The 111021-nt window shown below is 70.6% G+C and carries 113 protein-coding genes and 1 pseudogene (2 of these 114 only partly in view); 49 read left to right on the forward strand and 65 right to left on the reverse strand.

What is annotated here, in order from left to right; translation table 11 throughout:
- The 17 genes from ABZW11_RS17305 to ABZW11_RS17385 all read right to left on the reverse strand — a co-directional run.
- Window positions 1–29: the 5' end (the start) of a hypothetical protein gene (locus ABZW11_RS17305; RefSeq protein WP_355417947.1), read on the reverse strand. It extends 145 nt beyond the left edge of the window; 29 of the gene's 174 nt are visible here — the first part of the coding sequence; its start codon is at window positions 27–29; the stop codon falls past the left edge of the window.
- 80 nt (window positions 30–109) lie between these two features.
- On the reverse strand, window positions 110–283 hold the full coding sequence (locus ABZW11_RS17310) for a hypothetical protein (protein WP_355417949.1): 174 nt from the start codon (window positions 281–283) through the stop codon (window positions 110–112).
- Window positions 284–622: 339 nt separating this feature from the next.
- Window positions 623–868, reverse strand: a complete 246-nt coding sequence (locus ABZW11_RS17315; RefSeq protein ID WP_355417952.1) for a hypothetical protein — start codon at window positions 866–868, stop codon at window positions 623–625.
- 33 nt (window positions 869–901) lie between these two features.
- Window positions 902–1090: a hypothetical protein gene (locus ABZW11_RS17320; protein WP_355417955.1), complete on the reverse strand. Its 189-nt coding sequence runs from the start codon at window positions 1088–1090 to the stop codon at window positions 902–904.
- An 86-nt stretch (window positions 1091–1176) separates the two neighbouring features.
- On the reverse strand, window positions 1177–1374 hold the full coding sequence (locus ABZW11_RS17325) for a hypothetical protein (protein ID WP_355417958.1): 198 nt from the start codon (window positions 1372–1374) through the stop codon (window positions 1177–1179).
- Between the two features lie 112 nt (window positions 1375–1486).
- A complete protein-coding gene (locus tag ABZW11_RS17330) occupies window positions 1487–1633 on the reverse strand; it encodes a hypothetical protein (protein ID WP_355417961.1) in 147 nt (48 codons plus the stop codon).
- Window positions 1630–1812: a hypothetical protein gene (locus tag ABZW11_RS17335; protein WP_355417964.1), complete on the reverse strand. Its 183-nt coding sequence runs from the start codon at window positions 1810–1812 to the stop codon at window positions 1630–1632. The genes ABZW11_RS17330 and ABZW11_RS17335 overlap by 4 nt, the downstream gene beginning before the upstream one ends.
- Window positions 1809–2030 carry a hypothetical protein gene (locus ABZW11_RS17340; RefSeq protein ID WP_355417967.1) on the reverse strand — a complete coding sequence of 74 codons (222 nt, stop codon included), beginning with the start codon at window positions 2028–2030 and terminating at the stop codon, window positions 1809–1811. The genes ABZW11_RS17335 and ABZW11_RS17340 overlap by 4 nt, the downstream gene beginning before the upstream one ends.
- A 267-nt stretch (window positions 2031–2297) precedes the next feature.
- Window positions 2298–4370: an FtsK/SpoIIIE domain-containing protein gene (locus tag ABZW11_RS17345; RefSeq protein ID WP_355417970.1), complete on the reverse strand. Its 2073-nt coding sequence runs from the start codon at window positions 4368–4370 to the stop codon at window positions 2298–2300.
- A 41-nt stretch (window positions 4371–4411) separates the two neighbouring features.
- Window positions 4412–4675: a hypothetical protein gene (locus tag ABZW11_RS17350; protein WP_355417973.1), complete on the reverse strand. Its 264-nt coding sequence runs from the start codon at window positions 4673–4675 to the stop codon at window positions 4412–4414.
- The gene (locus ABZW11_RS17355) at window positions 4675–5796 is read right to left on the reverse strand and encodes a hypothetical protein (protein WP_355417976.1); all 1122 of its coding nucleotides are present in this window, start codon (window positions 5794–5796) and stop codon (window positions 4675–4677) included. The genes ABZW11_RS17350 and ABZW11_RS17355 overlap by 1 nt, the downstream gene beginning before the upstream one ends.
- A 213-nt stretch (window positions 5797–6009) precedes the next feature.
- A complete protein-coding gene (locus ABZW11_RS17360; RefSeq protein WP_355417979.1) occupies window positions 6010–6153 on the reverse strand; it encodes a hypothetical protein in 144 nt (47 codons plus the stop codon).
- Complete coding sequence (locus tag ABZW11_RS17365) at window positions 6150–6437, reverse strand: hypothetical protein (protein WP_355417982.1); 288 nt, start codon at window positions 6435–6437, stop codon at window positions 6150–6152. Before ABZW11_RS17365 ends, ABZW11_RS17360 begins: the two co-directional genes overlap by 4 nt.
- 130 nt (window positions 6438–6567) lie before the next feature.
- The gene (locus ABZW11_RS17370; RefSeq protein ID WP_355417985.1) at window positions 6568–6699 is read right to left on the reverse strand and encodes a hypothetical protein; all 132 of its coding nucleotides are present in this window, start codon (window positions 6697–6699) and stop codon (window positions 6568–6570) included.
- On the reverse strand, window positions 6699–6863 hold the full coding sequence (locus tag ABZW11_RS17375) for a hypothetical protein (RefSeq protein WP_355417988.1): 165 nt from the start codon (window positions 6861–6863) through the stop codon (window positions 6699–6701). Before ABZW11_RS17375 ends, ABZW11_RS17370 begins: the two co-directional genes overlap by 1 nt.
- Window positions 6864–6874: 11 nt before the next feature.
- Window positions 6875–7009: a hypothetical protein gene (locus ABZW11_RS17380; RefSeq protein ID WP_355417991.1), complete on the reverse strand. Its 135-nt coding sequence runs from the start codon at window positions 7007–7009 to the stop codon at window positions 6875–6877.
- Window positions 7009–7389 carry a helix-turn-helix domain-containing protein gene (locus ABZW11_RS17385; protein WP_355417994.1) on the reverse strand — a complete coding sequence of 127 codons (381 nt, stop codon included), beginning with the start codon at window positions 7387–7389 and terminating at the stop codon, window positions 7009–7011. Before ABZW11_RS17385 ends, ABZW11_RS17380 begins: the two co-directional genes overlap by 1 nt.
- A gap of 114 nt (window positions 7390–7503) precedes the next feature.
- On the opposite strand from ABZW11_RS17385, the gene ABZW11_RS17390 reads away from it, so the two are divergent.
- From ABZW11_RS17390 to ABZW11_RS17405, 4 genes are all read left to right on the forward strand, one after another.
- Window positions 7504–7803 (forward strand): hypothetical protein, encoded by a 300-nt coding sequence (locus ABZW11_RS17390; protein ID WP_355417997.1) that lies wholly within the window; start codon window positions 7504–7506, stop codon window positions 7801–7803.
- 482 nt (window positions 7804–8285) lie between these two features.
- Window positions 8286–9278 (forward strand): transcriptional regulator, encoded by a 993-nt coding sequence (locus ABZW11_RS17395; protein ID WP_355418000.1) that lies wholly within the window; start codon window positions 8286–8288, stop codon window positions 9276–9278.
- 14 nt (window positions 9279–9292) lie between these two features.
- Window positions 9293–9652: a hypothetical protein gene (locus ABZW11_RS17400; protein WP_355418003.1), complete on the forward strand. Its 360-nt coding sequence runs from the start codon at window positions 9293–9295 to the stop codon at window positions 9650–9652.
- A gap of 127 nt (window positions 9653–9779) precedes the next feature.
- Complete coding sequence (locus tag ABZW11_RS17405) at window positions 9780–9986, forward strand: hypothetical protein (RefSeq protein ID WP_355418006.1); 207 nt, start codon at window positions 9780–9782, stop codon at window positions 9984–9986.
- Between the two features lie 6 nt (window positions 9987–9992).
- Here the strand turns inward: ABZW11_RS17405 and ABZW11_RS17410 are convergent, their stop codons facing one another.
- The 3 genes from ABZW11_RS17410 to ABZW11_RS17420 form a co-directional block, all read right to left on the reverse strand.
- The gene (locus ABZW11_RS17410; RefSeq protein ID WP_355418009.1) at window positions 9993–10340 is read right to left on the reverse strand and encodes a hypothetical protein; all 348 of its coding nucleotides are present in this window, start codon (window positions 10338–10340) and stop codon (window positions 9993–9995) included.
- A 613-nt stretch (window positions 10341–10953) separates the two neighbouring features.
- Window positions 10954–11940, reverse strand: a complete 987-nt coding sequence (locus ABZW11_RS17415) for a CPBP family intramembrane glutamic endopeptidase (protein ID WP_355418012.1) — start codon at window positions 11938–11940, stop codon at window positions 10954–10956.
- Between the two features lie 22 nt (window positions 11941–11962).
- On the reverse strand, window positions 11963–12526 hold the full coding sequence (locus ABZW11_RS17420; RefSeq protein ID WP_355418015.1) for a hypothetical protein: 564 nt from the start codon (window positions 12524–12526) through the stop codon (window positions 11963–11965).
- Between the two features lie 213 nt (window positions 12527–12739).
- On the opposite strand from ABZW11_RS17420, the gene ABZW11_RS17425 reads away from it, so the two are divergent.
- Window positions 12740–13339, forward strand: a complete 600-nt coding sequence (locus ABZW11_RS17425) for a TetR/AcrR family transcriptional regulator (protein WP_355418019.1) — start codon at window positions 12740–12742, stop codon at window positions 13337–13339.
- Here the strand turns inward: ABZW11_RS17425 and ABZW11_RS17430 are convergent.
- Window positions 13247–14044, reverse strand: coding sequence for an alpha/beta fold hydrolase (locus tag ABZW11_RS17430; RefSeq protein WP_355418022.1), 798 nt, complete (start codon window positions 14042–14044; stop codon window positions 13247–13249). The genes ABZW11_RS17425 and ABZW11_RS17430 overlap by 93 nt on opposite strands.
- A 200-nt stretch (window positions 14045–14244) precedes the next feature.
- The gene (locus ABZW11_RS17435; RefSeq protein WP_355418025.1) at window positions 14245–15015 is read right to left on the reverse strand and encodes an SDR family oxidoreductase; all 771 of its coding nucleotides are present in this window, start codon (window positions 15013–15015) and stop codon (window positions 14245–14247) included.
- 130 nt (window positions 15016–15145) lie between these two features.
- Between ABZW11_RS17435 and ABZW11_RS17440 the strand changes: the two genes are divergently transcribed.
- The 8 genes and pseudogenes from ABZW11_RS17440 to ABZW11_RS17475 all read left to right on the forward strand — a co-directional run bounded on the left by ABZW11_RS17440 (window position 15146) and on the right by ABZW11_RS17475 (window position 22548).
- A complete protein-coding gene (locus ABZW11_RS17440; protein ID WP_355418028.1) occupies window positions 15146–15778 on the forward strand; it encodes a TetR/AcrR family transcriptional regulator in 633 nt (210 codons plus the stop codon).
- Window positions 15779–15781: 3 nt separating this feature from the next.
- A pseudogene (locus ABZW11_RS17445) lies at window positions 15782–15910 on the forward strand (MerR family DNA-binding transcriptional regulator); the annotation flags it as partial.
- An 870-nt stretch (window positions 15911–16780) separates the two neighbouring features.
- Entirely contained in the window at window positions 16781–17110 is a 330-nt protein-coding gene (locus ABZW11_RS17450) for a PadR family transcriptional regulator (protein ID WP_355418031.1), read from the forward strand.
- 2 nt (window positions 17111–17112) lie between these two features.
- The gene (locus tag ABZW11_RS17455) at window positions 17113–17502 is read left to right on the forward strand and encodes a DUF1048 domain-containing protein (RefSeq protein WP_355418034.1); all 390 of its coding nucleotides are present in this window, start codon (window positions 17113–17115) and stop codon (window positions 17500–17502) included.
- Complete coding sequence (locus ABZW11_RS17460; RefSeq protein ID WP_355418037.1) at window positions 17502–18266, forward strand: ATP-binding cassette domain-containing protein; 765 nt, start codon at window positions 17502–17504, stop codon at window positions 18264–18266. The genes ABZW11_RS17455 and ABZW11_RS17460 overlap by 1 nt, the downstream gene beginning before the upstream one ends.
- A gap of 12 nt (window positions 18267–18278) precedes the next feature.
- Entirely contained in the window at window positions 18279–19043 is a 765-nt protein-coding gene (locus ABZW11_RS17465) for an ABC transporter permease (protein ID WP_355418040.1), read from the forward strand.
- A gap of 9 nt (window positions 19044–19052) precedes the next feature.
- Window positions 19053–20252, forward strand: a complete 1200-nt coding sequence (locus ABZW11_RS17470; protein ID WP_355418043.1) for a cytochrome P450 — start codon at window positions 19053–19055, stop codon at window positions 20250–20252.
- Between the two features lie 955 nt (window positions 20253–21207).
- On the forward strand, window positions 21208–22548 hold the full coding sequence (locus ABZW11_RS17475; RefSeq protein ID WP_355418046.1) for a cellulose binding domain-containing protein: 1341 nt from the start codon (window positions 21208–21210) through the stop codon (window positions 22546–22548).
- Window positions 22549–22659: 111 nt separating this feature from the next.
- Here ABZW11_RS17475 and ABZW11_RS17480 read toward each other — a convergent pair whose 3' ends face one another.
- The 7 genes from ABZW11_RS17480 to ABZW11_RS17510 are packed head-to-tail and all read right to left on the reverse strand — an operon-like array spanning window position 22660 to window position 30871.
- The gene (locus ABZW11_RS17480; protein ID WP_355418049.1) at window positions 22660–23901 is read right to left on the reverse strand and encodes an iron-containing alcohol dehydrogenase; all 1242 of its coding nucleotides are present in this window, start codon (window positions 23899–23901) and stop codon (window positions 22660–22662) included.
- A gap of 55 nt (window positions 23902–23956) precedes the next feature.
- On the reverse strand, window positions 23957–25417 hold the full coding sequence (locus tag ABZW11_RS17485) for an NAD-dependent succinate-semialdehyde dehydrogenase (protein WP_355418052.1): 1461 nt from the start codon (window positions 25415–25417) through the stop codon (window positions 23957–23959).
- 37 nt (window positions 25418–25454) lie between these two features.
- Window positions 25455–26522 (reverse strand): ABC transporter ATP-binding protein, encoded by a 1068-nt coding sequence (locus tag ABZW11_RS17490; RefSeq protein WP_355418055.1) that lies wholly within the window; start codon window positions 26520–26522, stop codon window positions 25455–25457.
- A gap of 8 nt (window positions 26523–26530) precedes the next feature.
- Window positions 26531–27598 (reverse strand): ATP-binding cassette domain-containing protein, encoded by a 1068-nt coding sequence (locus ABZW11_RS17495; protein ID WP_355418058.1) that lies wholly within the window; start codon window positions 27596–27598, stop codon window positions 26531–26533.
- Complete coding sequence (locus ABZW11_RS17500; protein WP_355418061.1) at window positions 27598–28509, reverse strand: carbohydrate ABC transporter permease; 912 nt, start codon at window positions 28507–28509, stop codon at window positions 27598–27600. The genes ABZW11_RS17495 and ABZW11_RS17500 overlap by 1 nt, the downstream gene beginning before the upstream one ends.
- Complete coding sequence (locus ABZW11_RS17505) at window positions 28509–29459, reverse strand: sugar ABC transporter permease (RefSeq protein ID WP_355418064.1); 951 nt, start codon at window positions 29457–29459, stop codon at window positions 28509–28511. Before ABZW11_RS17505 ends, ABZW11_RS17500 begins: the two co-directional genes overlap by 1 nt.
- Window positions 29456–30871: an extracellular solute-binding protein gene (locus ABZW11_RS17510; RefSeq protein ID WP_355418068.1), complete on the reverse strand. Its 1416-nt coding sequence runs from the start codon at window positions 30869–30871 to the stop codon at window positions 29456–29458. Before ABZW11_RS17510 ends, ABZW11_RS17505 begins: the two co-directional genes overlap by 4 nt.
- 388 nt (window positions 30872–31259) lie before the next feature.
- Here ABZW11_RS17510 and ABZW11_RS17515 point away from each other — a divergent pair, with 388 nt between their 5' ends.
- The 8 genes from ABZW11_RS17515 to ABZW11_RS17550 all read left to right on the forward strand — a co-directional run bounded on the left by ABZW11_RS17515 (window position 31260) and on the right by ABZW11_RS17550 (window position 38718).
- Entirely contained in the window at window positions 31260–32003 is a 744-nt protein-coding gene (locus ABZW11_RS17515) for a GntR family transcriptional regulator (RefSeq protein WP_355418071.1), read from the forward strand.
- Window positions 32004–32091: 88 nt separating this feature from the next.
- On the forward strand, window positions 32092–32661 hold the full coding sequence (locus tag ABZW11_RS17520; protein ID WP_355418074.1) for a DJ-1/PfpI family protein: 570 nt from the start codon (window positions 32092–32094) through the stop codon (window positions 32659–32661).
- 19 nt (window positions 32662–32680) lie between these two features.
- Window positions 32681–33502, forward strand: a complete 822-nt coding sequence (locus ABZW11_RS17525; protein WP_355418077.1) for an alpha/beta hydrolase — start codon at window positions 32681–32683, stop codon at window positions 33500–33502.
- 85 nt (window positions 33503–33587) lie between these two features.
- A complete protein-coding gene (locus tag ABZW11_RS17530) occupies window positions 33588–34373 on the forward strand; it encodes a hypothetical protein (protein ID WP_355418080.1) in 786 nt (261 codons plus the stop codon).
- Window positions 34374–34627: 254 nt separating this feature from the next.
- Window positions 34628–35932, forward strand: a complete 1305-nt coding sequence (locus ABZW11_RS17535; RefSeq protein WP_355418083.1) for an extracellular solute-binding protein — start codon at window positions 34628–34630, stop codon at window positions 35930–35932.
- Window positions 35926–36855: a sugar ABC transporter permease gene (locus tag ABZW11_RS17540; protein ID WP_355418086.1), complete on the forward strand. Its 930-nt coding sequence runs from the start codon at window positions 35926–35928 to the stop codon at window positions 36853–36855. Before ABZW11_RS17535 ends, ABZW11_RS17540 begins: the two co-directional genes overlap by 7 nt.
- Entirely contained in the window at window positions 36852–37679 is an 828-nt protein-coding gene (locus ABZW11_RS17545) for a carbohydrate ABC transporter permease (protein ID WP_355418089.1), read from the forward strand. The genes ABZW11_RS17540 and ABZW11_RS17545 overlap by 4 nt, the downstream gene beginning before the upstream one ends.
- A 691-nt stretch (window positions 37680–38370) precedes the next feature.
- Window positions 38371–38718, forward strand: coding sequence for a hypothetical protein (locus ABZW11_RS17550; protein ID WP_355418092.1), 348 nt, complete (start codon window positions 38371–38373; stop codon window positions 38716–38718).
- A gap of 304 nt (window positions 38719–39022) precedes the next feature.
- Here the strand turns inward: ABZW11_RS17550 and ABZW11_RS17555 are convergent, their stop codons facing one another.
- Window positions 39023–40060, reverse strand: a complete 1038-nt coding sequence (locus ABZW11_RS17555) for a hypothetical protein (protein ID WP_355418095.1) — start codon at window positions 40058–40060, stop codon at window positions 39023–39025.
- A gap of 330 nt (window positions 40061–40390) precedes the next feature.
- Window positions 40391–41461: a kelch repeat-containing protein gene (locus ABZW11_RS17560; RefSeq protein ID WP_355418098.1), complete on the reverse strand. Its 1071-nt coding sequence runs from the start codon at window positions 41459–41461 to the stop codon at window positions 40391–40393.
- A 157-nt stretch (window positions 41462–41618) separates the two neighbouring features.
- Here ABZW11_RS17560 and ABZW11_RS17565 point away from each other — a divergent pair, with 157 nt between their 5' ends.
- Window positions 41619–42509 carry a helix-turn-helix transcriptional regulator gene (locus ABZW11_RS17565; protein WP_355418101.1) on the forward strand — a complete coding sequence of 297 codons (891 nt, stop codon included), beginning with the start codon at window positions 41619–41621 and terminating at the stop codon, window positions 42507–42509.
- A gap of 91 nt (window positions 42510–42600) precedes the next feature.
- On the opposite strand, the gene ABZW11_RS17570 is transcribed toward ABZW11_RS17565, so the two are convergent.
- Window positions 42601–43935: a glycosyl hydrolase family 65 protein gene (locus tag ABZW11_RS17570; RefSeq protein ID WP_355418104.1), complete on the reverse strand. Its 1335-nt coding sequence runs from the start codon at window positions 43933–43935 to the stop codon at window positions 42601–42603.
- A 196-nt stretch (window positions 43936–44131) separates the two neighbouring features.
- Here ABZW11_RS17570 and ABZW11_RS17575 point away from each other — a divergent pair, with 196 nt between their 5' ends.
- Entirely contained in the window at window positions 44132–45226 is a 1095-nt protein-coding gene (locus ABZW11_RS17575) for a hypothetical protein (protein ID WP_355418107.1), read from the forward strand.
- Window positions 45227–45653: 427 nt separating this feature from the next.
- Window positions 45654–47249, forward strand: coding sequence for an ATP-binding protein (locus ABZW11_RS17580; RefSeq protein ID WP_355418110.1), 1596 nt, complete (start codon window positions 45654–45656; stop codon window positions 47247–47249).
- A 366-nt stretch (window positions 47250–47615) separates the two neighbouring features.
- Here ABZW11_RS17580 and ABZW11_RS17585 read toward each other — a convergent pair whose 3' ends face one another.
- Both ABZW11_RS17585 and ABZW11_RS17590 read right to left on the reverse strand, forming a co-directional pair.
- Window positions 47616–50396, reverse strand: a complete 2781-nt coding sequence (locus ABZW11_RS17585) for a DUF262 domain-containing protein (protein ID WP_355418113.1) — start codon at window positions 50394–50396, stop codon at window positions 47616–47618.
- A 72-nt stretch (window positions 50397–50468) separates the two neighbouring features.
- Window positions 50469–50849: a DUF6578 domain-containing protein gene (locus ABZW11_RS17590; RefSeq protein ID WP_355418116.1), complete on the reverse strand. Its 381-nt coding sequence runs from the start codon at window positions 50847–50849 to the stop codon at window positions 50469–50471.
- 116 nt (window positions 50850–50965) lie between these two features.
- Here ABZW11_RS17590 and ABZW11_RS17595 point away from each other — a divergent pair, with 116 nt between their 5' ends.
- Window positions 50966–52189: an endo-1,4-beta-xylanase gene (locus ABZW11_RS17595; RefSeq protein ID WP_355418119.1), complete on the forward strand. Its 1224-nt coding sequence runs from the start codon at window positions 50966–50968 to the stop codon at window positions 52187–52189.
- Window positions 52190–52192: 3 nt separating this feature from the next.
- On the opposite strand, the gene ABZW11_RS17600 is transcribed toward ABZW11_RS17595, so the two are convergent.
- Entirely contained in the window at window positions 52193–53323 is a 1131-nt protein-coding gene (locus ABZW11_RS17600) for an amidohydrolase family protein (RefSeq protein ID WP_355418122.1), read from the reverse strand.
- An 87-nt stretch (window positions 53324–53410) separates the two neighbouring features.
- On the opposite strand from ABZW11_RS17600, the gene ABZW11_RS17605 reads away from it, so the two are divergent.
- The gene (locus ABZW11_RS17605; protein WP_355418125.1) at window positions 53411–53761 is read left to right on the forward strand and encodes a Rieske (2Fe-2S) protein; all 351 of its coding nucleotides are present in this window, start codon (window positions 53411–53413) and stop codon (window positions 53759–53761) included.
- 58 nt (window positions 53762–53819) lie between these two features.
- Here ABZW11_RS17605 and ABZW11_RS17610 read toward each other — a convergent pair whose 3' ends face one another.
- The 4 genes from ABZW11_RS17610 to ABZW11_RS17625 are packed head-to-tail and all read right to left on the reverse strand — an operon-like array spanning window position 53820 to window position 58242.
- Window positions 53820–55010: a hypothetical protein gene (locus ABZW11_RS17610; protein ID WP_355418128.1), complete on the reverse strand. Its 1191-nt coding sequence runs from the start codon at window positions 55008–55010 to the stop codon at window positions 53820–53822.
- Window positions 55011–55013: 3 nt separating this feature from the next.
- Window positions 55014–55922 carry a carbohydrate ABC transporter permease gene (locus ABZW11_RS17615; protein WP_355418131.1) on the reverse strand — a complete coding sequence of 303 codons (909 nt, stop codon included), beginning with the start codon at window positions 55920–55922 and terminating at the stop codon, window positions 55014–55016.
- Window positions 55919–56878 carry a sugar ABC transporter permease gene (locus ABZW11_RS17620; protein WP_355418134.1) on the reverse strand — a complete coding sequence of 320 codons (960 nt, stop codon included), beginning with the start codon at window positions 56876–56878 and terminating at the stop codon, window positions 55919–55921. The genes ABZW11_RS17615 and ABZW11_RS17620 overlap by 4 nt, the downstream gene beginning before the upstream one ends.
- Before the next feature lie 50 nt (window positions 56879–56928).
- The gene (locus ABZW11_RS17625) at window positions 56929–58242 is read right to left on the reverse strand and encodes an ABC transporter substrate-binding protein (RefSeq protein ID WP_355418137.1); all 1314 of its coding nucleotides are present in this window, start codon (window positions 58240–58242) and stop codon (window positions 56929–56931) included.
- Window positions 58243–58462: 220 nt separating this feature from the next.
- On the opposite strand from ABZW11_RS17625, the gene ABZW11_RS17630 reads away from it, so the two are divergent.
- The gene (locus tag ABZW11_RS17630; protein ID WP_355418140.1) at window positions 58463–59485 is read left to right on the forward strand and encodes a LacI family DNA-binding transcriptional regulator; all 1023 of its coding nucleotides are present in this window, start codon (window positions 58463–58465) and stop codon (window positions 59483–59485) included.
- A gap of 53 nt (window positions 59486–59538) precedes the next feature.
- Here the strand turns inward: ABZW11_RS17630 and ABZW11_RS17635 are convergent, their stop codons facing one another.
- From ABZW11_RS17635 to ABZW11_RS17655, 5 genes are read right to left on the reverse strand one after another with little or no spacing between them, the layout of a single operon-like run.
- Window positions 59539–60492, reverse strand: a complete 954-nt coding sequence (locus ABZW11_RS17635) for a zinc-binding dehydrogenase (RefSeq protein WP_355418143.1) — start codon at window positions 60490–60492, stop codon at window positions 59539–59541.
- Window positions 60489–62558, reverse strand: a complete 2070-nt coding sequence (locus tag ABZW11_RS17640) for an alpha-amylase family protein (protein ID WP_355418146.1) — start codon at window positions 62556–62558, stop codon at window positions 60489–60491. The genes ABZW11_RS17635 and ABZW11_RS17640 overlap by 4 nt, the downstream gene beginning before the upstream one ends.
- Window positions 62559–62571: 13 nt before the next feature.
- On the reverse strand, window positions 62572–63489 hold the full coding sequence (locus ABZW11_RS17645; protein WP_355418149.1) for a sugar phosphate isomerase/epimerase: 918 nt from the start codon (window positions 63487–63489) through the stop codon (window positions 62572–62574).
- Between the two features lie 5 nt (window positions 63490–63494).
- Window positions 63495–64253 (reverse strand): phytanoyl-CoA dioxygenase family protein, encoded by a 759-nt coding sequence (locus ABZW11_RS17650; RefSeq protein WP_355418152.1) that lies wholly within the window; start codon window positions 64251–64253, stop codon window positions 63495–63497.
- Between the two features lie 37 nt (window positions 64254–64290).
- On the reverse strand, window positions 64291–65364 hold the full coding sequence (locus ABZW11_RS17655; protein ID WP_355418155.1) for a Gfo/Idh/MocA family oxidoreductase: 1074 nt from the start codon (window positions 65362–65364) through the stop codon (window positions 64291–64293).
- A gap of 128 nt (window positions 65365–65492) precedes the next feature.
- On the opposite strand from ABZW11_RS17655, the gene ABZW11_RS17660 reads away from it, so the two are divergent.
- Window positions 65493–66140, forward strand: a complete 648-nt coding sequence (locus tag ABZW11_RS17660; protein WP_355418158.1) for a helix-turn-helix domain-containing protein — start codon at window positions 65493–65495, stop codon at window positions 66138–66140.
- On the opposite strand, the gene ABZW11_RS17665 is transcribed toward ABZW11_RS17660, so the two are convergent.
- From ABZW11_RS17665 to ABZW11_RS17675, 3 genes are all read right to left on the reverse strand, one after another.
- Complete coding sequence (locus ABZW11_RS17665; protein WP_355418161.1) at window positions 66118–67821, reverse strand: ABC transporter ATP-binding protein; 1704 nt, start codon at window positions 67819–67821, stop codon at window positions 66118–66120. The two genes, ABZW11_RS17660 and ABZW11_RS17665, sit on opposite strands and share 23 nt — an antisense overlap.
- On the reverse strand, window positions 67818–69617 hold the full coding sequence (locus ABZW11_RS17670; RefSeq protein ID WP_355418164.1) for an ABC transporter ATP-binding protein: 1800 nt from the start codon (window positions 69615–69617) through the stop codon (window positions 67818–67820). Before ABZW11_RS17670 ends, ABZW11_RS17665 begins: the two co-directional genes overlap by 4 nt.
- A gap of 118 nt (window positions 69618–69735) precedes the next feature.
- Window positions 69736–70692 carry a helix-turn-helix domain-containing protein gene (locus tag ABZW11_RS17675; RefSeq protein ID WP_355418167.1) on the reverse strand — a complete coding sequence of 319 codons (957 nt, stop codon included), beginning with the start codon at window positions 70690–70692 and terminating at the stop codon, window positions 69736–69738.
- A gap of 84 nt (window positions 70693–70776) precedes the next feature.
- Here ABZW11_RS17675 and ABZW11_RS17680 point away from each other — a divergent pair, with 84 nt between their 5' ends.
- Both ABZW11_RS17680 and ABZW11_RS17685 read left to right on the forward strand, forming a co-directional pair.
- Window positions 70777–71658: a hypothetical protein gene (locus ABZW11_RS17680; protein WP_355418170.1), complete on the forward strand. Its 882-nt coding sequence runs from the start codon at window positions 70777–70779 to the stop codon at window positions 71656–71658.
- Between the two features lie 373 nt (window positions 71659–72031).
- Window positions 72032–72484 (forward strand): hypothetical protein, encoded by a 453-nt coding sequence (locus tag ABZW11_RS17685; protein WP_355418173.1) that lies wholly within the window; start codon window positions 72032–72034, stop codon window positions 72482–72484.
- A 124-nt stretch (window positions 72485–72608) separates the two neighbouring features.
- On the opposite strand, the gene ABZW11_RS17690 is transcribed toward ABZW11_RS17685, so the two are convergent.
- Together ABZW11_RS17690 and ABZW11_RS17695 are read right to left on the reverse strand one after the other, a co-directional pair.
- Entirely contained in the window at window positions 72609–73016 is a 408-nt protein-coding gene (locus ABZW11_RS17690) for a hypothetical protein (protein WP_355418176.1), read from the reverse strand.
- 353 nt (window positions 73017–73369) lie between these two features.
- The gene (locus ABZW11_RS17695; RefSeq protein WP_355418179.1) at window positions 73370–74410 is read right to left on the reverse strand and encodes a hypothetical protein; all 1041 of its coding nucleotides are present in this window, start codon (window positions 74408–74410) and stop codon (window positions 73370–73372) included.
- A 172-nt stretch (window positions 74411–74582) separates the two neighbouring features.
- On the opposite strand from ABZW11_RS17695, the gene ABZW11_RS17700 reads away from it, so the two are divergent.
- Entirely contained in the window at window positions 74583–74882 is a 300-nt protein-coding gene (locus tag ABZW11_RS17700; RefSeq protein WP_355418182.1) for a DUF6355 family natural product biosynthesis protein, read from the forward strand.
- 152 nt (window positions 74883–75034) lie between these two features.
- Here ABZW11_RS17700 and ABZW11_RS17705 read toward each other — a convergent pair whose 3' ends face one another.
- Both ABZW11_RS17705 and ABZW11_RS17710 read right to left on the reverse strand, forming a co-directional pair.
- Entirely contained in the window at window positions 75035–76258 is a 1224-nt protein-coding gene (locus tag ABZW11_RS17705) for a site-2 protease family protein (protein ID WP_355418185.1), read from the reverse strand.
- 131 nt (window positions 76259–76389) lie between these two features.
- Window positions 76390–78108, reverse strand: coding sequence for a ubiquinol-cytochrome c reductase cytochrome b subunit (locus ABZW11_RS17710; RefSeq protein WP_355418188.1), 1719 nt, complete (start codon window positions 78106–78108; stop codon window positions 76390–76392).
- 233 nt (window positions 78109–78341) lie between these two features.
- Between ABZW11_RS17710 and ABZW11_RS17715 the strand changes: the two genes are divergently transcribed.
- The 3 genes from ABZW11_RS17715 to ABZW11_RS17725 all read left to right on the forward strand — a co-directional run bounded on the left by ABZW11_RS17715 (window position 78342) and on the right by ABZW11_RS17725 (window position 80939).
- On the forward strand, window positions 78342–78800 hold the full coding sequence (locus tag ABZW11_RS17715) for a hypothetical protein (RefSeq protein WP_355418191.1): 459 nt from the start codon (window positions 78342–78344) through the stop codon (window positions 78798–78800).
- 63 nt (window positions 78801–78863) lie between these two features.
- Window positions 78864–80054: a zinc-dependent alcohol dehydrogenase gene (locus tag ABZW11_RS17720; protein ID WP_355418194.1), complete on the forward strand. Its 1191-nt coding sequence runs from the start codon at window positions 78864–78866 to the stop codon at window positions 80052–80054.
- A 63-nt stretch (window positions 80055–80117) separates the two neighbouring features.
- On the forward strand, window positions 80118–80939 hold the full coding sequence (locus ABZW11_RS17725) for a DUF817 domain-containing protein (protein ID WP_355418197.1): 822 nt from the start codon (window positions 80118–80120) through the stop codon (window positions 80937–80939).
- Between the two features lie 4 nt (window positions 80940–80943).
- Here the strand turns inward: ABZW11_RS17725 and ABZW11_RS17730 are convergent, their stop codons facing one another.
- On the reverse strand, window positions 80944–82395 hold the full coding sequence (locus ABZW11_RS17730) for a serine/threonine-protein kinase (RefSeq protein WP_355418200.1): 1452 nt from the start codon (window positions 82393–82395) through the stop codon (window positions 80944–80946).
- Between the two features lie 302 nt (window positions 82396–82697).
- On the opposite strand from ABZW11_RS17730, the gene ABZW11_RS17735 reads away from it, so the two are divergent.
- Together ABZW11_RS17735 and ABZW11_RS17740 are read left to right on the forward strand one after the other, a co-directional pair.
- Entirely contained in the window at window positions 82698–84008 is a 1311-nt protein-coding gene (locus tag ABZW11_RS17735) for a family 43 glycosylhydrolase (RefSeq protein WP_355418203.1), read from the forward strand.
- A gap of 54 nt (window positions 84009–84062) precedes the next feature.
- Window positions 84063–84353, forward strand: a complete 291-nt coding sequence (locus tag ABZW11_RS17740) for a DUF3817 domain-containing protein (protein ID WP_345400348.1) — start codon at window positions 84063–84065, stop codon at window positions 84351–84353.
- A gap of 60 nt (window positions 84354–84413) precedes the next feature.
- Here the strand turns inward: ABZW11_RS17740 and ABZW11_RS17745 are convergent, their stop codons facing one another.
- The gene (locus ABZW11_RS17745) at window positions 84414–85622 is read right to left on the reverse strand and encodes an SRPBCC family protein (protein ID WP_355418207.1); all 1209 of its coding nucleotides are present in this window, start codon (window positions 85620–85622) and stop codon (window positions 84414–84416) included.
- A 288-nt stretch (window positions 85623–85910) separates the two neighbouring features.
- Between ABZW11_RS17745 and ABZW11_RS17750 the strand changes: the two genes are divergently transcribed.
- Window positions 85911–87299 carry an APC family permease gene (locus ABZW11_RS17750; RefSeq protein WP_355418210.1) on the forward strand — a complete coding sequence of 463 codons (1389 nt, stop codon included), beginning with the start codon at window positions 85911–85913 and terminating at the stop codon, window positions 87297–87299.
- A 58-nt stretch (window positions 87300–87357) separates the two neighbouring features.
- Here ABZW11_RS17750 and ABZW11_RS17755 read toward each other — a convergent pair whose 3' ends face one another.
- From ABZW11_RS17755 to ABZW11_RS17770, 4 genes are all read right to left on the reverse strand, one after another.
- The gene (locus ABZW11_RS17755) at window positions 87358–87849 is read right to left on the reverse strand and encodes a hypothetical protein (RefSeq protein ID WP_355418213.1); all 492 of its coding nucleotides are present in this window, start codon (window positions 87847–87849) and stop codon (window positions 87358–87360) included.
- 127 nt (window positions 87850–87976) lie between these two features.
- Window positions 87977–88183: a cold-shock protein gene (locus tag ABZW11_RS17760; protein WP_139637865.1), complete on the reverse strand. Its 207-nt coding sequence runs from the start codon at window positions 88181–88183 to the stop codon at window positions 87977–87979.
- Window positions 88184–88458: 275 nt separating this feature from the next.
- Window positions 88459–89748: a tetratricopeptide repeat protein gene (locus ABZW11_RS17765; RefSeq protein ID WP_355418216.1), complete on the reverse strand. Its 1290-nt coding sequence runs from the start codon at window positions 89746–89748 to the stop codon at window positions 88459–88461.
- Window positions 89749–89792: 44 nt separating this feature from the next.
- Window positions 89793–90536 carry a hypothetical protein gene (locus ABZW11_RS17770; protein WP_355418218.1) on the reverse strand — a complete coding sequence of 248 codons (744 nt, stop codon included), beginning with the start codon at window positions 90534–90536 and terminating at the stop codon, window positions 89793–89795.
- A gap of 282 nt (window positions 90537–90818) precedes the next feature.
- Between ABZW11_RS17770 and ABZW11_RS17775 the strand changes: the two genes are divergently transcribed.
- Together ABZW11_RS17775 and ABZW11_RS17780 are read left to right on the forward strand one after the other, a co-directional pair.
- Window positions 90819–91982 carry a citrate synthase/methylcitrate synthase gene (locus ABZW11_RS17775; protein WP_355418220.1) on the forward strand — a complete coding sequence of 388 codons (1164 nt, stop codon included), beginning with the start codon at window positions 90819–90821 and terminating at the stop codon, window positions 91980–91982.
- 155 nt (window positions 91983–92137) lie between these two features.
- A complete protein-coding gene (locus tag ABZW11_RS17780; RefSeq protein WP_355418222.1) occupies window positions 92138–92602 on the forward strand; it encodes a cold shock domain-containing protein in 465 nt (154 codons plus the stop codon).
- Window positions 92603–92711: 109 nt separating this feature from the next.
- Here ABZW11_RS17780 and ABZW11_RS17785 read toward each other — a convergent pair whose 3' ends face one another.
- The gene (locus ABZW11_RS17785; protein WP_355418224.1) at window positions 92712–93188 is read right to left on the reverse strand and encodes a hypothetical protein; all 477 of its coding nucleotides are present in this window, start codon (window positions 93186–93188) and stop codon (window positions 92712–92714) included.
- Window positions 93189–93236: 48 nt separating this feature from the next.
- Window positions 93237–94016, reverse strand: coding sequence for an alpha/beta fold hydrolase (locus tag ABZW11_RS17790; protein WP_355418226.1), 780 nt, complete (start codon window positions 94014–94016; stop codon window positions 93237–93239).
- An 84-nt stretch (window positions 94017–94100) separates the two neighbouring features.
- Between ABZW11_RS17790 and ABZW11_RS17795 the strand changes: the two genes are divergently transcribed.
- Entirely contained in the window at window positions 94101–94778 is a 678-nt protein-coding gene (locus ABZW11_RS17795) for a 4'-phosphopantetheinyl transferase superfamily protein (protein ID WP_355418228.1), read from the forward strand.
- A gap of 73 nt (window positions 94779–94851) precedes the next feature.
- On the opposite strand, the gene ABZW11_RS17800 is transcribed toward ABZW11_RS17795, so the two are convergent.
- Complete coding sequence (locus ABZW11_RS17800) at window positions 94852–95430, reverse strand: TetR family transcriptional regulator (RefSeq protein ID WP_355418230.1); 579 nt, start codon at window positions 95428–95430, stop codon at window positions 94852–94854.
- A 150-nt stretch (window positions 95431–95580) separates the two neighbouring features.
- Between ABZW11_RS17800 and ABZW11_RS17805 the strand changes: the two genes are divergently transcribed.
- Window positions 95581–97122, forward strand: coding sequence for an MDR family MFS transporter (locus tag ABZW11_RS17805; RefSeq protein ID WP_355418232.1), 1542 nt, complete (start codon window positions 95581–95583; stop codon window positions 97120–97122).
- Window positions 97123–97194: 72 nt separating this feature from the next.
- Here ABZW11_RS17805 and ABZW11_RS17810 read toward each other — a convergent pair whose 3' ends face one another.
- Complete coding sequence (locus ABZW11_RS17810) at window positions 97195–97581, reverse strand: arsenate reductase family protein (RefSeq protein WP_355418234.1); 387 nt, start codon at window positions 97579–97581, stop codon at window positions 97195–97197.
- A 73-nt stretch (window positions 97582–97654) separates the two neighbouring features.
- Here ABZW11_RS17810 and ABZW11_RS17815 point away from each other — a divergent pair, with 73 nt between their 5' ends.
- The 3 genes from ABZW11_RS17815 to ABZW11_RS17825 all read left to right on the forward strand — a co-directional run bounded on the left by ABZW11_RS17815 (window position 97655) and on the right by ABZW11_RS17825 (window position 101878).
- Complete coding sequence (locus tag ABZW11_RS17815) at window positions 97655–99322, forward strand: aromatic amino acid ammonia-lyase (RefSeq protein ID WP_355418236.1); 1668 nt, start codon at window positions 97655–97657, stop codon at window positions 99320–99322.
- Window positions 99323–99452: 130 nt separating this feature from the next.
- Window positions 99453–101201 (forward strand): glycosyltransferase, encoded by a 1749-nt coding sequence (locus ABZW11_RS17820; protein ID WP_355418238.1) that lies wholly within the window; start codon window positions 99453–99455, stop codon window positions 101199–101201.
- 53 nt (window positions 101202–101254) lie between these two features.
- Window positions 101255–101878, forward strand: coding sequence for a YoaK family protein (locus tag ABZW11_RS17825; protein WP_355418240.1), 624 nt, complete (start codon window positions 101255–101257; stop codon window positions 101876–101878).
- 40 nt (window positions 101879–101918) lie between these two features.
- On the opposite strand, the gene ABZW11_RS17830 is transcribed toward ABZW11_RS17825, so the two are convergent.
- Window positions 101919–103109 carry a pyridoxal phosphate-dependent aminotransferase family protein gene (locus tag ABZW11_RS17830; RefSeq protein WP_355418242.1) on the reverse strand — a complete coding sequence of 397 codons (1191 nt, stop codon included), beginning with the start codon at window positions 103107–103109 and terminating at the stop codon, window positions 101919–101921.
- Window positions 103110–103546: 437 nt separating this feature from the next.
- On the opposite strand from ABZW11_RS17830, the gene ABZW11_RS17835 reads away from it, so the two are divergent.
- Genes ABZW11_RS17835 through ABZW11_RS17850 form a run of 4 tightly spaced genes read left to right on the forward strand, consistent with a single transcriptional unit; the run spans window position 103547 to window position 107333 of the window.
- Window positions 103547–106006: a nitrate- and nitrite sensing domain-containing protein gene (locus tag ABZW11_RS17835; protein ID WP_355418244.1), complete on the forward strand. Its 2460-nt coding sequence runs from the start codon at window positions 103547–103549 to the stop codon at window positions 106004–106006.
- Window positions 105999–106424: a roadblock/LC7 domain-containing protein gene (locus ABZW11_RS17840; protein ID WP_355418246.1), complete on the forward strand. Its 426-nt coding sequence runs from the start codon at window positions 105999–106001 to the stop codon at window positions 106422–106424. Before ABZW11_RS17835 ends, ABZW11_RS17840 begins: the two co-directional genes overlap by 8 nt.
- Entirely contained in the window at window positions 106421–106771 is a 351-nt protein-coding gene (locus tag ABZW11_RS17845) for a DUF742 domain-containing protein (protein ID WP_355418247.1), read from the forward strand. The genes ABZW11_RS17840 and ABZW11_RS17845 overlap by 4 nt, the downstream gene beginning before the upstream one ends.
- Window positions 106752–107333, forward strand: a complete 582-nt coding sequence (locus ABZW11_RS17850) for an ATP/GTP-binding protein (protein WP_355418249.1) — start codon at window positions 106752–106754, stop codon at window positions 107331–107333. The genes ABZW11_RS17845 and ABZW11_RS17850 overlap by 20 nt, the downstream gene beginning before the upstream one ends.
- Before the next feature lie 3 nt (window positions 107334–107336).
- Here ABZW11_RS17850 and ABZW11_RS17855 read toward each other — a convergent pair whose 3' ends face one another.
- Entirely contained in the window at window positions 107337–108266 is a 930-nt protein-coding gene (locus ABZW11_RS17855) for a LysR family transcriptional regulator (protein ID WP_355418251.1), read from the reverse strand.
- Window positions 108267–108388: 122 nt separating this feature from the next.
- Between ABZW11_RS17855 and ABZW11_RS17860 the strand changes: the two genes are divergently transcribed.
- Window positions 108389–109231 (forward strand): SDR family NAD(P)-dependent oxidoreductase, encoded by an 843-nt coding sequence (locus tag ABZW11_RS17860; protein WP_355418252.1) that lies wholly within the window; start codon window positions 108389–108391, stop codon window positions 109229–109231.
- A gap of 192 nt (window positions 109232–109423) precedes the next feature.
- Here ABZW11_RS17860 and ABZW11_RS17865 read toward each other — a convergent pair whose 3' ends face one another.
- Both ABZW11_RS17865 and ABZW11_RS17870 read right to left on the reverse strand, forming a co-directional pair.
- Window positions 109424–109903, reverse strand: coding sequence for a proteasome activator (locus ABZW11_RS17865; RefSeq protein ID WP_355418253.1), 480 nt, complete (start codon window positions 109901–109903; stop codon window positions 109424–109426).
- Between the two features lie 246 nt (window positions 109904–110149).
- Window positions 110150–111021: the 3' portion of an ABC-F family ATP-binding cassette domain-containing protein gene (locus ABZW11_RS17870; protein WP_355418254.1), read on the reverse strand. The gene runs 841 nt beyond the window's last position; only the last 872 of its 1713 coding nucleotides appear in the window; its start codon lies beyond the right edge, outside the window; it ends in the stop codon at window positions 110150–110152.

A 111021-nucleotide genomic window follows, 5' to 3' on the forward strand; every position in this document is an offset into this window, starting at 1 on the left:
GCGGTCCGGTAGTTGACTTTGCCCTTCATCGAAGTCCCCTTTCGTGGAGCGCTCTGCTCCGGACACGCGCCCGGACGGCGCCGGGCGCGATCCGCAACCCAGCGCGGGGCTACGTCGCAGGCGGAACATCCGCCGCGCTCCGCCCCGGGAACTTGCCCGCCCGCGTCTCAGCGCGGACGATCAAACTCGCCTCCAACCCGCTCTTGCCGGCGGCGCGCAGCTCCCGGTAGCGGGCCGTCTGCTCAGGAGTGGGCGGCGGATAGGTGTCGTCGGTGCTGGCCATGTAGTTCTCCTTCGATCAGGAACGGATAGGGCGGGGCTACTTGAGGAGGACGCTGCCGACGCCCTTACACACGTCGCACTTCTGGGTGAGGGGGTAGTGCGGGTCGCGACCTTTGCCCTGGCAGTTGCTGCACTTGACGACGTGCCCCGGGCACGGCTGCTGCTGGTCGGCCATCAGAATCTCCTTCGTCTCGTCGGTCGGGGCCGGTCGCCCCGGGCACCCCGCCGCCACGGCGGACGGCGGAGCACCCCGGACGGCCGGATCAGCCAGATATCCGGGCGTCGGGGAGGTGGTGCTCGGTGTCGAGATCGGCGGCGTAGAAGGCGCGTCGGCAGCGGTTCACTGCCACCACCTGCGCGGCTTCGCGGCGGCCCGGAAGTCGCGCTCGTTCGCCTCCGCCACCTTGCGGTCCTCGCCGGCCTCGCGGGCGAAATACCGGTCGGCCTGCGGGTCGGTGCTGGCGCCCGACTGCAGCCGCTGCCGGTGGTGGCGCTCCCGCCGCCCAGCCTCGCGGGCGTCCCCGGCCGCGCCGTCGGCCAGCGCTGTCCACTCCTCGACGGCGGCGCGCTTGTTCTTCCTGCCCATGACGATCTCCTCCTGCGTGATGGGGTGCGCCGGTCAGCGGTTGTGCGGGATGGCGAGCTCGTGGCCGCCGCCGCACCAGCCGCCGTACTCGCCGAACTGCTGATCGTTCGTGACGAACGTGTCCTGGCCGCAGTGCGGGGCAGGGCAGGTGAGGTCCGCCATCCACTGCGCGCCGACCTGGCGCGGCCGGATGGTGACCGGGCCGACGTTGATCCACCGCATGGGATCTCCTTTCGCTGAAGGTGGGGAGCTGCCTGCTCCGGAACCCGCCCAGCCCCAGGGGAAGCGGCTGGGCAGGAACCGCAACATCAGCGCCGGTCCGGGCAGACCGCCTCGCCGCCGCACCGGTGCAGGCCGCACGTGCCGCACACCTGCGTAGGCTCGACGCGCGCCCGCCACCCCTGCTCGCGGGCGAGGCCGGCGTACGACTTCGCGCTGCGCTTTGTGGTGGTGGCCTTGGCGGAGTGGCCGTTCACGATGACCCGGTACCGGTCGAGCACGGTCACCGCCTCCCCGACCCCTTGCAGGCCGGGCAGTCCGCCGCCAGGGCGAGCCCGTTCCCGGACGGCTGGCCGACGATCTCGCCGGAGCCGTTGCAGTCATCGCACGCGCGCATGATCAGTCCTTCCTGTCGTTGAGCTGGTTGCGGTACCGGGCGGCCATCAACGCGCTCACCGCCGCCTCGTCGTGCTGGCCTCGCGCTGTGAACGTGGCGGCGGCCTGCTCAGCGGCCAGAGCCGCCTGTTCGAGCTCCCGGCGGGTCACGGCGACTTCTCGACCGGGTCGTGGGCCAGCCACGCCACCGTCGCCACCGACAGCACAGTCGTGGCCACCGCCGCGAGCACCGCCACCGCGGTGTTGCCGGCGAACGCCTGCCACAGACCGAACAGGGTGCCGCCGCCCACGACGGCGCCGAAGACGGCCAGCTTCAGGAAGGCGCTCACTTGAACGAGTCCACGACCTTGTTGGCGACCCGCCGCATCGCCTTGTCGGCGCCGCGGCGGCCCAGCTTCTTGACCAGCTTCTCCTCGGCGGCCCGCCGCTGGGCGCCGGTCGCGCCCGTCTTGTCGGTGTTCCACCCGTTGGCCTGGTAGGCGAGCTTCTCCTCCTCGTTGGCGGCCTGGGCCCGCCCCTTGGCGCGGGCGAGCTTCTTCTCCGGCATGCGGTCGAACATGGTTCCCTACTCTCTTGATCGGCGTTGTGGGGAATGTGGGAGCGGCTGCTCCGGGCGGCCCTCCACAGGGGTGTGGAGGACCGGCCGCAACCACCGCTCGAAGCGGGTAGCGGAGCCAGAGCGAGGTAGCGGTCCGCTACCTCACGCCGCTACCGCGCTGACCTGCAGAAAGACACGGAAGGTAGCGGGTAGCGGCACCCCTCCAAACGGCCCTGAGAGCCCCTCTGGAGACGGTTCGAGGGGCGCAGCCGCCCGCTACCCACGGGTGACCTCGCGCCGCTCAGCGGCGGCCTGAACCTCCGCCAGCAGGCAGCCCTTCAGCACCGCGCCGGCGGCCTTCACGTTGAGGGTCGACACGCCCATGCCGCGCAGCAGTGCACTCAGCGAGTCCCCGGTCAGGTCGTCATACGCCTCCGGCCGGAACCTGGCCAGCGCGTCCGCCAACTGCTGCCACTGCGCCCGGTCCCGCCCGGTCGGCCATACCTGCATGACATCGACCAGCACGTCCACGCGCGGCATCTCCTCGTCGTCAGCCCAGGCCGGGCGGCCGCCGCGCAACTGGATCGCGCGGCCGAGGATCTTCTTCGTCGTCTTCTCATCCGGGTACTGCGACCGGACCGCGGTCGGCGCGGCCAGGCCGGTCACCATGCCCCAACCAGCGTCGATCTCCGGCCGGAAGCTCGTGCCCGTGATGCCCCGCTTGTACGAGCCGGTGCCGAGGATCATGTCGTTCGCGATGTGGTCCTGAACGGCGAGGCACCAGCGCATGTTCACGCAGCGGGTGATGCCGGGCGGCAGCGAGTCCTTGTCCGGGATCTGCGTGGCCAGGATGAAGATGATGCCGAGCGCACGACCACGCTTGATGGCGCGTTCCGCCTTGTCAGCGGCCTCCTTCGACGCGCCGAACAGCTCGTGCACCTCGTCCAGCAGCACCACCACCGGGTGCAAGCCGACACCGGCCGCGGCCAGGTCAGGCGTCACCTTGCCCTCAGGGGCGCGGCCCTCCGCCCGGAACTTTTTGATCAGCTTGCCGCGGCGTTCGGCCTCCGCCAGCGCCCAGTCGACGATCCGCTCGCCCTCTTCGATCGCCTCGTCATCGACGCCGCACACGTACGTGGAGCACAGGCCGGCGTCGTAGAAGTCGGTGAAGTCGCCCGTCCCCTTGTACTCGGCAATCTTGAACTCGACGTACGGGTCCAGCGCCGCCACCAGCGCCAACGCGCGAGCGGCGTACGACTTGCCCGACCCGGGCATGCCTCCGATCAGCCAGTTGCGGGCGAACAACGGCGCTGCGACAGCGCGTTGCCGCTGGTCGGCGCCGAAATCGGCCGCCTCGAACACGCTAGTGCGGGCACCGTCGGCGGCGATCGACCACTTCGGCGGCTTCATCTTCGACGCGGGCTGGAAACCGACCCACAGGTCGAGCTGGCCAGCATGGTCCGGCCCTGCGGTCGGCCACACCTGGTCGATCGGCAGACGCAACGCCGACGACAGCTTGCCGCGCTTCTCGCACACGTCCACCGCCTCCACCCCGATCGGCAGGTTGCAGCGGGCCAGCTGGCCAGGCCCGTCGCGGTGAATCTGCGCCGGGAACGTGATCTTTTTCGGGTCCTTCAGCCCGGCTACGCCGATCGCGCACAGCGCCTCCCGCACCTTCTCCGCCGTCAACCGCTCATAGCGGGTGACCTGCACAGACGGCCCGACCAGCGGCTTATCCACCGGACGGCCAGCGCGGGCCAGCCCGAACAGGACGCCGCCCCACAGCGGGACTTGCGCCCACCACGGCAGCGTCAGCCATGCCGCCGCCCCACCCCCGGCCGTCGCCACAAGCGCGCCCCCAGCCAGCGGCAACCTGCTCTTGATGTTGTCCTTCCTGCGGGCGACCAGCCGCTCGTACTCGTCCACGTTGCCGCTGGCCAGCGCATTCCTGCGCGCCGGCGTGGTCTCCATGTCCCACGTCCACCGCCACCCCTTGGCGATGAGCCGGCCGCCACCGACGGGCGCCCACCGCAGCGCACGCCCCACATACATGGGGGTGCGACTCGCCTGAAACGCCACCCGATACCCGGCCTGACCTGCAACGTAGCGGGCCGCAGCCTTCAAGTCCTGCTTGGAGCGCGCCCACGCGGGCACGATCGGCTGACGCTGCACCACGGCGCGGCCGGTGATGGTGGCGAACACCTTCGGCGGCTCGACCTCGGCAGGCAGATCGACGGGCGGCCCGGTCAAGGTCTCCTCGACTGCCACCTCCGCGTCGGTCTCGCTGGGCAGCTCGACCTCGCGGCCAGTCTCGGCGTCGCGCTCGGTGGCGTTCGTGGGCTCCTCCAAGGGGTCGGGGTTGCCGCCGGGGATGAGGCGAAAGGGCCTGGTCACGATGCCTCCCTGGGCGTGTCGAGCCGTCCGGCGGCGATGGCGATCACGCCGCCTACGAACGCGGCGGCCTGCACGACCACGTGCAGCGCCTCCACCAGCAGCAACAGCGTGTGACGCAGCAGATGACGGCCAGCCGTCCCGGCAGCCTTCCAACCGACCGTGGCGGCAGCGGCCCGGATCTCAGCCCGCGCCTCAGCTCCACGCGGGGTGCACATCGTGCACGCGGCCAGGCAGAACAGGGCTATCAGGGCGAGCACCATCACTGGCCCCCGTCCGAGTCGGAGCCGGCGGCGAGCAGGTCGCGGACATCGCGCGCGGTGTCGGTCCCGACCTTGATCCCCTCAGCCCTCAGCGCTTCGCGGATCTTCTGGACGCCGGCGCTCGGGGGCAGCACGCCAGCCTGAATCAAAACCCGGATCTTGTCGGCGAGGACGGCCGGATCGGGACGTACCGAGGGGCTACCGGAGGCCGCGCCACCCGACGCGTTTCCCCTGTACTCCCTGCCAGTACCCCCCCTCACGGTAGGCCGCACAATCGTCGGCACCGGAAGATCAGACAGCACCTTCCACAACGTGGGCAGAACCCACACGGCGAGCACCGCGGCGACCGGCCCCAGCGAGTGCACGATCAAGTCCAGCAGATCGAAGTCGATCCGGAATGCGGGCCAGCAGTTGAGCACCAGCGTCATGGCCAGCAGCACCAGCTCCACCCGGAAAAGGCGTCGCCCCTCCGCGCTCTTGCGGTCCACGACCCGGCCCCGGATCGCCGAATAGGCTTGCACACCGACCGCCGCCAGCAGCGGCAGCGACAGCACAGCCTCGACGCCGTACGACGCCCACCAGCCGAGATCGGCGCGGGTGAGGTCGAGCGCCTTGACGACGCTGGCCTGCACGCCAATCGACGACACAGCGAGCGCGATCCCGGCCGCGGACATCACCATCGTCGTGGTGACCCGCCGCACCTTGGCGTCGCGGTAGGCGATGGCGGCCGGGTGCTGGCCGAGCTCGTGCAGCCTGGCGGCCTCCCAGGTGCGGCGGCGCAGCTTGCGAACCTTGCTGGTGTCCAGGGTGAGCGGGATATCGTCGTCCTGCAGCTCGGCGAGCAGGTGCGCTTCGGCGACCTCCTGGCGGAGCTTCTGGACGCGGCGGGTTTCGCCGTCGGCGAGCAGCACGAGCGGCCTCGGCTCATCCTCGTCGTCGTACGGGTCGCCGTCGTCGTCGGGGTCGATGAGCACGGCGTCGGCCGGCTCATCGTCCTGGACGGCGGGCAGCGCAGCCGGGGGCGGCTGCGTGAGGGCTTCAACTTCGGCAAGCACGGCGGCGATCTCCTCCGGGGAGGGCTCGCGCGGCGGCTCGCCGGGCGGATGGGCAGTGGTGTTCATGGGTGTGTCGCTTTCTGATAGCTGCGGGAAGAAGGCTTGGTGGTGGTTCTGGCGTCGGGTGAGCCGCCCCCGCCCGGGGCCGGGGCGGCAGGACTCGACGTCAGCGGTGTTCGTGCTCGCCGCCGTCCTCGTTCTGCAGCGCTTCCGCCATCGCGGAGTCAAGCCGGTTGACCTCGGCAACCCGGTCGGCGAGCTGCTGCCGCTCCTCCGGCGTCACCGCTTACCTCCCGGCTTGCAGGAAGGGCAGGTGCAGCCCTTCCGCACCAGACACGGCCGGTCGGCCGGGGCGACCCTGGCGCCGGCGCGCATCGCCTCGTCGAGGGTGGCGAGCGCCGCCTCCATCTCGGCGTTCGTCATGACGCGACCGCCCACGACGTGCCCGCAGCCGACACCGCGCGACCCACCGCCACGGCCACGTACTCCGGGAGCCGCAACTCGTTGCCGTCCTCGTCGTGCACGACCACCTCGGGCGGCTCGCCGTCCCGCTGCGTCCGATCGACACACACAGTGCCGCCGTCGTCCGTACGGATCGTGGCGACCTCGACCGTGTGCGCCGACTCGGTCGAGTGGTCGGCGACACAGCCGGCCGGGCACGGCCGCTCCGTCTCATGCGGGCGGACGAGCGTCATAGAATTACGCATTGATCACTCCTGTTGAGGCAGGTGGTTGATCGGCCAGGCGGGTGTTCACAGCACCCGCCTGACCCTTGTCTGGATCCGCTAAGACGGTCCGCGAACCGCCCAGACATGCTGGACGGTCGGGCGCACCGGCCTACTCAGACCTCGGGTTGAGCGCCGCCTCCATGTCCTTGACGGCCTGACGGGCAACCGCCAACGCCTCCATAGCGGCCTCGGCGTGCCTGCCCTGGGCGGCGAGCTCCCTCGACCTCTCCAGGTCGGCCATCACACGAGAACCTTGTTGAAGAACACCGCGAGCTGGTCGGCGCCGTGCACGATGCCGTCGAACACGGAGTTGACCGCGCCGGCCGCCTGAGCGGGCCGCGTGAACAGGTAGAAGACGACGAACGCGATGGCCGTCCACTTCAGGATCGTCTTGGTACGGGACATGGTCTTTCCTTTCAGGACTCGATGAGGTTGCCGTCGCACCAGAAAGCACAGTCCTCACAGACCGGGCCCGTCAGGTCGCCGATGACGGCCTTCCGGATGCTGGTGGTCGGGTCGCCGCAGATGACGCACGCGGCCTGCTCGCCCATCACGCAGCCCGCCGAGCGGGCACCGCGGCCAGCAGAGCGACTGCCGCCCGGTGGTAGCACTGGTGCTTGCCGCGCTGCCCGGCCGGGCAGGTGCAGCCGGACGCGTGCACCAGGTAGTGGGTGGTGCCGTCCGAGGAGACGGCGCTGTACATGCCCTTGCGCGACGTGGGGAGGATGGCGCCCTGCTCGATCAGCTCACGCGCCTTGTCGACCTGGTTGGGCTTGAAGTCGTCCAGGTCGGCGGTGGCGGTGATAACCCACCGGCCGCCGGTCTTGATGGCGTCCAACCGGCCGTTCTGGGCCCAGCGGCGAATCGTGCGCGGGGAGACACCGTAGGCGGCGGCTGCCTCGCGGGTGCTGACCTGAATCGTGCTGGCCACCAGAACCCCCACATCGGTACGCGGTTGCGGATCTACACTCCGGAACTCTGTTGCGTCTCCGACGTTAGCCCACAGAGATGCGTTGCGCAACACTGTTCCGCTACAATTTTTCTCATGACCCAAGACGAGACCACCCCGCCCACACCCCTCGCCCTGCTCGACGAAGCCACCGCCCGCTACTGGAAGACCAAACAAGCCCATGAGCGGGCGCAGCAGGACGTCATCGCCGCCGCCCTCGACGCGCTCAAAGCCCGTGAACGCCCCACCGACGTCGCCGAGCGCAGCCCCTTCACCGACGCCTACATTCGGCGCCTCGCCCGCGACAACGGCATCAAAGCCCAGCCCAAGAGCAAAGGCCCCCGCCGGCGAGCCGCCGCGCCACCACCCGAAACCAGCCATCCCGAAGCCTCCTGACCTAGCGACCCCGGCCATCACGCCGGGAATCCCGCCACATCCAGAAGACCGCGAACACCACCACCGCCACCATGAACAGGCGCTGAACCACCACTGCACCAGCACCGCACACCCACTAGCGAACCCCCGAAAACGGGGCAGAATCGATCTCACCGAAGGAGATCGCCGTGGACGTCGTCACAGATTGGAACGGGGCCCTAGCAGCCACCCTCAGACGGGCCTACCACTACTCCCAACAAGGATTCGCCGAACGACTCGGCGTCTCCCCCCGCGCCGTCGCCAAATGGGACGCCTGCCCCACCATGCAGCCAGAACCCGAAACCCAACAAATCCTCGACGTCCACCTCTGGCAGGCGCCCGACCACGTCAAAGCCCGCTTCACCTACCTCCTCCAACAACAAGCCACCCAACCCCCGCCACAACCCGCACAGCCCACACCACCACCGCAGGAGCGGACCGATGACGATATGAACCGCCGCGACATGCTCCGACTCTTCACCATCGCCGGCGCCGTCATCGCCACACCCCAGGCGAGCAACGCCCTCGACCTCGACCGGATCGCCAACCGCGCCCACCGGCCCGACCTCGAAACCGTCACCCAGTACGAAACCCTCAACGCCCACCTGTGGCAGGTCTTCATGCTGGCCAGCAGCAAACGCAAGGTGTACCCCCTCGTCCAAGACCACCTCGCCACCCTCGTGGACGCACTCCAACGCTCCACCACCGAGACAACCCACAAGCGGCTGTGCGCCCTCGCCGGCGACCTCTTCCAACTCGCCGGCGAAATCCACTTCGACGGCAACGCCTATACCGACGCCGCCCACTGTTACACCCTCGCCGCCTCCGCCAGCAGAGAAGCCGGCGCCTACGACCTGTGGGCGTGCGCCATGACCCGCCACGCCTTCATCGGCGTCTACGAACGCGACTACGCCAAGGCCGCCCCCATGCTCGACCTCGCCGCCCAGCTCGCCCAGCGAGGAGACAGCGGCCTGTCCACCCGCCACTGGGTATCCGCCGTCCACGCGGAAACCCTCGCCGGGCTCGGAGACCTCGACGGCTGCCAGCGCGCCCTCGACGCCGCCGAACAAGTGCGCGGCCTGACCGGGCCCGTCCACAACGGCGGCTGGCTCCGCTTCGACGGCGGACGCCTCCACGAAGAACGCGGAACCTGCTACGTCACCCTGCGACGCCCCGACCTCGCCGAGCAGGCACTCACCGACGCCCTCACCCACCAGCTCACCACCCGCCGCCGCGGCGGCGTCCTGGTCGACCTCGCCTCGCTCGGCATCCAACGCGGCGACCACGACCAGCTCCTCGACTACGGCAAGGCGGCCGTCGAGCTCGCCCGCCGCACCGGGTCCGGCGTCATCGGCCAGAAGCTCCGCGGCCTGCAACGCCAGTTCGCCGACCTGCCGCGCGACGGCCGGATCACGGCCTTGAACCAAGACATCGACGAGCTGGCCATGGCCAGCTGATAGGAGGCACCAACGTGGAACCGGGCCGCATCTTCCGCGAGGCGTGGATCGCAGGCGTGCGCAAGCACTACCCGGGCGAGCCGAAGCCCGGCTATGTCGCGCCGTGGGAGGAAACCCCGGAGTGGGAGCGGGCGAGCGCGGCGGCCGTGGAGCAGCAGGTGCTCGCGTTCGTCGAGTCCTCCGACGGCCAAACCGCTCACCTGTCCCGCGAGCAGCGCGGCCTGTTCGTCGCCCTGTGCTGGGTCGCCCAGATCTACCGGCACATCCCGGACCCGAAGCCGTCGTACGTGGCTGACTGGGACGATCTGCCGCAGTGGCAGCGCGAGACCGATTCCGACATCTTCGATGCTGTCGAGCGGCACGCCAGAGGGTAGGCGGACCATTCATAACGTCCGGCGGGCGAGGGTGCTCCTCGCCCGCCGGTCTCGTTTCTGGGCCTGGTGATCAGGGCTGGCATGAGGGCACTCTGTCGGGGGAATCATCGTCGCATGCGAGGTAGCCGTGGACCCGATCCTTCTGCTCGCCCTCATCGCCGCCGCCGTCTACCTGGGGTCGTGCGCCCGGCACCCGTACCGGCCGTGCAAGTCGTGCGGCAGGTCGAAGGAGACGCGCAGTCAGTTGTTCAAGGGCGCGTTCGGGGCGTGCCGCGGCTGCCGAGGCCGCGGCCACTACGTACGGTGGGGCGCCCGCCTGATCGGCAAGAGCTGAGCCGGCTCAGACCGCCGGCCGCCGCGCCGAACGCCCGCGCAGCAGCGCGACGACGGCACCGAGAACGAGCACGACCCCGACGAGCACCCTCGCCCACGCCCACACCAGCGCAGACTGCATAGGGCCTACGGCCAGGCCGGCGAACGGGTTGCCGCGCAGCTCGTCCAGCTTCGCCAGGAACTCGCCGGTGCGGAGGATGAACAAGACCGCCGGATCGCCGGTGACGCTGGTGCCGAGCACGGTGACGGTGACGGGCCACATCATCAGGAGCGCGCCGACCGCGAGCGCACCCCAGGAGGCGATGCGCGTGAGGAATGCCCGGTCGATGGTGATGGAGGCTGGCTTGTCGTTCATCGGGTCTGCCTTCGGATTGGGCTCGGCCGTGAGCCGGGTGGGCGCGCCTGGGAGCGGCGTGCGGACGGAGTGTGGACGCGCCCGATTGCAGTCCGGTTGACGGCTGCTGATCCACGGGACGAAGCGGTGACAATCGCCGCCGGCCCGGGAACCGTACGGGAACCAGCAGTCCCGGACTGGAACGGGAATCGCGAACAAAACCGACACGCACGAGCGGACGGGCGACGCTCCGACCAGCGAAACCCTTGATCCCGCGACACATCCCGGCACACCCCGACACGATCCCCCACAGACTCATAATCCGTGGGTCGTGGGTTCAAGTCCCACCCGCCCTACTCTCTAAAACCGCGTTTGACCTGGGGTTTCTCGGTTCTTGCCAGCCCCGGATCTCGTTATTGATCATGGCTGGTGCTCGCTGGTTGCTCGGCGGCGCGGGTTGTGCAACCCGGTAGATCATTTAGGCCGCCATCGTCACGACAGATCCAGACGGCCATCCTGGCCCCGTACCGCTCGGCGTGGCGGAAACTGGACAAACAGGGGGTCGCGGCCGTCGCCGGGCGGCCGGATTGAATACGTGCCCGCCGGCTGTGGCATCACTCTGCCGGGCGGCGCTTCAGTTGGTGAGGCTCGGCTCGTTGATCTGCGCATGAGGTGCCGTACCCGGGGTGAGTGCCGGCCCGGTCTTCCGCGTGAACCACCAGACCAGGGCGGTTATCACGATGACAGTGGCGGTGGGGACCAGCTGGAGCGGCGTTCCCACCCCGTCGGAGCGGTCCTGCGTGGCACTGCCGAGGTCGACCCGCAGGGAGGTGGCGAGGATGAAGGTGAACGTATTGAGTACGGCGTGGAGCATGACGGAGATCTCCAGCCCGCCCATCCGCCAGGTGATGACGGCCAGACCGGTCCAGAGCACGAAATACCAGAGGATGAGATACGGGTCGGTGGCACCGTGCAGGGCGGTGAACAGCACGCTCGTGACCAGCACCCCGGCCACGAGCCCGGCCCGCCGGCTGCGGGTCCAGCTGCCGACGACGCGGAAGATCAGCCCGCGTACGCCGTATTCCTCACCCGCCGACTGCAGCGGCGTCAGCAGCAGCGTAGCCAGGAAGATGACGATCAGGTCGTGCTGCGACCACGGCGACTCCTCGACCGGCTTGAACGCTCCGAGGGCGTTGGCCACCAGCCAGGCGGGTCCGAATACGAGCAGCGATTTGCCCAGCAGGTCGAACCGGAACCGTGATGTGACGGAGTGCAGGGACGCGCCCGGCACGCCGTAGAGCCATCGCTGGATGAGCATGCTCCACGGGATGAGCAGGGCGAGGGAGAACATCGAGCTCGCGTGGTAGAGCGGTGTGTAGTCGGTGCCGCCGAGGATCGGCGGGGTCTCGCCCATCCGTACGTCGAAAGTCGCGGCCACCCGCCCGATGACGAGGGGGAAGACGACGAGCCCCGCCAGCAGAAGGATGATCGCGAGGATTCCGCGACCGATCCGGCGTTTGTCGCCGGCGAGGACACGGTGATATTCGACGCCGGCGGGGACGGACGGCACACTGCGGGACGCGCCCGGAGTGAGAAGCCAGCTCGGCTTGCTGATGGTCATGGGCTTCCTTTCGGGGGGGTGGTTACTTCCCGGCCTGGTCGAGCAGGCTGTAACGCAGGCGCAGCGCCCGCTCGGTGCTTGCCAGAACGGCTCCCACCGCGAGGGCGAAGTTGAGCCAGATCGGCAGGTGGACGGGCGACTCGAAGGGGCCCACGTGGGCGGCGATCGAGGGGATCCGCGAGATCGGCTGGGCGAGCTGCAGCACGTTGAGGCCCACGCCGACGAGCAGCATCAGCACCGAAAGGAAACCGATCGAGCGACTCAGCGCCCGGTGGTCGCGTTCGAAGCGGGCGCGGCGCCCCTCGGCGGTCCTGGGATCGGGGATGAGTTGACGCTCCCCGCCGGCGGGAGTGACGTAGTGGCAGTGTTTGATGCCGAAGGCGCTGATCGCGACCTCGATGGTGCCGCCTTCGACCGGGAAGGCGGCCGGCAGCTTCGACTCGGCGTGGTGCCTGCCGTCGCGGTAGAGGTGCGCTCGGGCTTTACCGCTGCCGGTGTTGGCCCGATAGGGAAGGTCGACCGCGTACACCGTTCGGCGGCCGTCGGGGTCGGTCAGCGGCAGGTAGAACAGCGCGCGGAAAGGCACCTGCCACCACCGCACGGGTTTCAAGGGCCGCCCGTTTCCGGGGATGACGCGCCTGACTGCCCGCTGTCGCTGCCATTCCTTGATCATCTTGCCTCCACGCACCTCGTCGGCGGCCGGCGTTTCACTGGTACAGTGTGCTAGTCGGCACGCTAGCACACTGTGCCAGTGGGATGCCGGTACAGTGTGCTAGTAAAGTCAAGCGGGGGTGACCTGGTGACGAAGGATCGGGGCGACATCGGCTCGCGGGAGAGGATTCTCGCGGCGGCGGCGGCAATGCTCGCGGAAGATGTGACGGCGAGACTGAGCGTGCGTGCGGTTGCCGCACGGGCCGGAGTGAGCATGGGCTCGCTCCGGTTCCACTTCCCGACCCAGCGCGAGCTGCAGGACGCAGTGCTGACGAGGATCTACGACCATGTTTTCCCGGACAGCCCGATCCACGACCGGTCGCTGCCCGCCCGGGATCGCCTGGTCAACTGTCTGCGCCAGGTCCTCGCTCCGGCGGGTGTCGGAGCGCAGGCACGTGAGGCGTGGACCCTGGCGTACCAGACGTATATCGCGCCCGAACCGACCGACGAGGTACGTGCCGCATATCTCGCCATAGAGCGCGGCGGGTGGCAACGTATCGAGTACTGGCTGACGGCTCTCGCTGACGAAGGCGTGCTCCCCAAGGAAGATCACGCACGCCGGGTCAAGTTCCTGCTCACCGTCCTCAACGGACTTTCAATCGAGCGGGCCCTGCCGGCCGAGGAGTCGATCCTGAAGTCCGAGACCGACACGCTCTACATGGCCGTCGATTGCGTCCTCGCCTCCTGAGCGCACGAGGACGCTCATGGCAGTGGCAGGTGGGGACGACGGCACTGGACGCGTACCAGAAGGACCGGATGGCGACGTTCCAGCCGTTGAGAAGGGCATCCTCGGACAGGCGGCTGCCCAGGTTCTCGTCCGTGTTGTAGACGCGGTGACGTAGGCGTACCGGTCCTCGGTGACGGCGGCGGAGATGCCGTCGAAGACCTTCTGCGGGACGCCCGTCGGGTTGTCGTCGGCCTGCAGCAGGAACGGCTCCAGCGACGCGAGGAAGGCCACCTTGGCGATCCGGCCGGAGCCGTACCGGCCGAGGCAACGCCCGACTTCGCCGGTGCCCATGCTGAAGCCGACCAGCACGGCGTCGGTCAGGTCGAGATTCTCCAGCACCGTGTTCAGGGCCTCGGACGAACGCTGCTTCCCAGCCGTCGTGACCGGGAACAGCTCGCCCAGGTCGTACAGAACCGGCGCCTGTTGCTCGGCCGACGCGAAGCACCGCACGGACTGGCTGGAGCCGACGCCGCGCGGGTCCACGCCGACGATGTCGAAGCGATCGAGTAGCTCGTCGCTCAGGAAGGCGGGCGCGAGGCGGGCGATCGCGGTGGCGGAGACGCCGGGGCCAGCCGGGTTGAGGAACAGGCTGCCGATCCGGTGGGCCTGGTCGTCGGGTTCCCAGAATCGAAGCCGGTGGTCTCGGCGCTGACGACAGCTCGGCAAGGGGATGCGGTGACAGACCTCGGCGCGAGACGGGTCGGGCTGGAGCGGCGACGTGAACCCCGCTGGCGCGACAATGGGCGCAGAGCACGAATACGGTCTCTCGCGGGCAATGACGGCGACTCCCGTACCGGAACGCCGTCCTTGCGCCAGTGACGCGGGCCGGCCCGGGCGGAGTGTCTGCCCGGGCCGGCCGTCGAGGGTCAGGCCTGCTGGATCCAGTCGGTTGTCTGAACCGGGGGCTTCGGGGGCTCGACCGCGGTGAGGCCGCCGTCCACGGGGATGACGGCCGCGTTGACGTAGGAGCCGCCGGGGCTGGCGAGGAACGTGATGACCTCGGCGACGTCCTCCGGCTGGCCGACGCGGCGCAGCGGGATGAGGTCGATGTACCGATCAAGCCAGATCGCGGGAGCGCTGGTGTAGATCGGGCCGGGCGAAACTGCGTTGACCCGCACGTTGGCCGGGCCGTACTCGGCGGCGAAGGCCCGGGTGATGGCGTTGACTGCTCCCTTGGTGGCGACGTAGATCGCGTTGTTCTCGTCGCCGAGTACGGCGGATCCGCTGCTGATGTTGATCACGCTGCCGCCGCCACGTTCGGCCATCTTCGGAGCCAGCGCGGCGGTGAGCAGGAAGATCGCGCGCACGTTGGTGTCGAACAACTCGTTGTACTGCTCGGTGCTGAAGCCGGCGCTGGGGCCGAAGGCGCCGGCTCCGGCGCTGTTCACCAGGATGTCCACCTCGCCGGCCTCCTGGGCCAGCCGGCGCACGTCGTCTTCGCTGGTTAGGTCAGTGGCGACGAAGCGGGCCGTGCCGCCGTCGGCCTGAATCTTCTCGACCACTTCGGCCCCGCGTTCGGGGTTGCGCCCCGAGACCACCACGCTCGCGCCCCGCGCGGCGAGGGCGATCGCTGCCGCCCGCCCGATGCCGCTGGTGGCACCGGTGACCAGGGCTGTCTTTCCGGTCAACTCACTCATGACCAACTTCCTCCGTTCTGGATGCTCGCATAACCGCCCCGACCTGCCCGTAATTCCGTACCGATCGATCGGTGCAAAATCATGGTAGCAGTTCTGGATCGAGCGGTACGGAATCAGTAAGCTCGGTCACATGAACGTCCAGAAGAGCGCATCCGTCGGCCGGCCGCGGGGCTTCGACGCCGACGAAGCCCTCGAGAGCGCGATGCGGGTGTTTTGGCAGAACGGCTACGAGGGCGCGAGCCTGTCCGACTTGATCGAGGCCATGGGCATCAGCCGTACGAGTATGTACGCGTCGTTCGGCAACAAGGAGGAGCTGTTTCGCAAAGCGTTGACGCGCTACGCCGACGGCCCCGCGTCGTACGGCGCCGAGGCGGTGGCCGAGCCGGCCGCCCGCGACGTGGCCACCGTCTTCCTGCACGGCGCGGTCCGCAGCGCCACCCTGCCCGGCTACCCGACCGGGTGCCTCAGCCTGCGGGCCTCCCTGATCGGCGGCGAGGACAGCCAGCTCATCCGTGAGCTGCTGGCGGATTGGCGCGACGAGACAAGCGCCATGCTGCGGAAGCGATTCCAGCGGGCCGTCGACGAGGGTGACCTGCCCGCGGAGACTGACCCGGCGCTGCTGACGAGGTACCTCATGATGATCGGCAACGGAATCGCGGTGCAGGCCGCCGCCGGCGCCCCGCGCGACGAGCTCCAGCTGATCGCTGATGCCGTCCTGCAGAGCTGGCCGCCCGTGCTTTCTCGACAGCAAGACGAGCGATGACCAGTGGACGCGAAGGCCTGGAGCACCCGTGAACTGGCTGAACTGGCCGGCACGACGGTCAATGCCGTCCGGCACTACCATCGAATGGGCCTGCTCGCGGAACCAGAACGCCGGCAGAACGGCTACAAGCAATAAGGAATAACCCCACAGTTCGCGCACGGCTGTCCGGCATGTCCAGCCCCAGGACCTGGGCGTTCTTCATGGAGAAACGCCCAGGTCGGCGGTTGAGGAAACGTCGGGCTCAAAGGCGGCCAGTACGGCGTCTCCTCGGTGAACGTCACCAGTCATGCGACGGATTCCTGTGGTCGTTCGGTCGACGACCTCCCCGGATGGCAAGAATGCTCGAGCCCCTGTCCTTGAGCGGCACACGCGTGCCTGCCGGCCGACTGGACGGATCCTCAACATCGCCCGCAGGCGCGAGCCAGGCTGGCCAAGGAGGCGTCGGCGGTCCAGCGGGTGGCCTCGTTCTGCACCGCCAAGGTGATCGAGGCGCAGGTCGAGGCGGCCCCGCTGTACATCGTCAGCGAGTACGTCGCCGGCGACCGAAGTCGGCGAGGACGGCAAGGACAGGCAGGAGGTCGGCTTCGTCTTCGGCGACGAATTCGTCGCCCGGTGGGACGCCCAGGACAACGAGCTCGTACTGACGAGGCCGGCGGCGAGCAGTGAGCGGATCAGGGTCCCGTGCACCTGGATCTCGCGATGAATGTCCAGATAGGACAGCCCCAGATGGCCTGCCACGGCTTGGCCGAAACCTGGAACGACCCCTCGGCTTGTACGGCCGTTCCCGACCGGGCCAGCGCGACCCAGGGCAGCAATCCCGAAACGACCACAGCGGACAGCCCCGCCACCAGCCCGACGCGGGCCGCACGATGGGCCCCGCTCTGATGGCCACGTGGCCGCGCCGCTGACCGACTCTCCTCTATTCGGTGTTGCTAGGTACTGGTAGTCAGTGTTACTTTGTACCAGTAGTCAGCGACACCGAGTAGCTGAAGGAGGTGCTCCATGGGCAAGCTCGTGACGGAGATGCTCAAGGGCACGCTGGAGGGCATCGTCCTGGCGATCCTCTCCGCCCGTCCCGCCTACGGCTACGAGATCACGGCAAGGCTGCGCGACCAGGGCTTCACCGACATCGCCGAAGGCACCATCTACGCCCTGCTGGTCCGGGTCGAGCAGCGCGGCCTGGTCGACGTGAAGAAGGTCCCGTCGGAGAAAGGGCCGCCGCGCAAGGTGTACTCCCTCAACGACCAGGGGCGGGAGTACCTCGAAGAGTTCTGGAGGACCTGGAGCTTTCTGGCCGAGAGGCTCGAACAGCTCCGCGAAGGGAGCAAGTAGACGTGGCCGACGAATCGAAGAATCTCTACCTGCAGTATTTGGAGCTCGTCACCGGACCGCTGGAGGAGAAGAAGCGCTGGCGGCAGTACAAGGCGCGCATCAAGCGCCTCCCCGACAACTACCGCACGGCCGTCGAGGCGCTGGAGCGATACCTGATGCACTTCGGGCCGGCCGACGGTGCCGGCGCGATGGAGATGTACGAGGACCTCGCCGACCTGTTCGAGCAGAGCGCCGCCGACCGCACCCCCATCCGCGACATCTTCGGCGACGACCCCGTGGAGTTCGTCGAGGCATTCATGGCCAACTACCCCCTCGGCCAATACCGGACCCGCGAGCGCAACCGCTTCACCAGCGCCATCGACCGCGCCGCAGAACAAGACAGGACACAGTGATGACGACCCAGCAACCCCCCGCCATCCAGGTGCACGGCCTGGAGAAGTCCTACAAGGACCTGCAGGTGCTGCGCGGCGTGAACTTCGAGGTGGCGCGCGGCAGCATCTTCGCCCTGCTCGGCTCCAACGGAGCCGGCAAGACCACCGCCGTGAAGATCCTGTCCACGCTGCTCAAGCTCGACGCCGGTACCGCCCGCGTCAACGGCTTCGACGTCGCCACCCAGGCCGCCGACGTGCGCGAGTCGATCAGCCTCACCGGCCAGTTCGCCGCCGTGGACGAGATCCTCAGCGGGCGCGAGAACCTCGTCCTGGTCGCCCGCCTGCGCCACCTCAGGAACCCCGGCAAGATCGCCGACGACCTGCTCGCCCGCTTCTCCCTCACCGACGCAGGCGGCCGGAAGGTCGCCACCTACTCCGGAGGCATGCGCCGCCGCCTGGACATCGCGATGAGCCTGATCGGCAACCCGCCGGTCATCTTCCTCGACGAGCCCACCACCGGCCTCGACCCCCAGGCCCGCATCGAGGTCTGGCAGGCCGTCCGCGAGCTCGCCCAGGGCGGCACCACGGTGCTGCTCACCACCCAGTACCTGGACGAGGCCGAGCAGCTCGCCGACCGGATCGCGATCCTGCACGAGGGCCGCATCCTCCTCAACGGCACCCTGGACGAGCTCAAGCGGCTGCTGCCGCCCGCCAAGGTCGAGTACGTCGAGAAGCAGCCCACCCTCGAGGACGTCTTCCTCTCCCTCGTCGGCACGAAAGCCTAAGGAACCCCCACCATGAGCAAGCATTTCTTCGGCGACACCACCGTCCTGCTGGGGCGGTCACTGCGCCACATCACCCGCAGCCCCGACACCATCATCACCACCGCGATCATGCCGATCGCCATGATGCTCATGTTCGTCTACGTCTTCGGCGGCGCGATCAGGACCGGGTCGGACTCCTCCTACGTGAACTACATGTTGCCCGGCATCCTGCTCATCACCGTCGCCTCGGGCATCGCCTACACCGCCTACCGCCTGTTCATGGACATGCAGGGCGGCATCTTCGAGCGTTTCCAGTCGATGCCGACCGCCCGCTCGTCGGTGCTCTGGGCGCACGTGCTGACCTCTCTGGTCGCCAACCTGGTCTCGCTCGTGGTCGTCATGCTCGTGGCGCTGCTGATGGGCTTCCGCTCCAGCGCCGGCGTGCTGGCCTGGCTGTCGGTGGCCGGCATCCTGATCCTGTTCACCCTGGCGCTGACCTGGATCGCCATCATCCCCGGCCTGACAGCCAAGACCATGGAGGGCGCCAGCGCGTTCTCTTACCCGCTCATCTTCCTGCCCTTCCTCAGCTCCGCCTTCGTGCCCACCGACACCATGCCCACCCCGCTGCGCGTCTTCGCCGACAACCAGCCGGTCACCTCCATCGTCAACGCCATCCGCGCCCTGTTCGCCGGCCAGCCGGTCGGTAACGACATCTGGGTCGCCCTGGGCTGGTGCGTCGGCATCCTCGCCGTCGCCTACGCCTTCGCCATGAACACCTACCGCCGCAAGATCTCCTGAGGAGCCCCCATGACCCACACCCTCCCCTCCATGCCCACCAGCCGTCAGCCCGGCTGCCCCTTCGACCCGCCCAAGGAGCTGATCGACGCCCGCGAACAGAGCCCGATCAGCCACTTCACCTTCCCCGACGGCCACCAGGGCTGGGTCGTCACCGGCTATGACCTGACCCGGCAGATCCTCGCCGACCCGCGCTTCAGCTCTCGCCGGGAGCTGATGAAGCACCACCCGACCGTCGACTACGGCGACATCGAGGTGCCCCCGGCGCCGCCCGGCGAGTTCCTGCTGATGGACGAGCCGCAGCACGGCCGCTACCGCAAGCCGCTGGTCGGCAAGTTCACCGTCCGCCGGATGCGGCTGCTCACCGAGCGCGTCGAGCAGATCACCGCCGAGCACCTGGACGCCATGGAGAAGGCCGGGCCGGCCGTGGACCTGGTGACCGCATTCGCCAAGCCGATCCCGGCCATCGTGATCTGCGAGCTGCTCGGGGTGCCGTACGAGGACCGCGGCTTCTTCCAGGAGAACATCGACAAGTTCCTCGGCGGCGAGGTGGGCGACGAGGAACTGTTCGCCGCCTACCTCGCCACGCAGCAGTACCTCGCCGAGCTGATCACGGCCAAGCGGGCCGACCCCACCGACGACGTGCTCAGCGACCTGCTCGACAGCGACCTGACCGACGAGGAGCTGAAGGGCATGGCCCTGATCCTGCTGTCGGCCGGCTTCGACACCACCGCCAACATGATCGCCTTGGGCACCTTCGCCCTGCTGCAGAACCCCGACCAGCTCGCCGCGCTGCGCGCCGACCCCTCCCTCGCCGACCAGGCCGTGGAGGAGCTGCTGCGCTACCTGACGGTCGCCAAGCAGTTCTTCCGGGTCGCCCTGGAGGACGTCGAGCTGGGCGGCCACACCATCAAGGCCGGCAGCACGGTCGTCCTGTCCCTGTCCACCGCCAACCGCGACCCCGACCGCTTCACCGACCCGCACCGGCTTGACGTGCACCGGCAGGAGGGCGGCCACCTGGCCTTCAGCCACGGCGTCCACCAGTGCCTAGGCCAGCAGCTCGCCCGCGTCGAGCTGCGGGTGGCGCTGCCCGCGCTGCTCGGCCGCTTCCCCACGCTCCGCCTGGCCGTGCCCGCCGACGAGGTCGCCCTGCGCCCCGAGGCCGCCGACATCTACGGCGTCAAGAGCCTCCCGGTCACCTGGGACGTCTGATCACGAACCGACGCCGGGCGAGGGCTCGTACGAGCCAGACGGGGTTTGGCTGCTCGGCCCCTCGACCGTCGAGCGGATGGCTGACAGTGCCGGCCCGGCACCCCGTCCGAGACGGGGCAAGGCCGGTCCGCTGCACGGGCAGCATCGGCGCTGCGCGCGTCCGATGCCGACCGCGACCGCGTTACCGAGCTCGCGCCTGAGCTGGTCATCGAGCTACGGGTGAGCGGCGGCCACGTGGACCTGGTCCTCGCGCCGGGCATGGTGGTGGACGCCAACGAGCTGTCGGTGCGGCCAGTCGGCACGCAGCGCTTCCTCATGACTCATGCGCCCAGGAGCGCAAGCGGCTCGGCGAGCGCCGCGGCTTGGCGGTGCTCGGCGCGTATCGGCTCGTGACCCTTGCGGAGTCTCGCGTAGGCCAGGTGTAGCACGCCTGTCGCCGTGAAACTTTCAGTCTGTTCGCGGGTGAACGATGTGTCACCTTGCCAGCAGGAGGGGCATGGGCCGCCGCTCATCCGTAACAGAGGAGCGGGCCGCGCCTTGACGGCGACCGCCCGCCTCGTATTTGCTCCGTCCGCACCACCACCCATCGGCGGAGGGCAGGCACGAGAGGTGTGTTAGCGGTAACACGATGACCGCCAAGCACTTCACCTGCCACCAGGTCGGCACGGACGAGAGGACTGATCAGCCTCATGTTGACGCTATCCGAGGCCCTGGCACCGCCCCTTTCGGCGAAGCCACAGGCAGGTGAGTGATGTTACGGGGCAGATCCATCTTCGCCGCCGTCACGGTCGCGGCGCTTCTCGTGACGGCCACCGGTGGTACGGCGCTGAGCAGCAGCGAAACCACGTCACGCACGGCGAGCGTCGCCGCGGCGACGCCAGGCTGCGGCAAGACTCCAACGCTCAGAAGCGGCACGCACTCGATCCAGAGCGGTGGCCGGACTCGCTCCTTCATCGTGAGAATTCCCGATGACTACGACAACACCCGCCCCTACCGGTTGATCTTCGGGTTCCACTGGAGAGGCGGCACCGCCAACGACGTCGACTCGGGCGGGAGCAGCGGATTCACCTGGTCCTACTACGGGCTCAGGCAACTGGCGAACAACACCGCGATCTTCGTCGCCCCCCAGGGCCTGAACAACGGCTGGGCCAATTCCGGCGGCGAAGACCTGACCTTCGTCGACGACATGATCAGGCTGATCGACGCAGACCTGTGTGTCGACACCACGCAGCGCTTCGCCGGAGGCTTCAGCTACGGCGGCGGCATGAGCTACGCCCTGGCCTGCGCCCGGGCGTCGGTCTTCCGCGCGGTCGCCGTCTACGCCGGCGCCCAGCTCAGTGGATGCAGCGGCGGCACCCAGCCCATCGCCTACATCGGGCTGCACGGCCTCAGGGACAACGTGCTCAACATCTCGCAGGGCCGATCCCTGCGCGACAGGTTCGTCAGGAACAACGGTTGCACCGCACAGAACCCTCCCGAGCCGGCACAGGGCAGCCTGAGTCACGTCGTCACCGCCTACTCGGGATGCCGGGCCGGGTACCCGGTCGTATGGGCGGCGTTCGACGGGGGTCACTCCCCCGGCCCAGTGGACGGGTCCACCGCCGACGACGGCGCACGGACCTGGACCAAGGCAGTGGTGTGGAACTTCTTCAACCAGTTCCAGGGGGGCACGAACGACACCACTCCGCCCACCGCCCCCGCCGGGCTGGCGGCCTCCGGCACCACCGCCGGCAGCACCAACCTGTCCTGGACCGCTGCCACCGACGACGTCGGGGTGACCGGCTATGACATCCTGCGCGCACCCGGGGCCACCGGCGGCACCTTCGCCCAGGCCGGCACCTCGGCCACGACCTCGTTCAGCGACACGGGCCTGACCCCGAGCACCACCTACCGTTACCAGGTGCGCGCACGGGACGCCGCCGGCAACCTCTCGCCGGTGTCCGAGACGGTCCAGGTCACCACCGCCGCCGGCGGCGGCACCGGAGCCTGCACGGCCACGCCGACCGTGCAGACCCAGTGGGGTTCCGGCTATGTGGTCCAGCCGCTGACGATCACCAACACCAGTACCTCGACGATCACCGGTTGGACGGTCACCTTCACGCTCCCGGCCGGGCATACGCTGACCGGCTCGTGGAACGCCACCGTCACCACCAGCGGGCAGACCGTCACGGCCAAGAGCATGAGCTTCAACGGCACGCTGGCCCCCGGAGCGAGCACCACCAGCCTCGGCTTCCAGGCCGGCCGTCCCGGCGGCGACACGGCCCTGCCCTCCGGATACACCTGCACCAGCCCGTGAACGACGTCGAGCCCGCCCGTACCGGCACCCGCCGGTATGGGCTGGCCCAGGCCGGCTCCCATCAAGGCGTAGCCGGGAGGGTGGCGAACTCGTCGTCACGCGGAAGGCCCGTCACTGTCTCTGCTGCTCCGGAGTCAGGACGTGCCGGGTCCGGTCCCCGAGCCAGGCCGCGTCGAGGATCGCGGTCAGGCTGGCGGTGTCGGTCGGGCCTGGATGGTTCTGGATCAAGCGGGTGACGCCGCCGGCCATCTCCGCGAAGCGCGGCAGGTCGGCGCGCGCCACGCCGATGTCCGCCAGGGTAGGAGGGATGCCGATGCCGGCAAGGAGCCCGTCGAGCCAGGTGAGGAACGTGTCCGCGGCCTCGGCCTCCGAGGCGTCGGTCACGTCGAGCCCGCACACCTTGGCGAGGACGGCCAGCCGGTCTTCGATGGCGTCCCTCGCCGCGTCCAGCGCGTAGGGCAGCAGCAGCCCGACGCCCAGGCCGTGCGGTGTGTGGGTGGCTGCGCCGATGGGGTACTGGAGGGCGTGCGGAGCCGCGTTGCCCGCGTGGGCGAATGCGAGCCCGGCCAGCATGGACCCGTAGGACATGTCCGCGCGCGCGTCCTTGTCGCCTCCGTCCCTGACGACATGGGGCAGGCTGCGGGCGATCCGCTCCGCGGCCAGGAGCGCGTAGTGATCGGTGATCGGGTTGCGGCCGAGGAAGACCTGCTCCACCAGGTCGCGCGGCCCGTGGGCCCGGGGTCGCGCGGTGTAGCTCTCCACTGCGTGACAGAAGGCGTCGATGCCGGAGTGGGCGGTGACGGTCGCGGGGCAGGTGTAGGTGAGCTCGGGGTCGACGATGGCGAAGTCGGGCACGAGGTGGACGCTGGAGACCCCCACCTTCAGCTCGCGGTCCGGGTCGGTCAGCACCGAGACGGGCGTGAGCTCGGAGCCGGTGCCGGACGTCGTCGGGATCGCGACGAGAGGAGTCGTCGGCCCCGGCACCTTCGACTCGCCGTAGAAGTCGCGCGGCGTCCCGCCGTGGCACCGGATGACGCCGACGATCTTGGCGAGGTCGATCACCGTGCCGCCCCCGATGGCGAGGATCACGTCGGCGTCCACCTCCGCGGCGGCCGAGACGGCCAGGGCGACGTCGGCGAGTGGCACGTCCGGAGTGGCGTCGGCGAACATCCCGACGACCTCGACCTTCTCCCGTACGGCGGCCACGATCCCGGCCACGCCCGGCTGCCCCAGAAGAACCCGGTCGGTCACGATGAGGACGCGCGAGCCGCACTCGGCCACCACTCGTGGAATGTTCTGCGCGACCCCTTCGCCCACTATCAGCTGGCGTGGCCCGCGGACGGTCTCAAGCATGTCGGTGCCTCTCTGGAACGTCGGCGGTGCGGTCGGCGGTGCGAATCCGTGCCGGTCACGGTAGGTCGATCGCCGCGTAGGTGACGTCGAGGTACTCGAGGACGCCCTCGTGCGACCCCTCCTTGCCGATCCCGGACTGCTTCACGCCTCCGAACGGAGCCGACGGGTCCGAGATCAGGCCACGATTGATGCCGAGCATCCCCGTCTCCAGCCCCTCGGCGAACCGGATCGCCCGCTGGAGGTCACGGGTGAAGACGTATCCGGCCAGGCCGTGCTCGGTGTCGTTGGCCTTCGCCATCACCTCGTCGTCGGACGTGAACGAGATGATCGGCGCCACCGGGCCGAAGATCTCCGTCCCCAGCATCCGCGCGTCTTCTGGCACGTCGACGAGGACCGTGGGCGGGTAGAAGTAGCCAGGCCCATCCGGCCGCCGGCCGCCCACCAGGACACGGGCGCCGCGATCGACCGCGTCGGCGACGAGTTCGTCGATCTTGGTGACCGACGCCTCGTCGATCAACGCCCCGACGTCCACGCCGTCGTCGAGACCATGACCCATCGAGAGCGCGCCCATACGCTCGGCGAAGCGCGCCGTGAACTCCTCGCGCACCGGCTCCTCGACGTAGATGCGGTTGGCCGCGATGCAGGACTCCCCGATGTTGCGCATCTTGGCCACCATGGCACCGTCGAGCGCGAGGTCCAGGTCCGCGTCGGCGCACACGATCAAGGCCGCGTTGCCGCCCAGTTCCATGGAGGTGCGCAGCACGTTGTCCGCCGCCTGCCGGAGCAGCACGCGCCCGACCTCGGTCGACCCGGTGAACGAAAGCTTGCGGGTCCGGCGGTCGGCCAGCAGTGCTGAGACCACCTCGCCGGCACGCGCGGTCGTCACGACGTTGACGACACCCGGGGGCACGCCGGCCTCCTCCATGATGCGGGCCAGGAACAGCATGGTGAGTGGCGTCTGTGCCGCCGGCTTGGTGATCGTCGTGCAGCCCGCCGCCAGCGCGGGAGCGATCTTGCGGGCGCCCATGGCCAGCGGAAAGTTCCAGGGCGTCACGAAGACGCACGGCCCGACCGGCTTCGGCACGGTGAGAATGCGATATCCACCGCCGGGAGCGGTGTTGTAGCGCCCCTCGACCCGCACCGCCTCCTCGGCGAACCAACGGAAGAACTCGGCGCCGTAGGCCGCCTCTCCGCGAGCCTCGGCGAGCGGCTTGCCCATCTCGAGCGTTATCAGCCGGGCGACCTCCTCGGATCGCTCGGTCAGCGCCCGGTACGTCGCGGTCAGCAACTCCGACCGTTTTCGCGGCGGGGTCGCCGCCCACTCCGCCATCGCCTCGCTCGCCACGTCCAGAGCGGCGAGCCCGTCGACGACGCCGGCGTCCGCCACCTCGGCGATGGTCTTGCCGGTGGCCGGGTCCTCGACGGCGAAGGTGGCTCCGCCGGCGGCGTCGCGCCAGGCGTCGCCGATCCGCAGCCGCCGGTGCTCGGGTGCCAGGACGTTCATCGGGTCACTCATCGCGTCGCCTCCTGTGATGTTCTCGGTGCGCCACCGATCACCTTCCGGCTTCGGACAGCGCCAGCCCGGTGCCCGCATCGAACAGGTGCGCACGGTCCAGGTCGACCGTGACGAGCAGCCGCTCGCCCGGCGTACCGGTGACGGTGGTTCGTGCCTTGACCTTGAGGATCTCCTTCCCCACCCGGACGTCGACCACCGTTCGGTCACCGAGCGGCTCAAGGCCGTAGAGCTCACCCGACAACGACGCCTCCCCACGCTGCTCGACGGACAGGTCCTCCGCGCGCAGGCCCAGCAGCAGCGGACGACCGTCCTCAGCCGTGGTCCAGCGGGGCCGCGGCAGCGTCCAGCCTTCCGCCCCGACCAGGCGATCTCCCTCGGCGTGGCAGGCGAGCAGGCTGATCGGGGGGCTCCCGACGAATCCCGCGACCCACTGGCTGGCCGGACGCTCGTACACCTCGGCCGGCGTTCCGGCCTGTTGCACCTTCCCCTCCTTGAGCACCGCGACCTGGTCGGCCATGGACAGGGCCTCGACCTGGTCGTTGGTCACGTAGACGAAGGTCGCTCCGAGGCTCCGATGGATGCGGGTGAGCTCGGTGCGCATCTCGACGCGGAGCTTGAGATCGAGGTTCGTCAGCGGCTCGTCCATGAGAAACGCGCGTGGGCGACGTACCAGCGCCCGAGCCAGGGCGACACGCTGCATCTCACCGCCCGACAACTGCGCCGGACGACGCTGCAGCAGACGTTCGATGTGCAGCAGGCCCGAGATCCGCTCGACGGCGGCGGCGATCTCGCTCGCGGAACAGCGGCGTGCCCGCAGCGGCGAAGCGATGTTCTCGTACGCCGTGTGCCGCGGGTAGAGGGCGTAGTTCTGGAAGACCATGGCCAGGTCGCGTGCGGCCGGGGCGTCACCGGTCGCGTCCCTCCCGTCCAGATGCACCGACCCGGCGTCGAGCTTCTCAAGGCCGGCGATCGCTCGCAGGGTCGTCGTCTTGCCCGCCCCGGATGGCCCGAGCACGACGAAGAACGATCCGTCCGGCACGTCCAGCGTCACCCCGTCCAGAGCCTGGACTTTGCCGAAGGACTTGCGCAGCCCGCGCACTGTCACGCTTCCCATCAGGCCACCAGCTCTTCCGTGCTCGCGTCGTAGACCACCGGGGTCCCGCCGGTGTGCCGCAGCCCGACCGGTGCGTCAGCGGCGAAACGGACGGTCGGCGGCATCCGAACCCGTACGTCCCGCCGGCCGCCGTGGTCGACCACGTAGATGATCTCGTCGCCGAGCCACTCGGCCGAGACCACGCGGGCCGGGACCGAACGTTCCGCCCGTGGTTCCGTGACTTCCAGCGCCTCCGGCCGGACGCCTGCGACCAGGCGACGGTCGCGCGGCACACCTGGCGGTGGCATGAGGGCCAGTCCGCCCTCAGTGCGCAGCTCCCCGTCGGCCACCTCCACCTCGATCAGGTTCATCGGCGGGGAGCCGATGAACGCGGCGCAGAAGAGACTCGCCGGACGGTCGTAGACCTCCAGCGGGGTGCCGATCTGCTCGACGCGGCCCTTGTTGAGTATGGCGATCCTGTGGCCGAGCGACATGGCCTCGACCTGGTCGTGGGTGACGTAGACCATCGTCGTCCCCAGCTCCCCCTGCAGGTGCTTGATCTCCGTGCGCATGTCCGCCCGCAGCTCCGCGTCCAGATTGGTGAGAGGTTCGTCCATGAGGAATGCGCGCGGTCGTCGCACCAGGGCGCGAGCGAGCGCGACGCGCTGCTGCTCCCCGCCGGACAGCCGGCGCGGCCGCCGGTCCAGGAGCGGACCGAGCCGCATCAGCCGTGCGGCCTCGTCGACCCGCTCGCGCACCTCCGCCTTGGGCAGTCCCTCGGCCCGCAGGGGGAACGCCAGGTTGTCGCGGGTTCTCAGATGCGGGTAGAGAGCGTAGAACTGGAACACCATGGCGATGTCGCGCTCGGCGGGCGGCAGGTCGTTGACCAGCGTGCCGCCGATGCGGATGTCGCCCGTCGTCTGCCTCTCCAGGCCGGCTATGGCCCGCAGCGTGGTCGTCTTGCCGCAACCCGAAGGGCCGAGCATCACGAACAGCTCACCGTCATGGATGGACAGGTCCACGTGGTCGACCGCGACCGTCCCGTCCGGGTAGCGCTTGTGCAGGGCCTTCACCTCGATGCCCGCCATCAGCGCCGCACCGCCCCGAGCGTCACACCGGCGACGAGGTGCTTGCGCACCAGGTAGGCGAAGACGAGCACCGGCAGGGCGAACACCACGGAGGCGGCGGCCACCAGACCCCAGTCCACGGTGGTTCCGCCGATGAGGCCGGCGATGGCGGGTGGGGCCGTCCGCACGCTGTCGCTGGAGGTGAGGAAGATGGCGAACACGAACTCGTTCCACGAGAAGATGAGCGCGAAGACCGCCGTCGCGGCGATGCCGGGCAGCAGCAGGGGCAGGGTGAATCGCCAGAACGCCTGCAAGCGGGTGTAGCCGTCGAGCATGGCGGCGTCCTCGTACTCCGCGGGCACCTCGTCGACGAACCCCTTCATCATCCAGATCGTGAACGGGACGTTGAACGCGGCGTAGATGAGAATCAGGCCGAGCTTGGTGTCGATGAGCCCGACCTGGCGATACATGAGGAAGATCGGGATCACGACCACCACGGGCGGCATGAAGCGCGTGGACAGGATGAAGAACAGCTGGTCCTTCTTGGCCTTCACGGCGAAGCGTGAGTAGGCCCAGGCCGCCGGCACCCCCAGCACGGTGGCCAGCGCCGTGGAGGCCCCGGCGACCACGACGGAGTTGAGAAACGAGACGGACAGGGTCGAACGACCGCCGCCGGAGGAGACGAACACGTCCTTGAAATGGTCCAAGGTGACCTTGAAGTCGAAGAACTTGGCCGGGATGGCGTAGACGTCCCGGTTCTCCTTGATGGACGTCTCGATCATCCACAGCACCGGAAAGAGCATCACGACGGCCAGCACGGCCAGCAGCACGACCTCCAGCGCGGAGCGGCCCCGGCCGCCGAAGCGGCGCGCGGGTGACCGGCGATCCCGGGCAGGACGTGCGGCCACGGCCTCGTCGACGGAGACTGCCATCAGTCCTCCTTGAGCTTGTTCAGGTAGCGCAGGTAGAGCTGCGTGAGGACGATGACGACGAGGATCATCAGGATCCCGTACGCCGAGGCGGTTCCGGTGTTGAAGCCCAGGAACGCGACCTTGTAGACGTGGAACGACAACGTCTCGGTGGAGACCCCAGGTCCTCCGCTGGTGAGGATGTAGACGAGGTCGAACAGCCGGAAGGCCTCGATGGCTCTGAACAGCACGGCGATGAGGAGCAGTGGCCACACCAGGGGAAGGGTGATGGTGCGGAACCGGAACCACTCGGACGCCCGGTCGATCGAGGCGGCCTCGTACAGGTACTGGGGAACCGCGGTGAGGCCCGCGAGTGCGATGAGCATGATGAACGGCGTCCACTGCCAGGTGTCGACCAGGATCAGCGAGATCAGTGCCGTTCGCTGCCCGGTGAGCCACTCCACCTGCCCCAGGCCGAGCGAGCCGAGCATGCTGTTGATCACGCCGAATTGCGCGTCGAGCATGAATCGCCAGAACAGCCCGACCACGACCGGCGACAGCATCATCGGCACCAGGAACAGAGTGGTCAGCAGTCCTCGCCCGTGCGTGCGCCGTGAGATCAAGTAGGCGATGGCGAAACCGAGCACGGTCTGCAGGGTGACCGCGCCGACCACGTAGATCAACGTCGTCAAGGCCCTCAGGTGGACCTGCTCCGAGGCCAGGATGGCGGTGTAGTTCCCGAACCCGATGAAATGGGCCGGCCCCCCGCGGGTGGCCGAGTAGTCGGTGAAGGACAGGTACAACGCCCACAGCAACGGGAACACCGACATCGCGAGCAACAGCAGCAGCGCGGGCGAGGTGAAGGCCACGGCGAGCCCGCGATCGCTCAGGCGGCGGAACCGACCCTGAGCAGGCGGTGTCGCAGACGCCGCCTGCCCGGGGTGGCCGGTCGTCAGGGGGGCGGAGTCACTCACAGTCCGCCGCCGCCCTTCCCGCTGCCGGCGTCGAGCACGCTCTGCTGTTCCTTCGCGATGTCGTCGAGCGCCTCCTTCGGCGCCTTCGCGCCGTTGAGCGCCGCGTTCACGTTGGTGTTCTCGATGTCGACCAGGCGCGCGTACTCGGGCACATTCCACATGTCCCGCATCCGCGGCACCGAGTCGGTGTACACCTGGTTGAACGGCGCGGCATCGAGGAACTCGGGCGACTCCAGGGCGTCCGTACGCGATGGCACGCCGCCTGCCGCGGCCCACTTCTTCTGGATGTCGGCCTGCTCGAACCACTTCATGAAGTTCAGGGCCTCATGCTGGTTCGCCTCGGGCGAATAGGCCGACACGTGCATCCCCATGCCGCCGAGAGGCACCAGGTTCGTCTTCTGACTCGGCAGGGTGGCGAAACCCAGCTTGTCGAGGATCTGCTCCCGCGTGGTGCCGAGCGTCGACTGCTTCGGGTCGAGCAGGCCGCCGCTCGCGGCGATCCAGTTGAACGCGATGCATGCCTTGCCCTGGGCGACCGCCGCGTTCACCTCGTCGATGAACCAGTTGCCCGAGCCCTTGGCGGTCAGCGGCTTCATCTTGTTGACCAGGACGTCCATCGCCTCCTGGCCCGCAGCGTCGTTGAGGACGCCGTCGATCTTGCGCGTCTTGGGGTTCCAGAGGTTGCCGCCGTAGACGCCGTTGACCGTGTTGTAGGTGACGGCCGCGGCGTCGGAGCCGTTGGCCTGGTGGAAGGCCAGCCCGCTGACGCCGGGGTTGTCCGCCTGGCACTTCTCGGCGACTGAGATCATCTCGTCCCAGGTCTGCGGTGGCTTGTCGCCGATCAGGTCCTTACGGTAGATCATCGTCCAGGTGTCGCCGAGCAGCGGCAGTCCGTACAGGCTGGCGTTCTCGTCCCGCTTCCCGGTCTCCGCCTGGGGGAACTGGCCGTAGGCCGCCAGGAGGTAGGGGTTGTAGGCCTTGACGTCGATGTTCTTCTTGACGAAGTCGGTGATGTCCAGGATGTTGCCGTTCGTCACGGCCTCGCCGATGTGTTGCGAGTCCAGGATCGGGATGTCGAAGTCGGTCTTGTGCGCGGCGAACTGGGTGAACATCGCGTCGTGCCAGTTCGCGTTCGGCACGGTCTTGACCTTGATGGTCACGTTCGGCCGCTCCTTGGCGTACTCCGCGTTCGCGAAGGTTTCCAGCGCGTGGGCGGGGGGCCAGTCGAACCAGATGAAGCTGAGGGTCAGCGGATCTTTGGTGAGCTCCGGGATGGTCGCCGGCGCCTTGGGGGCGCTGTCGTTCTGGCCGCCGCAAGCGGCCATGGCCGTGGCCACGACCATGGCCGCCGTCGCCAGCCGCACCTTTCGGCCGGGAACGGACAGTCGTCCTCTTCGCTTGGGATACCGCATCTTCTCGCCTGCTTTCTGGGCGGGGACTTCTGGAGCCTTGCTGCGTGCTTCGCCGAGCGGTTGCTGCATTGTTCAGGCGTGTCGCCGGCTGTCGCGGGGGCTGACCCGCGGACCGGAGACACGGATACGCCGCGCCGTGATGGGGCTTCAAGCAGCCGAGACTTCGGTCCTCGTGCGGCCCGGCGGCGAACCGAGCAGGACGTCGAGCATGCTCATGGAAGCTCCAACTGATCGAAGCGGAGCGATGGCGGACGGTTCCCCGATAGGTGAGGGATGGCTGGCATCCGCCACCTTTCCTATACGATCCGATGGGGAGCGTCAACATCCCGCAGTATGGCGACCGATGACAACAGGTTCCCGAGGACGCAAGAAAGGACCTCACGTCACGATGGACGACGAAGCGGTGATCGCGCGGCGCCGTGCGGCCATGGCGGGCGGGACACCGCCGCGGAGATCTCGCGGCCGGCTTGCCGACGAGGTGTACGACACGCTGCTCGGACAGATGATGTCGCTACGGATAGAGCCTGGCTCCCGGGTCACGATCGATGCCCTGGCGCGAGAGCTGGGGGTCTCACAGACGCCGATCCGAGACGCTCTGAACCGCATGGAGGCCGAGGGCCTGGTCGTGCGGGTGCCTCATGCCGGCTATCGCATTCCCCCCCAGATCACCCGTCACCGATTCGAGGACATGCTTGAGGTCCGCCTGCTCCTCGAGCCGGCGGCGGCGCGCAGATCCGCCGAACGCGCATCCTCGGAGCAGGTGGCCGGCATGCGACGGATGCTGGAGGACATGGCGGAGCTGGAGGGAGGCAAGGGACCCATGGCCTATGGCGCCTTCGGGCTGCGCGACGCCGCTTTTCACGATCTCGTCGCCCTGAGCGCGGAGAACCAGGTCATCCGCGAAGCACTCGCTCGCCTGCACACGCACGTGCACCTCTTCCGGCTGCACCGCGACGCCCAGGTCACTCACCTCGCCATGGCCGAGCACGAAGAGGTTCTGGCCGCGATCGCCGCGCGTGACCCCGACGCCGCCGCCTACGCCATGCGCCGGCACATCCTGCGGTCCGGCGAGCGGTTCCGGCGGTTGTTCGACCAGGCCGAGGGCGCGGACGGAATGGCCGCAGAGGCTTGACGGGCGGGGCTGGGCCGAGGAATGCTGACTCAATCCGATCGGATCGGATTGGATCCACCTCACCCGCCCCAGATGCGAGGAGAAGCAGGTGCCCAGAGCGCTGCTCCTGACCGGCGACGCCGCCGAGGAGCTCGACACCATGTATCCCTACTACCGCGTGCAGGAGGGCGGCTGGGACGTCGACGTCTCGTCACGGACGATGCGTGACGTTCAGCTGGTCATCCACGAGTTCGACCCCGACTCCGACGCCTACGTCGAGAAGAACGGCCGGAAGCTGCCGGTGGACGTGCCCTGGGCCGAGGTCGACGTCGAGCGCTATGACGCCCTCATCATCCCTGGGGGACGTGCTCCCGAGTGGATCCGGGTCGACGCCGACGTCAGGCGCATCACCGAGCACTTCTTCGCGCGCAACCTCCCGATCGCGCTGGTGTGCCACGGCGCGCAGGTGCCGGCCGTGTACGGGCTGCTGAAAGGGCGGAAGACGGCGTGCTTCCCCCCCATCACCGGCGACATGGAGAACGCGGGCGCGACGGTCATCGACGCTCCCGACGTCGTGGACGGCAACCTCGTCTCCTGCCGGGGGTGGCCCGACATGCCGCAGTTCGGCAGGGCGATGATGGAGGTCTTCTCGAAGTCCCTCAACTCCGCCTCGTCATGAGCACGCCTGGCCTGTCCCGGTGACGGCACTTCGGACCGTCACAGTCGACGGCTCCCCCGTCCACGTCCTGGAGAGCGGCACCGGCCCCGCGGTGCTGATGCTGCACGGCTCCGGACCCGGTACGACCGGATCCGGCGCCTGGGCGGCGACGGCACAGGCGCTGGGCACGTCCTGGCACCTGGTGGCTCCTGACCAGGCGGGGTTCGGCCGTACGCCGATCCCGGCGGGCCCCAGGGGCGGGCTCCGGCTGTGGACGGAGCAGGCCGCGGGCCTGATGGATGCTCTCGGTGTCGAGCGCTACGCCGTGGTGGGCCACTCCATGGGCGGCGCCGTGGCGCTGGCGCTGGCGGCAGCGCGCCCCCAGCAGGTCACCCGTGTCGTGGCGGTCTCGACGATGGGCGCCCCCGGGGCGCCGCTGTCCGCCGAACTCGACGCGGTCTGGGCCGCCGCCGCCGACCCGCTCGGGGCACGAGACATGTTGAGCCGCCTCGTCCACGACCAGGCGCTCGTGACCGAGTCGGCCGTCGCCGCCCGTGCGGCCGCGATGCGAGCGGGGGCGGCCGCTTACGCGTCGTTGTTCCCTCCGCCCAGGGCACGTTGGGCCGACGACCTCACGCTCCCGGCGCGAACGCTGGCCGGGATCCGCGCGCCCGTGCTGCTCGTCCACGGCGCCGAGGACCGCGTCACCCCGCTCGGGACGGCAGCCCTGCCCCTGCTCGACCACCTGGCCGATGTCCGTCTGCACGTGTTCGGCCGATGCGGCCACGTGCCGGCGCTGGAGCACCCGCACGACTTCAGGCGGCTCCTGTCATGCTTCCTCAGCCGGGACCGAGGCTCCTGATCACTGCGACAGCAGCAGATCTGACGGTGCCACGGACAACTCGGGACGGGCTTGAACGGCGCGAGGAGTAGCACTCCATCCCGAGGTGTGGTTTGACATGAGCGCATCTCGAGCGATAGATGCGTCGCTGGTGTCGTCGAAAATCTCCGTGCCCGCCTTATGCGCTCTGGCGATCCTGATGCCGTTGGCGCCCGCGGTCATCGTGCCCAAGCCCGCGAACCTCGTCGCCGGTGCGGTCGTGGCCGCGCTGCTGGTGGTGCCCGTCGTGGTGCTGCGCCGCAGGCGTTGGGTGCCGCGACTGGGCGCCGCGCTGCTCGCTCTGCTCGCCGTGGCCGTTGTGCTGACGGTGCTCGGCCGCGTCGTCCATCAGAAGGGACGGCGTGAGCTTCGTCCGCTGCGCTGGCGGTGGCCGTTGGTCTTCTGGGGCGTCGCCCTGGTGCTGGTGAGCATTCCTCAGGCGATGGTGTGGAGCTCCCTCGCCGATGGGCCGGCCGAGTACTCGATCATGGTGATGGACGGCGGCTGCTTCGGCGGTATGGAGGAGATCCTGCTAGGGCACCTGGCGGCCGTTCTGATCCTGATCCCGCAGCCGATCGTGTTGGGGGTGGGCTTCGGGTTCTGGGCGCTGCTGGCGCTCACCGGGCGCCGCCCGCTGGGCCGAGTGGTGGGCTGGCTGACGCTCGTGCCCCTGGTGCTCCGTGACCTGATGATGAACTGGATGCCCGTACTCGGGTGCGCACAGTCGTCGGACGAGGCGACCCATCCCGTCACGATCGCATGGGTCCTTGTCACACTCCTCCCCATCGTCCTGGTTCTGCTGGCGGTACGGGTGCGCCGAGCAGCGGCTCCGACGGAGGAACAACCCGTATAAGGGCGCGCACGCTTGCGCTACACCCGAACCTACGATTCACCGTGACCCGTGGACGCGTCGAGCCGGGTTGCCGGGGAAGCCGATAGATAACGTTACCCATTCTGGCGGATGATGCCACCGGGATAGCCCGGACTTACCACTGTCACGATTGGAGACCGTTCCCCAACCCACCTCTTGACGGCACCCTTTGTGACGCTTACGTTAACTGCCATCGGGGAGCTTTTAAAACGTTTTAACCATCTCGGAGGGACGTTGTGAAGACCTCGCACCGCACGCTGGGAGCGGCTTTGGCCGTCCTGGCCATGGCGGCTCTGACCTCGTGCGGCTCCGACTCGGGCGGCGAGTCCGGCGGCGGCACCGTCACCCTGAAGTTCCTCGTCGACAACAGCCAGGCCACGGTGGACACGGCCAAGGCGCTCGCGGACGCCTTCATGAAGGCCAACCCCACGATCAAGATCGAGACGGAGACGCGGCCGGGCGGCAGCGAGGGCGACAACATCGTCAAGACGCGGCTGTCCACGGGCGACATGTCGGATGTGTTCTGGTACAACTCCGGCTCGCTGCTCCAAGCGCTCAACCCGGCCCAGACCATGGTCGACCTGACCGGCGACCCGGTGCTGGCCAACGTCCAGAAGGACTTCCTGCCGGTGGTGAGCCAGGCGGGCAAGGTCTTCGGCGTGCCCGCAGGCACCGCCATGGGCGGTGGCATCCTCTACAACCGCAAGGTCTACGAGCAGCTCAAGCTGGAGGTGCCGAAGACCTGGGCCGCGTTCATGGCCAACAACGACACGATCAAGGCGGCCGGGATCACCCCGGTGATCGGCACGTTCAAGGACACCTGGACCTCCCAGCTGTTCGTGCTGGGCGACTACTACAACGTGCAGGCGGCGGTGCCGGGCTTCGCGCAGGACTACACGGCCAACAAGGCCAAGTTCGCCACCACCCCGGCCGCGATGGCCGGCTTCCAGCACCTGGCCGAGGTGCACGCCAAAGGCTTCATGCAGGAGGGCTTCGGCTCGGCCACCAACGACCAGGGCATGAAGATGCTGGTCGAGGGCAAGGGCGCGCACTACCCGATGCTCAGCGCCCAGCTGCCGCCGCTGGTGGCCAGCATGCCGCAGGCGGCCACCGATGTGGGCTTCTTCGGCATCCCCGGCACCGACCCGGCCAGGAACGGCGCCACGATCTGGGAGCCGCCGGGCATCTACATCGCCAAGACCAGCGAGAACGTGGACGCGGCCAAGAAGTTCCTGGGCTTCATCGCCTCCCCGCCCGCGGCCGACGCGGTGAACAAGGTGGTCCAGCCGGCCGGACCGTACCGGATCCAGGGCGCCAAGCTGCCTGACAACGCGATCCAGGTGGCCAAGGACCTGCAGGTGTACGTGGACGAGAGCCGTACGGCGCCCGCGCTGGAGTTCGTCTCCCCGGTCAAGGGCCCGTCCCTTGAGCAGATCACGGTCGCCGTGGGCTCGGGGCTGACCCCGGCCGCCGAGGGGGCCGCGCAGTACGACAAGGACGTGGAGAAGCAGGCCAAGCAGCTGGGGCTCGCGGGATGGTGACGAAGCAGGCGACCGGGTCCCGCACGGGGCCCGGCCCGGCGCCCGGACACGCTCGCAAGGCGGCCAAGCGCAAGTCGCCCTATCCGTACGCGCTGTATCTCCCGGCCGCCGTGGTGTTCCTGGTGATCTTCCTGGTGCCGACGGCGATGGCGTTCTACTTTGCGCTCACCCGGTGGACCCTGTTCGACAGCACCTTCGTCGGCCTGGACAACTTCCGCGACTTCCTGGCCGAGCAGAACCTGCGCGTCGGCTTCGTCAACACCTTGATCTACGCGGTGGTCACCAGCGGCCTGAAGGTCGTGCTGGGTTTGCTGCTCGGCGTGCTGCTGACCTCGAGGCTGCGGCTGCGCGGCTTTCTGCGCTCGGTGGTGTTCTTCCCTGTGCTGGTCTCGACGGTCGCGGTCGGCATCACGTTCAGCGTGCTGCTCAAGCCGGACACCGGCCTGGTCAACCAGGCTCTGGCGCTGGTCGGCATCGACGGCCGCGACTGGCTCGGCGACGCCACCACCGCGCTGCTGTCGGTCGCTCTGGTGGACGTGTGGAAGGGCGTCGGGCTGGCCACGGTGATCTACATCGCCGGCATCATGTCGATCCCGCAGGAGTATCACCAGGCGGTGGCGGTGGACGGGGGCGGCGCCTGGCATCGGTTCAGGCACGTGACGTTGCCGCTGTCCTGGCCGGCCACGTACTCGGTGATCATCCTGTCGTTCATCGGCGGGCTGCGCTCGTTCGACCTCATCTGGACGATGACCCGCGGCGGCCCCGGCTTCACCAGCGACACCATCGCCTCGATCATTTACAAGCAGTATCAGGCCGGCTTCTTCGGCCTGTCCACCGCGGGCAACGTGCTGCTGTTCCTCATCGTCTCGGCCATCGCCGTGCCGCTCAACTACTACCTCGGCAGGAGGCAGGTCACCGCATGAGAGCACTCCGCAGCCTCGGCGCGGAAGCGGTCGCGCTGGTGCTGGCCACCGTGATCTTCCTCGTCCCGTTCGCGCTCATGCTGCTGACCGCGGTCAAGGACCAGAAGCAGGCCATCGACCTCGACTTCGCCTGGCCCACGAACTGGCCGGTCGTGGAGAACTTCATGGCCGTGGTCGAGGCCCGCGACTACGTGCTGCTGCGCGCCTACGTCAACAGCACCGTCATCACCGTCGCCGCCGTCACTCTGCTGGTCGTCTTCGGCGCCATGGCCGCGTTCGTGCTGCAGCGCCGCCCGGGCAAGGTCGCCAAGGCGGCCGACTTCCTGGTGCTGTCGGGGCTGATCATCCCGCCCGCGGTCGTGCCGACGATCTGGCTGCTGCAGGCGCTCGGCCTGTTCAAGACCCTTCCGGGGCTGATACTCGCCGAGGTCGCCTTCAACCTGTCGTTCGCGATGCTGCTGTTTCGCGCGTTCATCGCGGCCATCCCTCGCGAGCTGGACGAGGCCGCCCAGATCGACGGGTGCAACGGCTTCCGCCTGTTCTTCCGGGTGATCTTCCCGCTGCTGCGGCCGGTCACCATCACGGTCATCCTGGTCAGCTCGGTCAACATCTTCAACGACTTCGTCAACCCGCTCTACCTGCTGCCCGGCGACGAGAACGCCACCGTCCAGGTCACCCTCTACAACTTCCAGAGCCAGTACAGCACCCAGTGGAACCTGCTGTTCATGGACATCGTCCTGATCACGATCCCGCCGCTGCTGCTGTTCGTCTTCTTCAACCGCAAGATCGTCGCCGGCATGACCGCCGGCGCCATCAAGGGCTGATCACCTTCGACCACCACTGTGAGCGCCCCGCCTGTCCTGGGCCGCCCGGAAGTTTCACCCCCGCCCACGGCGCCGGTGACACCGTCATCCTCAAGCCCGCCGAGCTGATTCCGCCGCTTCCACAAGTCCTGACATGTGGATACCGTTGGAGAAGATCGGTCCCTGCGATCCGCAGCGCCACTACATGCTGCCCCCGCACCCCGGCTCCCCGAGGCGCGGGCGCTGATCGAGATGGACCGCTGCTTCGTGCTGCACGCGCCCCGCCAGACCGGCAAGACGACCACGCTGGCCGCCCTGGCATCCGAGCTGACCGCCGAAGGCGACATCGCAGCGCTGATGTTCTCCTGCGAGGACGCCAAGACGGCCGGTGACGACGTCGCTCTCACGGAGGCGGTTCTGCTGGACACACTCCGCGAGGCCGCCGAGACCTCGGGATGGCCCGACGACCTCCTGCCGCCGGACCCCTGGCCACCGGCCAGGAGTTCACCAAAGACGCGGTGGACCGCGTCTTCGAGCTCACCCAAGGACAACCCTGGCTGGTCAACGCCCTCGCCCATGAGCTTTCGTCCTCCCCGACGGCCGCTTCGACCTGCCCCGCCTGCTGGAGGAGTTCGTCGTCTTCTGGCGCGAACACGGCGAAGTCCTCATCCAGCAAGAGGGCTACCACGAAGCCGCCTGCCAGATCATCCTCATGGCCTTCCTGCACCGCCTCGTCAACGGCGGCGGCCACCTCGACGGCGAATACGCCGCCGGCAGCAAGCGCCTCGACGTACTCGTCCGCTGGCCCTGCAAGGGACCACAAGGCGAGCGGCAGATGCAACGCGAAGCCATGGAACTCCAAGTCCGGCGACCCGGCGAAAGCAACCCCCTACCCGAAGGCCTCACCCCACTTGACCAATACCTCGACCGCCTCACCCTGCCCACCGGCGTCCTCGTCATCTTCGACCGCCGCCCCCAAGCCCCCGAATGGAAGGACCGCGGCACTTTCACACAAGCCACCAGACCCTCCGGCCGTCAGGTCACCGTCCTGCGCGCGTGACGTCCGAGGCGATCCACGTCAGGGCGTCAGGGCCGGACGTCGAATTCGCCGGGGACGATGGCCAGAACACGAAGCGGCCGCGTGCTTGCGTGTGGACATGCGTTACGGCATCGATGTCGCGACCCTGGGCGAGCCCGCGGAGCCGGCGAGCTGCGCCGTTACCGGGCCACCACAGACGATCTCGACGTGGCGGTCATCGGCGTGAGCGAGCCCGGCTCGCCGGTGCGGGCCTACGCCGCGGCGGGCGCCACGTGGTGGCTGGAGCACCCCCACGGCTATCGAGGGTCGGTGGCCGGCTCGTGGATCACAGGGCCGGGCCGGCGCAGCGGGTCACGACGCTGGGGACCTTGTGGGCGTTGTCGGCCTTGTAGGGGTACGGCGGCTCGGTGAACGGGGTGACGCCGCCGCCGGTGCCGCCCGCGCCGGTGTCCCGCAGGCCGGTGGTCCGGTCGTAGACGTTGCCCCGGGCGGTGATGTACGACGGCCGCACGTACATGAACTGGTGCGGGTTGTTGGTCTTCTTGAAGTAGTTGTTCTCGATCAGCACCGAGGCGAGCGCGCCGGCGCCCACGGCGTAGGTGTTGTCGACGGTCGTGTAGTAGTTGTTGAAGACGTGCCCCTTGCCGAACAGGACGCGCGGCATGCGCTGGTCGACCAGGTCGGCGAACCAGTTGTGGTGGTAGGTGACGTTCAGCTTCCCCGCGTCGATCTCGTCGTCGTTGGCGTCGGAGCCGTTCAGGCTGGCCAGGCGGTGCGGGTGGGACGGGTCGGTGTACCAGAACTTCACCCAGGAGACCGTGATCAGGTCCGAGCCCTTGGTGAGGTCGAGCAGCCCGTCGCCGGCGTCCCAGATGTTGAGGTGGTCAAACCACAGGTGATGGGCGCCGCGGGCGGAGATCGTGTCGTCCGGCCCTGAGCCGGGCCAGAAGCCCTCGAAGTTCAGGTTCCTGACGATGATGTTGCTGCTGCCGGGGGCGATGTTGATGCCGCCGTGGATGGTGGCGTTCTCGTCGGCGCCGATCAGGGTCTTGTTGCTGGCGATGTCGACGGCGTACGAACCGGTGGTGATTTTTCCGGAGATGCGCAGCACCCGTGGCGTCGCGTCACCGCCGTACCGCTCCAGCTCCTCCAGCGTGGTGATGGTCTGGGGCGTCGCGTCACCGCCGCCCGTCGTGGTGCTCAAGCCGTAGCCGGGGACCGTGCCCCATCCGACGAGACGGTCCTCACAAGGGGCGGCCGACGCCGCGCTCTGGCCGGTCGCGACGATGGTGGTGACGAGGAGCAATGTCACGGCGGCGGCTTTGGGCGTGGCGGCCTTGCGGAGGCTGGTCAGCGGTTTCATGGGGGGTTCCCTTCAAGGGGCCGAGCGGGGTCGCCGGAATGCAGGAGGGCAGGAGGGCAGGAGGAAGTATCAGAAATGTCGCACAGCTGCATTTCGGAGCATTTCCCGAATAGAGGGAATATATATTCAGGCCTGAGTGTACATACTACAACGTTACGGTCGGACCGAAGTGCTGTCAATAACCCTGTGGTGACGCCCCGCGCGCGGCGCGGACATCATCGGCGCCGAACGGGCGGCGCCGTACAGGAGCTGACTGCGCACGCCCGCGGCGACTCCTCGCGATCCCTCTGGGGGTGATGGCCCTCCTGCCCCGCCAGGCCGTCCTTCCGGCTACGAGGCCGCCGGGCGGTAGACGTCATTGACGTCCACGGGGGCCGCGCCGGCCGCCGTGCCGCCGCCCGGGATGTAGATCGTGCCGCCCACCGCAACGGCGGCGGTGCCGTGCCGGGGCACCGGCATCGGTGCCAGGCGCACCCAGCGGTCGTGCGCCGTGTCGTACGCCTCGGTCTCGGAGAAGACCGTGTTCGGGTTCGTCCCGTCGTGCCGTCCCTCGCCGCCGAACGTGTAGATCTTGCCATCTACGGCGGCGGCGGCGAGCCCGCCCCGGGCCGTCGGCATCGGCGCCCGCTCCGACCAGCGGCGCGCCCGCAGGTCGAGCGCGTACACGGTGTCGCGCACGTTGACCTGGCCCCGGTCGCGGCCACCGAGCACGTAGAAGGTCGAGCCGATGACGGCGCCGCCGACGTGGTCGCGCGCCTGCGGAAGGCTCGGCAGCCGCTCCCACCGGCCGGTCGCGACGTCGTACGACGACACGAGGTCCACCGTGTCCTGCAGGCCGCCCGGGCCGGGCGTCAGCGTGCGCATGCCACCCGCCAGATAGATCTTCGTCCCGCGCACGCCCATGGCGGCGCTGCCCCGTTCGATGCCGGCGGGCATCGGCGGCAGCGGCGTCCACTTGTCGGTACGCGGGTCGTACACGAAGCTGTCCCGCAGTGCCTGCCACGACGCGCCGCCGGACAGCCCGCCGAGCACGTAGATCCGGCCGCCGACGGTCGCCACGTTGGGATGGTTCATCGGGACGGGCAGCGGGGCCGCCGTCGACCAGGTGTCGCGCCGGGTGTCATAGACCTCCATCCGCGCGGTGGTCTCGACGCCGCCGGCCGCGTCAGGGATGATGCCGCCGATGAGGTACACCCGGTGGCCGACCGCGGCGACGCTGTGCTCCTGGCGGGGCCCCTTGCCGATCGCCGCCCGCGGCCGCCACCCCTTCCCGTAGACCGGCTCGACGGCGGGAACCGTCGTGCTCGCCTTGGGCGTCGGGTGGTCGGGGTGCGCGTGAGCGGGCAGGGCGGGGCTCGCCGCGAGGACCGCGCCGAGGAGCAGGGCGATACCACGTCTCATGATGCCTCCTAGCCTTCGTCGGTGCTCGGGCCGTCGGGCCACGAACGCCTTGGGTCCCGTTCACGCTCGCCTGCCACCCGGCCGCGGGCCAGGGCTGCGTTCACCCAGGGGTTGTCACCCCCTGGCTACGGCCACCGCCGAAGGTCACGATGGAGAGGTGAACCTCCGCGAACTCGCCGCGTTCCTGAAGACCTGCCGCGCCCGCGTCCGTCCGACGGACGTCGGCCTGCCCGCCGGCACCCGGCGCCGGGTGCCCGGACTGCGCCGGGAGGAGGTCGCGCAGCTCGCGGGTCTGTCAGCGGACTACTACACCGAGCTCGAACGCGGGCGGGGCGCCCAGCCGTCGGCCCAGACGCTGGCCGCGCTCGCCCGCGCGCTGCGGCTGGCAGGCGACGAGCGCGATCACCTGTTCCACCTCGCGGAACGGCCCGTCCCGGCGGCGCACGGCACGACCACGCACGTCCAGCCGTCCATGCTGGCCATGCTGGACCGGCTGGCCACGACGCCCGCGATGATCATCACCGACCTGCACGCGACCCTCGTCCAGAACGACCTGGCCGCCGCGCTGATCGGCCGGCACCCGTACCGGCAGGGTCCGAAGGCCAGCTACGTCTACCGCTGGTTCACCGACCCCGCCGCCCGCGCCCTCTATCCGCCGGAGGAGCACCCGCACCATTCGCGGGTCTTCGTCTCCGACCTGCGAGCGGTCGCCGCCCGCCGCGGCCGCGACCCGCACGTGGCGCAGATGGTCGCCGCGCTGCGGCGGCGCAGCGCCGAATTCGCCGCCCTATGGGACACCCATGACGTGGCGCTGCGCCGCGCCGACCACAAGCGCCTGGTCCACCCCGTGCTGGGGATCATCGAGGTGGACTGCCACAGCCTGTTCAGCGAGGACGGCCGCCAGCGCCTGCTGTGGTTCACCGCACCACCCGGCAGCCAGGGGGCGGCCAAGCTGGAGCTGCTGTCGGTCATCGGCACCCAGGACATGAGCCCGGAGGGCGTGCACGTCAGCGATCCGGACGTGCACGCGGACGCTTCGACCGGCTGACGTGGTTGGGCCACCGGTTCTCACCGGGGGGTCAGCACGGGGTGCCAGATGCCGTCCCAGCCGTCGTCCTCGCGGTAGGCCGGCAATCGGCTCAGGCGAGCGTGAGCCTGACCTGGTGAAGGCCGGTCAGCGTGGCCGGCAGCAGGTCCGCCTCGTGGCCGTCGAGGCGGACGTCCCGTACCTTCGTACCGCTCCCCGACACCGTGACGCGCAGGGTCATGTCGCGGTAGCGCAAGCCGTCCAGGGTCGCCCCGCCCCAATCGCTCGGTACGGCGGGCGCGAAGCGGATGCCCTCGCGCTCGAACCGCAGGCCGAACAGGCCATGGTGGACCAGGCCGAGCAGGGTCGTGGCGGACCAGGTCTGGTCGGGCTCCGACGGCCACTGCCTGCCCTGCTGCCAGCCACCGTCCGGGCGGCCGGTGACGGGGTGGTAGACCTCGCGGAGGCCGTCGTCGCCGAACAGCGTCACCAGGTCGGTCAGCGTCTCCAGGAACCGGTCCGCACGCCCGATCCTGGCCATGGCGTCGCCCCAGACGGCCATCACCATGGGCCAGCAGCTCGCGTTGTGCCGGCCGGGACGCTCGGGGCCGTAGCGGTCGAAGTGCGGCCAGACATTGACGACGCCGTGCGGCTCGCGGTGCGTGTTCGCCGCGATGAGAGCCGCCTGCCGGTCGTCGGCGATGCCGAAGATGATGGCCAGGGCGAGGCCGAGCGTCTCCTCGTGGGGGTCCAGGCGACCGTCCTCATGCCGGAAATATCCGTACAACCCGGCGTCCTCCCGCCACAGCCACCGGTTCACCGCGGCCGCCGTCGCCTCGGCCCGCTCCAGATGCGGGCGCCCGTCGCGGCCGAGCGCGCCCGCCATCATCGCCAGCGCCCGATGGGCGGCGGCGTAGACGGCGTTGGTCGACAGGCACATGATCGTGTGAGCCCGCGGGTAGTCGAGCACGAAACTCGAGCCGATGCGCGGATCGTTCGGCGGCTCCGGGTAGCCCGAGATGCCGTCCTGCATGACGGCGGGGCCGCGATAGAGCCCGTACGCGGCGTCGTACCGCTCCTTGTCCAGCACGTCCATGGTCGCGGCGGCGACCGCGTACGCACGCCGCAGGAAGTCCTCGTCACCGGTCACCAGCACGTGGTGCCAGGCGGCGACCGCCCAGATGATCTGGTCCCACCACTGGTCGTCCTGCTGGACGAGCGTGTCGCCGGCCACCGCGAGGAGGGTGTCGCGGGCGGCGTCCGGGGACAGGACGCTGGCCGCGTACCAGGCGTTGATCGAGGCGTCCCTGGTCCACGGGTCCGGGTAGCCGCCGCCGGCGCGGATGATGCCGCCGATCGTGTTGACGTTCAGCAGGGTGTGCTGGGCTGCCGCATAAATCCGGGTAAGGGCGGAATCCGGGCAGATCAGCGCGGGCGGGTGAGGCATGCCGGGATGATACTTGTCGCCCTCGCCTGACGGAAGGATTTATGCCGCATATCCCAGCAAAAGCGCTGATCAGAGACCCAGAACAATGGCCAAAAAGGCTTCACTTGAGCGGCGGATCCAGCATCCTGGGCGTGTCCAGAACTGCCTTGAGCAGAGCTCTCTTTCTCTGGCCCCCTTTTCCTGCAAAGAGGTATCCGTGACTCGGTATGCCATCGACCGTGCCCACAACACGCTGCTCGCCCTGTGGAGCACCGGCATCGGCGACACCGCCATCATCGTGGCTCGGCTTACCCACGACCAGCTCCCCCACAACACCCGCGAGCTCGCCGGTGCGCTGACCCGCCTGTCCCACGTCTGCTGGCGCTCCTACACGCACCCCGCCAGCGCCGCCCACCGGCACAACCCCAGCAGCCTCGGCTGGCATCGGCAACTGGAACGCGACGCCTTCGCCAAAGTTCTCCCCCTGATCACCGCTTCCCGGCCCACCGACCGGCCGATCAGTACCAAGGTCGAGCACGCCGCCCATGACCTCGCCCGCGCCCTACGCGTACTCGACACGTCTCAGCTCACGACGCATGTCACCACAGACGTCGCCGCCGAACTCGCCGCCATCGAACAAGCCGAACGCGGCGACCTGTCCGACCGTGCCCAACAGGCCGTCACCCTCAGCCGCGAGGATGCCTCGCCCCTGCAGATCTCGCAGGCGGACCGCCTGCTCCGCGACAACCCCTTCGGCAATCAGGACCTCCTCACCCAGGTCGACCCCACCGCAGCCACCATCGCCGCCGCCCACTGGTTCCACGCCGCACTCAACGTCACCGCCCTGCACACCGGCATGCACCCGATGCAGGTGGTGGCCAGCGCCGAGCAGCCCGACAAACCGCTGGCTCTGGAGAGCCTCACCGACATCGCCACCGCCATGAACGTGGGCGCCCGCGCCAGGCATGTCATCATGCCGCTCATCCGCAATGCACTCAACGTCGCCGACGGCCACCTGCTCGGCATCCTCGAAGTGCAGGACCGCATCACGGCCGCCCAGCAGCTCATCGACAGGGCCCGGACCGATCAGGCCAAGCTCGACCTCAGCCCGGACACCATCTACCTGCCCCTCACCTCGCTCGACCCCGCTCGCCCTGCCCCCGATCTCCTTGACAACCTGCTCCACGGCATCAACACCTGCTGGCAGCTCTACCAGCGCCACACCCAGAACCCCCACTCACAGGAAGCCCGTCAGACCTTCGTCGCCGCGCTCCGAGAAGAAGCAGCGACCAGACCCGAAAGACTCCTGTAGCGGGCCACGAACGTGTCACTCAAGGTCGGCCACGGTCAAGGTCGCTGTCCGAATAATCCCGTTCTCGCCCTGCTTGAGTCACAGAAACTACTTCGTCCCCAGTCTCACGAGAGGCCGGCAGAGACGGTAGCTCGGCAGCGAGCGCGTGATTCATCATGAACGGCCGCCTCCTTTCCTGAGGGAACACCGCCGCGCACGGGCGTTGCCTCCGACGACGTCTCCTACGTTCGCAACCTGGGTCCTCTCCGGAAACCGGAGCGCCGGAGATCGCCAACCCGATCTATCGGGAGTTCCTGCTGCGGCAGTGGCTCCTGTTCACCGACCTGCTGAACCGGGAACAGTACGGACCTTTCACCGACGAGGAGCAGGCCGAGGCATGCCCGAGGATCTTCGAGTCCTCATATCAGAACGGTGGCAGAATGTGACCATGCCGCCACCCCGAGCGAGGTACTTCAACACGACCGGTCCCTGCGATCCGCAGCGCCACTACATGCTGCCCCCCACACCGCGGCTTCCTGAGGCACGGGCGCTCATCGAGGTGGACCGCTACTTCGTCCTGCACGCCCCCCGGCAGACCGGAAAAACCACCGTCCTGGACGCTTTGGCCTCCGACCTGACCGCCGAGGGCGACACCGCCGCCCTGATGTTCTCCTGCGAGCGCGCCAAAGCGGCCGGCGAGGACGTCGCCTGGGCTGAGGCGCTTCTGCTGGATTCCCTCCGCGAGGCCGCTGATCTGTCGGGCTGGCCGAAGAAGCTGCTACCGCCGCGTTCCTGGCCGAAGGCCACGCCGGGTAGCCGGTTCGGTGCGGCGCTGCGTGAGTGGTGCCGACGCTGCCCGCGCCGGGTGGTGCTGTTCCTCGACGAGATCGACGCCCTGCAGGGCAACAGCCTGGCCAGCATCCTCGGCCAGCTCCGCGACGGGCACAACAGGCGATCGAAGGGCTATCCGTTCCCCTCGTCGGTGGTGCTGTGCGGGTTGCGCAACCTGCGGGACTACAAGGTCGCCTCCGGCGGCGCCCCCGGCCGGTTCAACGCGGCCAGCCCGTTCAACATCCTCGCCGACTCGCTGCGCCTGGGCGACTTCACCGCCGACCAGATCACCGAACTCTACGACCAGCACACCCATGCCACCGGCCAGGAGTTCACCAAAGACGCGGTGGACCGCGTCTTCGAGCTCACCCAGGGACAACCGTGGCTGGTCAACGCCCTCGCCCATGAGATCACCTTCAAGATGGGGGTGACCAGGACAATCGGCGACCGGCAGGTGGAGGACGCGAAAGAGCGGTTGATCCGGGCGCGCGCCATCCACCTGGACTCTCTGGCGGCTCGGCTGTACGAGCCCCGGGTCAAGCGGGTGATGGAGCCGATCGTGGCCGGCGGCCCCTACACCGACCGCGGCAACTCCGAGGACCTGTCCTACGCCCGCGATCTGGGCCTGATCACGCAACAACCTCCGCCACAGGTGGCCAACCCGATCTACCGGGAGGTCATCCTGCGCGTGTTGGGCGACCTCACGGAGCAGAACATCCACGCCGACCCGCACAGCTTCGTGCTCCCCGACGGCCGGTTCGACCTGTCCGGCCTGCTCCGCGAGTTCGTCGTCTTCTGGCGCGAGCACGGCGAAGTGCTCATCCAGCAGGAGGGCTACCACGAGGCCGCGTGTCAGATCATCCTCATGGCCTTCCTGCACCGACTGGTCAACGGCGGCGGCTACCTCGACCGCGAGTACGCCGCCGGCACCAAACGCCTGGACGTGCTCGTTCGCTGGCCGTACAGCGGCCCGGACGGCGAACGATTGATGCAACGCGAAGCCATGGAGCTCAAGGTGTGGCGGCCAGGCGCGGACGACCCGAAGCCCGAGGGCCTGGCCCAGCTCGACCGCTACCTCGACCGGCTGACCCTGAACACCGGCGTCCTGGTCATCTTCGACCGCCGCCCCGAGGCCCCGCCCTGGCAGGAACGCGGCGGCTTCGAGCAGGCGACCACCCCTTCTGGCCGCCACGTCACCGTCCTGCGTGTATGAGGGATGTCCGGGTTTCGATCGACACCCATACGGCCGCTTCGACGATGTGCCGGTTTCCGGCATCAGGATTGGATCACTCCGCACATACCCTAGGGATCCATCACTCGCCTACCTCGCGAGTGGATCCGCGACGTCTCCTGGTGCCTCGTCTCCCCATCGACGAACAGCGCAGATACGGCGACATCCATCGGCGGCTGGTGCGTTTCGAACAGGCCGTCGCGGAGGTGGGCAGCGTGGGGGCGACACGTAGCCGGACGCTCACGGAACTTCTCGCGGCCGGGCAGCTCAAAAAGAGCTGAGAATATTCACTGACTCAGTTCACAATTGCCCGCTCCTGACGCAAACTCCATAGAAAGCCGGTCAGCGTCAGTCACCCTCCTGCTCACCCGACGCGGTCACCGTGGCCATGAACCAGTCGAGCGCCGCGACGACGACGTCGAACACGGCGACGTTCGCCAACTGCGTGTTCTTGATGGAGGGGTACAACTCCAGTTTGGCGACGGGGATGTCCACGCCGGGTGCGTCGTTGAGCCGCTGCCGGAGCTCCTCGCGAAGTGCCGGGTCGTCGAACGGCCTGCGTTTGCGCAGCACCCCGAAGGGGATCTCGACGGTCTTGGCGTAGAAGCGGATGACGTTCATGGTCTGTCCGCCGACCTTGATGATCGGCGCGCAGGAGGCGTTCGCGGACGTGCCGTACTGGAGCTCGCCGCCTCGCGAACGCCAGTGCTCCAGCAGCCGCTGCACCGCACCGGCGGCCTGCGGACCGCTCGCCTCGTTGAGCTGGTACAGGAAGCGCTCTTCCAGCGACGTCAGCGCTTGCGGCGACAGGGACCCGTCGCCCGCGGCCTCTGTCTCGGCCAGGTCCGCGGCGATGGGCAGACCGAGGAGTTCGGCGATCTCGCGGGCGGTGATGTGCTGGTCCGCGGAGGCGCGTCCCGCGTCGTCGAAGACGATGCCCTCCGCGCGCAGCACCTCGTGAACGTCCCGGTCGTCGTCGGGATCGGTCCAGCGGAAATTCTCGGAGACCTGCCCGGACCTGCTGAGGACCCGGTGCGCGTTGAGCACGGGGACGGTCGCCAGATGGACGCCGACGGGCACCGGATGTGAGCCGATCAGCTCGGCGACATCCGAGTACGAGGTCCAGGTGGCGGCGGGCAGGGCCGCCACGGCGCTGTGCAGCAGTGTCCAGTCGCGGGAGGCCGCGCTCCCGCGGCCGGATTCCTCGGGCCCCGGCCAGATGGCGATCGCGCGTTCGGCGAGCCGGTCGGCGCGGGCCAGGATCTCGGCCTTGCCCCAGCGCTCGCAGGCGGCGATCTCCTGGTTCATGACCAGGCCGCTCTGCCTCAGTTGATGGCGCTTGGCGGCGAAGGAGTTGTTGCTCAGCTCCGAGTTGTAGCCGCTGAGCGTGAGGTTGCCCAGCGTGTGCACGAGCTGCCGATGCAGGAGATCGGCGTCGTCTCCCCCGTGGGAGAGCTCGCTCAGCCAATCGGCGGTCATGGACTGCGGCAGGACGTGCTCGATGGTGATGCGCTTGTCGGCCAGGTCCACCCGCTCCTTGCTGCCCAGTGACTCCTCGATGCGTCGGAGGATCAGCTTCTGCTGCACCGTGCGTCCTTGCCAGTAGAAGGCGCGGCTGCGGATCTCCTCCCGCAGCTGCGCGTCCGAAGGCCAGTAGAGCCTGGCCGGCGACAGCGCGGTTCGTACCGCTTGCGGCACGTCCTCCTCGGCTACCAGCTGGACGGCGAGCCGTTGGAAGATGCGGTTGAGGTTGCCTGTGGTCACGCCCGCGATCAGGCGGCGCACCAGGAAGCTCTCGACGTACGTCAGCGCCTCGCTCACCTCCTCATCGCCGACGTGGTCGTCCTCCCGCAGCTCGAGCAGGCGCATCACCAGCGGGTAAGCCGTGGACGCCTGCCACTCCTTGAGGAAGCGCAGCCGTCCGGCGAACGGAAGGTCCTCGGAGGGGAACAGGACCTGCCTGAGATGCCGCGCCCGACGGTGCAGGTCCTGGACGTACGCCTCGACCTGGCTCTCGTCGCCGGACAGGGTCAGAAGCAGCTGCTGATGGCCCCGGTAGACGGCGTTGTACTGTGCCTCGCCGCCCTCCCGCAGGACCAGCACCAGGTACATCAGTTGTTCCATGGCCTTGGCGTCCAGCTGGTCCTGGATGGGCTTCCAGTACGCGTCGTAGACGTGCTGACCCCGGGTGGGCAGGCACATGAAGACGTAGTTGCGGATGAGGTCCACCTGGCTGAGCCGCATGCCCGTGTTGTTGATCGACTCGAAGATGCGGAACGCGTTGTCGTCCTTCTCCACCAGGATCTGCACGAGGTTGAGCCGGTCCAGCAGCACCGACTCCACGCGCGCGATGTCATGCGGGTCGGCCGGGTCGTCGAACTCCTTCAGCATGCTGCGGAAGAACTGGTAGGCGTTGCCGATCAGACTGCCGGTCCTGCCGTCCGACGCCCGGTCCACGCACGCTTTGAACGCCGCTCGGTCGCTCTGTGTGGGCAGGAGCCGGTAGCGCAGTTCGCCCTGCTGGAACTTGTTGATCAGGTGCAGCTCGTTGATACGTTCCAGAGCAGTGGGATCCTCGGCTATCAGGTGGTCGCGGAGCGCGCAGAGCGCAAGCATCAGAGTGGTGAGACGCTGTTGTCCGTCTACGATGATCCACTGGGACCGACTCGGTGCCAGCTCCGGCCCTGGAGCGAGAACCACTGAACCCAGGAAATGACTGGGGGCGTCCTGCCGTTGCTCGGCGAGCACGTCGACCTGGGCAGTGATATCGGACCAAAGCTGGATGAGCTGTGGACGCTCCCACGTGTATTGCCGTTGGTAGAGGGGAACCAGTAACTGCTGATCACCCTGAATGAGCTTCCGAAGGGTGGTTTCGTTCGCTTTCATACAGTCCCGTTCGTCGCCCGAGCATGCACACCATCGAAAGAAACTTAACTTACGATGCGCCGCCAGGCCTCGACAAGGTCCAGATTCCGTGACACGCCGAGATACCGCCGACCGTGGAAGCTGGAGCAAATAATGCATATCCACGGTGCGATGCATCTTAGCTCCCGAGGTAATGGCTATTCGGGTGCTTAGATGCAGCGCAAAAAGAGCAAATGGGACGATACGACCGTGGTTCGCAGCCATATATGTCGAGCCTGCTACGGCGCCTGAACGTCTCGGGCCGTGTGGCCGGCACGCGGGGGGTGACTGTTGCGGTTACTGGTGTGCTTCCAGGGTGACGACGTAGCCGATGAAGTCGCGGTCGTCGGAGGTCGGGGGGCGTGAGCCGTCGGCGGAGATCAACGGAGTCAGGACGGCGTCGGTCGGGTGGAGGTAGGTGTCGCCCTCCGCCTGTACGTGGCGGGCGTGGACGGCGGAGATCTGCTTGACCTGGGCTTCGACGGTGATGTGGGCGGGGGTGGGCTCGTCGTGGTGGTCCTCGCCCCACTCGATGGTGGCGGCGGTCTCCTCGCCCAGGGCGCGCGTCAGCCACTCGCGGTCGGCCGGGACGAGGGTCCAGGTGACCGTCGATCCGACGTGGAAGGGGTCGCCGCAGCACTCCATCTGCCACTCGTCGACCCAGACGTTCCATCTCACCCCGGCAATGTACCCGGCTTGCTTGGGCCTTCCCACGGGTGGCGGGCGGGTGTATCTGTAGGGAAATCGATTTGCATCACTGCGCGCGCGTCCGTCAGAACGGTGGAGGGAAGGCGATGGCAGATCAGGGAGGGCTCCGCAGGCGGTCGTTCCTCGTCGGTGGCGGCTTGGGTGCGATGGCGATGCTGGGCGGTGGCGCGGCGCAGCTCGTGACGGCGGGTACGGCCTGGGCGGAGCCGGCGGGCGATCCGCTACGGATGGCGGCCGGTACAGCAGGGGCAGGGGCAGGGGCGGGGGCGGCGGGCCGGCTGCGGCGGGCGGCACTGGCCAAGGGGATCAGGTACGGCTCCTCCGCCGCCACCTGGCAGGTGCAGCCGGACCCCGGCTACGCGGAGCTGTACGCGCGCGAGAGCGGCATGCTGCTCACCGAGGACGATCTCCTGTGGTACCGGCTCAAACCGACACCCGACGCCCCGCTGGACTTCACGTACGGCGACCAGATCGTGCAGTACGCCGCCGGCAACGGCCAGCCGGTCCTCGCCGCCCACCTGGTCTGGGACGAGGGCCTGGGCGACGGCTGGGAGCCGGACGCCCTGTTCGGCCTCGGCGAGCGGGAGGCCCGCGACCTGCTCTTCGGCACGATCAAGAAAGAGGTCGCCCACTACGCGGGCCGGGTCAAGGCGTGGGTGGTGGCCAACGAGGTGACCGACGGCGAGGACAAGGACGCCAACGGCTACTGGACGCAGGAGCCCTGGTACCAGACCATCGGCCCCTCCTACGTCGAGGAGGCGTTCCGCCTCGCGCACCGCCACGACCCCCGCGCGGTGCTGCTCATCAACGAGTTCGGCTTCGAGACAGGGGATGACGCGGTCGCCCGCCGCAGGTCGATGCTCAAGGCCATCGACCACCTGAGGAGCAGGAACGTCCCCGTGCACGCCCTGGGCGTCCAGGCGCACCTGAACGCCGAGGGGTTCGCCGAGACCTTCGACGCGAAGGCGTACCGGAGCTTCCTCAGACAGGTCGCGGCGCGAGGGCTGTCGATCTTCATCACGGAGATGGACGTCCAGGACGACGGCCTGCCCGCCGACGTCGCCGTCAGGGACGCGGCCGTCGCGGACGTCTACGCGCGCTACCTGTCCGCAGCCCTCCAGGAGCCGGCGGTGAAAGTGGTGCTCAGCTTCGGCCTCAGCGACCGCTACACCTGGCTGCAGGAGGACTACCCGCGCGAGGACGGGGCCGCGCGCCGGCCGCTGCCGTTCGACGAGGACCTGCGGCCGAAGCCGGCGTACGCGGCGATGCTGCGCGCGTTCCAGCGGGCCCCGGCGCGCCGGCCCCTCTGAGCCTCAAAGGCGATCCCCGTACGTCTCGACCGCGTTCTCGCTGCTCACCCGCTGCCTGATCGCCTCCGGCAGCGAGGTGAGGGCGTAGCGGGGGTCGTCGAAGTCCCAGTGCGGGTAGTCGGAGCTGAACATCAGCGTGCGCTGCGCGTGCGCGATCTCGCAGAGCACGTGCAGGTGGTGGCGGCGCCTGGGCTCCGGCAGCGGCTGGGTGGTGAAGCGGACGTGGTCCACGATGTACTCGCTGGGCAGCCGCCTGACCCACGGCACCTCGTCGCGCAGGCCCCTGACGTTCTTGTCGAGCCGCCACATCACGTCGGGGATCCAGCCGAGCCCGCCCTCGGTGATGATCACCTTGAGGCCGGGGAAGCGCTCGAAGACGCCGTGGCAGACGAGGCTGATGACGTTCGCCTGGAAGACCTGGCTGAGGCCGCTGTGCCACTCGACGTAGTACGTCGGCGTCCCGCCTGCCATGGGCGGCGACGTACGGAAGATGCCCTCGCCCGAGTTGGGGTGGACGGCGATCGGCAGGCCGAGGTCGTGCGCGGCCTCGTAGATCGGGTAGTGGTGCCGCTGCCCCATCAGCAGGTCGGTGAGCGGCAGCAGCACGCCGACGAAGCGCTCGTCCTGGGCCGCGCGCCTGATCTCCCGCGCCGCCAGGTGCGGGTCCTGCGCGCCGGCCACGATGTAGCCGCGGTAGCGGTCGTCAGCGTCGAACCAGGTCGCGGCCAGCCACCGGTTGTAGGCCGAGGCGATCATCGCGGCGGCGTCCGGGTCGGGCATGGCGCCGAGGCCGAGCACCTCGCCGCCGATGAGCACCGCGCGGTCGATGCCGTGGGTGTCGAGCAGGTGCCGCGCGGTGAAGAGCGGGTCGGCGCCCGGCGCGGACCCGTCGGGGGCGCGGGCGTCGTCGCGGAGCACGCCGGCCGGGTTGACGTAGAGCGTGTTGCGCGGGATCGAGACGGCCTCGCGGTGCCCGGTCGTGGTGAGGGCGCGGCGCTCGTCGAGGCCGAGGCGGCGCCGCTCGGCCATGGACAGGAAGGGGCGCAGGTCGGCGAGGCCGTGCTTGGTGATCGGGTGGACGTCGCAGTCGACGAGCCGGTAGCGGGGAGGCGTACGGGTGACGGGGTCGGTCATGGAGGCTCCGGTGGTTGCCGAGAGGCCGCTGAGCGGTCATAGTCATGCATAGCAAATCGATTGGCATGGCGACAGTGGAGCGGTGACATGGACGTTCGGGTCGGCAGCGTCGAGGACATCCGCAGGGACGGGTGCCGGATCGTCGACGTCAACGGGCGGCGGGTCGGGGTCATCAGCGTCGGCGATGAGTTCTTCGCGATCAGCGACAAGTGCCCGCACATGGGCGCGTCGATGTGCGCCGGCTCGCTGGGCGGCACCTTCGTGGCCGCCGGGCCGCACGAGTACGTGTACGGCAGGGACGAGCGGGTCGTCCGCTGCCCGTGGCACGGCTGGGAGTTCGACATAGAGAGCGGGCGGTCGCTGCTGGAGCCGAAGCGCGTGGGGCTCAGGACGTACCGGGTGTCCCAGCAGGACGGGGAGGTCGTCCTGCACGTGTGATCCGGTCCTGCACATGTGATCCGGTCCTGCACATGTGATCCGGTCCTGCACGTGCGACTCACCTGCCGGGGATCGAGGGGACGTCCGTGTGCAGGTCGGGGCCGAAGAAGAGGAACACCATGAGGTCCTCGGCGCCGGTGTTGACGACCTCGTGCTCCCGCACGGCCGCGTCGTGGGTGACGACCAGCTCGTCGCGGCCCGGCTCGCCGCCGCGCACCTCGTGCCCCGCGTAGGTGCCCGTCCCCGTCCAGGCGAACACGCTGTACACGCCGGGCTCGCGCAGCCGGTGGACGCCGCCGGGCGGGACGACGAGGCGCTTGCCGGCGTACTTGCCGGTGTTGTAGAAGGCCCAGCTCTCCCCCGCGTTGATGGGCTGCGGGGTCAGGTGGCGGTTCTCGTAGAACCAGGGGTCGCCGTTGGTACGCCAGTCCACGAAGCCGAGCGGGAACCGCTCGCCGTGCTCCAAGCGGTCGCCGGGGCGGACGTCCTTGAACAGCAGGTCCTTGGAGATGATCCGGCCGGCGTTCAGCGCCTGGAACATGGCGAGGACGTCGGAGTCCTCCTGCAGTTCCAGGGTGAGCGCCGTGCCGGGGGCGTGCAGCACGCCGGACGGCACGTGGAACCCCTCGCCGGGCACCTGCAGCTCCGCGCGGGCGTGCCGGAGTATCAGGTCGCTGTCCCAGTCGACGAGGTACGGCAGCAGCACCTCGTACGCCCCCTGCTCCGCGATCCACGGGTGCACCCCGAAGAACGTCTCAGGATGCGCCCCCATGTCGACGCCGGGCAGGAAATGGTACGACTCGTCCTTGGCGTTCCTGCCGACCAGCGCCGCGTACTCCTGGGGCGGATGGATGTGGTACGGCAGCCGGTAGGCGTAGTCGAAGATCTTCGCCAGCCGCCCGAGCCCGGCGGGATGCGCGGCGGCGTACGCGGCGCCCATGACGGCGGCCGGGTCGGCGGCGACCGCGTCGCGCAGCAGGAGCCGCTCGCCGTGCTCCCCCACCACGTGGCTGAGCCCCTCGTCGGGCGGCCCGACGCGGTTGTCGGCCTTGGTCGTCGAGGCGAGCCAGCGCTCGCAGATGGCGCCCCGCTCGCCCACGTCGTAGGCGTCCTCGGGCAGGCCGAGCCGCCTGCCCGGCGGCAGGAAGTCGCGCGCGACCCAGGCGGGCGCACAGCGCAGCACGCCGTTCCCGGCGTCGAGCAGCCGGGCGAGCAGGTCACGTACCTCGTCAGGACTTTGCGCCGTCACGATTCACCCCTTGATCCCGGTGAGGGCGATGCCCTGCACGAACCTCCGCTGGAAGACCAGGAACACGACGATCATCGGCAGCACCGCGATCACCGACCCGGCGAACAACAAGGTCCAGGATGTACGGTTCTGCACCACGAACAGGGCAAGACCCACCGGTGCGGTGATCTTGTCCGGGCTGGACATGATGATCAGCGGCCAGAAGAAGTCCTCCCACGCCCCCTGGAAGGTGAAGATCGCATTCGCCGCCAGCGCGGGCCCGCACAGCGGCAGCACGACCGAGCGGAAGATCCGGAACTCGCCGGCCCCGTCGATGCGGGCGGCCTCCAGCAGCTGGTCGGGGATCGAGAGCATGTACTGGCGCAGCAGGAAGATGCCGAACGCCGACACGATGCCCGGCATGATCAGCCCCCAGTAGGAGTCCAGCCAGCCGTGCCCGCCGCTGCCCGTCCAGTCGTTCCCGCCGAAGAAGGGGATGTGCTGGATGATGAGGTAGTTCGGGATGAGCGTGACCTGCCCCGGCACCATCATCGTCGCCAGGAAGAGAACGAAGATCCCGTTACGTCCAGGGAAGCGGCGCTTGGCGAAGGAGTAGGCGCACAGCGCGTTGAAGAACGTCTGCAGCACGGTGATCGACAGCGCGACGAACGCGCTGTTGGCGAACCACCGCCAGTCGCCGTGCCCCTGGGCCTGCTGCGCCTTGGTGAGGTCGCCGACGTTCAGGAAACCCTTGTAGCCCTCCAGCGTCGCGTCCTGCGGGATCCAGTGCGGCGTCGTGGAGAAGATCTCCCCCATCGGCTGGAACGACGCGCTGACCAGCCACGCGAACGGCGCCAGGAACAGGATCGCGAGCGGCGCGAGCACCAGGTACGTCAGCAGCTTCTGCCGCAGCCCGAACCGGTTGCCGGTCATACGGCAGAGCCCCGCCGGGCGAGGCGCAGCTGGAGCGCCGTGAACACGAGCAGCATGAGGAAGAGCGCGAAGGCCAGCGTGCTGGCGTAGCCCATGTCGAAGTACTTGAACGCCCAGAGATACATGTAATAGACCATCGTCGTCGTCTTGTTGACCGGCCCGCCGTTGGTCATCACGAAGATCTGGGTGAAGACCTGCAGGGAGCTGATGATGCCCATGACCAGCAGGAACAGGGTGGTGGGCCGCAGGCTGGGGATCGTCACGTAGCGCAGGCGCTGCCAGGGGCCCGCGCCGTCGATGCGGGCGGCCTCGTACAGCTCCCTGGGGATGGCCTGCAACCCGGCGAGGTAGACCACCATCGAGAACCCGGCGCCCGCCCACACGCTCATCAGCACGACCGCCGGCATCGCGAGGTTCTTGTCCGACAGCCACAGCAGCGGCTCGTCGATGAGGCGGGCCTGCAGCAGGTAGTAGTTGAACAGGCCGTAGTCACCGTTGTAGAGCCACTTCCAGAGGATGGCCGAGACCACGAACGGCGTGATGACCGGCAGATAGAACGCCGCCCTGAACAGGCCGCGCAGCCGCAGCGGCAGGTTGAGCAGCAGCGCGAGCAGCAGGCCCGTCGCCATCGACAGCGGCACCGAGGCGCCGCTGAAGTAGATGGTGTTCAGCACCGACTCGACGAACCGCTCGTCGTGGATCATGTCGCGGTAGTTCGTCAGGCCGACGAACGGCTTGTCCGGCTCGATGATGCTCCACCGGTGGAACGTCAGGTAGACGGCGAAGATCAGGGCGGCCAGCGTGAAGACCGAGAAGATCACCATGCCGGGCATCAGGAAGACGTACGCGGAGCGTTCCCGCCACATCCGGGCCGGCAGGCCGCGCCGGCCGGGCGGCCGAGGACCGCTCCTCACCGGCGCCGCGTCCGTCCCCGTCGTCATCAGCGGCTGCGCCATCTGTCTCTTCCTTCCTCCGTACGCCGCCGTACGCCGCCGCGCGCCGCCGCTCAGCCCCGGCCGAGGATCGCCCTGCCCTGCTGGGCGGCGTTGTCCAGCGCCTCGGCGGCGGTCTGGTCGCCGTAGATGGCCTTGCTGAGCTCCTCGTTGAGGATGGTCTCGACCCGCGGATACTTGGGGTTGGCGACCGCGCTCGCGACGCCGCAGGCCATCAGGTCGGCGAAGGGCTTGAGTATGGGCTTCTCCTTGGCGAGGTCCTCGCCTTCGAGCAGCGACTTCGTCGGAGGCAGCAGCGTGCCCTCGGTCTTGTACGTCCAGTCGGCCAGGTTCTCGGGCCGTGACAGGAACTCCATCCAGAGCCACGCGGCGTCGGAGACCTTCGTCTGGCTGAACATCACCAGCGCATCGCCGGCGATGGTCGTCTTGCATCCGGCGCTTCCCTCGGGCAGCGGCGCGGCGGCCCACTTGCCTTCGAGCTTGGGGTACTCGTCCGTGAGCGTGCCGGCGAACCAGGCGCCCGCCACGTACATCGCGACGTCGCCCCTGGCGAAGGCCACCCGGCCGTCGTAGGAGTTGGAGTTGAGGTAGTCGCGCGGCGAGTATTTGGCGAGGTCCACGTAGAAGGCGGCGGCGGTCTTGCCGGCCTCGCTGTCGAAGGCGACGTCCTTGCCGTCCGCGCTCACCGGCTCGCCGCCGGCCTGGTAGAGCCAGGGATAGAAGTAGTAGGCCGCCTCGGAGGCGAACATCTCGAAGCCGTACTTGCCGTTCGCGGTCAGCTTCTCCGCCGCGGCCCTGAACTCCTCCCAGGTCTTCGGCGGGCCGGCGAGGCCGGCCTCCTTGAAGCGGTCGGTGCGGTAGAACAGGCCGGTCGTCTCGCCGTCGAAGGGCAGGCCCCACATCTTCCCGTTCCAGGTGACGAACGTCTTGAAGCCGTCGACGTAGTCGTCCGGCTTGACGACCTCGCTGCGGCCCAGGTAGTCACCGAGGTCGACGAGCGCGCCGCGGGCGGCGTAGTCGCTGGTGTCGCTGGCGTTGATGTAGGCGACGTCGGGGGCGGTGTTGCCGGCGATGCGGGTGCTGAGCACCTGCTGCGCCTGCTCGGCGGGGGCGTTCTCGAACTTGATGGTGATGTTGGGGTGCTGCTTGCTGAACTCGGCGGCCATCTTCTTCATCTGCGGCTCGTTGCCGACCCAGGAGAAGAACGTCACGGTCTGCGGCGAGGCCGGGTCCTTGACGGGGCCCGTGCCCTTGCCGATGCCGGTCTTCGGCGGCGGGGCGTCGCTTCCGCAGGCGGTCAGGCTCATGGTCGTCGCGAGCGCCATCACGATGACGGCCGGGGCCGTCCAGGATCCATGGATTCTCATCACACCGCTCCCTGCTGCTCGCTCAGTGGAAGGTCCGGAGCTTCGACTGATGCAAATCGATTGGCGCCTGGCGGGAAGTCTTGCCAACGTCCGGGCGGGTTGTCAATGGATGCACAGTGGCTCGCGTCACATTGTGACGGCCCCGAGACCACGCTGGCCGATCATGGCGAAGTGCGCCGTCAAATCGTTTTGCCTCAGGAATCTCAGTAGAATGCTCCCCATGTCGAGGAGCGAGGTTGAGCCCAGCCCACCCTCCCGGGTGACGATCGCCCAGGTCGCCAGCCACGCGGGAGTGAGCCCCACGACCGTCTCCCACGTGCTGTCCGGCAAGCGTGCGGTCGGAGCGGCGACCAGGGGCACGGTGCTGGCGGCCATCCGCGAGCTCGGCTACCGGCCGAACATCGTGGCCCGCAACCTGCGGACCCGGCGCTCGCACATGATCGCGGTGGTCGTCCCCGACATCACCAACCCGTTCTACGCCGTGCTCACCCGCGGCTTGGCCGACGCGGTCGACGCCGCCGGGCTCGGCACGTACGTCTGCAACACCGATGGCCAGCACGACAGGGAGCTGAAGTTCTTCCAGGACGCGATGGACCGCGGGGTCGACGGCATCGTCTTCGCCTCGGGCGAGACCGCCTCGCAGGTCCGGCTCGCGGAGGTCGACCAGCAGACGCCCATCGTCTGCATCGGCGCGCAACTCGACCATCCGCTGTGCGACGCGGTCATCCCCGACGACGAGACCGGCTCGCGCGCGGCGGGTGCCTTCCTCGCCGCACGCGGCTACAAGCGCATCGCGATGATCCAGGGCCCGCCCCACTACGGCATGACGCGCACCGCGGGCTTCCGCTCGGCGATGCAGGCCGCCAAGCGGAAGGTGCCGGCCGAGCGCATGGTGCGCGGCGACTGGACCCGCAAGGGCGGCTACACCGCGATGAAGGCCCTCATGACGCTCACGTCCCGGCCCGACGCCGTCTTCTGCGCCAACGACCTGATGGCGATCGGCGCGCTCGACGTGGCCCACGAGCTGGGGCTGTCGGTGCCCGACGACGTGGCCATCGTGGGCTTCGACGACGTCGACGCCGCGACCATCGTGACGCCCCACCTGACGACCGTGCGCAACCCGGCGTACGAGGCCGGCGGCACGGCCGGCGACCTGCTGCTGAGCCGCATGTCGGGCCGCTACACCGGCACCGGCCGCACGGTCGTGCTGCCCTGCCCCCTGGTCGAGCGCGGCACCGCCTGAGCCGGGGCGGCCATCCGCGCCGGGGCGCGCCGGCGCGGGAGCCGGAGCCGGCGTCACCCCTCGGGGAACGTCACCACCGCCTTGACGAAGCCCTCCGGCTTGTCGCGCAGCGCGGCGAACGCGGCGTCGATCTCCTCCAGCGGGAACCGGTGGCTGACCAGCCCGTCCATCGACAGCACGCCGCCGGCGAGCAGGCGCATGCCGGTCGCCATGCCGCGCATGATGACGTTCACGTCCCTGAAGTGGGCGTTGACGAGGGTGAAGGCCATCCAGTTCCAGTACGCCAGCGGGACCGACCGGTCGGCTCCCTGGTGGAAGCCGACGATCGCGATCGTGCCGCTCATGCGGGTGGTGCCGCCGCAAGCCGTGAGCGCGCGCTGGGTGCCGGTGCACTCGAAGGTGACGTCGGCGCCGCGCCCGCCGGTGAGCGCGCGTACGACGTCGGGCAGCGACTCCCTGGTCACGTCCAGGGTCCTGGTCGCGCCGAGCCGGGCGGCCCGCTCCAGGGCGTCGGCGCGCGCGTCCGCCACGATGAGCTGCCGTGGCCCGCGCAGGGCTGCCAGCTTCTGCACCAGATTCCCCATGAATCCGGCTCCGATGACCACCACGTCGTCGCCGAGCCGGACGCCGGCGGCCTCCACGGCGTTGACCGCGCAGGCGAGGGGCTCGGCCAGTGCCTCGTCGAGCGGCCCCGAGCCGGCGGGGAAGCAGTGCTCGGCGCGTACCGCGACGTACTCGGCGAAACCGCGCTCGGTCACCCACACGCCGACCCGGTCACCGGCGGAGAACGCGCTCACGTCGGCGCCGGCCTCGGCGACGACGCCGCTGACCTCGTGGCCCAGGTAGCGCGCCGCGCCCTCGGGCGGGCCGGTCAGCCACGGCTCCAGCTCCGACGCGCACACGCCCGACGCCACGACCCTGACCAGCACCTCGTCAGGGCCGATCGCCGGCACCGGAGCCTCCTCGACCACCCACTTCTCGCGCCCGCGCAGCGCCGCGATCCTCATGGCAGCTCCCCGTCGTGGAAGACGACGATCGTGTAGACGCCCAGCGTGTCCACCCGGACGACGTGCACGCCGTCCTCCTGGCCCACCTCCAGCGGCGTCCGCGTCCCGTCGCTCGCCACCGCGGTCGCGTGCGGCCGTGACTCGGGCAGCCGCACGCGCAGCGGCACGCCGGTCCGCACCCGCACGGCGTCCTCAGAGCGGTCGTAGTCGTAGTTGACCAGGTGCAGCGCGTAGGAGCCGCCCGCCAGGCGGTGCAGGTTCGCGGCCACCGGCGCCGGGGTCTCCACCTGCCGCCCGTGCGGCAGCAGCTCGCCGAGCACGTCGTGGCGCGCGGTGCGGACGTTGTCGTGCCGCGGCAGCGCGTCCGCCATCCGATCGGTGACGACGACCGTCCCGCCGGCCGCGAGGTATCGCCGGACGGCGGCGACCTGGCCCTCCGTCAGCACGAAGACGTCCGGCAGGATGACGGTCGAGTAGCGCAGCAGCCCGCTCGCGTCCGCCCGGTCGGGCGCGGTGACGCCGTCCGGCCAGATCACCACGTCGTACGGCACCGCGGACTGCGACAGCGTCCCCGTCACCACGCGGTACGGCACCACCACCGACTCGTCGCGGGCGTTGGCCGTGTTGTCGCTGACGTCGGCCTTGCCGATCAGCTCGCGCGTGCCGGCGACGCTGAAGACCACCGCGACCTCGTTGGCCGTCCGGCGCGCGAACAGCCCCTCGTGCCCGGCCAGGAAGTCCTGGATCTCGGCGGCCAGGCCGTGCGGCGCCGAGAAGGAGTCCTCGATGACGCTGCCCATCCACGAGCCGTACGGCACCGACATGTTGACGCCCATCGCCGCCGCCTCGAACAGCGACAGCCGGAACAGGTCGTAGCCCTTGCCCTGCCCGAGCAGGCCGATCAGCTCGGGGACGACCCCGCCGTAAGGGTTCTCGACCACGACGACGTCCTTGTCGCCGGCGAACGCCGCGACGTAGCGGTACCACTCCGGCTGCCGGTACGTCGTGTTCCGCATCTCGGTGATGACGAGATCGACGTCGTCGGCGAGCGCGAGGTACATCGGCTCGCAGTTGAAGAAGTTGCCGGAGACGATGATCTCCCGGCCCCGCGAACGGGCGTAGTCGCGGGCGTGGCCGGCCAGCTCGGCGAAGTACTTCTTGATCGACAGGCACTGGAAGGCGTAGTACTCGCCGAACAGCGGCGTGGACTCGCGGCCGGTCTTGAAGTCGTAGCCCTGGGCGAGCAGCCATTCGCCGTAGTGGAAGGTGTCCAGGTCCACCCCGTCGAGCGCGGGGTCCACGTCGGGGAGCCGTTGCAGGTGGGCGCGGAAGCCCTTCATGCAGTCCTTGCAGAAGCAGGCGCCGTACTGGAAGGCCCCCATGGGCAGCTCGGCCTCGTCGAGCTGGATGCCGTCCACGCCGGCGTCGATCTGGATCCTGATCACGGCCTTGAGGTACTCGCGCCAGACGGGGTTGTTGCGGTCCATGTAGAAGCACTGGTGCTCGCGGTCGGGGCACTCCACCCAGTGGGCGTGGCAGGGCTCGCCGTGGATGTCGCGGGCCACGCACTCCTCGATGAGGTCGGTGACCGGCTCGCCGTCGGAGTTGACCAGCCCGCCGGGGAAGTAGTGCTCGACCGGCTTCCACAGCTTCGGGTAGCGGTTGGCGCTGAACTCGCGCAGCCCCATCCAGCCGCGCCTGCCCGCGCCGCGCAGCTCGTTGATGGCGAGGACGGCGTCCTCCTGCTCGGTCAGCTCGACGGGGAACTCCCAGCCCTGGGCCTCGAAGACGATGCCGAGCACCTTGATGCCCCGCTCGTGGCAGGCGGCGACGAACTCGCTGTCGTTGACGAAGCCGTAGAAGCGCGAGCGGGCGTCGATCGGGCCGAACGCCTCCTGTTCGAGGTAGGGCAGAGACAGCGAGCCGCCGCCCATGGACGCCCACACCAGCACGGTCGCGCGGTAGTCGGCGAGGTCGTCGATCATGCGCAGGCGGCGGGGCGGCAGGCTCGGGTGGTAGCAGTGCTGGCGGGGGAACCAGGCGTCGAAGTAGACACCGCGGTGCATGGGCAGGGCCCTCCTAGACGTTGACGTGCGGGTCGAGGGTGCGCTGCGCGATGGTCAGGCCCTGGCGGACCCGCTCGGGGCTGCCGCTCCAGACCGGGTCCTCGTGCTCGACGGAGACGGCGCCTTCGTACCCGTGCTGACGCAGCGCGTCGATCAGGCGCCGCCAGTCCACCTCGCCGAGCCCGGGGATGCGGTAGCGCCACCAGCCGCTCTCCCAGGGCCGCCGGTCGAGCACCCGGCCGAAGACGCCGTACCTGTCGCGGGCGGCGGCGTGCACCTCGACGTCCTTGGCCTGCACGTGCAGGATCCTGTCCGCGTGCGCTTCCAGCGCGGCCAGCGGGTCGATGCCGAGCCAGACCAGGTGCGAGGGGTCGTAGTTGAGCCACAGGCCGAGCTCGGCCAGCCAGCCCCACAGCTCGGGCGAGTAGGCGAGGTTGGCCGGGTAGCCGTCGGGGTGCCAGCCCTCCATCGGGCAGTTCTCGATGACGAGCCGGACGCCCCTGGCCGCGGCGTACTCGACCAGCGGCGGCAGCACCCGCTCGGCGAGCCGCAGGTTCTCCGCCACGGTCAGCGTCACGTCGCGGCCCACGAAGGTGCCGACCAGCCCCGCGCCGAGCAGCTGCGCGGCGTCTACGCAGCGGCGCAGGTGCTCGTGCGTCGCCTCCCTGACCTTGAGGTCGGCGTGCAGGTTGTTCTCGTAGTACGCGACCGCCGACACGCTCAGGCCGTGCCGGTCGAGCATCGCGCTCACCCGGGCGGCGTCGTCCTTCCCGAACGACTCGACGTCCAGGTGACCGGCCTCCCAGTCGCGGCCGGGCCGGTCGGGCCAGGCGGCGATCTCCAGCGCGGCGTAGCCGTGGCCGCCGGCCCAGCGGGCGACGTCCTCCAGCGGCTCGCCCGGCAGGCAGGCGGTCAGCAGCCCCAGTCTCATCCGGCTCACCGGCCGGCCGGGACGTTGGCGTAGTCGTTGCCGGCCAGGTCACGTCCCCTGGCCAGCCAGATCTTCCAGCCCTCGTTCTGCGGGACGTCCTGCATCCTCACCGAGCTCGGGAAGTAGCGCATGGTGTAGCCGGTGCGGCGGGTGGCGCTGGTGTTGGCGCGGGCGCCGTGCACGATGCGGCCGTCGTGCATGGAGAACTCGCCGCGCTTCAGCTCGAAGGAGACGGCCTTCGACTCGTCCACGCCCGACAGCTCGGCGTGGAAGGTCTGCTCGGTCATGTCGGTCGGCCGGTAGCCGTCGGAGAAGCCGCCGTTGAGGTGCGAGCCGGGGATGACGCGCATGCAGCCGTTCTCCTTGAACGAGCCCTCCTCCAGCGCCAGCCAGATCGTGACGATGCTGTCGTACTTATCGAAACGGCCCTCCCAGAACGCGCTGTCCTCGTGCCAGGGGGTCGCCCGGCCGGTGAAGGGGTCCTTCGAGATGAAGTGGCTCGACCACAGCGCGATGTCGGGTCCGATGAGCGGTTCTATCCAGTCGAGCACCTCGTCGGAGAGCAGGAAGTCCAGCAGCCGGTCGTCGCGGTAGTGCGGGGTGTCGAGCTCGTCGGAGAGCTTGTCGCCCTTGGCGCTCAGGTGCTCGTTGAAGATCAGTTCGAGCCGGGCCAGGCGCTCCTCGGTGAGCAGCTGCCGGCGGGGCAGCAGGTAGCCGTTCGCGCGGAAGAAGGCGACGTCGGCGTCGGTCAGGGTCTCGGTCATCGCGGTGGCGCCTTTCCTGGGGGTTCCAGTTATGGGGTCAGCTCTTGTCCAGGGCCCGGATGATGTCGATGAAGAGCTCCATGTCCTGCAGGTAGTCCTCGGGGGTCGTCTTCGGCGTCGCGCCGGCGGTGACGACCTCGTGGAAGTACTCGAGCTCATAGGTGTAGGGGTCCTTGAGGTGCGGGCGGCGCACCGAGCGCTCGTAGGAGTCGCCGTCGGTCAGCTCCAGATGCAGCGTCGTCGGGAAGTGCCGCACGTACGGGGTGTCGTAGCGCACCTTCATCGTGCCGCTCGCGCCGTACACCTCGATGTAGGTGTCGTAGCGCAGCTGCTGGTCCACGCCCGTCTCGTACGTGACGACGAAGTCGCCGTAGTCGAGCAGGGCGACGACGTAGCCGCCGCTGCGCCACATCTTGGCCGCCGAGACCTCCTCGGGGCGGCCGAGCAGCTCGCGCATGGCCGACAGGTCATGGCTGCCGAGGCCGCACAGCAGCCCGTACGTCCACTCCAGCTCCTGCGGGACGTCCCCGATCGCCTCCTTCACCAGCGCGGACCTGCGCGCCCACTTGTCGTCGATCGCCTCCTGGGGGACGTCGTCCGGGCGGTCGACGTAGGAGGTCTGGTCGACGATGAGCCGGTTCTCGCCGATCACGTCGTGCACCCGGGCGTAGCGGATCGGGCCCAGCTCGGGCAGCCGCTCGACCGCCTCGGTGAACGCCGGGGCGAAGCGCCGCATGTAGGCGACCATCACGGTCCTGCCCGACCGGTCGCGGGCGGCGATGACGTCCTGGGCCTCGCGGGGGCTGAGGCACATCGGCTTCTCGACGAGCACGTCGAGGCCCGCGTCGAGCGCCGCGATCGTGCAGTCGGCGTGGTATTCGTCGCTGTTCAGCACGATCACGCAGTCGAGGCCGCCGGCGGCGATCATCTCCCGGTAGTCGGTGTGGCGGCGCCCGACCCGGTGGCGTTCGCCCATCCGCTCCAGCAGGCCGGGCGAGATGTCGCAGATCGCGGCGAGCTCGTAGCGGTCGGGCAGCGATTCGAGGACGGGCAGGTGGATGACCTGGGCGACCTCGCCCAGCCCGATGACGCCGACGCGCAGCTTGCTCAACTCTTCGCCTTTCGGTGGTGGTGTCCCCCAGCGATGCAAATCGGTTTGCAGAGCCACGGTAAAGGGACGCACACCGTCGGGTCAACGCCCGTGCGACGGGCGGGACGGCCCCCCATAGGCTGGTGACCATGGCACAGGACCGCGCGAAGGGCGTCGGCCGCCCGCCGCGCCTCACTCTCGAGGCGATCCTGGCGGCGGCCGACCGCATCCTGCGCTCGGAGGGCCCGGAGAAGCTGTCGATGCGCCGGCTGGCCCAGGAGCTGGGCAGCGCGCCGATGACGCTCTACTACCACGTACGCGACAAGGACGAGCTGCTGCTGCTCCTGATGGAGGAGCAGGCCAAGGCCCTGCCCCGCCCCGAGCTGCCGGAGGATCCGCGCGAGCGGCTGCTGGCGGTGGCGGCCCTGCTGTACGAGGAGCTCGCCGAGCGGCTGTGGATCGTCGAGGTGCTGGCGGGCGGCGACCTCATCGCGCCCTCCGCGCTGTGGTTCGTCGAGGAGATGATCGACGCCGCCGTCGCGTGCGGCAACCCGCCGGAGCGCGCGCTGTTCGTCTACCGGTCCATCTGGTTCTACATCGTCGGTGACCTGACGATCCGGGTGAAGGGCGCGCGCCGCCGGGCCGGCGTCCCCGCCTACGAGGACAGGGTGGTCGCCGGGATGCGCGGCGGCACGCACCCGAGGCTGGCGGCGCTGGCCGGGCGCTGGGCCGAGCTCAACGCCCGCGACACGCACCGGGAGGCGCTGGCGGCGCTCATCGACGGTCTGCTGCGCTGACCGCCCAGAACGCGGCGTACCGGCCGCCCAGGCGCACCAGCTCGTCGTGACCGCCTTCCTCCGCCACCCGGCCACCGTCGAGGACCACGATGCGGTCGGCCCGCCGGACCGTCCGCATGCGGTGCGCGACCATCACCACCGTGCGGCCCGCCATCAGCCGCTCGATGCCCGCGTGCACGGCGGCCTCGCTGACCGGGTCGAGCGCGGAGGTCACCTCGTCGAGCAGCACGATGGGGGCGTCCTTGAGCAGCGCCCGCGCGATCGAGACGCGCTGGCGCTCGCCGCCGGACAGCAGCGCGCCGCCCTCGCCGACGTGCGCCGACCACCCCCCGGGCAGGCGTTCGACGACCTCGTCCAGCCGGGCCGCCCGCGCCGCGGCCCTGACCTCGGCGTCGGTGGCGCCGGGGCGGCCGAGCCTGACGTTCTCCTCGATGGTGCCGTCGAAGAGGTAGACGTCCTGGAAGACGATGGCGACGCGGGACATGAGGGCCTCGGCGCCGATGTCGCGCACGTCCACGCCGCCGACCCTCACGGCGCCCGCGTCCACGTCGTAGAAGCGGGCGAGCAGGTGCAGCAGCGTGCTCTTGCCCGCGCCCGACGGCCCGACCACGGCGAGCCGCTCGCCCTGCGCCACGGTCAGCGACACGCCGTCCAGCACCGTGCGGTCGCCGTGCCGGAAGGTGACCGCGTCGAGCTCCAGGTCATGCCGGTCGGGGAGGACCGGCGTCGCGGGCTCGGGGAGCGGCTCGGTGCGCAGCACGGCGTCAAGCCGGTCCAGCTCGGCGCGCGCGGCGCGCAGCTTGCCCCCGATCTCCGACAGCGACAGCAGCGGGTCGGCGCAGCGGGCCGCGAGCACCAGGATCGCCAGCAGCTCGGCGGCGCCGATGCTCCCGCCCAGCGCCAGGTAGGCGCCGAGTGCCAGCAGCGCGGTGAAGACCACCTGCACGGTGAGCGTCAGGCCCACGGCGGCGGGCACCGTGGCCAGCACCGTGGCGCGGGAGGCCCGCCGCACGCCCCCCAGCGCGTCGTCGAGCAGCGCGAACCGCTCACCGCTCCGGCCGCCCGCCCGCAGCACGGGCTGGGCCTGGAGGAACTCGATGACCCGGCCGGTGGCCTCCTTGCCGCGCTCATGCCGGTCGGCGTCGGCGGCCGCCGTCGCGCGGGCGGCCCGGGCCTGCACCACCGCGACGGCGGGCCCCGCGGCCAGCGCGGCCAGGCCCATCCGCCAGTCGTACGCGGTCATCACGGCCACGATCGTCAGCGGCGTCACCAGCGCGGAGACGAACGGCCCCAGCAGGTGCGCGGCCACGCCCATCGCCTGGAGCAGGCCGCGGCCCGCCATGACGGAGACCTCTCCGACGCGGGTGGTGTCGTACCAGCCGATGGGCAGCCTGGCCAGGTGCTCCCCGAGGCGGTGGTACATGCCGCGCAGCAGGGTGGTGCCGACGCGCATGCCGGACAGGTCGGCGGCGTAGCGCAGCACGGCGTACCCGGCCACCGCCGCGCCGAACGCGACCAGCCAGGCCGTGGCCGGCTCGCCTCCGAGCAGCGCCCGCAGGACGGGGACGAGCAGCGCGTACGCCAGGCCCTCCGCGACGGCGGCCACCGTCATCAGGGCCAGGGTGCGGCGCATCGGGCGGGCGTAGGCGTCGCCCAGCACCCGCAGCAGCGTGGTGATCATCGCAGCTCCTCCTCTTGGCGCGTGGGATTCTGGGCGTGCCAGAAGGCGGCGAACCTGCCGCCGCGCTCCAGCAGCTCGGCGGGCGCTCCCCGCTCGGCGATCACGCCGTCCTCCAGCAGGACGACGGTGTCGGCGCCGGCCACGGTCTCCTGGCGGTGGGCGATGACCAGGATCGTCCTGTCGCCGCCGAGGCCGGCGAGCGCGCGGCGCACCGCCTGCTCGGTCTGCGGGTCGGCGAAGGAGGTGGCCTCGTCGAGCACCAGGACGGGCGCGTCGGCCAGCAGCGCGCGGGCGAGCGCGACGCGCTGCGCCTCGCCGCCCGACAGCCGCGCCTCCTCGCCGATCACGGTGTCGTAGCCGCGCGGCAGCTCCATGACCCGGTCGTGGATGCCGGCCAGCCGGGCGGCGCGGACGACGGCGTCGCGGCTCGCGTACGGCACCGCGAGCGCGATGTTGTCGGCGACCGGCGCGCGCAGCAGCCGCACGTCCTGGAAGACGAACGCGACCCGCCGGTAGAGCTCGTCCGCGCCGATGTCGCGCAGGTCGGCGCCGCCCAGCAGGACCGCGCCGTGCTCCGGGTCGAAGAACCGCGGCAGCAGCCGGACCAGCGTGGACTTCCCGCCGCCCGACGGGCCCACCACGGCGGTCGTGGTGCCGGGCTCCAGCACCAGGTCGACGCCGCGCAGCACCTCGTGGCCCGGCTCGTAGCCGAAGCGCACGCCGCGCAGCTCCACCCGGTGCCCGTGCGGCGTGACGGGGGTGGCGGGCTCGGGCAGGGGGCGTACTGCGAGCACGTCCTTGATCCGGCCGAGCGCGCGGCCCGCGGCGGTCAGGTCGTCGAAGCCGTGGCCGAGCGCCGCCACAGGAGCGGTCAGCCCCAGCCCGAGCAGCAGGAACGGCAGCAGGTCGGCCGGGGCCAGGCCGCCCCCTGAGATGAGCGCGGCGCCGCCGGTCAGCACGACCAGCAGCACGAACGGCGGCGACAGCGCGAGCTGCATCCCGGCGGCGACCAGCGACATGCCGCGCACCCAGCGCACGAAGGTGGCGATGAAGTCGTCCACGGCCACGAGGAACGCGCGGTGGGCGCGCCCCGACCCGCCGAACGCCTTCACCACCGCGATCCCCTGCACGAACTCGACCACGGAGCCCGCGATGCGCCCCATCGCCGCGTCGTACTCCTCCTGCTCGCGCGCTCTGGCGGGCAGCATGAGCAGCGGCACCAGCGCGAGGGCGAGCACGACCGGGATCAGCGTGACGAGCGTGAGCCGCCAGTCGATCGTGAGCAGGTAGACCAGCGACGCGGCCGGCACCACGAACGCCGCCACCAGCTCGCCCGGGGCGTGGGCGATGAGCGGGTGCACGGCGCTGACGTCCTCGCCTGCGACCTTGGCCAGCTCGCCGGTGCTGCGGCGGGACAGCCAGCCGATCGGCGCCCGGCCGAGCCGCGCGGCGAGCCTCCGGCGCAGCGCGAGCTGCACGTCGGCGTCGAGGACGTGCCCGAGCCCCGACGAGGCGGCGGTGCACACGAGCCGGGCCAGCAGTCCGGCGGCGCCCGCGATCACGACCGTCCGCACGTGGCCGGGGTCGGCCGGGCCGGGCGCGAGCAGGGTGCGGCCCAGCTCGACGACCGCGAGCAGCGGCGCCAGACCGGCCAGCGCGCCGGCGATCTGGAGGGTCACGACGGCGGCGAAGGCCGGGAGGTGCGGGCGCAGCAGAGTGGTCATGCTCGTGTCGTCCGCGGGGTCACGGACGCGTTCGCGCCGCGTCGTCGGCGGCGCGGAGTCGATGGCGGTCATCGCGCTCCCTTTCAATTTTCGTACGCGTACGAATAAGGGTACGCGAGGAGGGCCGCCGACGCGCGGGCCGCGGGAAAACGGCCGTCCGCGCAGGAAGGAGCCGGGGCGGCCGCCGGCATCAGGAAATGCGGCGGAAGGCGCGGCGGTAGGCGGCGGGTGTGATGCCGCGGCGGGCGGCGAAGTGGTGCCGCAGGGTGTCGGCGCCGCCGAACCCGGCCCGCGCCGCCACCGCGTCCACGCTCAGGTCGGTGGTCTCCAGCAGCTCTTCGGCGAGCTGCAAGCGATGCTCCAGCAGCCAGCGGTGCGGCGTGGTGCCGGTCAGTGCCTTGAACCGGCGGGCGAACGTCCGCGGCGACATGGCGGCGCGCGCCGCGAGCGCGTCCACGGTGAGCGGCTCGTCGAGGTGCCGCAGCATCCAGTCGAGCAGCTCCGACAGCTCGTACGGCGTGCGCGGCGGCGGCATGGGCGCCTCGACGTACTGGGCCTGGCCGCCGGAGCGGTGCGCGGGCACCACGAGGCGCCTGGCCAGGGCGTTGGCCGTGGCGGCGCCGTACTCCGTCCTCATGAGGTGCAGGCAGGCGTCGATCCCGGCCGCCGCCCCCGCGCTGCTGAGCACGGGGCCGTCGGAGACGTACAGGATGTCCGGCTCGACCTGGACGCGCGGGTAGGTGCGGGCGAGCAGCCCGGCGAACTGCCAGTGCGTGGTGGCCCGCCGCCCGTCGAGCAGCCCCGCGGCGGCGGCGAGGAAGGCGCCGGTGCAGACGGTCAGCACCCGCGCGCCGCGGTCCGCCGCCGCGCGCAGGGCGTCCAGCAGCGGCTCCGGCACGGGTGCGGTGAGCGCCGGCCAGGCGGGCACGGTCACCAGGTCGGCGCGGGCGACGCGATCGAGCCCGTGCTCGACCCGCACGGCGAACCCCGACGTCGTCGGGACCATGCCGGGCTCCGGCGCGCAGAGCGCGAAGTCGTGGACGGGCAGCCCGTCGCCGGCGCGGTCGAGGCCGAACACCTGGCAGACGATCCCCAGCTCGAACGTGGCGGCCACGTCTCCGACCACGGCGACGACATCCCGGATCACGCCTCGAAGTATGGCAGGAAATTCCGGTATATGGGCGTTTCTGCCACTCCCCTGCCGCCCCTGTTCTTCGCGACCCTGAGGACCATGACCATCACCACCCACCCGCCCTTCCCCCTGCCCGGCCAGGGCCGCTCCGAGATAGCCGTCCCCGCGCCGGGTCCAGGGCCGCAGCGCTGGGCCGGCGCGCCGAGCGCCGCGCTGGACGACGACGGCACGTACGTGCTCGCCTACCGCGTCCGCGACGGCGAGGACCACAACGTCATCGCCCGCTCCGCCGACGGCGAGCGCTTCACCACGGTCGCGCTGCTGCCCCGCGACCGGTTCCGCGCGGCCATGGTGGAGCGCCCCGCCCTGGTCCGCACGCCGTCGGGCCGCTGGCGCCTGTACGTCAGCTGCGCCACCCCTGGGACCAAGCACTGGTGGATCGGCGTGCTGGAGGCCGCCGCACCCGAGGACCTGGCGACGGCCGGCGTGCGCACGGTCTTCGCGGGCGACCCGCGCACCGGCGTCAAGGACCCGGTCATCCGCCACGACGGCCGGACCTGGCGGGCGTGGCTCTGCTGCCACCCGCTGGACCTGCCGGGCGCCGAGGACCGCATGAGCACCGCGTACGCGACCAGCCAGGACGGCCTGACCTGGCGCCGGCACGGCACGGTCCTGACCGGCCGCCCAGGCGCCTGGGACGCCCGCGGCGCCCGCCTGACGAGCGTGCTGCCGGACGGCCGTGCCTGCTATGACGGTCGCGCCTCGGCCGCCGAGAACTGGCGCGAACGCACGGGCCTGGCCCTGCCCGGCGCATCGGGCCTCCTGACGCCGGTGACCGGCGGCCCCGTCGCGGACGTCCGCTACCTGGAGGTCCTCCCCCTCCCCGACGGCACCCACCGCCTCTTCTACGAGGCCCGCCGCCCGGACGGCAGCCACGACCTGCGCACGGAACTGATCCCGCCGCCGAACCGCCTCTCCTGACGCGCGCCCCCGGCCACCTCCACGGGGGCCGGGGCGTGGACGCACGTCCCTGGCTCGTCCTGACGTCGGCGCTCCCGCCGGTGACAGCGCCGTCCAGAGATTCGGGCTACTGGGAAAGCGTTCTTCATTCACCGGCGACCGCCGGACGATTCCTGAACGACGGGTGAAAATTTCACCGCATCCAACGCATTACGGATGCGCTCGTCGGTCTTCCCGTGCTGATGGCGTACAAAAGGAACGAATTGTGACCAGTGGTGGGACGACCGGAAATAGTGGGCGTGTGGACCGGGGGTCATGGGTGATCGCATAATGCGCCGAGCTTTCCCTCGAAGAGATGAGGTGCGACTTGGCAGCACGTTCCACGGTCCGGCGCGTGGTGAGGGCGATGGCGGTCGCCGTCGCGGCGCTGGCCGCCGCCTTCCTGCCGCTCTCCCCCGCGCACGCGGCGTACGGGCCCGACCAGCCCGTCTACATCCAGCTGAACGCGACCGATCCCAGCAACACCGGGCTGGCCCGGCTGGAGGGCACGATCGCGTTCGACGACGGGGACACGATGTTCCGCTACGCGGTGCGGCTGTGCTGGCTGCATGCCTATCCCGCGCCCAACCTGCGGATGTACGTCAACGGCAGCACCCAGATCTGGCCGGTGTCGACCGGGACGACGTCCACGCCAGGCTGCCAGATGACCACCCTGTACGCCGCCGAGGTCGCCCACGGCGCCGCCGTCGCCAACGTGCGCTTCGAGGTGACCGGTGGCTGGTTCTACCCGGGCAACCAGTACAACACCCGTACCAAGTCGTACACGTCGGACAACCCGTTCACGTGATGCCGCGACAGGGCCGCGGCGCGGGCGGCCGGGGACGGGTCCGCGTGGCGCGTGGCGCCCGCGGTCCCGTCGTACCCACCGCTTGCACCGCGGCCCTGTCGTGCGTACGAGCACCGCTCGCGCATTAGCGCAGCTCGTTCGGCCACCACCAGCGGCCGTCGTTCCTCACGGGCTCGTTCTCCTCCATCTCCTCCTCGATCGGCGGCTGCTCTTCTTCCTCGACCTCGGGCTCGACCTGCTGCTGCGGCTTGACCCGCTCGTGGCGGTGGTGGCGCATCTCGTGGTCGCGGCGGTTCTTGTTGTGGTTGCGGTTGTGAATGATCACCCTGATCCGCGGCATGTGGAACCGCGGGTTGTGCAGGATGGGCTTCTCCCTCGGGATGTGGCGCACCTTGGTGACGTGGCGCACCGGCGCCGCCGGGGCGGGCGGGCCGCCGGCCTGAACGGTGTGGAAGCCCGCGCTCGCGGAGGCCACACCCTGGGCCACTGGAAGGAAGATGACGCTGGAGGCGGCGGCGGCCACGGCCAGCATCGCGTACCGTCCGCGACGAGACGCGCGCGCTTGGCGAATGTTGGTATTCACTGCTCTCGTTTCCTTGCCTGGATAAATCGGCCAGAATCCGGCACCCGCACTTTTGTCGGGACACCTAGACGCAAGCAGACGTACCCATGCAGATGTTCTCAGTTACCTCCTTAAACCCAAACAACCCGTCAAAACCCACAGATTGCATTCAATAACAGGACGCTCATCCGGCCCCAGAAGGCGACTGGAAGCGCTTTGTGGAAGGGTGTTCGGGCTGGAACCACCGGCGCGCCGAGGCCACCTGAGCGAGGGGGATCGGGAGCCCGTAAGGGGGTGGAGCCGCCTGGCGTGGGTGGCCTCGTTCAGCGGACGGTCCAGTCCTCCTTGGACGGCGGGTACGCGAACGTCTGGCTGCCGCGCCAGCCCTCGCCCCGGATGCGGTAATCGTGGGCGGCCTCGTCGGCGGTGTGGGCGGGGCCGACGTCCAGGGTGTCGGCCGTGGACCAGCGGCCGCCGACCTGGTGCTGGACGTCGTACCGGAACTCGTTGAAGCCGTCGTTGTGCGAGGCGAACGTGTTCACGACGGTGAGGGAGCGGCGGCCGGCGGTCACCTCGGGGGGAAGGTCCACCACCTGGTCGCGCCACTTGTAGACGTCGTCGCCGAGGAGCGGTGGCCAGGCGCCGGCAGGGAGGCCGTTCACCGTGATGGTGGCCTGCTGGAGGGGGACGCCCACGTCGAGGCGGCGGATCAGCCGCACGCCGGTGTTGGCCGGGGAGACCCGCACCGTGAACCGGCTCCACCCGCCCGGACCGAACGCCCGCCCGTCGTCGGTGACGATGCGGCCGACGACGGTACGGCGCGGCGGCGGATCCACCCGGTGCGGGCCCATGACGACCACCGCGGTCACCCCTGCCGCCACCACCGCCGCCAGCGCAGTGGCCAGCACCATGGCCACGACCGCCTTGGACGGCGCGCCGCGGGAGACATCCCCACCGCCGGAACCGACAGCACCCGCAGCCGCGCCGGCCTCGCCGGGAACCGCGGCGGCCGTCCCGCCACGCGCCGCGTCCTCCGTGGTCACGGGCAACCGCCCCACCCGCACGCGCTCCCAGGCCCGCTCCCACTCCGGCAACCGCTCCTCGGGCACCCGGCAGGCCCGCAAGAAGGCCAGCATCACCGCCTTCTTCGGGAACCGCCGCCCGGCCAGCATGTCGGCGCACGTGGCGCGGGGCAGGCGGGTGCCGCCCAGCTTGCCGGCCCGCGACTCCAGCTCCCGCAGCGACGCGTCGGCCCGCGCGAACTCCTCGGCCAGCAGCCTCACCAGCTCCTCGTGCGAGGTCACCGCCGCCGGCGCGTCGAAGTCGCCGCGACGCTCCCTGCCACCTTGCAGATCCGCGCTCATCGCCCCTCTGTCTCGTCCGCCAATACTTGCGCAAAGTTTACGACCCATCACTCTCCGCGTCCGAGTCTGGCCGAATCCGTCCGGGGTCCTGTTGGACACCTCGCCGCCACGGCTTCACTGACGGTCGTCTCCCGCCGCCCGGCGGGAGCGGGCAGCACGAAGGAGAACCACCATGACCAGGACGAACACCGCGCGACGTATGGCCCTCGCCGCCTCGATCGGCGCGATCCTGCTCGCGGGCGGCACGGCGGCGGTGCCGGCCGGGGCGGCGGCAGCGGCCGCGCGCAACCCGTGCGGGCTGTACCGGGACAACGGCCAGGCGATGTACAAGAACTGCTCGCAGGCCAACGAGAACCTGTTCGTGACCCGCATCCTCTCGTCGAACACCTACCACTGCGTCACGCCGGGCAGCGTCGCCCACCTGGGCGGCTGGAACAACGTCTTCAGGGTCTACCACCGCGGCACCTGCTGACCGGAGACGAGCTCGGGGGCCGGGCCCGGCGCGTGCGGCCACGCGCCGGGCCCGCCCGCATGCACCCCGTTGTTCGACGAACGCGATCCCTTGCCGGCGGAGCACGGCGGCACCCCGCCCGAGAAAGCCGGACGGGGTGCGCAGGGAGGGCGTCAGGTGGCGTCGTGGTGGTGACGGACGCGGGCGTCGTCCTCGCGACGCTGATGCGGCACGGCGACGTCGGCGCCGCGCGGCCCCAGGTACGGATCCGTGGCGCGCAGACCCGCCGTGGCGACCACGCGGCTGATGTCGCTGGGCGAGATCAGGCCGACGAGGTGCCCGTCGGGGTCGAGGACGACGGCACGGCCGTCCGCGCAGCCGTCCATGCGGCCGAGCAGGTCCGTCAGCGGCTCGTCAGGACGCGCCTGGGGCACCTCGTGCGGCGGGCAGGCGATGTCGCCCAGCCGGGTGGCCGCGCGGGCCTCGGGAGGCACCCGGCGGATGCGGTTGAGCGTGACCAGCCCGGTGAACACGCCGAGCCTGTCCACCAGCGGGTACGTCGACAGCCGATGCCGCATGACCACCCGGTCGATCAGCCCCGCCACGGTCTCCTCGGGGTGGGCGGTGACGGGCCTGCCGGACATGACGTCGCCGACGCGCAGCCCGTACAGGGCCTTGCCGAGCTGGGTCTGCTGTTCCTCTGCGGTTGCGGCGTTCACCAGGAACAGGCCGATGAGGGCCAGCCACAGCCCCTGGAACCCGAGCCCGGTGACGACCTGGAGGAAGCCGAGGGCGATGAGCGCGTACCCGAAGACCCGGCCGGCGCGGGCCGCGGCGACGGCCGCCCGCGTACGGTCGCCCCAGCGCGCCCACAGGGCGGCCCGCAGCACCCGCCCGCCGTCGAGCGGCGCGGCCGGGATGAGGTTGAAGATGGCCAGCAGGACGTTCACCCCGGCCAGGTACCAGAAGATGCCGGCCAGCAGCGGCACCCCCGTCACGGCGCCGGCGAGCACCGCGATGACCGCCGACGCCACGCCGACCAGGAAACTCGTCAACGGCCCCACGACCGCGATCTTCAGGTCGGCGCCCGGCGTCCGAGGCTCGCCGCGCAGCTCGGCGACGCCACCGAGCAACCACAGGGTGATCTGCGACACCTCGATGCCGTGGCGGCGCGCGGTCACCGCGTGGGCCAGCTCGTGGGCGAGCAGCGAAGCCATGAACAGGACGGCGGCGACCAGCCCGGCCAGCAGGTAGATCGCCGGAGAGTGGCCGGGGAAGACGACCGGGAACCGCCCGAACGCCAGCCCTGCGACCAGGATGACGACGATGACCAGCACGCTGATGTTGAGCCCGACCCGGACTCCGGCGATGCGGCCAAGAGAAATCGAGGAGCGCATCTTCCCTCCCGCGAGAAGGCTGTCGCCGTCACTTACCCTCAGTCCGCAGCAGGTCACCTGCCCCGCGGTGAGACCCCCGCGCAAAGACGGGGCCCGCGAAGACTGGGCCACCGGGACGTGTCCGGGGAGGACTACCGTTCGGGCGGGCCGGTCCTGGCGGGCGGCGGGCTGTCACGGTCGTCGAGGTCGGTGCCGTGCCCATCCCCGTGCCCATCCCCGGGCCCATCCCCGTGCCCGTCTCCATGAGGACCGTGCCCGTCCCCGTGCCCCTTCCCGTGGCCGGCGTTCAGCCGGATCTTCTCGCCCCCGTACGCCCGGCTCATCTTCACCCTGAGCCGGCCCAGCGGCCCGCGCGCGACCTCGGGCGGCACCCCGTCCCCGTCCGGCGCGGACGGCAGCATCGGGACGGGGGTCTTGCCCTGTACGTGCGCCTCGATGTCGTCCGACGGTTTCGTGTGCACCTCGATGAACTCCCCGTGCGGCAACCGCTGGATGACCCCCGACTCGACGCCGTGCGCGGCCACGGCGGCGTCGGAGCGCTGCAGGCCGAGGCAGATGCGGTAGGTGATCCAGTACGCCAGCGCGGGGGCGATGAAGATGAGCGCGCGCCCGATGTACGTCGTCCAGTTGAGGCTGATGTGGAAGTTGGCGGCGAACAGGTCGTTGGCGCCGAGCAGCCACAGCACCCCGTAGAAGGCGATGGCGGAGATGCCGATGGCGGTGCGGTGCGGGTTGTTGCGGGGCCGGTCGGCGATGTGGTGCTCGCGCCGGTCGCCGGTGACCCATCGTTCCAGGAACGGGAAGAGCACGAGCCCCGTGATGATCAGGCCGAGGGGCACGAGGGCCGGGATGAGGACGCTCAGCGGCAGCGTCCCGCCGGCGGTGCCGAACAGGTTGACCTCCCAGGGCGGCATGAGGCGCAGCGAGCCCTCCAGGAAGCCCATGTACCAGTCGGGCTGGGAACCGGCGGAGATGTCGGCCGGCGTGTAGGGGCCGAACAGCCAGATGGGGTTGATCTGCGCGAACGTCGCCAGCCCGCACACCACCGCGAGCGTGAACAGCAGGTACGCCCCCGACTTGGCCATGAAGGCGGGCAGCAGCGGCGCGCCCACCACGTTCCGCTCCGTACGTCCCTTGCCCGGCATCTGGGTGTGCTTCTGCACCCACATCAGGACGAGGTGGGCGGTGATGAGCGCGAGCAGGATGCCGGGGATGAGCAGGATGTGCAGGGCGTAGAAGCGTTCGATGACCGTCTCGCCGGGATACTCGCCGTTGAAGAGGAAGAACGACAGGTACGTGCCGACCAGCGGGATCGACTGCAGCACGCCCTGCGTGATCCGCAGCCCGGCACCCGACAGCAGGTCGTCGGGCAGCGAGTAGCCGGTCAGGCCCTCGAACAGCGACAGCGTGAACAGGCCGATGCCGATCAGCCAGTTGATCTCGCGCGGCTTGCGGTAGGCGCCGGTGAAGAACACCCGCAGCATGTGGACGACCAGGCTGGCCACGAACAGCAGGGCCGCCCAGTGGTGGATCTGCCGGATCAGCAGGCCGCCGCGCACCTCGAAGCTGATCTCCAGCGTGGACGCGTACGCCTCGGACATCTGCACGCCGAGCAGCGGCGCGTACGGGCCGTCGTAGATGACGTGGCCCATGCTGGGGCGGTACCAGAAGGTGAGGAACGTGCCGGTCAGCAGCAGGATGATGAACGTGTAGAGCGCGATCTCGCCCAGCAGGAACGACCAGTGGTCGGGGAAGATCTTGCGCAGGTTGCGCTTGAGGAAGTTCGCGCCGCCGATGCGGTCGTCAAGGAACCTGGCCGGCCCGCTGATGAACTGCGGCGGTGTCTCCATCGATGGCCTCCCCCATAGCCGCCGCCCCGGCAGGACGATCTCAGGCCCCCGTGATCGCCTGCCCCCACGCTGGAACGCCGGGGCAACTGGTAAGGCGGCTGCCCCCGATCTCCTCCACGAAAACACAAGCCCCAGCAAGGACTTCCCCGCCGAGCGGCGCACCGGCCCTGAGGCCGGGGGCGGGCGAGGCGAATGGCGGTTTGCCCATGGGTGTGACGGGCAGCCGCGCAACCATGAGAACCACATCCACGATCACCGTGCGCACGCGCCGCCACCGCGCCCGCGGCTCGAAGCGGCGGGGGCTGCTCCTGGCGGGCGCGGCCGCGGCGGGGGCGGCCGCGATGGCGGCCAGGCGGGCGTTGCGCAACCGGCACCCCGGGGCCGTCCCCTGGTACGCGGTCACCGTCGCGGTCGACCCCGCCGAGCTGACCGGCAGGGAACGGCCGGACCTGCTCGCCCGGCTGGCCGAGCGGCACGAGGTGCGCATCACGCGGGCGCCGGGCGGCCGGGGCACCGAGATCGCGGTCCGCACCGCCGACGGCGCGACCAGGGAGCAGGTACGGGCGCTCAAGCAGCTCCTGGAGACCGGCGAGGTGCTGGTGGTGGAGGGACAGCCGGAGGGCCGCCGCACCCCGCTCGGCCGCGCCGCCCGCCCGGCGATCCGCCGGCTCACACGAAGGGGAGCCCGGTGACCGCCCGGTGCGCCCGAAGGAAACCCCCAGGAGAACAGCGGAGGCGCGCGCGATGAGCGCGCCGTGCGGACCGAGGAGGAGGGCGTGATGCGGGCGTTGTGCTGGACGGGCGTCAACGAGGTGGCGGTCGAGGACGTGCCGGAGCCCAAGCTGCTCAACCGGCAGGACGCGCTGGTACGGGTGACGGCCAGCTCGGTGTGCGGGTCCGACCTGCACCTGCTGGACGGCTACGTCCCCGCGATGCTGAAGGGCGACGTGCTGGGCCACGAGTTCGTCGGCGAGGTGGTGGAGGTCGGCCAGGACGTACGGCACCGCCGGGTGGGCGAGCGCGTCACCGTGTGCTCGATCCTGGGCTGCGGCCGCTGCCACTACTGCCAGGAGGGCCTGTGGTCGCTGTGCGACAACACGAACCCGAACCCGGGCCTCCAGGAGAAGCTGAACGGCCACTCCAGTGCCGGCATCTTCGGCTACTCCCACGCCATGGGCGGCTTCGCGGGCAGCCACGCCGAGTACGTCCGGGTCCCGTACGCCGACGTCAACGCCTTCCCCGTGCCGGAGAACGTCCCGGACTCGAACGCGGTGTTCGCCTCGGACGCGGTCCCGACGGGATGGATGGGCGCGGACCTGGGCCAGGTCGGCCCCGGTGACGTGGTGGCCGTGTGGGGCTGCGGCGGGGTGGGCCAGATGGCCGCGCTGGCGTCCCTGCGCATGGGCGCCGAGCGGGTGATCGCGATCGACCGCTTCCCCGAGCGGCTCGGCATGGCCGCCGCGCTCGGCGCGGAGCCGCTCGACTACGAGCAGACGGACGTGCTGGACGCGCTCAAGGAGCTGACCGGCGGGCGCGGCCCCGACGTCTGCATCGAGGCGGTCGGCATGGAGAGCCACGGCACCGGCCCCCAGTACGCCTACGACCGCGCCAAGCAGGCGGTGCGCCTGCAGACCGACCGGGGTCTCGCGCTGCGCCAGGCGGTGCAGGCGTGCAGGAAGGGCGGCACGGTGTCGGTGCTCGGCGTGTACGTCGGGATGGTCGACAAGTTCCCGATGGGCGCGCTGATGAACAAGGGCCTGACGATGCGCGGCGCCCAGCAGCACGGCCACCGCTACATCCCGATGATCCTGGAGCGGATGGGCCGGGGCGAGATCGACGCCTCCGCGCTGCTGACGCATCCGATGAGCCTGGACGACGGACCGAAGGGCTACGAGCTGTTCAAGCGGAAGCTGGACGGCTGCGTCCGCGCCGTCTTCCGCCCGTGACCTGCACCGACATTTCACACAATCTCAAGAACTCCGGCGTGGCAGCCGCCATCGGATACAGGCGTGAGACTCTTCGCCACCCAGCTGCTCCGCTTCGCCTGGGCGGAGGCGCGGTCGTGCACGTTCGCGCTCGCCATGTTCGCCGGCCTCGCCGCCTCGTCGGTGCTGCCGCTGCCGATCCCGCGTTACGACGCGCTGCTGCTGTACGCCGTCGCGGTGACCGCGCTGCTGCGCCTGACCCGCTGGGAGACCGGCGCGGAGACCGCCGTCATCGCCGCGTTCCACCTGGTGGGGCTGGCCTTCGAGCTGATCAAGGTGAGGCTCGGCTCGTGGGCCTATCCCGAGGACGCCTACACCAAGATCGGCGGGGTGCCGCTCTACAGCGGGTTCCTCTACGCGGCCGTGGGCAGCTACGTCTGCTCGGCGTGGCGGATCTTCGAGCTGCGGCTGGCGAACTACCGCACGGTGCCGACGACCCTCGTCGCGCTGGCCGTCTACGTCAACTTCGTCAGCCAGCACTACTGGATCGACCTGCGGCTCCCGCTGGCCGCCGCGCTGCTGGTCGTCACGTGGGGCACGGTGGTGCACTTCACGGTGGGCGTACGGCGCTACCAGATGCCGCTGGCGCTGGCCCTGGCCCTCATCGGCTTCTTCCTGTGGGTCGCCGAGAACATCGCCACCTTCCTGGGCGCCTGGCAGTACCCGTACCAGCAGGAGACCTGGCATCTCGTGCACCCGGCGAAGTTCGGGGCGTGGGCGCTGCTGGTCAGCGTCACGTTCGTGATGGTCGCCTCGTGGCAGGCGAGCCGCGGACGGCTGCACCTCGCCGCCTCGCGCGGCCAGGTGAGGGGCTGGGCGGCGCCGGTGCGCCGCGTGCCCTCATGAGCTCCTACAGGCCCTGGGTCAGGGCGACGATCACCGTGATCAGCGCGATCGGGCCGAGGATCGCGGTGTTGACCACGACCGCGCTGCTGCCGGGCAGCACGCGGGCGAGGGCGCCGGAGGCGACGCGGCGCACCCGGCCGGCGCCGGGCAGCGCGAACAGGCCGATCGTGAAGACCCCCGCCGCCAGCGACTCGGCGTGACCGGCGCTCAGCAGGCCGGTCATGTTCAGGAGCGTGCCGGCGACGAGGCCGAACGCCAGCGACAGGAGCAGGTGGCCGACCGCCACGAGCGCGGCCCTGGAGACGTCTTCGCGCTCCTCGTCGAGGAAGTGGCCGGCGACCCGCAGCGCCAGCGACAGCCCGGCCGCGATCAGGCCGACCGCGACCGGCTCGAGCACGGTGAACGCCGCCAGCATGACCAGCACGAGCACGCCGGAGAAGCCGCTGCTCTTCATGAACCTGCGCAGGTCGAACGGCTCGGCGGGCGGCGCGGGGCGCGGCGGCTCGGGCAGGGGGTCCTGCACGGTCTCCGCCGCGGTGGTCGCGGGGTGCCGCTGCTCGTGGACGCTCGTGGCGTACGCGACGGGCGGCAGCAGGTCGGAGACCGCGTCCATGGTGAGCGTACGATCGGCCCGCGAGGCGGGGCGGGAGCTCCCGCCGTCGGGGTCGAGCTCGGCGGCCATGCGGGCCAGCTCGCGCGCGGTGGGCCGGTCGGTGGGGTCGAGGGTCAGCGCCCTGGTCAGCCAGCCGCGCAGCCACGCCGGGGCGTGCTCGGCCTGCCAGCGGCCCTCCATCGTGTTGAAGCAGACGGACTCGAACGTTCCCGTGCCGAACGGCGGCATCCCCGTGGCGGCGAAGAACACCGTTGAGGCGAGCGCGTGCACGTCGGCCGCCTGGGTGACCAGCGACTCGCGGATGATCTCGGGCGCGAGGTAGCCGGGCGTGCCGACGAACATCCCCGTCTGCGTCAGCCTGGCCGCGTCGACCAGGTGCGCGATGCCGAAGTCGATGACCAGCGGCGCGCCGTCGACCATCATGACGTTGGACGGCTTGAGGTCGCGGTGGATCACCCCGGCCGCGTGGATGTCGACCAGCGCCTGGCACAGCCCCTGGGCGAGCCTGACGACGTCGTGCGGGCCCAGCGGGCCGCCGGTCAGCACGGTGTCCTCAAGCGTGCGGCCGTCGGCGAAGCGGGTCACGACGTAGGGCCGGCCCCCGGCCAGCTCGGCGTCGAGCACCTCGGCGACGAAGCGGCTGCGTACCCGCCGCATGGTCTCGACCTCGCGGAAGAGGCGGTCGCGCGCCTTGAGGTCGGCGGCCACGTGCGGGTGCAGCACCTTGATCGCGACGTGCCGTCCCGCCTCGTCGAGACCGAGGTGGGCGACCCCCATGCCGCCCTCGCCGATCTTCCTGAGCACCCGGTAGGGACCGAGTTGTTCCTGCGCCTGCGTGCTCATCCTCGACGTCATCCTCCGTGTTCCCCCGTTGGCCGCTGGTCGTCCGTACCGGACGGGACATTGTCCCGCATCTCCGCCTTTCGCCACGCGTTGTTCACCCTTCCAACGCCTGGGCGGGCCCGCAAGGTTTCCCGCCGCAGCACTTCTCTGCGCTGGATCCCCCGTCGGGTACGGGGTTTCCCGGCAGCCGGAACCTCCCGGCGTATTTCTTCCGGGTTATTGACGAAATTTGCGCGACTTCGGCAGACTCTCCGGCAGGTCGCGGCGAGCCGCGGCGATCACCGCAGTGGGAGGACGTACTGATGACTGGTTCCGACAACGGCGCGCAGGTCGGCCGGAGGGCCTTGCTGGCCGGCGTGGCAGGTCTGGCCGGGGCGGCGGCGCTGCCGGCGACGGCGGCTCAGGCGGCGCCGGGACGCCATCCCGCGAACTGGCCGGAGCAGGAGCCGTACGGCATCGCGGACACCAGGCCCGACCTGTGGCCCAGGGACGACAACTCGTTCGTCCTGCCGCTCGAACTGCGCCCCCGCGACAGGGAACTGGGCCGGGTGTGGATGCGCGACACGTACGTCAACTGCTTCATCGTGCGAGGCCGCCCGCTCTATGTCGCGACGGGCACCACGCGGGCGCCCGGCCTGCAGGCGGCGGGCCCCTGGAACGACGGCATCTTCGTGTGGACCGCGCCGTCGCTGAAGGGCCCGTGGCGGCTGGCGGACACCACCCGCATCAGGCCGGACGCGGAGAAGGGGAAGGTGTGGTCGCCCGAGTTCGCCGGCGAGAACCGGGAAGGGCGCACGGTGGTGGCGCCGTGGCAGGAGTACTGGACCGACGACAGGTTCGGCAAGCGCGGCCAGGCGTGGGCGCCGGAGGTGCACTACTTCCGCGGCAAGTGGTACATCGTGGCCTGCATGGGCGACCACTCCCAGAAGGTGGGCTCGTTCCTGCTGGTGAGCGAGGGCGGGGTCGAGGGGCCCTACCGGCTCGCGGAGGGCAACCTGGACAAGCCGTTCGGCGAGTCCTTCATCGGCGGCCCTGCGTTCATCGAGCCGGGCGCGTACCACCACATCGACGGCAGCCTCTACAGCGAGGGCGGCGAGGCGTGGCTGGTGCTGCACAACCACCTGTACGCCAAGTTCCGCGACGACATGGAGGACATCGTCCCGGCCACGGGGCTGCCCGCGTTCCAGCAGCAGCCGTACGCGCCGGAGCCTTACCTCGAAGGCGCGTACGTCTTCAAGCACGAGGGCAAGTACTACCTCCTGCACGCCGCCTGGGACCGCACCTCGACCAACCCCGACGGCAGCACCCGTTACGCCTACGACCCGGGCGGCGCCGGGCGGACGCAGTACCAGTACGACGCGGTGGTCGCCGTCGCCGACCGGTTCGAGGGCCCGTACTCCAAGCGGTGGACGCTGGGCGTCGGCGCCGGGCACAACAACGTCTTCCGCGACCACGCCGGACGGTTGTGGGCCACGTTCTTCCGCAACCCGAACGTCGGCTACTGGGCCGACCCGTCCCGCGTCGGTGACGCGGCCGTGGCCGGCGTGGTGCGGCTGGAGTGGACGGGGCCGCGCGGGAACCGCCTCTACGTCCAGCGCCGCCACGGCCGCTGATCCGGCCTTGCTCTACAGGCTGTAGAGTGACGCGGACCTAGGAAAGGGGCGAAAGTGCTGCGCTGGTTCCGGATCGCGGCGGTGGCCGAGGCGTGCTCGTGGGCGGGCCTGCTGGTCGGAATGTTCTTCAAGTACGTGACCGAGACCGGTGAGCTCGGCGTCAAGGTGTTCGGGCCGATCCACGGCGCCCTGTTCGTGCTCTACGGGCTCGGCGTGCTGCTCTCGGCGCGGGAGGCGGGCTGGAGCCGCGGCGCGATCGTGCTCGGGCTGGCGTGCGCGGTGCCGCCGTTCACCTCGCTCTGGTTCGAGCGCCGCATGGCCGCCCGCACCCCGCAACCCGCCTGACCCCCGCCCCCGGCCTTCCGCGGCCGGGGGCGTGCGGCGGCCGCCCCGTCACCGTCCCCGTCAGGCGCCGACGGTGACGGGGCCCTCCCTGCGGGCGCTGCGCCGCCGGTGCTCGTCTTCGACGTGCTGCTTCAGCCGCGCGAGGTCCTGGCGCAGCTTGTGGCCGGGGTCCGCGCCGAGGAGCCTGGCGATCGCGTGCCCGGCGGCCCCCACCACCGGGTTGTACGTCAGCCGCACCTGCACGCGGGTCCTGCCCCGCCCCCTGTTCACCAGCCGCAGCGACCCGGTGTGCGCGATGAGCTGCCCCTCGGTGGACTTCCAGGCGATCTCCTTGCCCTCGTCGCGCTTGGTCTCGGTGGCGTCGAAGCGGATCGGCACCCCGGCGGGACCCTTGATCATCCAGTGCGACAGCTCACCGTCGGGCGAGCGGCGCACCTCGTACACGTCGGGCATGACCCGGGCGAAGACCGAATAGTCGCTCACCAGCTCCCAGATGGCCTCGGGCGGGGCGGCGACCTCGACCGCCTCGGCCACGTCCACGGCGCTCCGGCCGGCGTTGATGCCGGTGAGCCTGCGCAGCGGCAGGTTGGTCAGCGCGCGGGCGGCCACGGCGACACCCGCCGTGCGGACGACCCAGGAGAGCGGTCCCGGCAGGCGGCGGGCGGCGGTCAGCGCGTACGCGGCCGCCACCCCCGCCATGAACCTGGCGGTCGGTGACCAGCGCTGCTGCAGCAGCTCGGGCACGGGCTCGCGGGGCCGGCCCGGCCCCTGCAACGTGGGCACGCCGGTCGGGTCGAGGTGCGGGGTCCAGCGGGTCACGACCGACTTGACGCCGGGAATGCGGCGCACGGCCTTCCTGGCCCGCTCCTCCTCGCCGGCCAGCAGGTCGCCGTCCAGCGTCACGACGTGGTCCTCGACCGTGACGTGGACGGCGTGCGGATGGCTGACGTGGCGGCCCAGCTCGGCGCGTACCCGCTCGGTCAGCACCCGGTCGTCGGCGGAGCGGCCGCTGACCTGGTAGCGCAGCGCGGCGCCCGCGCCACGCCCGCGGTTGCCCAGGTCGCGGCTGAGCACTCCGGCCCCGTCCCGCACCTCGTGCGTGGCGTGCGCGGCCTGGTCGCGTACGCGCGCCCGGCGGGCCCGCCCGCGCGCGGGATCCAGCAGGTACACGGCCGCGGCCCCCGCACAGGCCCCCGCCCCGGCCGACTTGAGGACGATCGGAAGGCGTGACCGGCCGTCCCCCGCGCTTACGTCGCGATAGGTGCTCATGACTCCCCCAGTTCGCACCCGGCATCATGCTCGCTTTCATGCTCGCGGAGGGCCGCTACCCGCCCGTGACCTGCGCTAACCGAAGCACGCGCCGACTCTGCGTGACGACGTATTCACGGATGACCACCGGAGCCGTAAAGTGTCAGGATGACTGTCGTGATCACGCGGCCGGTCCGGCCTGAGCAGTCTCCCGTCGGCGCCGTGGTCCCCCGTCTCACGAGGTTCCCGCGCGCGGGACGTGTTCCCCTCCCCCAGCAGCCGTACAGCTGACGCACGACAAGGACCCTTATGTCACAGATCAGTCCCCCCGGCCCTGCGGAAACGGGCAGCGACGGCCAGCCCGCGCTCAAACGGGTGATGGGCCCGGGCCTCCTGCTGCTCTTCATCGTCGGCGACATCCTCGGCACCGGCATCTACGCCCTGACCGGCCAGGTGGCCGGCGAGGTGGGCGGCGCCGCGTGGCTGCCGTTCGCCATCGCGTTCATCGTCGCGCTGATCACGGCGTGCTCCTACCTGGAGCTGGTCACGAAATATCCGGAGGCGGCGGGCGCTGCGCTCTACGTCCACAAGGCGTTCGGCAAACACCTGCTGACCTTCCTGGTGTGCTTCGCGGTGATGTGCTCCGGCATCACCTCGGCGTCGGCGGCCTCGCGGGCCTTCGCCGCGAACCTCGCCACCGGCTTCGGCTTCGAGGCCGGCAACACCGTCATCCTGCTGATAGCGATGGCATTCATGCTGCTGGTGCTGGCCGTCAACCTGCGCGGCGTGGGCGAGAGCGTCAAGGTCAACGTGGTGCTCACCGCGATCGAGCTGTCCGGCCTGCTGCTCGTCATCGTGCTGAGCCTCTACTTCATCACCGGCGGGCAGGCCGACTTCTCCCGGGTGGTGGCGTTCGAGACGCCCGAGGACAAGAGCGTGTTCCTCGCGGTCAGCGCGGCCACGTCGCTGGCCTTCTTCGCCATGGTCGGCTTCGAGGACTCCGTCAACATGGCCGAGGAGACGAAGAACCCGGTCAAGATCTTCCCGCGGATGATGTTCACCGGCATCGGCATCACCGGGCTGATCTACGTCCTGGTGTCCATCTGCGCGGTCGCGGTGGTGCCGGTCGGCACGCTGGCGGAGAGCGAGACGCCGCTGGTGACGGTGGTGGAGACGGCGGCGCCGGGGGTGCCGATCGGCGAGCTGCTGCCGTTCATCTCGATGTTCGCCGTCGCCAACTCGGCGCTGATCAACATGCTGATGGCCAGCCGCCTGCTGTACGGGATGAGCAAGCAGGGCGTGCTGCCGCCGTTCCTCGCCAGGGTGCACCCGACGCGGCGCACCCCGCACACGTCCATCGTGTTCACCACCGGCATCGCGCTGCTGCTCATCGCCTACGTCTCGCTGGTGCCCGACAGCCCGGTCGTCGCGCTGCTCGGCGGCACCACGTCGCTGCTGCTGCTCGCGGTGTTCGCGCTGGTCAACGTCTCCGTCCTGGTGCTGCGCCGGGAGGACACCGGAGTCGAGCACTTCAAGGCGGGCCGGGTCCTGCCTGTGGTGGGCACGGCCACCTGCCTCTACCTGGTACTCCCCTGGTCCTCCGGCCGCCCGGCGGGCCAGTACGAGATCGCGGGCGTCCTGCTGGCGGTCGGCCTGCTCCTGTGGGGCCTCACCTGGTGGTCACGAAGAAGAGCCTGACCCCCGGGCGCCCGGGGCCGCTCCCCCGGGAGCGGCCCTTTCGCCTGCGAGAATCTCGTCAGCCGGCCCTGGTGTAGATGAGCTTGAAGTCGTGGCGCCACGTGTGGCCGTCCTCCGAGACCTCCCAGGCGCCCTCGATCGTCTTGCCGTCGGCCGTGACCGTGCCGCGGTAGCGCTGGGCGAAGGCCGGGTCCGCGCGCCAGAAGCGCAGCTCGCCGTTGTCGAGGGTCATCAGGTAGTCGCGGGTTTCGCCGCGCGAGTCGTGGTAGTGCTGGACGAACACCTCGGGCTGGTCGCTCAGCCCGATGGCGCAGATGCCGTCGGGGGCGTCGGGGTGGTCGTTGGTAAAGGTCTGGGCGAGCACCCGCCGTCCCTTCAGCCAGGCGAACGTGGTGCGGCCGTGGCCGACGACCTCGGGGCTGCCGGGGCCGAAGAAGCCGGCGTCGAAGACGGCGGCCGTCTCCCACTCCCCCACCAGCACGTCGAGGCGGTCGAGGGCGGGTGAACGGCCGGACGGCAGGTCGGCGGGGGTCATCTTCTCCTCGCTCATCACGGTGGGTTCTCTCCTCGCGCAGGAAAACGGGCTTCGAAAGGTTGGACCGTCCGCGGAGCGAGAACTGATCGGCGGGCACGCGAGAGCCCGGGCACGGTGAGGTGCCCGGGCTCAGGGAACGCGGTCAGGCGGCGACGATGTTCTCCGCCTGGGGGCCCTTCTGGCCCTGCACGACGTCGAAGGAGACCTTCTGGCCCTCCGTCAGCTCGCGGTAGCCGCCGTTGGCGACGATGTTGGAGTAGTGGGCGAAGACGTCGGCGCCGCCGCCGTCCTGGGCGATGAAGCCGAAGCCCTTTTCCGAGTTGAACCACTTCACGGTGCCAGTCGCCATGTCGATCTCCTTAGATATGCGCAGATCTGACGGAATCCGCACCTTGCGGAATCCGTGTCGCCACGATGTGCCCATCCGGAAATGACCGGCGAACAAAAAATGCGCCCGAAGATTACAATCTGCCGGGCGCACACAAAGTCTTTTATGGGAACCACAACTGCAACGCCATCAGGCTAGCACACCCCCTCGGCATTGACGCATTGTGAGTGTCGTCCATTTATCGTGGCTTGTGCGGAATTTAAGAGGTTTACTCCGCATTCCAGGAGGGAAAGCGGTCACGCGGTCTGGGCCAGCAGGGCGCGGGCGCGCACCGCGCCACCCGGCGAGAAGTTCGGGTTGATGGACAGGGCGCGCGTCAGGTGGGTACGCGCCCAGGCGAGGCGGCCGCGGGCGTACTCGATCTCGCCCCGGTGGTAGGAGAACAGCGCGCTGCGCCCGCCGAGCGTGGCGGCGCGGGCGGCGTACCTGGCGGCCTCGGCGGACCGGCCGGCCCGGTGGAGCGCCCAGGCCAGCGCGTCGGCGACCTCGACGGCCTGCCGCCGCGCCCATTCGAGCCGCAGATGCCGTACGGCGGCGCGCGCGTCACCGTGGTCGGCCTGGAACACCCCGATGGCGTAATGGTCGGTGTCACCGTTGGCGGCCAGCACCTTGTGGTGGGCCACGAACGCGGCGTACTGCCGCCTGGCCTCTTCGCGCTGGCCGAGGTGGTCGAGCAGCTCGCCGTACTCGACGGCGTAGGCGGGCGAGCGGGCGACGGCGGTGGCGTAGTCGCGCCTGGCCTGGTCGGGGTTGCCGAGCGCGGCCTCCGTACGCGCCTTGCCCGCGCGGGCGGGCACGTGACCGGGGTCGGCGGCGAGTGCCTGCGTGTACGCCGCCCGCGCCGCGGAAGGGTCGCCCTCGTCCCAGGCGAGATCGCCGAGCCGCCACTGGCAGAAGGCGTACTCTGCGGGGTCGCCGGCGACCTGGCAGGCGCGGCGCAGCAGCTCGCGGGCCGGCCCGACGCGGCCGTGGAGGTGTTCGACGCGGGCGGCCCTGGTGAAGGAGGCGAGGTCGGGGCGGCCGTCGAGCATGCGGCGCAGCGCCCGCTCGGCCTGGTCGTAGCGGCCCAGCGCCAGGTAGGCGTCGGTGAGCACGCCGTAGAGCGCCCAGCTGTTCGGGGCGGCGGTGCGGGCACGGGCGGCCCAGCGGACCGCGCCCGCGTGGTCGTGCCGGGCGTTGGCCAGCTCGCCCATGCCGATGAGGGCCTCGACGGGGGGCCCGCCGAGCCGCAGGGAGCGTTCCAAAGCCGCCTCGGCCTTGGCGTGGAAGGAGGTCTCGGCGGTGCGGAGTGCCTGCCGGAGGTACAGGTGGCCGAGGTTCGCCCAGCCCGCCGCGTCGCCGGGGTGGCGGCTCAGGCGGCGCTGGACGGCCTCGATGCCGTCCGGCAGGTCGTGCGGCGTCCAGCCCACGGGGCCCGGCGGCGGCTCCTCCTGGCGCAGGAGCCCGGTGGGGGCGTACATGGCCATCAGGGCACAGGCCACCAGCACGCATCCCAGCAGGGGCAGCACGAGCCGTACGCGTTTCATCTGATCGGGGTGTCCTCGTGGTGGGGATGAGCGGGACGGGCAGGTCAGGGCGTGCGGCGGATGGCGGCGTTGACGAGCTCGATGCCGCGCAGGCCGGGCGACGTCCCTGCGGGGACGGGCCTGCTGGGCGTGCCCTGCCAGGCGATGGCGAGGTCGGCCCAGTGGGCGCCGCCGCGCAGGCGGGTGCCGAGCTCGCGGTTGAGGTCGTCGGCCCAGCTCTGGTGCAGGGTCAGGGCGACCTTGCGCGGGCCGACGCCGCCGCCGTGCCGGACGAACGTGCCGGGCGCGAGGGCCTCGTGGAGGCTGAAGCCGGCCAGCGTCAGCTCGCCGCGCGGCCGTGGCCGCCCGTTGACGGCGGGGGTGGCGAGGAGCGCGCTGCCGCCGGTGGCCGCGAACACCATGCGGAAGGTGTCGATCGCGTACGTCACGTTGGTCTCGGGGTCGGAGAGCGCGAAGCCGCCGGGGTGGCAGATCCGGCCGCTGGGCGTCGCGACGGTGTCGTACCGCTCGCCGACCGGCGTCCACAGGGCCTTGCCGCCGTCCACCAGCTCGACCGGGCCGAGCCCGGAGAACCCGATGCCCGCCCGTCGCAGTTCGGCGAGGAAGCCGGGCGAGAGGGTCAGCTTCAACCCGCCCTCCCTGGACAGGTAGCTGCCGGCCTGCCCGTACGCGAGGCAGCCGGTGCCGACCGGGGCGGCCACGGCAGGCCGAGCGGCGGGCTGGGCGGCGGACAGGAGGGCGGCGAGGGCGGTGCCGCCCGCGACCAGGGACGCACGGGTCGAGCGCATGCTTGCTGCTCCTTCGGGGGAAGAGCCGGGGGGGACCGCGCCGGGGGTGTCCGCACCGGCACGCTTGGTCGATTACGGTGAGTAGTTATACCACCGCGTTACGCATCGGCGGGTGAGGTTCTCCCAGCTCGCCAGCACCTTGACGTGTTGATGAAAATCAACACGCCCAAGTGCGGTGAGTCCCGTAAATCCTGCGGTGACCTCGATCACGTGGACGAAAATCAACGTTGACGCGCCCATGGCGCAGGCCGGAGAGTGCCGGTATCGGAGGAGGTTCACCACATGATCAGCACCACCGCGCCGGCGGGCAATGGACACGGCATCGAGGTTCCCAGGGGGCTCAGCGGCGTCGTCGTCACCGAGACGCGCCTGAGCGACGTCCGCGGCCGTGAGGGCTTCTACCACTACCGCCAGTACTCCGCGGTCGAACTCGCGGAGAAGCGCACGTTCGAGGACGTCTGGCATCTGATGCTGCTCGGCGCGCTGCCGTCCGCCGAGGAGCGGCGGCGCTTCGTCGAGCGCACGCTGCCGCTGCGTCACGTGCCCGAGGCGCTGCGGCCCCTGCTGCCCGCGCTGGCCACGCCGGGCGGCGGCCCCCTGGACGCCGTGCGCGGCGCGGTGTCGGCGGCCGGCTCCGCGCTCGGGATGCGTCCGCTCTACGACCTCGGGACCGAGCAGCGGCTTGACGACGCGCTGCTGGTGAGCGCGCTGACGCCGACGCTGCTGACCGCGCTGCACCGGCTCTCGCTCGGCCTGGAGCCGGTCGAGCCGCGCGACGACCTGACGTACGCCGCCAACTACCTCTACATGCTCACCGGCGAGGAGCCGGAGCCCGCGCACGCCAGGGCGATCGAGCAGTACCTGATCTCGACCGTCGACCACGGCTTCAACGCCTCCACCTTCACCGCGCGGGTGATCGCCTCGACGGGCGCCGACCTGGCGTCCTGCGTGGTGGGGGCGCTGGGCGCGCTGTCGGGGCCGCTGCACGGCGGCGCCCCGAGCCGCGCCCTGGACACCCTCGACGCGATCGGCACGCCCGACCGCATCGACGCCTGGGTCCGCGAGCGCGTGCTGGCCGGCGACCGCATCATGGGCTTCGGCCACCCCGTCTACCGCACCGAGGACCCGCGCTCGCGCATGCTGTCGGGCATCGCGCGCGGCTTCGGCGGCGACCTGGTGGACTTCGCGCACGAGGTGGAGCGGCGGGTCATCGAGATCCTGGCCGAGCTGAAGCCGGGCCGCGACCTGCACACCAACGTCGAGTTCTACGCGGGCGTGGTGATGGAGCTGTGCGGGGTGCCGCGCTCGATGTTCACGCCGACCTTCGCGGCCGCCCGTACGGTCGGGTGGTGCGCCAACATCCTGGAGCAGGCCGCCGACAGCAAGATCATCCGACCGGCGGCGCGCTACGTGGGCGACACCCCGCCGCAGCCGGTGCCCGCCTGACGCTGGAGCCTCCGCCCACCGACCCGCGGGCCGAGGGTGTGCGGCCGTGGTCCGGCTCGCGAGGCGGGCCGTTGTGCCTGCGCCGCGGCGCGCGATAGCCTGCGCACGGGCGCTCAACTGGTGGAACGCCCGCGGTTTGGTCGAGTGAGGTGCTGGTGGTAACGGGTAGGGTTCTGCGGTTCGATCAGGTTCGGGGTTATGGGTTCATCGCGCCGGACACCGGCGGCGCCGACGTCTTCCTGCACGCCAACGATCTGCTGGACGACAAGCACGCCGTGCGGCCCGGCACGGTCGTGGAGTTCCGGCTTGAGGGCGGCGACCGGGGGCTGAAGGCGTCCGACGTCCGCATCGTCGGGCAGCGGGCCGCGGCCTCGCCTTCGCACTCCCACGAGAGCTCCTACGAGAGCTCCTACGAGAGCTCCTACGAGAGCTCCTACGTGCCCTCCCATGAGGGCAACGCGGGCGACGACCTGTGTGAGGTGCTGTCGGAGTCGGAGTTCAAGCGGGAGATCACGGAGCTGCTCATCACGACGGTCCCGACGCTGACGGGCACCCAGATCGTGGCCATCAGGCAGGAGCTGTCGTCGCTCGCGAAGAGCTACAAGTGGGTCGAGAGCTGACCCGGGACCGGTAGCCGGTCCAGGGCCGGAAGCCTGTCCCCAGGCTGAGCGCAGGGTCCGAGGCCGGGCCTTGGGGGCGGGTGCGAGCGAGCCGCCGGGCCGGCTCGGCTCAGGCGTCGGTGTGAGCCCTGAAGCGTTCGTGGGCGGCCTGCTTGGAGATGCCCATCGCCTCGCCGACCTCCGCCCACGAGGCGCCCGCCGCCCTGGCGCCCGCGACGGCCTGGTCGAGCAGCGTGCGCTGCCAGCTCTCGACCTGCGACAGCAGGGAGAGCGCGGCGAGCGGGCGGTCGCCGGCCAGCCGGACGATCTGCTCGCACAGCAGGTCCGACTTGATCACCAGCTCCTTCGGCGGCGCGGCGGCGAGCAGCGGCGGCACGTGCCTGCTCCACCACCGGTGTTCGGCGTCCTGGGCGCCCTCGGACGTGGGCGGCAGCTGTCGGCGGTCGCTCCATCCGCACGAGCACGAGGCCCGGTAGCCGACGAACGTCTTGGTGAAGACGGGCGAGGTCGGGGCCTGCTCGCCGCCGGGGAGCACCGGCGCGGCGAAGCCTTCGTGGTCGGGGAGGTCAGCACACCTGAACGTCATAGTCGTCAAGCATCCCTGACGGTTTCATCAGGCGCAACTCGATCTTGCTCAGGTGAGCCGGCGGGTCAGCTCGGCGGCCAGCCGCGGCCAGTGGTCCTCGACGTAGAAGTGGCCGCCGGAGAAGCGCTCCAGGTCCAGGCCGGCGGTGGTGTGCTCGGCCCACGCGCGGACCTCGGACTCGGTCACCTTCGGGTCCTCGGTGCCCAGGAACGTGGTGATGGGGCAGCTCACGGTCGCGCCCTCGGTGCAGCGATAGCGCTCGACGGCGCGGTAGTCGTTGCGCAGTGCCGGCAGCACGATGGAGACGAAGTCGGCGTCCGCGAAGGCGTGCGCGGCCGACGGGTTCAGCGCGCTCACCTCGGCCACCAATCCCTTGTCGTCGAGCCGGTGCACGCCGTCGTCGCGCGAGCGGGACGGCGCCCGCCTGGCCGAGGCGAACAGCCGTACGGGCGGAGTGTGGCCCTTGCGTTCCATGAGCCTGATCAGCTCGAACGCGACCGTCGCCCCCATGCTGTGGCCGAAGAAGGCGACCGGGCCGTCCAGCGGCGGGGTGAGCGCCTCGTGGATGCGCTCGGCCAGCAGGAAGAGGTCGTCGATCATGGTTTCGGCGAAGCGGTCCTGCCGTCCCGGGTACTGCACGCCGTACACCTCGACGGACTCCGGCAAGCCGCGCGCCAGCGGGACGTAGTAGCTCGCCGAGCCGCCGGCGTGCGGGAAGCACAGCAGCTTGACCGCGTGCCCGGGGGCCGGGCGCAGGGAGCGGATCCACAGCTCGCGGTCGGCGGCGCGGGCGGGCATGTCGTCCTCCAGGCGGGTGGCACGAATCATCAGAAGCCCACCCAACTTACGCCGATCTCTGTGCCCGGCGCTCGCCTACAATGAGGTCATGATCGGCGCGATCCCGGTGTCCACGTGATCGACCACCTCCTTCCCCCGCAGGTCGTCGCGGTCGAGTCGCGCGGCGACGACTATCCGGACGGCGGCCTGTTCCCTGAGGAAGAGGCGCTGGTCGCCCGGGCCGTCGCCAAGCGCCGCAGGGAGTTCACCGCGGCCCGCGTCTGCGCCCGCCAGGCACTCGCGCGGCTTGGCCGGCCGCCGGCGCCCATCCTGTCCGGGACGCGGGGTGAGCCGCTGTGGCCCGACGGCATCGTGGGCAGCATCACCCACTGCGACGGCTACCGGGGTGCGGTGGCCGCCGACTCGTCGGCGGTGGCGTCCGTCGGCATCGACGCCGAGCCCAACGGGCCGCTGCCCGACGGGGTGCTGGACACGGTCGCGCTGCCCGAGGAGGCCGCGTTCGTCAGGAAGCAGGCGGACGACGGCGTGGTGAGCTGGGGGCGGCTGCTGTTCTGCGCCAAGGAGGCCGTCTACAAGACCTGGTATCCGCTCACGGGCCGGTGGCTCGGCTTCGAGGAGGCCCACATCACCTTCACCTCTCCCGAGGCTCCCGGGCAGGGAGCGTTCCTGGCGCGGCTGCTCGTCGACGGGCCGCAGGTCGGAGGGCGGACGGTGCAGGAGTTCTCCGGGCGGTGGCTGGCGGCCGAGGGGCTGGTTCTCGCGGCGGTCGTGCTGCCCGCCCCCGCCGGATGACGGTTCACGCGGGCGGATCTCGCAGGGGGCGCCGCTCGGAGTGGTGCGGCCGGCCAGATCGATTTTCCGGAGATCAGGTGAAGGGCTGGGCCACCTGGTCGAGGGCCCGGGAGATCAGCTCGGGAAGCTCGCGGGTCTCGTGCTCCGCGCACCACTGCTGGCTGGCCACCCGCAGCGCCGCCATGAACACGGCGGCGACGAGCCGGGGCTCGACGGGGCAGTCGCGTTCGGCCATCGCCTCGCTCAGGTCGTGCTCCAGCCGGATCCGGCCGGCGAGCTGCCGGGCCAGCAGGGACGGGTGCCGCATGGCGAGGCGGGCGCGCAGGTGCCACTCGCGGTCGGGCCCGCCGTACTCCTCGAAGAGGCTCTCCACCGCCCCGCGCAGCGCGAGCCAGGCGGAGCGGTCGCGGGGTTGCGCGCGCACGCGGTGGACGAGGGTGCCGAGGATCTGCTCGTCCCCGTACAGCAGCGCGTCCTCCTTGCCGTCGAAGTAGTTGGAGAACGTCCGCCGCGAGATGTTGGCGGCGTCGGCGATGGCCTCGACGGTGACGTTGTCGAGCCCGTGGTCGACGGTGAGCCGCAGCGCGGCCTCGTGCACCGCCCGCCGTGTCTCGGCCTTCTTGCGCTCGCGCAACCCTGCTGTACTTCCCATGGTGCGACACAGTCTACCCACTGGGAATAAATGCTCAATGCGCAAAGTTGCCACTTGAGCATGTAAAGTATCCCAGTTGCTTCTCTTACCACCCTTGATCGGAGGTTGCGTGTGAGTGCCCAGCCGGCAGCGCCGTCCGCGGCGGAGCCGATGACCCACCGCCAAATCCTCGAAGCCCTCAGCGGCCTCCTGCTCGTCCTGTTCGTGGCCATGATCAGCGGCACCATCGTCTCCGTGGCGCTGCCCCAGATCATCGGCTCGCTGAACGGCAACCAGTCGCAGTACACCTGGGTCGTCACCGCATCCCTGCTGGCCTCGACCGCCTCGACGCCGATCTGGGGCAAGCTCGCCGACTTGTTCGACAAGAAGCTGCTGCTCCAGATCTCTATCGTGATCTTCATGGTCAGCTCGCTGGCCTGCGGGTTCGCCCAGAACACCGGCCAGCTCATCGCCTTCCGCGCCATCCAGGGCCTCGGCATGGGCGCGCTGCAGATTCTCACCCAGGTCGTCATCGCCGCGATGATCTCCCCCAAGGAGCGCGGCCGCTACAACGGCTACCTCGGCGCCGTCATGGCCGTCGCCACCGTCGCGGGCCCGCTGCTCGGCGGCCTCATCGCCGACACCTCCTGGCTCGGCTGGCGCTGGTGCTTCTTCATCGCCGTGCCCTTCACCATCGCCGCCTTCGCGCTGCTGGCCAAGACGCTGCACGTCCAGAGCGTGCGCCGGGCCGACGTGAGCATCGACTACTGGGGCGCCGGCCTCATCGCCGCCGGCGTCAGCGTGCTGCTCATCTGGGTGACCTTCGTCGACAACTCCTTCGCCTGGCTGTCCTGGCAGACCCTCGCCATGGTCGGCGGCGGCGTGCTGCTGCTGGCGCTGGCCACGTTCGTCGAGACCAAGGTCCGCGAGCCGGTCGTGCCGCTGCACGTCATCAAGCGCCGGGACCCCGCGCTCGCCATCCTCGCCAGCCTCGCGGTCGGCATGGCCATGTTCGGCGGCGCGGTCTTCCTCGGCCAGTACTTCCAGATCGGCCGCGGCTACGGCCCCACGGCCGCGGGCCTGCTGACCATCCCCATGATGGCAGGCGTGCTGTTCTCCTCGACGATCAGCGGCCGGATGGTCTCCAAGAGCGGCAAGACGAAGCCGTACATCCTGGCCGGCCTGGTCGTGCTGCTGGCCGGGTTCGCCGGGCTGGCGACCATCGACCACGAGACGTCGCTGGTGCTGGTCTCGATCTACATGCTCCTCGTCGGCGTCGGCGTCGGCATGTCGATGCAGAACCTCGTCCTCGTCATCCAGAACACCGTCCCGCTGCGCGAGATCGGCGCGGCGAGCGGCGCGATCACCTTCTTCCGCTCGCTCGGCGGCACCGTCGGCGTGTCGGTGCTGGGCGCGGTGCTCGCCAACCGGGTGGCCACGAACATCGCGGAGGGCCTGGCCAAGGCCGGCGTCCCGATGACCGGCGACGGCGCCGCGGCGGGCGGCAGCCTCAACATCGCCTCGATGCCCGAGCCGCTCAGAGCAATCGTCAGGGCCGCGTACGGCGACGCGACCGGCCACATCTTCATGGTCTCGGTCGGCATCGCGCTCGTCGGCCTGATCGCGGCGTTCTTCCTCAAGCCGGCCAAGCTGCGTGACAGCCTCGACCTGCCCACGCCGCCGGTCAAGGACGAGGCTCCGGCCCCGGCCTGACCCGTCCGAAAAGCCCGGAAAAGCCCGGAAGGCCGCGTCCCCGTATCGCCCGCGGGGACGCGGCCTTCCGTTTCACCGCGGCAGGACGGACCGTACGGCTTCCTCCGTCCGCGCGACCACGGCCGTTCCGTCGTCGGCGGTGATGATCGGCCGCTGGATGAGCACGGGGTGGGCGGCCAGCGCCTCGATCCACCGCTCGCGGGCGGCGGCGTCGCGCGGCCACGACGCCAGGCCCAGCTCGCCCGCCACGGGCTCGCCCGTCCTCGTGATGTCCCACGGTTCGAGGCCAAGCCGGGCAAGCACGTCGCGCAGCTCGCCCGGGGCCGGCGGGTCGTCGAGGTAGCGGCGTACGGTGTAGCCGGCGCCCTCGGCATCGAGCACGGACAGCGCGGCGCGGCACTTGGAGCAGGCCGGGTTGATCCAGATCTCCATGGCTCCCGACAGTACCGGGAATCTCATCACTTCTTCCTGATCAGGTCAGCCCTCCGCCCGGCGCCGCCGGACCCGCCCGCTCCCCGCCTATACAGGTCCGATGAGAGCCGTACGGATCGTCACGGGGATGGGCCTGCTGGCCGCGTTGCTCGTACCGGCACGGGCCACCGCGGAACCGGTCGCGCCGCGCCCGCTGAACCTGGTGCTGGACGGCCGCTCGTTCACGCTCGGCGACGCCTTCGCGATCCTGGAGGGCCGCCCCGTCGCGGCCAGGATCTCTGGGACCGCGCAGGCCACGATGGCGCGGACCAGGGCGGGCGCGCTGGCCGCGCTGGAGGACGGGCAGCGGGTGTACGGCTGGAACCAGGCGCTCGGCCCGCTCAAGGACCGGCCGCTCACGCCGGGGCAGGCCGAGCAGTTCCAGCGCAACGTGCTGCGCTCGCACGCCGCGGGGGTCGGCGAGCCGCTGCGCGACGACGTGGCCAGGCTGGCGCTGATCGTCAAGGCCAACCAGATGGCCAGAGGCAGGTACGGCGTCCGCCCCGACGTGCCGCAACGGCTGCTGGCCCTCGTCAACGCCGGGGTCGTGCCCCTGATGCCGCAGATCGGCTCGCTCGGCACCGGCGACCTGCAGCCGCAGGCCGCGGCCGGGCTGGCGGCGATCGGCGAGGAGGCGCCGGTGCGGTACGGCGGCGAGGAGGGCCCCGCCTCCGCCCTGCTCCCCAAGGCGGGGCTGCCGGCCGGCTTCACCCTCCAGGCGGGCGAGGCGCTGCCGATCGTCAGCGGCAGCACGGTCGTGGCGGCCCTGCTCATGGACGCCGTACGCCGGGCCACGGTGCTGGCCGGGCAGGCGGAGGGCGCGCTGGCGCTGTTCATGGAGACGACCAGGGCCGAGCAGGGGGCGCTGGACGCGCGTACGCACGCGGAACGGCACATTCCCGAGGAGAACGCGGTCGCGGCGCGGCTGCGGGCGATGGTGGCGGGCTCGGGCTGGATGACGGAGGAGGGCCGCAAACGGCTCGACCCCGAGCACTACGAGCCGCGCGTGCAGGACGCGGTGTCGGTACGGGCCGCGCCGCACATCCTGGCCGGGCTGCGGCACGTGCTGGCCGACGCCCGCCGCACCCTGGTCCGCGAGGCGAACTCCGCCACCTCCAACCCGCTGGTCTTCAGGAAGGAACAGGGCGCCGGGTACGAGTTCGTCATGGGCGGCAACTGGGACGCCTCGATCTTGGGGCACCTCGCCGACAGCATGAACGCGGAGATCGCCGACGTCGCCGTCCTGTCGCAGGAGCTGTCCGGGCGGCTGCTGTCGCCCCGGTGGAGCTACGGCCTGCCGGCGAACCTCGCGGGCGGCGCCCCCGGCCTGAACTCGGGCATGGTGCAGGCGCAGACCGTGGCCGCCGCGCTGATCCCCGAGCTGCAGGTCAGGGCCACCCCGGCGGGCACGCTGTCCCGCCCGGTCAAGGACGGCCAGGAGGACCACAACACGATGGCCATGGCCTCGGCCCGCCACCTGCACGAGAACCTCGACCGGCTGGAGGTCGTGCTGGCCGTGCAGTACCTGATGGCGGCCCAGGGCATCGACCTGATCGCGGAGAAGATGGCGGGCCTGCCGCTCGGTCCCGCCGCCCGCGCTCTGCACGCGGAGCTGCGCCGGCACGTCGCGCCGCTCGGCGAGGACCGCTACCTGACGCCCGACCTGGAGCGGGTCGTCGCGCTGGTACGCGGTGGACGCCTCCTGCCGCCGGGCGCCCCTCTTCCTTGACAGATCCTGACAATCCTGACCTGCGACAATCCTCGCTCCCGCCATATCGGCTCGTTGCTTTCTCAGGTAAGGGCTCTACAGTGGGCTCTCGCCAATGCCCCGACCGACGCATGAGGGAGCAGCAACGCGCATGTCCGCCACCCCTCGGGACCGTGCCGACAGCCAGGTGCCGCGCGTCCGCGGCAACGACTACCGTGTCCTGCGGCCGCCGGAGGACTACACGCCCCGGCTGCGGGTCAGCGTGGTGATCCCCGCCTACGGCGCCCAGGACAAGCTGGACCTGGTGCTGCAGGGGCTGGCGCGGCAGACGTACCCGGCGGAGCTGACCGAGGTCATCGTGGTGGACAACGGCAGCTCGCCGCCGCTGCGGGTGCCCGGGGGCAGCGCCGCGCGCCTGGTGGTGTGCGAGCGGCCAGGACGGGCCGCCGCCCGCAACGCCGGGCTGGCCGCGGCGGACGGCGACGTCATCCACTGGCTCGACTCCGACGTGGTGCTCACGGCGGGCGCGCTCGACGCGCACATGCGCTGGCACCACGCCGCGCCCTACCTGTCGGTGACCGGCTACATCCGCTTCACCAGCGCCGAGCTGCCCGCCGAGCTGCCCGACGACCTGGAGGCGGCGTTCGAGCCGGCAGAGCCGCACACCTGGCTGGTGGGCCTGGTGGAGCGCACCGACGGGCTCACGAACAACCCGGTGCGGCCGTTCAGCCTGCACGTCGGCGGCGCGACCTCGGCCGGCCGGCGGCTCATCGAGGCCGCGGGGCCCATGGACGAGGAGCTGATACTCGGGCAGGACACCGAGATGGGCTACCGGCTCGCGCAGGCTGGGGCGGTGTTCGTCCCGGAGCCGGCGGCCCGCGCCTACCACCTCGGACCGACCATGCGGATGCGGCACCAGAAGCGCATCGACCGGGTCAGCCACGCCTTCGTCGCCGACCGCATCCCCACCTACCAGTGGCTGCGCGGCCATCCCGGGCGGCAGTGGAAGGTGCCGCAGGTGACCGCCGTCGTCTCCGGCACCGCCGGGTACGAGGCCGTGCGGGCGAGCGTGGACGCGCTGCTCGCCTCGACGGTGGCGGACCTGTCGGTGGTGGTGACCGGCCCCTGGGACACCCTCGACCGCGACCGCCGCGCCCCGCTCAAGGACCCGAACCTCGACCTGGTGCTGGTCCACGGCCACTACGAGCACGAGGGCCGGGTACGCCTGGCGACGGCCGAGGAGGTGGACCCGTCGACGCCGTTCGTGCTGCGGCTGCCCGCCGGGTGGGTGCCGGGCGAGGACAGCGTGGCCAGGCTGCTGAGCCTGATGCGCGACGAGGGGCTCGGGCTGGTCAGGGTGCTGCTGGACGAGACCGCCGACGCCGTGGCCGAGGCACGGCTGGAGCGCGTGTCGTCGTTCGCGCGGGCCCGGCTCGTCGCGCGTCCCGGTGAGCCGCTGGACGACGCGGTGGACGACGTGTCCGGGGTGCGGTGGGTGACCGGCGAGGAGTACGCGTTCTCCGCCGCGCCCGCCGAGGGGCTGCCCGAGGTGGTGGGCCGGCGGGCGGCCTACAAGGCGCGGGTGCAGGCGGAGGCCGAGGTGGCCAGGCTGACCAAGGAGGCCGAACGGCTGCGCGGGCAGGTCGACAAGTGGCGCGAGGAGGCCGGCAAGTGGCGTAAGAGCGCGGTGGAGCTGCGGCGTGAGGTGGGCACGCTGCGCCGCGAGCTGCACGCGGCGCAGCGCCGGCAGCCCGCCGCGCCGACGACCCTGACGGGCCGCGTCAAGCGCGTCATCCGCCGCCGCGTGCTCAACCGCCTCCCCGCCAACGGCCGGAAGCCCCCGCAGGACGCCGCCCAGCAGCCGGAGCCGCAGGCGGGTGAGCAGCAGGGAAGCGGCTAGGCGGTCAGCGCGTCCTCCCCGGGTGAGCGGGCCCGGCGTCGGACGATGGGGGGATGCGATCCGTCCCTCGCCTGCCGGTGCTGACCATGGCGCTGGCCTCGGGAGCCGTCGACGCCTTCACCTTCCTCTCGCTGGGTCAGGTGTTCACCTCGAACATGACCGGCAACCTGGTGCTGCTGGGCGTGTCGGCGAGCCGGGGCAGGTTCGCCGACGCGGTGGGCTCGCTGGTGGCGTTCGTCGCGTTCACCTGCGGGCTGGTGCTGGCGTTCCGGTTCACCCGCGGGGTGCGCGGGTGGGCGGTGCGCACCAGGCTGACGGTGGCGGCGGAGGCGGGGCTGCTGGCCGGGCTGCTGACGGGGTGGGCGCTGGCGGGGCCGCAGCTGGTGCTGATCGCGGCGGCCGCGCTGGCCATGGGCATGCAGAGCGCGGTGACGCACCGGCTGCACACGTTCATCGGCTCGACGACGTTCATCACGGGCGCGCTGACCAGCACGATCGCCCGCCACCTCACCCCGGGCACCGGGCCGCCGCACGGGCCGGAGCTGGTGGCGGTGCTGGGCGCGCTGGTGCTCGGCGCGGCCGGCGGCACGCTGCTGGTCGTCCTGCTCCCCCTGGCGGCGCCCGCGCTCGCGCTGCTCGCGGTGACCGTCACCCTGGTCGCCAGCGCGTACGCGTGACGGTCCCAGGGGAAAGAGCGGCGCCGGCTTCCGCCGCTGATCAGGAGATCAGGCCCAGGCGGCGGCCGGCCACCGCGAAGGCGGTGGCGATGCGGTCGAGCTGAGAGTCGGTGTGCAGGGCCGTGGCGCTGACCCGGATCAGCGCCCGGCCCTCCGGCACGCTGGGCGGCACCATGGCGGTGGCGAAGACGCCCTCGGCGAACAGTTCCCGCCACAGCAGGCAGCACGGCACGACGTCGCCGACGTGGACGGGGATGATCGTGGTGCGCGAGCCGCCGGTGTCGTAGCCGAGCCCGGACAGGTCGGCGCGCAGGCGGTCGGCGGCGGCCAGCGCGCGGCGGCGGCGCTCGGGCTCGGTCTCGATGATGTCGAGCGCGGCCAGCGCGGCGGCGGTGCTCGCCGGTGACAGTGCCGCCGAGTAGACCATCGAGCGCGCGTGGTGGCGCAGGTAGACGATGATGTCGGCGGGTCCCGCGACGGCGCCGCCCGTCGTGCCGAAGCACTTGGAGAAGGCCAGCGTGTGCAGGTCCACGGCGCTTTCCAGGCCGAAGTGCTCGGCGGCGCCGCGACCGGCCGCGCCTAACAGGCCGATGTCGTGGGCGCCGTCCAGGACCAGGCGCACGCCGTAGCGGCGAGCCAGGGCGGCGGTGCCCGGCAGGTCGCAGAGCGTGCCGGTGGTGGAGAACATGCCCTCGGTGAGCACGAGCGCGGCGGCGGCCGGGTCGCAGCCGTCGAGCAGCCGGTCCAGCTGCTCCATGTCGTTGTGGCGGTAGCGGCGCAAGCGGGCGCGGGAGACCCGGACCGCGTCGATGAGCGAGGCGTGGATGAGCTGGTCGGCGAGCACGGTGTCGCGCGGCCCGACCAGGGCGCCGAGCGCCATGTTGGCGAGGAAGCCGCTCGGCGTCACCATGGCGGCCTGCTGCCCGAGGAACGCCGCCAGCCTCGACTCCAGCGTCTCGTGCAGCGCGAGCGAGCCGTTGACCAGGCGCGAGCCCGACGTGCCGGTGCCCAGGCGGCGCACCGCCCGGCAGGCGGCGTCCTTCAGCCGGGGGTCGGCCGAGAGCCCGAGGTAGTCGTTGGACCCGGCCGACACCAGCACCCGCCCGTCCACCCGCACCTCGCCGGTGGCCAGCCGCTCCTCCACCGGCCGGTAGTACGGGTTGGCGCCCATCTCGGTGACCGGCTCGAAATCCTCATGGAGCCGGCACCTGGCGAACGCGTCGAGCATCATCACGACCCTTCTGCGCGGCGGCGTACCAGACGCGCGCCAGTCTGCCTCTTCTCACGCCCGCGCGGCGTGTCGCGACGCGGGCGCCGGGGGCGCCCGGGGGAGCAACACGCTCATCGGCGGGCGCGGGGTGACGGGGCACGGCGGGTTCGTCTGATCGTGATCGCTCATTTGACCGGTCCCGCGATCGGTCATTTGATCAATTACCCGGATTCGTCACTGTGCGTGGACGTGACGGCGGTCACGGTTCACGAATCGTGTGTTGACAAAGAGTCAACACGTCATTCGCGATGATTCTTCGCATCCGTACCTTGAAGTACATCTGCCCCATCGGCATAGTGGACGAACCACAAGCGCACCGGTCGTGGCGGGCAACCTCGGGGGCGGCAGCACGTCCACGACTGCCCGGCAGCGCACCCTCGCGCGGAATTGGATGAAGGATGAGCTCGCCCCCGCCGATCCGTACCAAGCTGCTCAGAATCCTCCTGCTTCCGCTGGTCTCCATGGTGGCGTTATGGGGATTCATCGCTTATTCCAGTGTGGATGAGATCGTCGAGGTCTCGCAGACGCAGGACCGCTGGGAGGCCATCGGCTCGCCGCTGCTCCAGCTGATCGTCGAGCTGCAGCGCGAACGCCAGCTCTCCGCCGAGGCGCCCGGCAGCACGACCGCGTACAAGCCGCTGGCCGAGCAGCGGCAGCAGACCGACGCCCAGGTCGGCAAGGTCCGCGAGATCGTCAGGACCATCATCGAGGGCGACAGCGACGCGACCCCGGCCCAGGTCGAGGCGATGGTGGAGGCCCTCGACGGGCTCCAGTCGCTGCGGGCCTCCGCCGACGGCGGCGTGCTGGCCCCGACGCTGACCGTCATCGAGGCCTACAACAACCTCATCGCGGTGGTGAACCGGCAGTTCACCGACCGCGACGCGCTGAGCGACGTCTCCTCCTACCGCGCGGTGCGCGGCATGGCCGCCTTCAGCGCCACCGCCGAATACCTGTGGCGCGAGCACGCGGTGCTGACCAGCACGATCGTGCAGCGCAGGATGACCCCCACCGACCGCGCCGCGTTCGTGGCCGCCATGTCCAGCCGCCGGCTCGTCTTCGCCAACGCAGAGCGCGACGCCGGGCCCGAGCTGCGGGCCGCCTACGACCGGCTGGTGGCGGGCGAGCCGTACAAGCGCGTGGTGGCGGTCGAGGACGAGCTGTTCACGTTCGACACGGGCGGCGCGCCGCCGGTCACCGCCCGGGAATGGAAGGGCGACGCCGAGGCCGTGCTGGGCCAGATCAACCAGGCCACGCAGGCCGAGCTGGCCCGCGCCGCCGCCGAGGCCCAGAGCCAGAAGGTCGGCGCGTACTGGCGGATCGGGCTGGTCCTGCTGCTCGGGCTCGCCGCGGTGCTGGTGTCGCTGGCGCTGTCGTACCGGTTCGGCCGATCGCTGGTCGACGAGCTGCTCCGGCTGCAGGGCTCGGCCGTCGAACTGGCCGAGCAGCGGCTGCCCCGCCTCGTCGAGCGGCTGCGCCGCGGCGACGACGTGGACCCCGCCACCGAGGCGCCCGCGCTCGACCCGGCCGAGACCGCCGAGGTGAACCGCGTGGTGGACGCCTTCGCCGCCGTGCGCCGCACCGCCGTCGAGGCCGCCGTCGGCCAGGCCGCGCTGCGCAAGGGCGTCAGCCAGGTCTTCCTCAACCTGGCCCGGCGTAACCAGGCGCTGCTGCACCGCCAGCTCGCGCTCCTCGACACGATGGAGCGCAGGGTGGAGGAGCCCGAGGTCCTGGAGGACCTGTTCAAGCTCGACCACCTCACCACCCGCATGCGGCGGCACGCCGAGAACCTCATCATCCTGTCCGACTCCTCCCCCGCCCGCCGCTGGCGCGACCCGGTGCCGCTGTTCGACGTCGTACGCGCCGCCGTCCTGGAGGTCGAGGACTACACGCGGGTCACGGTCGCGCCCATGCCGGACGCCCCGCTGCTCGTCGGCGCCGCCGTCACCGACGTCATCCACCTCGTGGCCGAGCTGATCGAGAACGCCACCGTCTACTCGCCGCCCAACACCACCGTGCAGGTGCGCGGGGTGACGGCGGCCAACGGGGTGGCGCTGGAGGTCGAGGACCGGGGGCTCGGCCTGAACGACGCCACGCTCGCCGAGCTGAACGCCCGGCTGTCGGACACGCCGGAGTTCGACCTGGCCGACACCGACCGGCTGGGCCTGTTCGTGGTCGCCAGGCTCGCGGCGCGGCACGGCATCAAGATCATGCTGCGGCGGTCGCCGTACGACGGGACCACCGCCATCGTCCTGCTGCCCGCCACGCTGCTGGCCGAGGCCGAGCGCCCCGCACTCACCGCCGGCAGCGCCCCCGCTCTCGGGACGTCGGCGTCGTCCGCCTCCTGGGGGCAGGGGACCAGCACCGCTCCCGAGCGCGGCACCTGGTTCGACGCGCCCGACCGTACGGGCGACCCCGACCCGGTCTGGACGCCCGACCCCGCCTGGCTGTCCGGCGGCACCACGCGGGAGCCCGCTCCGGCGCCCATGTCAGGTTCCGTGCACGGGCCCGACACCGATGACGTGGAGCTGCCGATGCGGCGGCCCACCGGCGGCGCCGTGCCCACGCCGGTGCCCGGCTCCGCCAAGCCCGACGGCCGGCCTGAGGCGTGGAGCGTCACCGTGTCCGCCCAGGACGCCGACGAGGATCTCGACGGGCTGCCCATGCGGATCCCGCAGGCCAGCCTGGCTCCCCAGCTCCGTGACTCGGGACGCGTGCACCGTCGCGTCGTCGCCGAGCGCACGCCGGAGGAGCTCGCACAGCTCATGTCGTCCATGCAACGCGGCTGGCAGCAGGGCCGCCGGCAGACGGGGCACGAGCACGACATGTGGAACCGAAAGGACGACCAACCCGATGCCTGACTCCAGAAGCGAACTGAGCTGGCTGCTCGACGACCTCATCCAGCGCGTGCCCGGCATCCGGCACGCCATCGTACTGTCCGCCGACGGGCTGTCCATGGGCAGCTCCAGAGGCTTGACCAGGGAGGACGCGGAGCACCTGTCCGCCATCTCGGCCGGCAGCCACAGCCTCGCCATGGGAGCGGGACGGCACTTCGGGCTCGGCGGCGTACGGCAGACCATCATCGAGATGGAGGAGGGCTTCCTGTTCGTCACCGCCGCGGGACAGGGCGCCAGGCTGGCCGTGCTCGCCACGGCGGACGCCGAACTGGGCATGGTCACGTACGAGATGGCCCTGATGGTCAAGAGGGTCGGCGAGCACCTCTCCGCGCAACCGAGGGGAGCTGCACCGGCCCCGGCCTGGAACGGTACGAGGCGGTGAGCGGGGACGATCCAGGGCCGCTGATCCGGCTCTTCGGGCTGACCGGGGGCCGGGCGCGGCCCCAGGGCGAGGCGTTCGACCTGGTGGCCATCGTCACCACGGTCGGCGACGCGCCGGAACCCGCGGACCTCATCCCCGAGCACCGCGCCGTGCTGACGCTGTGCCGCAGGCCCACCCCCGTGGCCGACGTCGCGGCGCACCTGCGGCTGCCGCTCAACATCACCCGGGTCATCCTGGGCGATCTGCGCCGCGACGGCCTCGTCACCATCGACCGCCCACGCCCCGTCGCGCAGACGATCGACGAACGCATCTACAGGGAAGTGCTCCATGGGCTACGCAGTCTCTGAGGCGGGGACGGCGCCGGCCGTCCCCGCACTGGCCATCAAGATCCTCATCGCGGGTGGTTTCGGCGTCGGCAAGACGACCATGGTGGGCACGATCAGCGAGATCCGGCCGCTGCACACCGAGGAGCTGCTGAGCGACCGCGGCATCGGGGTGGACGACACCTCGGGCGTCGAGTCCAAGATCACGACCACGGTGGCGCTCGACTTCGGCCGGATCACGATCCGCGACGGGTTGTGGCTCTATCTGTTCGGCACGCCAGGCCAGGACCGGTTCTGGTTCATGTGGGACGAGCTGGCGCTCGGCGCGCTGGGCGCCGTCGTGCTCGCCGACACCCGCAGGCTGCAGGACTGCTTCCCCGCCGTGGACTACTTCGAGCAGCGCGGCATCCCGTTCGTGGTGGGGGTCAACTGCTTCGACGGCGCCCGCCGGTACGACCCGGGCAAGGTGCGGCGGGCGCTGGGGCCGGGCGAGCACATCCCGATCGTGCTGTGCGACGTGCGGCGGCGCGACTCGGTCAAGGAGGTGCTCACGACGCTCGTCACGTACGCGGTGAAGGGCATGTGACCTTCACGGCGTGGGCGCGGCGTCCCGGAGCACTCTGGCGAGATGGGCGGCGGGCTCGGGGAGCGGGCCGGGCAGCCTGGCCAGCAGGCAGCGGCGCCGCTCCTGGGCCCCGCCGCGTACCGGGAGCACCCGCACCCCGTCAGGGACGGCCTCCGCCAGCATCGCGGGCACCGTGGTCAGCCCCGCGCCCGCGGCCACGAGGCTGAGCTTGGCCAGCCAGTCGCGGGCCGAGTGGACGATCTCGGGCCGCTCGTCCAGGCCGGGCCAGGCGCCCATGCCGGTGCTGTCGCCCGCTCCCCCGGCGGCCGCGCTGCCTGGACCAGCGATCCAGCGCTGCCCGTGCAGGTCGGCGACGTCGATGTAGTCGCCCCTGGCCAGCGGATGACCGGCGGGGACGGCGACGCGCAGGCTCCGCTCGTACAGGACGCTCACCTCAAGGGCAGGGCTCTCCGCGTCGGGCGGGCGGAACGGCGGCGCCGAGCCGAGCAGCGCGAGATCGATCGCCCCCGCCCGCAACGCGCGGACCAGCGCCGGTGTGCTGCCCTCCCTGGTGTGCACGGTGATGGCGGGATGCTCGGCGCGCAGGGCCGCCAGCGCCCGGGGTACCAGGACGGCGCCAGCGCTGGCGAAGTAGCCGAGCCGTACGGTGCCCGGCTCATCGGGCAGCCCGGCCAGCTCACGCGCGCCCGCGTCCACCTGATCGACCACCACGACGGCGTGACGCAGCACGATCCGCCCCGCCGGGGTCAGCCGCACGCCGTCGTGGCGGCGCTCCAGCAGCTCGGCGCCCGCCGCGCGTTCGAGCGAGGCGATCTGGCGGGAGACGGCCGACTGCGTGTAGCCGAGCGCGGTCGCGGCGGCCGTGAGCGTGCCGCGCTCGGCCACCTCGCGGAAGACGCGCAGAGCGGTGAGCGAGACGTCGGTGAAGGCCATGAGGTTTACGCATACCACACTTGACGAAGTTGCGCTGGTGGCATGGCGCTCCACCTGCCTAGGCTGGACGACCGGGGAGCTCCCTCTGTCCCTTCCCTCTTCAGGAGCATGAGGAGCACTGCATGAGCAACGCCAAAGTCGCCCTGGTCACGGGCGCGACCCAGGGCCTTGGCCTGGCCCTGGTCGAGGGCCTGGCCCGCCGCCTGGGCCCGGACGGCACGGTCTACCTGACCGGCCGCGACGCCGCACGGGTCGCCGAGGCCGTCGCCGGGCTGCCGGAGACCGGCGCCCGGATCCGCGGGGAGCTGTACGACGTCGCCGAGCCCGCCTCCGCCGCCCGCCTGGCCGGGCTGCTGCGGGAGCGGCACGGCGGCGTGGACATCGTCTTCGGCAACGCCGTCATGCGCGTCGGCCCCGACGACGATTCGGCCAAGGTCATCGACGAGTACACGGAGGTCAGCAACTTCGGCACCACCCGCCTGCTGCGGGCCTTCCTCCCGCTGCTCCGCGACGGCGGCCGGCTGCTCGTGGTCGCCAGCTCACTGGGCACCCTGCACCACCTGGCACCGGCGCTGCACGGGCACTTCGACGGGCTGTCGTCGCTGGACGAGGTGGACGAGCAGGTCGCGTCCTGGCGGGACGCGATCAAGGACGGCAGCGCCCGCGCCGGGGCCTGGCCGATGTTCATCAACATCCCGTCCAAGATCGCGCAGGTGGCCGCCGTACGGGTCCTGGCCGAGCAGCGCAGGGCCGAGGACGCCCGCCGTGGCATCCTGCTGGCCGCCGTGTGTCCCGGCATGATGAACACTCCCACGTCGGGCCTGTGGTGGGACGTCTCCTCCGCCGCCCTGCCTGCCGACGCGGCCGTCCCCCTGCTCGACCTGGCCACCGGCCCGTTCAACCCCGCCCACTACGGCCTACTGCTCCGCCACGGCCACCCCGTCCCCTGGTCCCCAGCGGCCTAAAGATAAGGGCCGGCACCGGAGCCGCCGGGCGGACGGCTTGACCTAGTGGAAGGGACCGCCGGGCGGACGACCTGACGGCCTAGGGGCAGGGACCGCCGAGTGGGCGGCCCTGACGACCCAGAGGCAGAGGCCGCCGGGTGGGCGGCCCTGACGACCCAGAGGCAGAGGCCGCCGGGTGGGCGGCCTGACGGTCTATAGGTAGGGGCCGGTGCCGGGGCCGCTGGGTGGGCGGCCTGGGGTGGGCGGGCCGGGGAAGTCGGGGCGGGTGGCCTGCTGGAGGGTCAGCCCCACCCTGATGCCCTGGAACACCCCTTCCAGCCACCCCACGAGCTGGCTCTGCGCGATGCGGATCTCGCCCTGGGTCAGGGTGCCTGACGAGGTGGGCAGCAGCCGTTCCAGCTCCTCCCGCAGCTCGGGCGCCACCGAGTCGCCGATCTCCGCCACGACGCGCGCGTGGATATGCCCGAGTTGCTCGCGGGCGTGCTCGTCGAGCGGCAGCCCGCGGGCCTCGTCGAGCAGTGACCGGGCCATCGTGGTGACGCGCAGCAGCCGCGCCGGCTCCTTGACGCGCCCGATCTCGGCCTCCACCGCCGACTCCGCCTCCGCCGCCGAGTCGGGCGGGACGGGCGGGACGGGAGCTACCGGCCGGTGAGGATCGGGTGTAGAGGTCATGTCGCCGTCCTGTCATCGCAGGTCGCCCCGCACGGGGGCGCGGTCTTCCCTGCCCCCTGCCCAGGCACACGCCCCTCACGCAGGAGACCTCCGAGACAGAAGTGACACGCCCGCCACCCCCACGCCCCCAGCCCACCCGAACACCACGAGCCGATGCGGGAAAGGCGAATCCCCTCCCCCAGCTCCCCCACCGCCCGCCGACCCCGAGGGAGCAGGCGGGGGTGGGGTGCTTCCCCCGGGACGGAGTCAGGCGAGGGTGATGAGGTCGGTGTAGTCGTCGTTCCAGAGGTCCTCGACGCCGTCGGGCAGCAGCAGCACCCGGTCGGGGGCGAGGGCCTCGACGGCCTCCTCGTCGTGGGTGACCATCACGACCGCCCCCTCGTACGCCGCGACCGCCCCCAGCACCTCGGCCTTGGAGGCCGGGTCGAGGTTGTTGGTGGGCTCGTCGAGCAGCAGGACGTTGGCCTGCGAGCTGACCAGCCCGGCCAGGGCGAGCCTGGTCTTCTCGCCGCCCGACAGCACCCCGACGGGTTTGTCCACGTCGTCCCCGCCGAACAGGAACGACCCCAGGACGGTCCTTGCCTCGCCGTCGGTGAGGTGGGGCGCGGCGGTGGCGAGGTGGCGGGCGACGGTGTGGGCGGGGTCGAGGGTGTCGTGCTCCTGGGCGAAGTAGCCGAGCCGCAGCCCGTGGCCGTGCACCACCCGTCCGGAGTCGGGCTGTTCGTGCCCGGCGAGGATCCTGAGCAGGGTGGTCTTGCCGGCGCCGTTGAGTCCGAGCACGACGAGGCGGCTGCCCCGGTCGATGGCCAGGTCCACCCCGGTCAGCACCGGCAGGCCGCCGTACGCCTTGGTCAGGCTGATCGCGCCGAGCGGCGTGCGGCCGCTGGGTGCGGGCTCCGGGAGCCGGATCCTGGCGACCTTGGCGGCGCGCCGTACGGGGCGGGTCTCGGCGAGCATGCGGTCGGCGCGGCGGGCCATGTCACGGGCGCGGACCGCGGTGGACGAGCGGGAGCGCATCCGGTCGGCCTGGGCGTGCAGGGCGGCGGCCTTGCGCTCGGCGGCGGCGCGCAGCCTGGCCCTGCGCCGTTCGTCGGCGTCCCGCTCGGCGAGGTACGTCT

The sequence above is a fragment of the Nonomuraea sp. NPDC004580 genome, from assembly GCF_040609855.1.
GTDB lineage: Bacteria > Actinomycetota > Actinomycetes > Streptosporangiales > Streptosporangiaceae > Nonomuraea > Nonomuraea salmonea.

Excerpts from the sequence above, each read along its gene's own strand:
- ABZW11_RS17495 (WP_355418058.1), bottom strand. The coding sequence starts at position 27,598 with ATGGCGGGCATCGAGGTGAAGGCCCTGCACAAGCGCTACCCGGACGGG.
- ABZW11_RS17775 (WP_355418220.1), top strand. The coding sequence starts at position 90,819 with ATGATCAGCACCACCGCGCCGGCGGGCAATGGACACGGCATCGAGGTT.
- ABZW11_RS17850 (WP_355418249.1), top strand. The coding sequence starts at position 106,752 with ATGGGCTACGCAGTCTCTGAGGCGGGGACGGCGCCGGCCGTCCCCGCA.
- ABZW11_RS17640 (WP_355418146.1), bottom strand. The coding sequence starts at position 62,558 with ATGCACCGCGGTGTCTACTTCGACGCCTGGTTCCCCCGCCAGCACTGC.
- ABZW11_RS17355 (WP_355417976.1), bottom strand. The coding sequence starts at position 5,796 with ATGAACACCACTGCCCATCCGCCCGGCGAGCCGCCGCGCGAGCCCTCC.
- ABZW11_RS17395 (WP_355418000.1), top strand. The coding sequence starts at position 8,286 with ATGCTCCGACTCTTCACCATCGCCGGCGCCGTCATCGCCACACCCCAG.
- ABZW11_RS17585 (WP_355418113.1), bottom strand. The coding sequence starts at position 50,396 with ATGGCTGCGAACCACGGTCGTATCGTCCCATTTGCTCTTTTTGCGCTG.
- ABZW11_RS17790 (WP_355418226.1), bottom strand. The coding sequence starts at position 94,016 with ATGATTCGTGCCACCCGCCTGGAGGACGACATGCCCGCCCGCGCCGCC.
- ABZW11_RS17800 (WP_355418230.1), bottom strand. The coding sequence starts at position 95,430 with ATGGGAAGTACAGCAGGGTTGCGCGAGCGCAAGAAGGCCGAGACACGG.
- ABZW11_RS17745 (WP_355418207.1), bottom strand. The coding sequence starts at position 85,622 with ATGAGCACCTATCGCGACGTAAGCGCGGGGGACGGCCGGTCACGCCTT.
- ABZW11_RS17485 (WP_355418052.1), bottom strand. The coding sequence starts at position 25,417 with ATGAGTGACCCGATGAACGTCCTGGCACCCGAGCACCGGCGGCTGCGG.
- ABZW11_RS17860 (WP_355418252.1), top strand. The coding sequence starts at position 108,389 with ATGAGCAACGCCAAAGTCGCCCTGGTCACGGGCGCGACCCAGGGCCTT.
- ABZW11_RS17435 (WP_355418025.1), bottom strand. The coding sequence starts at position 15,015 with ATGAGTGAGTTGACCGGAAAGACAGCCCTGGTCACCGGTGCCACCAGC.
- ABZW11_RS17705 (WP_355418185.1), bottom strand. The coding sequence starts at position 76,258 with ATGCGCTCCTCGATTTCTCTTGGCCGCATCGCCGGAGTCCGGGTCGGG.
- ABZW11_RS17375 (WP_355417988.1), bottom strand. The coding sequence starts at position 6,863 with ATGTCCCGTACCAAGACGATCCTGAAGTGGACGGCCATCGCGTTCGTC.
- ABZW11_RS17580 (WP_355418110.1), top strand. The coding sequence starts at position 45,654 with ATGCCGCCACCCCGAGCGAGGTACTTCAACACGACCGGTCCCTGCGAT.
- ABZW11_RS17310 (WP_355417949.1), bottom strand. The coding sequence starts at position 283 with ATGGCCAGCACCGACGACACCTATCCGCCGCCCACTCCTGAGCAGACG.
- ABZW11_RS17635 (WP_355418143.1), bottom strand. The coding sequence starts at position 60,492 with ATGAGGATCGCGGCGCTGCGCGGGCGCGAGAAGTGGGTGGTCGAGGAG.
- ABZW11_RS17695 (WP_355418179.1), bottom strand. The coding sequence starts at position 74,410 with ATGAGCGCGGATCTGCAAGGTGGCAGGGAGCGTCGCGGCGACTTCGAC.
- ABZW11_RS17645 (WP_355418149.1), bottom strand. The coding sequence starts at position 63,489 with ATGAGACTGGGGCTGCTGACCGCCTGCCTGCCGGGCGAGCCGCTGGAG.
- ABZW11_RS17855 (WP_355418251.1), bottom strand. The coding sequence starts at position 108,266 with ATGGCCTTCACCGACGTCTCGCTCACCGCTCTGCGCGTCTTCCGCGAG.
- ABZW11_RS17460 (WP_355418037.1), top strand. The coding sequence starts at position 17,502 with ATGACGACCCAGCAACCCCCCGCCATCCAGGTGCACGGCCTGGAGAAG.
- ABZW11_RS17465 (WP_355418040.1), top strand. The coding sequence starts at position 18,279 with ATGAGCAAGCATTTCTTCGGCGACACCACCGTCCTGCTGGGGCGGTCA.
- ABZW11_RS17515 (WP_355418071.1), top strand. The coding sequence starts at position 31,260 with ATGGACGACGAAGCGGTGATCGCGCGGCGCCGTGCGGCCATGGCGGGC.
- ABZW11_RS17730 (WP_355418200.1), bottom strand. The coding sequence starts at position 82,395 with ATGAGCACGCAGGCGCAGGAACAACTCGGTCCCTACCGGGTGCTCAGG.
- ABZW11_RS17665 (WP_355418161.1), bottom strand. The coding sequence starts at position 67,821 with ATGATCACCACGCTGCTGCGGGTGCTGGGCGACGCCTACGCCCGCCCG.
- ABZW11_RS17840 (WP_355418246.1), top strand. The coding sequence starts at position 105,999 with ATGCCTGACTCCAGAAGCGAACTGAGCTGGCTGCTCGACGACCTCATC.
- ABZW11_RS17315 (WP_355417952.1), bottom strand. The coding sequence starts at position 868 with ATGGGCAGGAAGAACAAGCGCGCCGCCGTCGAGGAGTGGACAGCGCTG.
- ABZW11_RS17370 (WP_355417985.1), bottom strand. The coding sequence starts at position 6,699 with ATGGCCGACCTGGAGAGGTCGAGGGAGCTCGCCGCCCAGGGCAGGCAC.
- ABZW11_RS17625 (WP_355418137.1), bottom strand. The coding sequence starts at position 58,242 with ATGAGAATCCATGGATCCTGGACGGCCCCGGCCGTCATCGTGATGGCG.
- ABZW11_RS17560 (WP_355418098.1), bottom strand. The coding sequence starts at position 41,461 with ATGAGACGTGGTATCGCCCTGCTCCTCGGCGCGGTCCTCGCGGCGAGC.
- ABZW11_RS17820 (WP_355418238.1), top strand. The coding sequence starts at position 99,453 with ATGTCCGCCACCCCTCGGGACCGTGCCGACAGCCAGGTGCCGCGCGTC.
- ABZW11_RS17830 (WP_355418242.1), bottom strand. The coding sequence starts at position 103,109 with ATGATGCTCGACGCGTTCGCCAGGTGCCGGCTCCATGAGGATTTCGAG.
- ABZW11_RS17350 (WP_355417973.1), bottom strand. The coding sequence starts at position 4,675 with ATGGTGCTCGCCCTGATAGCCCTGTTCTGCCTGGCCGCGTGCACGATG.
- ABZW11_RS17570 (WP_355418104.1), bottom strand. The coding sequence starts at position 43,935 with ATGCCTCACCCGCCCGCGCTGATCTGCCCGGATTCCGCCCTTACCCGG.
- ABZW11_RS17410 (WP_355418009.1), bottom strand. The coding sequence starts at position 10,340 with ATGAACGACAAGCCAGCCTCCATCACCATCGACCGGGCATTCCTCACG.
- ABZW11_RS17835 (WP_355418244.1), top strand. The coding sequence starts at position 103,547 with ATGAGCTCGCCCCCGCCGATCCGTACCAAGCTGCTCAGAATCCTCCTG.
- ABZW11_RS17390 (WP_355417997.1), top strand. The coding sequence starts at position 7,504 with ATGACCCAAGACGAGACCACCCCGCCCACACCCCTCGCCCTGCTCGAC.
- ABZW11_RS17760 (WP_139637865.1), bottom strand. The coding sequence starts at position 88,183 with ATGGCGACTGGCACCGTGAAGTGGTTCAACTCGGAAAAGGGCTTCGGC.
- ABZW11_RS17605 (WP_355418125.1), top strand. The coding sequence starts at position 53,411 with ATGGACGTTCGGGTCGGCAGCGTCGAGGACATCCGCAGGGACGGGTGC.
- ABZW11_RS17550 (WP_355418092.1), top strand. The coding sequence starts at position 38,371 with ATGGCCTTCCTGCACCGCCTCGTCAACGGCGGCGGCCACCTCGACGGC.
- ABZW11_RS17865 (WP_355418253.1), bottom strand. The coding sequence starts at position 109,903 with ATGACCTCTACACCCGATCCTCACCGGCCGGTAGCTCCCGTCCCGCCC.
- ABZW11_RS17750 (WP_355418210.1), top strand. The coding sequence starts at position 85,911 with ATGTCACAGATCAGTCCCCCCGGCCCTGCGGAAACGGGCAGCGACGGC.
- ABZW11_RS17810 (WP_355418234.1), bottom strand. The coding sequence starts at position 97,581 with ATGAGATTCCCGGTACTGTCGGGAGCCATGGAGATCTGGATCAACCCG.
- ABZW11_RS17825 (WP_355418240.1), top strand. The coding sequence starts at position 101,255 with ATGCGATCCGTCCCTCGCCTGCCGGTGCTGACCATGGCGCTGGCCTCG.
- ABZW11_RS17450 (WP_355418031.1), top strand. The coding sequence starts at position 16,781 with ATGGGCAAGCTCGTGACGGAGATGCTCAAGGGCACGCTGGAGGGCATC.
- ABZW11_RS17340 (WP_355417967.1), bottom strand. The coding sequence starts at position 2,030 with ATGCCGGAGAAGAAGCTCGCCCGCGCCAAGGGGCGGGCCCAGGCCGCC.
- ABZW11_RS17690 (WP_355418176.1), bottom strand. The coding sequence starts at position 73,016 with ATGCTGGCCGTGGCCGCCGCCGCCTCCAGCGTCATCTTCCTTCCAGTG.
- ABZW11_RS17415 (WP_355418012.1), bottom strand. The coding sequence starts at position 11,940 with ATGACCATCAGCAAGCCGAGCTGGCTTCTCACTCCGGGCGCGTCCCGC.
- ABZW11_RS17670 (WP_355418164.1), bottom strand. The coding sequence starts at position 69,617 with ATGACCGCCATCGACTCCGCGCCGCCGACGACGCGGCGCGAACGCGTC.
- ABZW11_RS17600 (WP_355418122.1), bottom strand. The coding sequence starts at position 53,323 with ATGACCGACCCCGTCACCCGTACGCCTCCCCGCTACCGGCTCGTCGAC.
- ABZW11_RS17715 (WP_355418191.1), top strand. The coding sequence starts at position 78,342 with ATGAGAACCACATCCACGATCACCGTGCGCACGCGCCGCCACCGCGCC.
- ABZW11_RS17660 (WP_355418158.1), top strand. The coding sequence starts at position 65,493 with ATGGCACAGGACCGCGCGAAGGGCGTCGGCCGCCCGCCGCGCCTCACT.
- ABZW11_RS17470 (WP_355418043.1), top strand. The coding sequence starts at position 19,053 with ATGACCCACACCCTCCCCTCCATGCCCACCAGCCGTCAGCCCGGCTGC.
- ABZW11_RS17735 (WP_355418203.1), top strand. The coding sequence starts at position 82,698 with ATGACTGGTTCCGACAACGGCGCGCAGGTCGGCCGGAGGGCCTTGCTG.
- ABZW11_RS17555 (WP_355418095.1), bottom strand. The coding sequence starts at position 40,060 with ATGAAACCGCTGACCAGCCTCCGCAAGGCCGCCACGCCCAAAGCCGCC.
- ABZW11_RS17380 (WP_355417991.1), bottom strand. The coding sequence starts at position 7,009 with ATGGGCGAGCAGGCCGCGTGCGTCATCTGCGGCGACCCGACCACCAGC.
- ABZW11_RS17805 (WP_355418232.1), top strand. The coding sequence starts at position 95,581 with ATGACCCACCGCCAAATCCTCGAAGCCCTCAGCGGCCTCCTGCTCGTC.
- ABZW11_RS17480 (WP_355418049.1), bottom strand. The coding sequence starts at position 23,901 with ATGCTTGAGACCGTCCGCGGGCCACGCCAGCTGATAGTGGGCGAAGGG.
- ABZW11_RS17545 (WP_355418089.1), top strand. The coding sequence starts at position 36,852 with ATGAGAGCACTCCGCAGCCTCGGCGCGGAAGCGGTCGCGCTGGTGCTG.
- ABZW11_RS17755 (WP_355418213.1), bottom strand. The coding sequence starts at position 87,849 with ATGAGCGAGGAGAAGATGACCCCCGCCGACCTGCCGTCCGGCCGTTCA.
- ABZW11_RS17630 (WP_355418140.1), top strand. The coding sequence starts at position 58,463 with ATGTCGAGGAGCGAGGTTGAGCCCAGCCCACCCTCCCGGGTGACGATC.
- ABZW11_RS17815 (WP_355418236.1), top strand. The coding sequence starts at position 97,655 with ATGAGAGCCGTACGGATCGTCACGGGGATGGGCCTGCTGGCCGCGTTG.
- ABZW11_RS17620 (WP_355418134.1), bottom strand. The coding sequence starts at position 56,878 with ATGGCGCAGCCGCTGATGACGACGGGGACGGACGCGGCGCCGGTGAGG.
- ABZW11_RS17680 (WP_355418170.1), top strand. The coding sequence starts at position 70,777 with ATGACCATCACCACCCACCCGCCCTTCCCCCTGCCCGGCCAGGGCCGC.
- ABZW11_RS17650 (WP_355418152.1), bottom strand. The coding sequence starts at position 64,253 with ATGACCGAGACCCTGACCGACGCCGACGTCGCCTTCTTCCGCGCGAAC.
- ABZW11_RS17710 (WP_355418188.1), bottom strand. The coding sequence starts at position 78,108 with ATGGAGACACCGCCGCAGTTCATCAGCGGGCCGGCCAGGTTCCTTGAC.
- ABZW11_RS17700 (WP_355418182.1), top strand. The coding sequence starts at position 74,583 with ATGACCAGGACGAACACCGCGCGACGTATGGCCCTCGCCGCCTCGATC.
- ABZW11_RS17365 (WP_355417982.1), bottom strand. The coding sequence starts at position 6,437 with ATGCGTAATTCTATGACGCTCGTCCGCCCGCATGAGACGGAGCGGCCG.
- ABZW11_RS17765 (WP_355418216.1), bottom strand. The coding sequence starts at position 89,748 with ATGAAACGCGTACGGCTCGTGCTGCCCCTGCTGGGATGCGTGCTGGTG.
- ABZW11_RS17785 (WP_355418224.1), bottom strand. The coding sequence starts at position 93,188 with ATGACGTTCAGGTGTGCTGACCTCCCCGACCACGAAGGCTTCGCCGCG.
- ABZW11_RS17360 (WP_355417979.1), bottom strand. The coding sequence starts at position 6,153 with ATGACGAACGCCGAGATGGAGGCGGCGCTCGCCACCCTCGACGAGGCG.
- ABZW11_RS17540 (WP_355418086.1), top strand. The coding sequence starts at position 35,926 with ATGGTGACGAAGCAGGCGACCGGGTCCCGCACGGGGCCCGGCCCGGCG.
- ABZW11_RS17500 (WP_355418061.1), bottom strand. The coding sequence starts at position 28,509 with ATGGCAGTCTCCGTCGACGAGGCCGTGGCCGCACGTCCTGCCCGGGAT.
- ABZW11_RS17440 (WP_355418028.1), top strand. The coding sequence starts at position 15,146 with ATGAACGTCCAGAAGAGCGCATCCGTCGGCCGGCCGCGGGGCTTCGAC.
- ABZW11_RS17595 (WP_355418119.1), top strand. The coding sequence starts at position 50,966 with ATGGCAGATCAGGGAGGGCTCCGCAGGCGGTCGTTCCTCGTCGGTGGC.
- ABZW11_RS17320 (WP_355417955.1), bottom strand. The coding sequence starts at position 1,090 with ATGCGGTGGATCAACGTCGGCCCGGTCACCATCCGGCCGCGCCAGGTC.
- ABZW11_RS17615 (WP_355418131.1), bottom strand. The coding sequence starts at position 55,922 with ATGACCGGCAACCGGTTCGGGCTGCGGCAGAAGCTGCTGACGTACCTG.
- ABZW11_RS17770 (WP_355418218.1), bottom strand. The coding sequence starts at position 90,536 with ATGCGCTCGACCCGTGCGTCCCTGGTCGCGGGCGGCACCGCCCTCGCC.
- ABZW11_RS17510 (WP_355418068.1), bottom strand. The coding sequence starts at position 30,871 with ATGCGGTATCCCAAGCGAAGAGGACGACTGTCCGTTCCCGGCCGAAAG.